The 115,343-nt window shown below is 37.1% G+C and carries 103 protein-coding genes and 1 tRNA gene (1 of these 104 running past the window's edge); 39 read left to right on the top strand and 65 right to left on the bottom strand.

What is annotated here, in order from left to right; genetic code table 11:
- The 3 genes from B5488_RS05980 to B5488_RS05970 form a co-directional block, all read left to right on the top strand.
- On the top strand, positions 1-985 hold the 3' portion of the coding sequence (locus B5488_RS05980; protein WP_079734430.1) for an amino acid ABC transporter substrate-binding protein. 1,025 nt of this gene lie to the left of the window's left edge; only the last 985 of its 2,010 coding nucleotides appear in the window; the start codon falls outside the window, past its left edge; it ends in the stop codon at positions 983-985.
- Positions 945-1,346 (top strand): OsmC family protein, encoded by a 402-nt coding sequence (locus B5488_RS05975; RefSeq protein ID WP_079734429.1) that lies wholly within the window; start codon positions 945-947, stop codon positions 1,344-1,346. Before B5488_RS05980 ends, B5488_RS05975 begins: the two co-directional genes overlap by 41 nt.
- An 85-nt stretch (positions 1,347-1,431) precedes the next feature.
- Positions 1,432-1,971 carry a DUF922 domain-containing protein gene (locus tag B5488_RS05970; RefSeq protein WP_079734428.1) on the top strand — a complete coding sequence of 180 codons (540 nt, stop codon included), beginning with the start codon at positions 1,432-1,434 and terminating at the stop codon, positions 1,969-1,971.
- Here the strand turns inward: B5488_RS05970 and B5488_RS05965 are convergent.
- From B5488_RS05965 to B5488_RS05955, 3 genes are all read right to left on the bottom strand, one after another.
- A complete protein-coding gene (locus tag B5488_RS05965; protein ID WP_079734427.1) occupies positions 1,968-2,912 on the bottom strand; it encodes an NAD(P)H-dependent flavin oxidoreductase in 945 nt (314 codons plus the stop codon). The two genes, B5488_RS05970 and B5488_RS05965, sit on opposite strands and share 4 nt — an antisense overlap.
- Positions 2,913-3,131: 219 nt before the next feature.
- Positions 3,132-4,322, bottom strand: coding sequence for a tRNA 2-thiouridine(34) synthase MnmA (mnmA, locus tag B5488_RS05960; RefSeq protein ID WP_079734426.1), 1,191 nt, complete (start codon positions 4,320-4,322; stop codon positions 3,132-3,134).
- A gap of 147 nt (positions 4,323-4,469) precedes the next feature.
- Entirely contained in the window at positions 4,470-4,871 is a 402-nt protein-coding gene (locus B5488_RS05955; protein ID WP_079734425.1) for a lipocalin-like domain-containing protein, read from the bottom strand.
- A 230-nt stretch (positions 4,872-5,101) separates the two neighbouring features.
- Between B5488_RS05955 and B5488_RS05950 the strand changes: the two genes are divergently transcribed.
- The gene (locus B5488_RS05950; RefSeq protein WP_079734424.1) at positions 5,102-6,070 is read left to right on the top strand and encodes a fasciclin domain-containing protein; all 969 of its coding nucleotides are present in this window, start codon (positions 5,102-5,104) and stop codon (positions 6,068-6,070) included.
- A 193-nt stretch (positions 6,071-6,263) separates the two neighbouring features.
- On the opposite strand, the gene B5488_RS05945 is transcribed toward B5488_RS05950, so the two are convergent.
- The 3 genes from B5488_RS05945 to B5488_RS05935 all read right to left on the bottom strand — a co-directional run bounded on the left by B5488_RS05945 (position 6,264) and on the right by B5488_RS05935 (position 8,770).
- Positions 6,264-7,268 (bottom strand): M28 family metallopeptidase, encoded by a 1,005-nt coding sequence (locus B5488_RS05945; protein WP_079734423.1) that lies wholly within the window; start codon positions 7,266-7,268, stop codon positions 6,264-6,266.
- A gap of 221 nt (positions 7,269-7,489) precedes the next feature.
- Positions 7,490-8,194 (bottom strand): SGNH/GDSL hydrolase family protein, encoded by a 705-nt coding sequence (locus B5488_RS05940; RefSeq protein WP_079734422.1) that lies wholly within the window; start codon positions 8,192-8,194, stop codon positions 7,490-7,492.
- Positions 8,195-8,218: 24 nt separating this feature from the next.
- Complete coding sequence (locus B5488_RS05935; RefSeq protein ID WP_079734421.1) at positions 8,219-8,770, bottom strand: hypothetical protein; 552 nt, start codon at positions 8,768-8,770, stop codon at positions 8,219-8,221.
- Between the two features lie 257 nt (positions 8,771-9,027).
- On the opposite strand from B5488_RS05935, the gene B5488_RS05930 reads away from it, so the two are divergent.
- From B5488_RS05930 to B5488_RS05905, 6 genes are all read left to right on the top strand, one after another.
- Positions 9,028-9,112 (top strand) — tRNA-Ser (locus B5488_RS05930).
- A gap of 69 nt (positions 9,113-9,181) precedes the next feature.
- Complete coding sequence (locus tag B5488_RS05925) at positions 9,182-10,420, top strand: IS256 family transposase (RefSeq protein WP_079733433.1); 1,239 nt, start codon at positions 9,182-9,184, stop codon at positions 10,418-10,420.
- Positions 10,421-10,816: 396 nt separating this feature from the next.
- Complete coding sequence (locus B5488_RS05920; RefSeq protein ID WP_231919808.1) at positions 10,817-11,422, top strand: phosphatase PAP2 family protein; 606 nt, start codon at positions 10,817-10,819, stop codon at positions 11,420-11,422.
- A gap of 380 nt (positions 11,423-11,802) precedes the next feature.
- Positions 11,803-12,504, top strand: a complete 702-nt coding sequence (locus B5488_RS05915; RefSeq protein WP_079734420.1) for a DsbA family oxidoreductase — start codon at positions 11,803-11,805, stop codon at positions 12,502-12,504.
- A gap of 33 nt (positions 12,505-12,537) precedes the next feature.
- Positions 12,538-13,110, top strand: a complete 573-nt coding sequence (locus tag B5488_RS05910) for a YceI family protein (RefSeq protein ID WP_079734419.1) — start codon at positions 12,538-12,540, stop codon at positions 13,108-13,110.
- A 347-nt stretch (positions 13,111-13,457) separates the two neighbouring features.
- Positions 13,458-15,140: a formate--tetrahydrofolate ligase gene (locus tag B5488_RS05905; protein ID WP_079734418.1), complete on the top strand. Its 1,683-nt coding sequence runs from the start codon at positions 13,458-13,460 to the stop codon at positions 15,138-15,140.
- A gap of 77 nt (positions 15,141-15,217) precedes the next feature.
- On the opposite strand, the gene B5488_RS05900 is transcribed toward B5488_RS05905, so the two are convergent.
- Positions 15,218-17,278 carry an amino acid carrier protein gene (locus B5488_RS05900; protein ID WP_079734417.1) on the bottom strand — a complete coding sequence of 687 codons (2,061 nt, stop codon included), beginning with the start codon at positions 17,276-17,278 and terminating at the stop codon, positions 15,218-15,220.
- Between the two features lie 425 nt (positions 17,279-17,703).
- On the opposite strand from B5488_RS05900, the gene B5488_RS05895 reads away from it, so the two are divergent.
- From B5488_RS05895 to B5488_RS17840, 3 genes are all read left to right on the top strand, one after another.
- Positions 17,704-18,144 carry a universal stress protein gene (locus tag B5488_RS05895; RefSeq protein ID WP_079734416.1) on the top strand — a complete coding sequence of 147 codons (441 nt, stop codon included), beginning with the start codon at positions 17,704-17,706 and terminating at the stop codon, positions 18,142-18,144.
- Between the two features lie 289 nt (positions 18,145-18,433).
- On the top strand, positions 18,434-18,637 hold the full coding sequence (locus tag B5488_RS05890) for a dodecin family protein (RefSeq protein ID WP_075327335.1): 204 nt from the start codon (positions 18,434-18,436) through the stop codon (positions 18,635-18,637).
- Between the two features lie 418 nt (positions 18,638-19,055).
- Positions 19,056-19,205 carry a hypothetical protein gene (locus B5488_RS17840; RefSeq protein WP_154045343.1) on the top strand — a complete coding sequence of 50 codons (150 nt, stop codon included), beginning with the start codon at positions 19,056-19,058 and terminating at the stop codon, positions 19,203-19,205.
- A 46-nt stretch (positions 19,206-19,251) separates the two neighbouring features.
- On the opposite strand, the gene B5488_RS05885 is transcribed toward B5488_RS17840, so the two are convergent.
- Positions 19,252-20,433 (bottom strand): GAF domain-containing sensor histidine kinase, encoded by a 1,182-nt coding sequence (locus B5488_RS05885; protein WP_197686304.1) that lies wholly within the window; start codon positions 20,431-20,433, stop codon positions 19,252-19,254.
- A 247-nt stretch (positions 20,434-20,680) separates the two neighbouring features.
- On the opposite strand from B5488_RS05885, the gene B5488_RS05880 reads away from it, so the two are divergent.
- From B5488_RS05880 to B5488_RS05870, 3 genes are all read left to right on the top strand, one after another.
- On the top strand, positions 20,681-21,241 hold the full coding sequence (locus tag B5488_RS05880; protein WP_146128773.1) for a hypothetical protein: 561 nt from the start codon (positions 20,681-20,683) through the stop codon (positions 21,239-21,241).
- Between the two features lie 285 nt (positions 21,242-21,526).
- Entirely contained in the window at positions 21,527-22,291 is a 765-nt protein-coding gene (locus B5488_RS05875) for a LytR/AlgR family response regulator transcription factor (RefSeq protein ID WP_079734414.1), read from the top strand.
- A gap of 12 nt (positions 22,292-22,303) precedes the next feature.
- Positions 22,304-23,410, top strand: coding sequence for a sensor histidine kinase (locus B5488_RS05870; protein WP_079734413.1), 1,107 nt, complete (start codon positions 22,304-22,306; stop codon positions 23,408-23,410).
- On the opposite strand, the gene B5488_RS05865 is transcribed toward B5488_RS05870, so the two are convergent.
- Entirely contained in the window at positions 23,411-24,493 is a 1,083-nt protein-coding gene (locus tag B5488_RS05865; RefSeq protein ID WP_079736538.1) for a Gfo/Idh/MocA family protein, read from the bottom strand. It abuts the gene before it with no gap.
- Between the two features lie 147 nt (positions 24,494-24,640).
- Here B5488_RS05865 and B5488_RS05860 point away from each other — a divergent pair, with 147 nt between their 5' ends.
- A complete protein-coding gene (locus tag B5488_RS05860) occupies positions 24,641-25,216 on the top strand; it encodes a DJ-1/PfpI family protein (RefSeq protein WP_079734412.1) in 576 nt (191 codons plus the stop codon).
- 27 nt (positions 25,217-25,243) lie between these two features.
- Here the strand turns inward: B5488_RS05860 and miaA are convergent, their stop codons facing one another.
- The 7 genes from miaA to B5488_RS05825 all read right to left on the bottom strand — a co-directional run bounded on the left by miaA (position 25,244) and on the right by B5488_RS05825 (position 32,629).
- Complete coding sequence (gene miaA, locus B5488_RS05855; protein WP_079734411.1) at positions 25,244-26,182, bottom strand: tRNA (adenosine(37)-N6)-dimethylallyltransferase MiaA; 939 nt, start codon at positions 26,180-26,182, stop codon at positions 25,244-25,246.
- Entirely contained in the window at positions 26,172-27,002 is an 831-nt protein-coding gene (locus B5488_RS05850; protein WP_079734410.1) for an ion transporter, read from the bottom strand. Before B5488_RS05850 ends, miaA begins: the two co-directional genes overlap by 11 nt.
- Positions 27,003-27,066: 64 nt before the next feature.
- The gene (locus B5488_RS05845) at positions 27,067-28,440 is read right to left on the bottom strand and encodes an exonuclease domain-containing protein (RefSeq protein WP_079734409.1); all 1,374 of its coding nucleotides are present in this window, start codon (positions 28,438-28,440) and stop codon (positions 27,067-27,069) included.
- Between the two features lie 19 nt (positions 28,441-28,459).
- A complete protein-coding gene (locus B5488_RS05840) occupies positions 28,460-29,116 on the bottom strand; it encodes a YggS family pyridoxal phosphate-dependent enzyme (protein ID WP_079734408.1) in 657 nt (218 codons plus the stop codon).
- Between the two features lie 10 nt (positions 29,117-29,126).
- A complete protein-coding gene (locus B5488_RS05835; protein WP_079734407.1) occupies positions 29,127-30,371 on the bottom strand; it encodes a DUF1015 domain-containing protein in 1,245 nt (414 codons plus the stop codon).
- A 348-nt stretch (positions 30,372-30,719) separates the two neighbouring features.
- On the bottom strand, positions 30,720-31,607 hold the full coding sequence (locus B5488_RS05830) for a 3-hydroxyacyl-CoA dehydrogenase family protein (protein ID WP_079734406.1): 888 nt from the start codon (positions 31,605-31,607) through the stop codon (positions 30,720-30,722).
- Positions 31,608-31,663: 56 nt separating this feature from the next.
- Positions 31,664-32,629: a Gfo/Idh/MocA family protein gene (locus B5488_RS05825; protein ID WP_079734405.1), complete on the bottom strand. Its 966-nt coding sequence runs from the start codon at positions 32,627-32,629 to the stop codon at positions 31,664-31,666.
- Positions 32,630-32,764: 135 nt separating this feature from the next.
- On the opposite strand from B5488_RS05825, the gene B5488_RS05820 reads away from it, so the two are divergent.
- Positions 32,765-33,406 carry a protein-L-isoaspartate(D-aspartate) O-methyltransferase gene (locus B5488_RS05820; protein ID WP_079736537.1) on the top strand — a complete coding sequence of 214 codons (642 nt, stop codon included), beginning with the start codon at positions 32,765-32,767 and terminating at the stop codon, positions 33,404-33,406.
- Positions 33,407-33,456: 50 nt separating this feature from the next.
- Here the strand turns inward: B5488_RS05820 and B5488_RS05815 are convergent, their stop codons facing one another.
- From B5488_RS05815 to B5488_RS05780, 8 genes are all read right to left on the bottom strand, one after another.
- Complete coding sequence (locus tag B5488_RS05815; RefSeq protein ID WP_079734404.1) at positions 33,457-33,756, bottom strand: type II toxin-antitoxin system RelE/ParE family toxin; 300 nt, start codon at positions 33,754-33,756, stop codon at positions 33,457-33,459.
- A complete protein-coding gene (locus B5488_RS05810) occupies positions 33,749-33,994 on the bottom strand; it encodes a type II toxin-antitoxin system ParD family antitoxin (RefSeq protein WP_079734403.1) in 246 nt (81 codons plus the stop codon). The genes B5488_RS05815 and B5488_RS05810 overlap by 8 nt, the downstream gene beginning before the upstream one ends.
- A 123-nt stretch (positions 33,995-34,117) precedes the next feature.
- A complete protein-coding gene (gene yidC / locus B5488_RS05805; protein ID WP_079734402.1) occupies positions 34,118-35,989 on the bottom strand; it encodes a membrane protein insertase YidC in 1,872 nt (623 codons plus the stop codon).
- A gap of 50 nt (positions 35,990-36,039) precedes the next feature.
- Complete coding sequence (locus tag B5488_RS05800) at positions 36,040-37,674, bottom strand: CTP synthase (RefSeq protein WP_079734401.1); 1,635 nt, start codon at positions 37,672-37,674, stop codon at positions 36,040-36,042.
- 122 nt (positions 37,675-37,796) lie between these two features.
- Positions 37,797-38,033 (bottom strand): DUF3820 family protein, encoded by a 237-nt coding sequence (locus B5488_RS05795; protein ID WP_079734400.1) that lies wholly within the window; start codon positions 38,031-38,033, stop codon positions 37,797-37,799.
- An 89-nt stretch (positions 38,034-38,122) separates the two neighbouring features.
- Positions 38,123-38,491 carry a response regulator gene (locus B5488_RS05790; RefSeq protein ID WP_079734399.1) on the bottom strand — a complete coding sequence of 123 codons (369 nt, stop codon included), beginning with the start codon at positions 38,489-38,491 and terminating at the stop codon, positions 38,123-38,125.
- Positions 38,488-39,354 carry a histidine kinase gene (locus B5488_RS05785; RefSeq protein ID WP_079734398.1) on the bottom strand — a complete coding sequence of 289 codons (867 nt, stop codon included), beginning with the start codon at positions 39,352-39,354 and terminating at the stop codon, positions 38,488-38,490. The genes B5488_RS05790 and B5488_RS05785 overlap by 4 nt, the downstream gene beginning before the upstream one ends.
- Before the next feature lie 12 nt (positions 39,355-39,366).
- Positions 39,367-39,939 (bottom strand): carboxymuconolactone decarboxylase family protein, encoded by a 573-nt coding sequence (locus tag B5488_RS05780; RefSeq protein ID WP_079734397.1) that lies wholly within the window; start codon positions 39,937-39,939, stop codon positions 39,367-39,369.
- A 175-nt stretch (positions 39,940-40,114) separates the two neighbouring features.
- Between B5488_RS05780 and B5488_RS05775 the strand changes: the two genes are divergently transcribed.
- Both B5488_RS05775 and B5488_RS05770 read left to right on the top strand, forming a co-directional pair.
- Positions 40,115-41,674, top strand: a complete 1,560-nt coding sequence (locus B5488_RS05775; protein ID WP_079734396.1) for an NAD(P)/FAD-dependent oxidoreductase — start codon at positions 40,115-40,117, stop codon at positions 41,672-41,674.
- Between the two features lie 108 nt (positions 41,675-41,782).
- Positions 41,783-43,309, top strand: coding sequence for a GH3 family domain-containing protein (locus B5488_RS05770; protein ID WP_079734395.1), 1,527 nt, complete (start codon positions 41,783-41,785; stop codon positions 43,307-43,309).
- Here B5488_RS05770 and B5488_RS05765 read toward each other — a convergent pair.
- The 4 genes from B5488_RS05765 to B5488_RS05750 form a co-directional block, all read right to left on the bottom strand.
- Positions 43,306-43,884, bottom strand: coding sequence for a M48 family metalloprotease (locus B5488_RS05765; protein WP_079736536.1), 579 nt, complete (start codon positions 43,882-43,884; stop codon positions 43,306-43,308). The genes B5488_RS05770 and B5488_RS05765 overlap by 4 nt on opposite strands.
- A 229-nt stretch (positions 43,885-44,113) precedes the next feature.
- Positions 44,114-44,596, bottom strand: a complete 483-nt coding sequence (locus B5488_RS05760; protein ID WP_079734394.1) for a DUF4168 domain-containing protein — start codon at positions 44,594-44,596, stop codon at positions 44,114-44,116.
- Positions 44,597-44,837: 241 nt separating this feature from the next.
- A complete protein-coding gene (locus tag B5488_RS05755; RefSeq protein ID WP_079734393.1) occupies positions 44,838-46,703 on the bottom strand; it encodes a TIGR00341 family protein in 1,866 nt (621 codons plus the stop codon).
- A gap of 100 nt (positions 46,704-46,803) precedes the next feature.
- The gene (locus B5488_RS05750) at positions 46,804-48,675 is read right to left on the bottom strand and encodes a S9 family peptidase (RefSeq protein ID WP_079734392.1); all 1,872 of its coding nucleotides are present in this window, start codon (positions 48,673-48,675) and stop codon (positions 46,804-46,806) included.
- Positions 48,676-48,821: 146 nt separating this feature from the next.
- Between B5488_RS05750 and B5488_RS05745 the strand changes: the two genes are divergently transcribed.
- Positions 48,822-49,265, top strand: a complete 444-nt coding sequence (locus tag B5488_RS05745; protein WP_079734391.1) for a VOC family protein — start codon at positions 48,822-48,824, stop codon at positions 49,263-49,265.
- Positions 49,266-49,413: 148 nt separating this feature from the next.
- Here B5488_RS05745 and B5488_RS05740 read toward each other — a convergent pair whose 3' ends face one another.
- Positions 49,414-50,652 carry an IS256 family transposase gene (locus tag B5488_RS05740; RefSeq protein ID WP_079733433.1) on the bottom strand — a complete coding sequence of 413 codons (1,239 nt, stop codon included), beginning with the start codon at positions 50,650-50,652 and terminating at the stop codon, positions 49,414-49,416.
- Between the two features lie 70 nt (positions 50,653-50,722).
- A complete protein-coding gene (locus B5488_RS05735; protein WP_079734390.1) occupies positions 50,723-51,535 on the bottom strand; it encodes an HAD family hydrolase in 813 nt (270 codons plus the stop codon).
- 233 nt (positions 51,536-51,768) lie between these two features.
- Between B5488_RS05735 and B5488_RS05730 the strand changes: the two genes are divergently transcribed.
- Both B5488_RS05730 and B5488_RS05725 read left to right on the top strand, forming a co-directional pair.
- Complete coding sequence (locus B5488_RS05730; protein ID WP_079734389.1) at positions 51,769-54,249, top strand: TonB-dependent receptor; 2,481 nt, start codon at positions 51,769-51,771, stop codon at positions 54,247-54,249.
- Positions 54,250-54,309: 60 nt separating this feature from the next.
- Entirely contained in the window at positions 54,310-55,428 is a 1,119-nt protein-coding gene (locus tag B5488_RS05725) for a PepSY-associated TM helix domain-containing protein (protein WP_079734388.1), read from the top strand.
- Here B5488_RS05725 and B5488_RS05720 read toward each other — a convergent pair.
- Positions 55,425-55,781, bottom strand: a complete 357-nt coding sequence (locus B5488_RS05720; protein WP_079734387.1) for a phage holin family protein — start codon at positions 55,779-55,781, stop codon at positions 55,425-55,427. The genes B5488_RS05725 and B5488_RS05720 overlap by 4 nt on opposite strands.
- A 118-nt stretch (positions 55,782-55,899) precedes the next feature.
- Positions 55,900-56,532 (bottom strand): SanA/YdcF family protein, encoded by a 633-nt coding sequence (locus tag B5488_RS05715; RefSeq protein WP_079734386.1) that lies wholly within the window; start codon positions 56,530-56,532, stop codon positions 55,900-55,902.
- A gap of 128 nt (positions 56,533-56,660) precedes the next feature.
- Here B5488_RS05715 and B5488_RS05710 point away from each other — a divergent pair, with 128 nt between their 5' ends.
- Positions 56,661-57,293, top strand: a complete 633-nt coding sequence (locus B5488_RS05710; protein ID WP_079734385.1) for an NAD(P)H-dependent oxidoreductase — start codon at positions 56,661-56,663, stop codon at positions 57,291-57,293.
- Here B5488_RS05710 and ribB read toward each other — a convergent pair.
- The 14 genes from ribB to B5488_RS05640 all read right to left on the bottom strand — a co-directional run bounded on the left by ribB (position 57,290) and on the right by B5488_RS05640 (position 69,698).
- On the bottom strand, positions 57,290-58,438 hold the full coding sequence (ribB, locus tag B5488_RS05705; RefSeq protein ID WP_079734384.1) for a 3,4-dihydroxy-2-butanone-4-phosphate synthase: 1,149 nt from the start codon (positions 58,436-58,438) through the stop codon (positions 57,290-57,292). The two genes, B5488_RS05710 and ribB, sit on opposite strands and share 4 nt — an antisense overlap.
- Positions 58,439-58,468: 30 nt before the next feature.
- Positions 58,469-59,917 (bottom strand): LptF/LptG family permease, encoded by a 1,449-nt coding sequence (locus B5488_RS05700; RefSeq protein ID WP_079734383.1) that lies wholly within the window; start codon positions 59,915-59,917, stop codon positions 58,469-58,471.
- 1 nt (position 59,918) lies between these two features.
- Positions 59,919-60,560, bottom strand: a complete 642-nt coding sequence (locus B5488_RS05695; RefSeq protein ID WP_079734382.1) for a LolA family protein — start codon at positions 60,558-60,560, stop codon at positions 59,919-59,921.
- A 17-nt stretch (positions 60,561-60,577) separates the two neighbouring features.
- Positions 60,578-62,947 carry a DNA translocase FtsK gene (locus tag B5488_RS05690; protein ID WP_079734381.1) on the bottom strand — a complete coding sequence of 790 codons (2,370 nt, stop codon included), beginning with the start codon at positions 62,945-62,947 and terminating at the stop codon, positions 60,578-60,580.
- Between the two features lie 318 nt (positions 62,948-63,265).
- Positions 63,266-63,628 (bottom strand): diacylglycerol kinase, encoded by a 363-nt coding sequence (locus B5488_RS05685; RefSeq protein ID WP_079734380.1) that lies wholly within the window; start codon positions 63,626-63,628, stop codon positions 63,266-63,268.
- Complete coding sequence (tpx, locus tag B5488_RS05680) at positions 63,628-64,128, bottom strand: thiol peroxidase (RefSeq protein ID WP_079713623.1); 501 nt, start codon at positions 64,126-64,128, stop codon at positions 63,628-63,630. The genes B5488_RS05685 and tpx overlap by 1 nt, the downstream gene beginning before the upstream one ends.
- A 131-nt stretch (positions 64,129-64,259) precedes the next feature.
- Positions 64,260-64,508, bottom strand: a complete 249-nt coding sequence (locus B5488_RS05675; RefSeq protein WP_075327298.1) for a DUF6952 family protein — start codon at positions 64,506-64,508, stop codon at positions 64,260-64,262.
- On the bottom strand, positions 64,489-64,803 hold the full coding sequence (locus tag B5488_RS05670; protein ID WP_079734379.1) for a thioredoxin family protein: 315 nt from the start codon (positions 64,801-64,803) through the stop codon (positions 64,489-64,491). The genes B5488_RS05675 and B5488_RS05670 overlap by 20 nt, the downstream gene beginning before the upstream one ends.
- Positions 64,804-64,825: 22 nt before the next feature.
- A complete protein-coding gene (locus B5488_RS05665; protein WP_079734378.1) occupies positions 64,826-65,464 on the bottom strand; it encodes a peroxiredoxin in 639 nt (212 codons plus the stop codon).
- A gap of 186 nt (positions 65,465-65,650) precedes the next feature.
- Complete coding sequence (nhaC, locus tag B5488_RS05660) at positions 65,651-67,138, bottom strand: Na+/H+ antiporter NhaC (protein ID WP_079734377.1); 1,488 nt, start codon at positions 67,136-67,138, stop codon at positions 65,651-65,653.
- A gap of 137 nt (positions 67,139-67,275) precedes the next feature.
- A complete protein-coding gene (locus tag B5488_RS05655) occupies positions 67,276-67,854 on the bottom strand; it encodes an outer membrane beta-barrel protein (RefSeq protein WP_170065268.1) in 579 nt (192 codons plus the stop codon).
- Positions 67,855-67,951: 97 nt separating this feature from the next.
- Positions 67,952-68,155 (bottom strand): type II toxin-antitoxin system RelE/ParE family toxin, encoded by a 204-nt coding sequence (locus B5488_RS05650; protein WP_079734375.1) that lies wholly within the window; start codon positions 68,153-68,155, stop codon positions 67,952-67,954.
- A complete protein-coding gene (locus B5488_RS05645; protein ID WP_079734374.1) occupies positions 68,146-68,391 on the bottom strand; it encodes a hypothetical protein in 246 nt (81 codons plus the stop codon). The genes B5488_RS05650 and B5488_RS05645 overlap by 10 nt, the downstream gene beginning before the upstream one ends.
- A gap of 92 nt (positions 68,392-68,483) precedes the next feature.
- A complete protein-coding gene (locus B5488_RS05640) occupies positions 68,484-69,698 on the bottom strand; it encodes an aminotransferase class I/II-fold pyridoxal phosphate-dependent enzyme (RefSeq protein ID WP_079734373.1) in 1,215 nt (404 codons plus the stop codon).
- A 158-nt stretch (positions 69,699-69,856) separates the two neighbouring features.
- Between B5488_RS05640 and B5488_RS05635 the strand changes: the two genes are divergently transcribed.
- The 9 genes from B5488_RS05635 (at position 69,857) to lpdA (ending at position 82,392) form a co-directional block, all read left to right on the top strand.
- Positions 69,857-70,318 (top strand): Lrp/AsnC family transcriptional regulator, encoded by a 462-nt coding sequence (locus B5488_RS05635; RefSeq protein WP_079734372.1) that lies wholly within the window; start codon positions 69,857-69,859, stop codon positions 70,316-70,318.
- A 371-nt stretch (positions 70,319-70,689) separates the two neighbouring features.
- Positions 70,690-71,997, top strand: a complete 1,308-nt coding sequence (locus B5488_RS05630) for an aspartate aminotransferase family protein (RefSeq protein ID WP_079734371.1) — start codon at positions 70,690-70,692, stop codon at positions 71,995-71,997.
- A 161-nt stretch (positions 71,998-72,158) separates the two neighbouring features.
- On the top strand, positions 72,159-73,091 hold the full coding sequence (locus B5488_RS05625; protein WP_079734370.1) for a carbon-nitrogen hydrolase family protein: 933 nt from the start codon (positions 72,159-72,161) through the stop codon (positions 73,089-73,091).
- A 16-nt stretch (positions 73,092-73,107) separates the two neighbouring features.
- Positions 73,108-73,521, top strand: a complete 414-nt coding sequence (locus B5488_RS05620; RefSeq protein WP_079734369.1) for a VOC family protein — start codon at positions 73,108-73,110, stop codon at positions 73,519-73,521.
- A gap of 2 nt (positions 73,522-73,523) precedes the next feature.
- Entirely contained in the window at positions 73,524-76,280 is a 2,757-nt protein-coding gene (locus B5488_RS05615) for an aminotransferase class I/II-fold pyridoxal phosphate-dependent enzyme (protein ID WP_079734368.1), read from the top strand.
- A 4-nt stretch (positions 76,281-76,284) separates the two neighbouring features.
- The gene (locus tag B5488_RS05610; RefSeq protein WP_079734367.1) at positions 76,285-78,069 is read left to right on the top strand and encodes a biotin carboxylase; all 1,785 of its coding nucleotides are present in this window, start codon (positions 76,285-76,287) and stop codon (positions 78,067-78,069) included.
- An 83-nt stretch (positions 78,070-78,152) separates the two neighbouring features.
- Positions 78,153-79,403 (top strand): C45 family autoproteolytic acyltransferase/hydolase, encoded by a 1,251-nt coding sequence (locus tag B5488_RS05605; protein ID WP_079734366.1) that lies wholly within the window; start codon positions 78,153-78,155, stop codon positions 79,401-79,403.
- A 135-nt stretch (positions 79,404-79,538) separates the two neighbouring features.
- Positions 79,539-80,897, top strand: coding sequence for an NAD-dependent succinate-semialdehyde dehydrogenase (locus B5488_RS05600; RefSeq protein ID WP_079734365.1), 1,359 nt, complete (start codon positions 79,539-79,541; stop codon positions 80,895-80,897).
- Positions 80,898-80,985: 88 nt separating this feature from the next.
- Positions 80,986-82,392 (top strand): dihydrolipoyl dehydrogenase, encoded by a 1,407-nt coding sequence (gene lpdA / locus B5488_RS05595; protein WP_079734364.1) that lies wholly within the window; start codon positions 80,986-80,988, stop codon positions 82,390-82,392.
- Between the two features lie 216 nt (positions 82,393-82,608).
- Here the strand turns inward: lpdA and B5488_RS05590 are convergent, their stop codons facing one another.
- Both B5488_RS05590 and B5488_RS05585 read right to left on the bottom strand, forming a co-directional pair.
- Positions 82,609-83,247, bottom strand: a complete 639-nt coding sequence (locus B5488_RS05590) for a hypothetical protein (RefSeq protein ID WP_079734363.1) — start codon at positions 83,245-83,247, stop codon at positions 82,609-82,611.
- 6 nt (positions 83,248-83,253) lie between these two features.
- Complete coding sequence (locus tag B5488_RS05585; protein WP_079734362.1) at positions 83,254-83,748, bottom strand: RNA polymerase sigma factor; 495 nt, start codon at positions 83,746-83,748, stop codon at positions 83,254-83,256.
- Positions 83,749-83,924: 176 nt separating this feature from the next.
- Between B5488_RS05585 and B5488_RS05580 the strand changes: the two genes are divergently transcribed.
- A complete protein-coding gene (locus B5488_RS05580) occupies positions 83,925-85,232 on the top strand; it encodes an NAD(P)/FAD-dependent oxidoreductase (protein WP_079734361.1) in 1,308 nt (435 codons plus the stop codon).
- 301 nt (positions 85,233-85,533) lie between these two features.
- Here the strand turns inward: B5488_RS05580 and B5488_RS05575 are convergent, their stop codons facing one another.
- On the bottom strand, positions 85,534-85,968 hold the full coding sequence (locus B5488_RS05575; protein WP_079734360.1) for a hemerythrin domain-containing protein: 435 nt from the start codon (positions 85,966-85,968) through the stop codon (positions 85,534-85,536).
- Positions 85,969-86,158: 190 nt separating this feature from the next.
- Here B5488_RS05575 and B5488_RS05570 point away from each other — a divergent pair, with 190 nt between their 5' ends.
- Genes B5488_RS05570 through B5488_RS05560 form a run of 3 tightly spaced genes read left to right on the top strand, consistent with a single transcriptional unit; the run spans position 86,159 to position 88,532 of the window.
- Positions 86,159-87,484: a histidine kinase gene (locus tag B5488_RS05570; protein WP_079734359.1), complete on the top strand. Its 1,326-nt coding sequence runs from the start codon at positions 86,159-86,161 to the stop codon at positions 87,482-87,484.
- Between the two features lie 2 nt (positions 87,485-87,486).
- Positions 87,487-87,780: a 2TM domain-containing protein gene (locus B5488_RS05565; protein WP_079734358.1), complete on the top strand. Its 294-nt coding sequence runs from the start codon at positions 87,487-87,489 to the stop codon at positions 87,778-87,780.
- A complete protein-coding gene (locus B5488_RS05560; RefSeq protein ID WP_079734357.1) occupies positions 87,780-88,532 on the top strand; it encodes a LytR/AlgR family response regulator transcription factor in 753 nt (250 codons plus the stop codon). The genes B5488_RS05565 and B5488_RS05560 overlap by 1 nt, the downstream gene beginning before the upstream one ends.
- Positions 88,533-88,827: 295 nt before the next feature.
- Here the strand turns inward: B5488_RS05560 and B5488_RS05555 are convergent, their stop codons facing one another.
- The 9 genes from B5488_RS05555 to B5488_RS05515 all read right to left on the bottom strand — a co-directional run bounded on the left by B5488_RS05555 (position 88,828) and on the right by B5488_RS05515 (position 97,583).
- Entirely contained in the window at positions 88,828-89,631 is an 804-nt protein-coding gene (locus B5488_RS05555) for an anti-sigma factor (RefSeq protein ID WP_079734356.1), read from the bottom strand.
- The gene (locus B5488_RS05550) at positions 89,631-90,161 is read right to left on the bottom strand and encodes an RNA polymerase sigma factor (RefSeq protein WP_079734355.1); all 531 of its coding nucleotides are present in this window, start codon (positions 90,159-90,161) and stop codon (positions 89,631-89,633) included. The genes B5488_RS05555 and B5488_RS05550 overlap by 1 nt, the downstream gene beginning before the upstream one ends.
- Before the next feature lie 101 nt (positions 90,162-90,262).
- Positions 90,263-90,859, bottom strand: coding sequence for a superoxide dismutase family protein (locus tag B5488_RS05545; RefSeq protein ID WP_079734354.1), 597 nt, complete (start codon positions 90,857-90,859; stop codon positions 90,263-90,265).
- Positions 90,860-90,960: 101 nt separating this feature from the next.
- A complete protein-coding gene (locus B5488_RS05540; RefSeq protein WP_079734353.1) occupies positions 90,961-92,172 on the bottom strand; it encodes a bifunctional alpha/beta hydrolase/OsmC family protein in 1,212 nt (403 codons plus the stop codon).
- A gap of 121 nt (positions 92,173-92,293) precedes the next feature.
- Complete coding sequence (locus B5488_RS05535) at positions 92,294-93,073, bottom strand: 3-keto-disaccharide hydrolase (RefSeq protein ID WP_079734352.1); 780 nt, start codon at positions 93,071-93,073, stop codon at positions 92,294-92,296.
- A gap of 9 nt (positions 93,074-93,082) precedes the next feature.
- Positions 93,083-94,138: a sugar phosphate isomerase/epimerase family protein gene (locus B5488_RS05530; RefSeq protein WP_079734351.1), complete on the bottom strand. Its 1,056-nt coding sequence runs from the start codon at positions 94,136-94,138 to the stop codon at positions 93,083-93,085.
- A gap of 12 nt (positions 94,139-94,150) precedes the next feature.
- Positions 94,151-95,290, bottom strand: a complete 1,140-nt coding sequence (locus B5488_RS05525) for a Gfo/Idh/MocA family protein (protein ID WP_079734350.1) — start codon at positions 95,288-95,290, stop codon at positions 94,151-94,153.
- A gap of 22 nt (positions 95,291-95,312) precedes the next feature.
- Positions 95,313-96,554 (bottom strand): nucleoside permease, encoded by a 1,242-nt coding sequence (locus B5488_RS05520; protein ID WP_079734349.1) that lies wholly within the window; start codon positions 96,552-96,554, stop codon positions 95,313-95,315.
- Between the two features lie 18 nt (positions 96,555-96,572).
- Complete coding sequence (locus B5488_RS05515; protein ID WP_079734348.1) at positions 96,573-97,583, bottom strand: sugar phosphate isomerase/epimerase family protein; 1,011 nt, start codon at positions 97,581-97,583, stop codon at positions 96,573-96,575.
- A gap of 149 nt (positions 97,584-97,732) precedes the next feature.
- On the opposite strand from B5488_RS05515, the gene B5488_RS05510 reads away from it, so the two are divergent.
- Together B5488_RS05510 and B5488_RS05505 are read left to right on the top strand one after the other, a co-directional pair.
- The gene (locus tag B5488_RS05510) at positions 97,733-99,436 is read left to right on the top strand and encodes a GMC oxidoreductase (RefSeq protein WP_079734347.1); all 1,704 of its coding nucleotides are present in this window, start codon (positions 97,733-97,735) and stop codon (positions 99,434-99,436) included.
- Positions 99,437-99,447: 11 nt separating this feature from the next.
- A complete protein-coding gene (locus B5488_RS05505; RefSeq protein WP_079734346.1) occupies positions 99,448-100,092 on the top strand; it encodes a gluconate 2-dehydrogenase subunit 3 family protein in 645 nt (214 codons plus the stop codon).
- Between the two features lie 338 nt (positions 100,093-100,430).
- Here the strand turns inward: B5488_RS05505 and B5488_RS05500 are convergent, their stop codons facing one another.
- From B5488_RS05500 to B5488_RS05470, 7 genes are all read right to left on the bottom strand, one after another.
- A complete protein-coding gene (locus tag B5488_RS05500) occupies positions 100,431-101,333 on the bottom strand; it encodes a hypothetical protein (protein ID WP_079734345.1) in 903 nt (300 codons plus the stop codon).
- Between the two features lie 4 nt (positions 101,334-101,337).
- Positions 101,338-102,672, bottom strand: coding sequence for a vanadium-dependent haloperoxidase (locus B5488_RS05495; RefSeq protein ID WP_079734344.1), 1,335 nt, complete (start codon positions 102,670-102,672; stop codon positions 101,338-101,340).
- Positions 102,673-105,939, bottom strand: coding sequence for a VCBS repeat-containing protein (locus B5488_RS05490; RefSeq protein ID WP_079734343.1), 3,267 nt, complete (start codon positions 105,937-105,939; stop codon positions 102,673-102,675).
- Entirely contained in the window at positions 105,923-109,297 is a 3,375-nt protein-coding gene (locus B5488_RS05485; protein WP_079734342.1) for a VCBS repeat-containing protein, read from the bottom strand. Before B5488_RS05485 ends, B5488_RS05490 begins: the two co-directional genes overlap by 17 nt.
- Positions 109,298-109,437: 140 nt before the next feature.
- Positions 109,438-111,027 (bottom strand): RagB/SusD family nutrient uptake outer membrane protein, encoded by a 1,590-nt coding sequence (locus B5488_RS05480; RefSeq protein ID WP_079734341.1) that lies wholly within the window; start codon positions 111,025-111,027, stop codon positions 109,438-109,440.
- Between the two features lie 9 nt (positions 111,028-111,036).
- A complete protein-coding gene (locus B5488_RS05475; RefSeq protein WP_079734340.1) occupies positions 111,037-114,123 on the bottom strand; it encodes a SusC/RagA family TonB-linked outer membrane protein in 3,087 nt (1,028 codons plus the stop codon).
- Between the two features lie 288 nt (positions 114,124-114,411).
- On the bottom strand, positions 114,412-115,287 hold the full coding sequence (locus B5488_RS05470; protein WP_079734339.1) for a diacylglycerol/lipid kinase family protein: 876 nt from the start codon (positions 115,285-115,287) through the stop codon (positions 114,412-114,414).
- Positions 115,288-115,343: the final 56 nt, after the last annotated feature.

The raw sequence follows: 115,343 nt of genomic DNA, 5'->3' as shown, positions 1-115,343 counted from the left end.
TTTTTACAGTGGTGTACTAATGGCGGTTGAAAAAGCAAAAGAATTGGGGATTTCTACCCGTTTAAGAACTTATGATACCCGCCGTAATGTTCAGGATGTTACAAATTTGATTAACTCCAATGATTTTACGAATGTAGATGCTGTAATTGGACCATTATTGCAGAATACCATTGAAGCCACCGCCTCAAAATTAACACAGTATAATGTTCCGGTAATAAGTCCGTTGTCAAATCGTGAAATGCGATCTTATCAAAATCTTTTTCAGTCGCGTCCTACTGATGAAATTCTGAAAAATGCAATGTTCAATTATCTGGAGAAAAACGCTGGTGGCAAAAATGTTATTATTATTGCTGACGGGGCTAAAAACCAGGTGAAGAATGAACTGACTCAAATTTTACCAAATTCAAGGGTAATTCTTCCTTCAGATAATTATTTAAGTGCAGAAAAGATTGAAGCGCAGCTTTCAGGAACTCAGGAAAACTGGGTGATTCTTGAGTCTTCTAATGTTGGCTTATTAAGTAGTGCAACTTCAGCATTGAACCGTTTAGCAAGAAATCACGAAATTAAATTATTTACTACCGAGAGAAATAGTGGTTATGAAGACGATAACGTAGATAACGAACATTTAGGGAGACTTAATTTTCATTATCCTTCAGTAGATAAGGAATATGACACCGCTTCTTCTGAAGAGTTTATAGAAGCTTACAAGGAAGAATTTGATATGATTCCTAATCAATATGTAATTAGGGGTTACGATCTTACTTTAGATGTGCTGTTAAGATTAGCTTCTGCTGAAAATCTTTATAATTCTTTTGAAAAGCATACCGGTTTTACTGAATATCACGAGAATAAATTTCATTATACGCCAAAACGCAATGGAGGTTTTTATAATGATGCGGTGTATATTATGAGTTTAGATGAAGAACTTAATTTAAAAGTAGTCAATGACCAGCAAAGTAATTTATACCGGGAGTTTAAGGACTGAAGCCGAACACCTTAAAAGTGGAGCTAAGATAATTACCGACGCGCCAACCGATAATCACGGAAAAGGCGAGGCTTTTTCCCCAACAGATACTGTAGCCACCGCTTTAGCAAGCTGTATGCTCACCGTTATGGGCATTAAAGCCGATGATTTGAAAGTGAATTTAAAAGGAACCACTGCTGAAATCACTAAAACCATGGCCGCTGAACCCAGGCGAATTTCTAAGGTTGAAATAGTGATTACTTTCCCCGAAACTTACACGCCAAAATCACAAAAAATTCTGGAACATACGGCAAAAAACTGCCCCGTGCTGGAGAGTCTGCATCCCAATATGGAGAAGATAATTAGCTTTAATTATTTATGAAATGAGCATATCGCGGATAAGATACAAGCACCAATGAAGGTATGCGAATTACATATGACAATTAAAAAACAATAAATTTCTACATATGAAAATTTCGTTTTTCCTGCTAATATTTGTTTTTAGCGTTCAGGGTTTGGCGCAGGAAGATGAAAAATTAAGCTGGGCTGAAGACAGAATTTTAAGCTGGGAGGATTTTAAAGCAAGTCCTAAAAAGCATCTTCCTTATAAAGCGAATACCAATTCGGGAATATCCTTCTCCTGGAATTCCAGGGAAAGCAGCAACGGCTTAGAGTTGAATTACGAAGTTGGGAGTAACTTTTATCCCAATAGGTCCTGGGTAAAGGAAATTCAGGAAGTCGATTATTTACTGGCGCACGAACAACTGCATTTTGATATCACCGAATTGCACGCCCGGAAACTTAGAAAAGCGCTGGAAAACTTCGAGCCTGGCACAAAGATGAAAAAAGAACTGGATGCTATTTATTCTGAAATTGAGAAACAGCGCCGCCAGATGCAAGCACAATTTGATAAGGAGACGAGTCACAGTATGGACAAAGAAGCCGAGTTTAAGTGGCGATTTTTAGTAAAAGAAGAGCTGGATAAGCTAAGCGAATATTCCAGCTAAAAAGCTGAAACTTCTTTCTTCGCAGTTTCAAATTCCTCCATCATTTCTTTTACAATCTCTGCAGCGGGTTTTATTTCATGAATTAATCCTGAAATTTGGCCAATTTCAAGTTCTCCTTCTTCCAGATCGCCTTCAAACATTCCTTTTTTAGCTCGTGCACGGCCCAAAAGTTCAATAAGCTGTTCTTTTGAAGGATTTTCAGCATACAATTTCTGAACGTCTTCAAAGAATTTATTTTTCAGAAGTCTAACAGGAGCGAGCTCTTTAAGGGTGAGTTTAGTATCACCTTCCTGGGCTTTTACCACCATCTCTTTAAAATTCTTATGCGAAGAAGCTTCAGGAGTAGCTACAAATCGGCTACCAACCTGTACGGCATCGGCGCCAAGAACCATTGCGGCTAGCATTCCGCGGCCTGTGGCAATTCCGCCTGCAGCAATTAAGGGAATATCGATTTTTTCCCTCACCATTGGGATTAAAGTGAAGGTGGTAGTTTCATCCCGGCCGTTATGGCCACCTGCTTCAAAGCCTTCAGCTACAACAGCGTCTACACCGGCTTCCTGAGATTTCAAAGCGAATTTCACTCCGCTAACTACGTGTACCACTTTAATACCGTGCTTTTGTAAATGTTTAGTCCAGGTTTTAGGATTTCCGGCAGAAGTAAAAACAATGTCCACTTTTTCCTGGATAATAATCTCCATAATCTTATCGATATCAGGGTAGAGGAGTGGCACGTTTACCGCAAAGGGCTTATCGGTAGCTTTTTTACATTTTTCAATATGTTCCTTAAGAATTTCTGGATACATAGATCCTGCACCAATAATCCCGAGTCCGCCGGCATTACTAACGGCACTGGCAAGTTTCCAGCCGCTTGCCCAAACCATTCCGGCCTGGATAATTGGATATTGAATATTAAAAAGCTGCGTGATTTTATTGTTGGGCATTTGCTTAAATTTTCTTTATACTCCTACATAGTTATACTCTAAAATTGGGACGTCACCCTGTCCCGACGCTTCGGAATGATTCAGAGCCTGCCCCGAAATTTATTCAGGGGTCTGTTGAGTGGATAGTACTATTAGTGTTAGATGCTGAAACCAGTTCAGCATGACGTTACTTTTATTATTTATGAGTGAAAACAGATATACATTAATTTTTCTCCGAATTTAAGAAATAACCCCTGAACCTAATAATTCTTCGCCCTCATACCAGGCTACAAACTGGCCTTCAGCTATGGAAGCCTGTGCTTCTTCAAAGACCACATACATTCCATTTTCGGTTTGGTGTAGAGTTGCATCCTGAAGTGTTTGACGGTAACGGATTCTGGCTTTTACTTTCAATGTTTCATCGGCACTTATCGCCAGGTCTTTTCTAACCCAGTGCACTTCGTCTTTTTCGATAAAAAGGGCTTTTCTGTAAATTCCGGGATGGTTTTTTCCCTGGCCGGTATAGATTACATTTTCATTCACATCGGTATCTATCACAAAAAGTGGTTCTGGGGTTCCACCAACGGCAAGGCCTTTACGCTGACCTATAGTAAAATAGTGCGCGCCCTGGTGTTTTCCCACTACTTTTCCATCTTCGGTGGCATATTCGAATTTTCTGGAAAGAAATTCAAGTTCTTCTTTTTTGTTGCTGAATTCGGGAGTTTCAGTATTATAAATATTTTTTTCGGCTTCAATTTCTATGATTTTCCCTTCTTTAGACTTTAATTTCTGCTGAAGGAAATCTGGTAAACGCACTTTTCCGATGAAGCATAAACCCTGCGAATCTTTTTTATCTGCAGTAACCAGTTTTTGTTCTGCAGCGATTTTTCTCACTTCAGATTTTTGTAATTCTCCAATAGGAAAAAGCGTTTTAGAAAGTTGTTCCTGCGTGAGTTGGCAAAGGAAATACGACTGATCTTTATTATTATCTTTCCCGGAAAGTAATTGATAAATAGTTTTACCATCTTTTTCAATTTCTCCTTTTCGGCAATAGTGACCGGTAGCCACATAATCAGCGCCCAGGGAAAGAGCGATTTTCATAAAAACATCAAATTTTATTTCACGGTTGCACAAAACATCAGGATTTGGCGTACGGCCGCGTTCGTATTCGTTGAACATATAATCAACGATACGTTCTTTGTATTGTTCGCTAAGATCTACGGTTTGAAAAGGAATACCCAGTTTATCGGCTACCATCATTGCATCGTTGCTATCGTCCAGCCACGGGCATTCGTCTGAAATAGTTACAGAATCGTCGTGCCAGTTTTTCATAAAGAGCCCGATTACCTCATAACCCTGCTGTTGCAAAATATATGCTGAAACGCTGGAATCTACTCCGCCTGATAAACCTACGACTACTTTCTTTTTCATAAAACTAAAATTGAAATCCTTTCCGTATAAAGTCGGAAAAGAGTTTGCGAAATTACGAAAATTTAAGAGAAAGCTGTAATGAGAAAGGAGTGGGGGGAAATAAAAATGGGCGGCACAAGCCACCCATTAAATAAAAATAATTATTAATTATTTTTCGAAGGTTAGGCTCACCCCAGGCAATGAGGGCACTGAAAATATAAAGCGACTATTTCCTGAAAATTCAACATCTCCCGTTTGTCTTCCAAGGAATGGTAAATCGAAGGTATACTGGCCGTTACTATTTCTTTCCCACTCAGCGGTGCTAGTTTCTGCCATACATTCTCCTTCAACCTCCTCATGAACTTTAGAATTAGCAGTATTGTCGGCATTGAAGGTAATATTGGAATTAAGATTACATTGATTTAATTCATCATCAGAAAAGTCATTTTCCAATTCAACTACATACCAGGTGCCAAGAATAGGATCATCACCATTCGCATTAGCATCATCATCTTCACTGCAAGATGCCAGGAAGGCAATACTAAACAGCATTAAAAAAAGTTTCTTCATAACGTAGGTTTTAATTTTTTGTAAATATATTCAATTTTATACAAGTCATAGGTTTAAGCGTAGATAGCCCCTAAATATTGTGTTAGAATAAGCGAAAGAAAAAATATTTTGTTTAAATTAAAGTATGATTAATTAAACATTTAACTATTGTTCTAAATTAATTAACAAACAATAAACAAAATATAATGAATGTCTCGTGTACTTTTACAGTATAACAAAAAATTAGAACTATGAAAACTATTAAATTTACAAAACTTGCTGTACTGGCATTTTTGGCTTTTGGTCTCTTCTCCTGCAGTGACGATGATGATGGAGGGGATGTGATTACGCCAACAAATACCATTGCAGATTTTGTGGCCGAAAATGATGATTATTCTTCCTTAGCCGCTGCATTAGAGGTAACTGGGTTGGATGTTACGTTAGACGGCTCTGCCAATTACACGGTTTTTGCACCAAACAATGCCGCATTTAATTCCTTTTTATCTACTAACGGATTCAGTAGTCTGGAGGAGGTTCCTGTAGATATTTTAACCGAAATCTTATTAAACCACGTTCAGGAAGGGGAAATTACTTCTGGCGCTCTGTCTACCGGCTATATTGAAAGTATGGCGACAGGAATGGCTTCAGATTCACCTTTAAGCCTTTACATTAATACTGCTGACGGGGTGAGGATTAACGGAGTTTCTTCTGTTACTACTGCTGATGTTCAAGTAGACAACGGAGTGATTCACGCTGTAGATGCAGTTATTGGATTACCTGATGTAACTACTTTTGCTACTGCCGATCCTAATTTTGATATTCTTGTACAGGCATTAACCAGGGAAGAATCTTTTAATTTTGTAGAAACATTAATGGCAACAGAAGATCCTGCACCATTTACCGTTTTTGCACCTACAAATGATGCTTTCGTTGCATTGTTAAATGAGCTTGGAGCTGGTTCACTTGCAGATATCCCAACTGCAACTTTAGAAGCTGTTTTAGGATACCACGTTGTTGCTGGAGCTAATGTAAGATCTGGAGATCTATCTGATGATATGATGGTAGAAACTTTACAGGGTGGTGAATTTACCGTAAACCTTGGAGATAATGTAGTAATTACCGATGAAAGAGGTAGAACTTCTATAGTTATCGCAGCCGATGTTCAAGCCACCAATGGTGTAATTCATGCGCTTGATACTGTTCTGCTTCCTGCTGAATAATTTTTGATTGATTAAATAAAAGTAAAAGCCCCGGAAAATAATTTTTCCGGGGCTTTTTTATTGTTTACTTAAAGTTTTAAATGTCATCCCGAATTTATTTCAGAGTCTGCTCCGAAATTTATTCGGAGATCTAAGATATTGTCAATAAAAACAAGTTAGAAGCTGAAACAAGTTCAGCTTGACGAAAGAAAATTTATTCTTCAGCTTTATCTACTACCAATCTTTCATCGCGATTAGCGATTTCCCAGGCAGTTAAGAATACCAATTGTGCTCTTTTCTTAAGAGCTTCATATTCAATTTTCTCTGCTGTATCAGTCGGTTTGTGATAATCTGGGTGAACTCCGTTAAAGTAAAAAATTACCGGGATATTGTTTTTCGCGAAGTTGTAATGGTCACTTCGGTAATAAAAACGGTTAGGATCATTTTCATCGTTGTAGGTATAATCCAGGTCCATATTCATATATTCTGAATTCACATTTTCACTAAGTTCGTGAAGATCGGTACTTAATTTGTCGCTACCAATAAGGTAAATATAGTTATCATTTCCTTCGTGTTCTTTATCTATACGGCCAATCATATCCATATTAAGGTTAGCAACGGTATTAGCTAAAGGAAATACGGGGTTTTCAACATAATATTTAGAACCTAAAAGTCCTTTTTCTTCACCGGTTAAATGGATAAAAAGAATTGATCTTTTAGGAGTATAGCCATCTTTTTGAGCTTCTTTAAAAGCTTCAGCAACTTCCAGGATGCCCATTGGGCCTGAACCACCGTCATCGGCTCCATTAAAAATGTTTCCTTCATCATCAACACCTACGTGATCGTAATGAGAGGTGATTACCAAAATTTCTTCAGGTTTTTCGCTTCCTTTTATATAACCCAATACATTTTCTGAAGCCTTAAGTTTCCCGTTGAAAAATTCAGTAGGGATTTCCTGGTAATAATTTGAATATCCTTCAGGAGCCTCAATACCCATTTCCTTATATTCATTTACAATAAATTCAGCTGCTTTTTTCTGTCCAGGTTCACCGGTGTTTCGTCCTTCGTATTCGTCACTGGCAAAAGTGGTAAGATTATTCCTTAATTCAGATGCAGTAATGGTTTCAGCATACTCCATCGGATTAGCGTTTTCAACATTTTTTTGAGTGCCACAACTTACAACTCCTGCAGTGATGGCTACTAAAAGCATTTTTTTCATAGTTTATTTAATTTTTTTATTTGATACTTCGCATTATATCTTCGAAGTTCTTATTAAAGTCGCAGCAAGATAGTAGTTTCGGTTTAAATTTCAGAGAAGTCTGTAAAACTTTCTTTATTTACCGCTAATTGAGATTTAAATGCTCCGTCCCGAAGCATCGGGATGTCTCGAATCAAAATGTTTTTCTTATAAAATGCCTAGTGGGCTTGCCCGGAGGCATTTTACTGCTTTAGGTTGCTTTCTATAGCTTTTTTGGTAAGTGGCACCATCACTTTATAGCCTGCGAGGTTTGGGTGCACCCCATCTTCAGAATATTGCTTTGGCAATCCTTCTTTTTCATCTTTTAAGGCGTTGAAAAGATCGAGATAGGTGTGCGAATGATTTTCGGTATATTTTTTTATCCAGGAATTTATCTCGGCTATTTTTTCAACAGGTTCTAAGCCGGGTCGCCAGGGATAATCATAAACAGGTAGGATGGAGGCCAGGATTACCTTTATATTGTTTGCATGGGCAAGTTGAGCCATAGCTTGAATGTTATCGGTAATCATTTCTACGGAAGAAAATCCGGTATTTCCGGCAATATCGTTGGTACCTGCAAGAATTACCACTGCTTTTGGTTTTAAGTCTATAACATCTGGCATAAACCGAATAAGCATTTGCGGTGTGGTTTGCCCGCTAATTCCCCGCCCAGCGTAGTTATTGTTTTTGAAGAATTGCGGTTGTGAATTTACCCAGCCTTCGGTAATTGAATTTCCCATAAAAACCACATCGGGATAATTTTGGGATTCAAGTATTTTTTCGTTTTCTGCTTTATAATTTTTGAGATTGGCCCAATCCTGTTCCATAAGTTCACGAGTTTCTGTTTTTTGTGCAAAGATTAGGATGCTAAAAAGCATTAACACAGAAATTGAAATTACTTTTTTCATAATTTTAAAATTTAGATAGCGATACTAGAAACCAACAGATATCTTAGTTCGTAATAAAGTATTTGGTTGAGGTTGATTACCGAAAATGGTACTTGCACCAACATCAATGTTAACATTATTAAAATTCCCCCTTAATCCGGCTCCAACTTCGCTTTGAGGAAAAATAAACTCCATATGAGGGTTATTGAGTCGCTCTTCATTATTTAATGATGGGGTTAAATATCTGCCAAACAGATAAAAGCTAAACCTGTTATTTAAATTGTACTCAAAATTGGCACTAAAGCTACCATGAAACCCGGGGGCCATATCATTAAAAATAGTATTTTGCTCTAAGATACCCGCACCTAGAGCTATGTGAAATTTATCGGTTTCGTAATTAAAGGTTTGATTAAATAGTTTGTAATAACCCACCCCATCAAATGCATTTTGAGTTTTATACCTGGAAGTGTAAAAGTTGGTTGTATTTTGTTCTGTTGTGTTTAATGATTCGGCTTTTTCCTGGGCCTCTATTGTCGAAAAAGAGAAAAATAAAATAATATAATAAAGAAGATGAATAGATGACAGCGGCTTTTTCATAGAGGTATTTAATATTAAATAAAGGAGAAAGCCTGGTAAAATTAAGACTTATTTCTTCAAAAATTGTTTTAACTGCTAACAGATAGGAAGGTAGAAATTAATTCAGGAAATTAGAACTAAAGAAATATTAAATATGCTAAATACTGATAATTAGAGGATTCAGTAAAACCATAAAAAAACTTATTGAAAAGCTTGTGTGTATTTGTAAAAGCTTGTTATATTTGCATCCGCTAAGCAGAAATGTGAGGCACTTTATTGGAGGAATGGCAGAGTGGTCGATTGCGGCAGTCTTGAAAACTGTTGACTGTTACAGGTCCGGGGGTTCGAATCCCTCTTCCTCCGCAAATTAGAGGGTGTAATCTCAAGTCTGTCTAGACTTTGAAAATTAAATTAAAATTTTTAGACTAGATTATGACACAAGAAGAGATTAAGGAATTAAAGGAAAAAGCATTAAAACAATTTTTATCAGGAGAATCCCTAACCGGCAAAAACGGCGCTTTTGCTCCAATGCTTAGGGAGTTTATGGAAGAGGCCCTGGAAGCAGAAATGTCTTCGCACCTTTCCGATGAAGAAAAAGGCTCAAAAGCAGGTAATAAGCGTAATGGCAAAGGCAAAAAGACCCTAAAGAGCAGCCAAGGGGACGTCACCATTAACACGCCCCAGGATCGTAACAGTACCTTTGAGCCGGAGATCGTAGCGAAACGCCAGCGTATCCTGGCCGATAATTTAGAAAAGCAGATTATAGGCATGTACGGGATGGGCAATAGCCTGCGGGATATCTCAGCTCATATAGAGGAAATGTATGATTCCAAGATATCCACACACGTTCTAAGTGATATTACGGACCGGGTGATTCCCAAGGTTAAGGAATGGCAGGATCGCCCCTTGGAGCCGGTATATTGCATCCTATGGCTCGACGCGATGCACTTCAAGGTACGCGAAGAAGGCAAAGTAAAGCACAAGGCCTTGTATAATATTTTAGGAATAAATAAAGCTGGAAGAAAGGAAGTGCTGGGTATGTATATCTCGGAAAGTGAAGGGGCCAATTTTTGGCTTCAGGTGCTGACCCAATTAAACAACCGTGGCTTAAAAGATATTCTGATTGCCTGTACGGATAATCTTACGGGCTTTAGTGAAGCCATTCATTCTGTTTATCCCAAGACTGATATTCAGCTATGTATTGTCCACCAGATCCGCAATAGTATGAAGTATGTGGCCAGTAAGGATCAAAAAGATTTTATGAAAGACCTTAAACTGGTGTACAAGGCTGACACCAAAGACCAGGCTGAATCGGCTTTACTGGATCTGGAAGAAAAATGGGGCAAAAGATATCCCATAGTGATCCGTTCCTGGAATGATAACTGGGACCGATTGAGTGCTTATTTTGAATATACCGCACCCATTAGAAAACTCATATACACCACAAATGCCGTAGAGGCTTTTCACCGGCAGGTAAGAAAAGTAACCAAGACCAAAGGCGCTTTTACCAATGATATGGCACTATTGAAGCTGGTTTACCTAGCTACCAGAAGAATTGAAAAGAAATGGAACGCCCCACTGCAGAACTGGGGTTTGGTAGTTCAACAATTAGCTATTAAATTTGAAGGTCGGCTAGAGTTGGACTTAGCCACCAATGAAACGAAAAACTAAAATTTTCTTCTCCCGGGGGTACCCCCGGGAGAAGAAGCAGACAGAGTTGAGCTAACACTCCCGCAAATTACATTACAAATCGAATCAAAAAGTCCTAACTTACTATTTTAGGACTTTTTTTGTCTATAACTTTCCTATATTATTTAAAAAATCTTTCAATTCGTTTACATCAACTCATCAAAATTTGGTGTAAGCATTTGAAAGTATATTTTACGGATATAATATCAGGTTTGTCTCCATTTTATTACTTTACCGGTAATAAGAGATTTCCTTAATAATAGTTTAACTTCTCTCCTCAAGGTTTATGAAAAATTTAAAAATACTTTTTTCCCATAGTTAAACGCTCCATTTATTTTTAAGGATTAACACTATAAAAATAAATTTTAAAATTAACTAATGATTTTTCAAACTTCTGCCTTACAAAACAATGAGCCTGAATATGTAATTAAGAAAATGTTTTTAATCATTTTCTGTAGTATTTTTTTATTATCCACAGATAATACTTACAGTCAGTTTTTTGAAAAGGAAGATTCATTTATAGAGAAATCAGGAGATGCTTCGGTTATTTTACTTCCGGTTTCAGCCTTTGCTACTTCGCTAATTTTAAAAGACAAAACCGGGTCCTGGCAGTTTACAAAAGGTTTTCTGCTTAATTTGGCAGTAACCGGTGCTGGTAAATATTTAATCAATAAAGAAAGACCGCTTCAAGGTGGCGGTTATGCTTTTCCTTCGGGACATACTTCGGTAGCATTTCAGGGTGCTTCATTTTTTCATCGTAGATACGGTTTTAAATATAGTATACCTGCCTATATTCTTGCTGGTTTTACTGGCTATAGTAGATTAAATGCTAAACGGCACGATGGCTGGGATGTGCTGGCAGGAGCAGCCATAGGAATAGGAAGTACTTTCTTTTTTACCACTCCTTATGAGAATAAACAAATGGAAGTAACATTTTCCAGTGGCGATAATGCTTACCTGGTAGGATTTCGATACACGTTTTAAACTGGGTTTATTGAATTATTATTAGTATCATTTTTGTTGCGATTTATTGAAGCTAGAAACCCTTGTAATTACCAGTTTTTTATTCTTGAAGGGACTTACTTTTCTTATAAACTTGTTGAACGCAGTTAATACAACGTATTCCTCCACACATTATCGCTTCCTACCTGGCAATTAAACCCCAGTCTTTAAGTAGAATTCGTAAGAATCTTTACTAAAATCCGGCTTAGTTAACTTAGGTGAATCATTTTAATAAGATTGTTGTGCATCTTTGTATAACAATTATTGAGTAAATTAAATTTAGAATTAGGCAGAAGCCAGTTTATAAAACGGGCTTCCTAAAATTTCAATAAAGTTTGTATTTAATATTATAAAATAGAACTATGAGAGTTAAAATATGGTCAGATGTAAGATGTCCGTTTTGTTATATAGGAAAGAAAAAATTTGAAGCTGCCCTGGCAAAATTTCCGCAGGAAGATCAAGTGGAAATAGAATGGAAAAGTTATCAACTAGATCCAAATTTAAAGACTGATCCTAATCTTAGTACCCTGGAGTATTTCGTGAAAGCAAAAGGTGTAAGCGAAGCTCAGGCAAGAGAAATGTTTAGCGGGGCAACCAATATGGCTGCCGAAGTTGGACTTAAGTTTAACCTGGAAACTTCAGTGACCGCAAACTCTTTTATGGCACACAGGCTTATTCAATTGGCTAAATCAAAAGGTCTGGGAAATGAAATTGAAGAAGCACTGTTTAAAGCACATTTTGAAGAAGCAAAGAATATAGATGATTCTGAGGTTTTACAGAAAATCGGTACCTTGATAGGGATAAAAACCGAAGAAGTGAAAAATACGCTGCAGTCTGATGCTTTTGCTTACGAAGTGAAACAGGATGAAATGGAAGCGCGAAATATTGGAGTTAGAGGTGTGCCATTTTTTGTGATAGATGATAAATATGCTATTTCAGGAGCGCAGCCTGCAGAAGCCTTTTTGCAAACCCTGGAAAAGGCGTGGAAAGAATTTAAACCGAAGAAAAGTCAGTTGGAGGTTTCTGACGGAGATTCCTGTGCTACTGATGGGAATTGTGATTAACGGATAAAACTTTATTAATCTAAACTAAATATTATGAAACAAGTATTTTCTTTTTTGTTTGTTGCTTTTCTAAGTACAAGCATTTTCGCACAAACCACCTGGAAAGCCGATCCTGCTCATACCCAGGTTTCTTTTGACATTGTACATCTTGGAATTGCTGAGATAGAAGGCCAATTTGGAGAATTTGAAGGCAGTATTATAGCATCTGAAGACGATTTTAGTGACGCCCAGTACGAAATGGAAATAGATGTAGCTTCTATTAATACCGGAGTAGACCGGAGGGATGGCCACCTTAAAAGTGCCGATTTCTTTGATGTTGAAAACCATCCAAAAATGAGTTTTAAAAGTACTTCTTCTGAAAAAAATGGAGATAATAAATATAAAATTTCTGGAGATCTTACTTTGCACGGAATTACAAAACCGGTCACTTTAGAAGTTTGGCATCGTGGAACGGTAGAAAACCCACAAAGTAAAGATTTGACTTCCGGATTTGCAATTACGGGAACCATAAAACGATCTGATTTTAACTTAGGTGCCAGTTTCCCTGAACCAATGCTTAGTGATGAGGTGAACATTGAAGTGGACGGAGAATTCATTAAACAGTAAAATAAAGGAAGAGGCTAATAGGAAATTTTCTGCTTAAAAATCTATAAGTCTCTTCATTTTAAAATTCAAAAATATCAGGACGTTCAGATTTAATAAATTCAAACCCACCGTGGCAGGATTTTTAACAATGACTTCAACGATAAGTTTTAATTAAATTAATAAAAAACAGACTGTTGTATGGAATTCTGAATAACAAGTTTTCAAATTATTATGGAAATAAAACTAAAACGAGATTCTGAATTTCTAGATTTCCGAAAACGTTTGAATAATATAATATAACCTGATACCCGTCATTTTTTAAAGCTGGTATAGCATATAATTTTGTGTCTATAAAAGCAGTAATGATGATGACCACTATACCACTTACCGACCTTGAAATTGCCCAAAAGATCGAGTTAAAACCTATTACTGAAATTGCCCAAAAATTAGGACTAGATTCTGAAGAAATTGAAATGTACGGAAAGTACAAAGCCAAGCTTCCGCTAAACAGAATTGATAAAGAAAAGGGAAAGAATGCCAACCTGATCCTGGTTTCGGCTATTTCCCCAACGCCGGCCGGAGAAGGGAAGACAACCGTTTCTATTGGCCTTTCAGAAGCCTTAAACCGACTCGGAAAGAAAACTACGGTAGTTTTGCGGGAACCCTCTTTAGGTCCTGTATTTGGACTAAAAGGAGGTGCTACGGGAGGAGGGTTTTCTCAAGTGCTTCCTATGGAAGATATCAATCTTCATTTTACAGGAGATTTTTCAGCAATTGAAAAAGCCCACAATTTGCTTGCTGCCCTGACAGATAACAATATTCAGTCAAAAATAAATAACCTGGGTCTTGACCCTCGCACTATTTCTCTTAAAAGAGTGATGGATGTAAACGACCGTTCCCTGCGAAATATCGTAATAGGTCTTGGGGGAACCGGTGCGGGAATTCCGCGGGAAAGTGGTTTTGATATTACCGCGGCTTCAGAAATTATGGCTATTATGTGCCTTGCCGAAAACCTGGACGACCTAAAAGGACGTTTAGGGAATATTTTTATTGGTTATACCTTCGGGAAAAAGCCAATTTTTGCCCGCGATCTTAATGCCGAAGGCGCTATGGCCACTTTACTTAAGGATGCGCTCAAGCCAAACCTTGTACAAACTATAGAAGGAAATCCTGCAATTATTCATTTAGGCCCATTTGCAAATATTGCCCAGGGAACAAATTCAGTAATCGCTACTCGAATGGGAATGAGCCTTTCAGATTATACCGTGACCGAAGCGGGTTTTGGTTTTGATCTTGGTGCAGAAAAATTCCTCGATATCAAATGCCAGAGTGCAGGGCTTAGCCCTAAGGTAGTGGTAATGACTACCACTATTAGAGCCCTAAAGTATCACGGGGGAGCAGACTTGAAAACGCTTACAATTCCTAATGTAGATGCTTTAATTAAAGGGCTTCCCAACCTTGAAAAACATCTTGAAAACGCAAAATTATATAATATTACCCCGGTTATTGCCATCAATAAATTTTACAGCGATAGCGATGAGGAGATACAGGTTATATTTGATCTTGCGAGAAAATTAAATGTAAAAATAGCCCTTTCTGATGGTTGGGCTAAAGGAGGAGAAGGAGCTCTTGATCTTGCTGCAAAAGTAATTGAAGCTATTGAAGAGAATAAGTCTGATTTTAAACCACTTTACCGGTGGGAGCAGGATGTGGTTACTAAAATTGAAACTATTGCAAAAAAGATATATGGTGCCGAAAGGGTAGAATTTTCTCCTAAAGCCAGGAAAAACCTTAAAACCATTATGGACCTGGGCCTGGAAGAGTTGCCGGTTTGTATTGCCAAGACTCAAAAATCCCTGTCAGATAACCCATTACTTTTAGGGAAACCTACAGGCTTCACGCTAAACGTTAGGGAAATTGAAATAGCTGCGGGTGCGGGATTTCTTATTCCCATAACCGGAGATATAATGCGAATGCCCGGATTACCGGCGCATCCTGCTTCAGAAAATATAACAGTAGATTTGGAAGGAAATATTTCGGGGCTGGTTTAATAGCAATATCTATTTTTTTCAAATACAAAAGAACCTTCCGGCTACTGCTCCAAGGTTCTTGTTTTTCGGAAATATGATTAAGAAGTTTTTGTAAATAGTTCTCCGGCTTTCAGCCTTCGGTTATAATCCTTTAGATCTTTTCTAACTTCTCCAGACATAATGTACAAACCTATAATATTAGGGAAAGACATCGTTAAAATCATCATATCTGAGAAATCAAGAACAGCTCCCAGCCCTACCGAAGCTCCAATAACCACAAAAATTAGGAACATAGATTTAAAAGCCAATTCGCTCCTATTAGTTTTTCCAAATATATACGTCCAGGCTCGCAACCCATAATATGACCAGGAAATCATGGTAGAAAACGCGAAGAGAAAAACAACAATACTCAGCACGTAAGGAAACCACGGCATTACGGTGGCAAAAGCGCCAGAAGTAAGTTGTACACCGCCTACACCTTCTACCTCGTGCATGCCGGTAAAAATAAGAACAAGCGCTGTTAAAGTACAGATGATAACAGTATCAATAAATGGTTCAATTAAAGCTACATAACCCTCTGAAGCAGGATGACGGGTTTTTCCGGCACTGTGTGCAATCGCCGCCGAACCTACTCCAGATTCACTGGAGAAAGCAGCTCTTTGAAAACCTACAATAAGTACGCCTATCACTCCGCCTTTTAAGGCCGTTGCATTAAAAGCACCATTATAAATTGCCGAAAATGCCGAACCAATATTTTCGAAATTAACGCCAATAACCACAAGAGCAGAAACTACATAAATAAGGGCCATTAAGGGTACAATTCTCCCCGTTACTTTACCTATGCTCTCAATGCCTCCAAGAATTACTAATCCAACCAATCCTGCCAGGGCCAGACCAAAATAAAAACCATTTCCCTCCATAAATTCAAACTGACTTGCAAGAATTTCGAAAGATTGATTGGCCTGGAACATATTGCCGCCACCCAGGGTTGCTCCAATACAAAGAACAGCAAATAAAACGGCCAGAACTTTTCCGAAGCCTTTCATATTTCTTCGCTCTAAACCGTGCTGTAAATAATTCATAGGGCCACCAAAGATCTTACCTTCTTTATTGATTACCCTGTATTTAATTCCCAACGTACATTCTACAAATTTTGAAGCCATACCCAGGAGTCCGGCAATAATCATCCAAAAAGTTGCTCCCGCCCCTCCTAAAGATATAGCGATGGCTACGCCGGCAATATTTCCCAGCCCTACTGTAGCAGAAACTGCGGTAGCCATGGTTTGAAAATGAGTAATCTTTCCGGGCGCGGTAGGATCATCATACTTCCCTCTAGCTAAATCAATAGAATGTTTTACACCTTTAAAATTGATAAAACCCATTTTTACCGTAAAAAATGCCGCGCCAAATATTAACCAAATAACAATAAGTGGAATATTATGTGTTTGAGGATCTCCATTGGGATGCGTAACGGGTAGGGGAGTGGGGTATTTAATTTCGGCAAGATTATGAGCGCCGGTCTTAATAAGATGATCGCTATTGTTGGAATCGTAAATTACTTCTCCAGCATTAGTGAGATGTTTTAGGCTTCCGCTAGTGTTAGCATAAATATTTATAGCTCCTTTGCTTTCTGAATTTACTATCGCAATAAGATCTCCTTCTTTTACATTTTCGCCTTCATTAACTTTCCATTCCTTTAGCATGTAACGGTCTTCCAAAGCAGGGCTCCAACCCGGGATAGGTACTTTAGCTGTTTCGGCATAAACCACAGGATCATATATTCCAATTGCGCTAAACGGGTCCCAGAACAAGAAATTCCCCAGGCTTTCTACCAGGGGTACAGCGGCACCATTAAAATGTTCGGTAATTGCTTTAGGCTTTATTTTAATTTCACGGGTAAGGCTGATGCCTCTGCTATCTGTAATTTTTACGCTATAAGGAATCCCTTCTGTAAGACCGTGAGCCGATTTTGATGCTAAACCCGTTTTTTGATCGGACCATTTATAGGTATATGGCGGTTCACCCCCAGAGACCTCTAAATCGATAAATCCGTCATTAATTAAATTAGATATATTTCCGGCTTTGGCATCTACCTTAAGTTCCTGGGCATTTAAAATTGCAATAGGAAGTAAAAGGATTAAAAGAAAATACTTTTTCATAGTTTAATTTCTAAATTTGAAATTCCACACGAAACAAAACAGCATTTCTTCCCTAAAAGATCATCGGGTTAGCTTTTACGTATTTCAATTTAAATCTCTGATTGAAAAATGAAGCAATAAAAAAAAGGAAAAATCATTCAATTGTGAAGAAACTCTTGGGTCACCTTATTTTCATCAGGAAGATAAAATAGAAAAATAAGAAAAGCATAAGTTCCCGTGACCGCCGAGAAGAAAAATAAAACGGTTTTTAACCCTGTTTTATTTTTAGATGAAATTTGAAAAATTAGCTGTAAATATAAGGTATAATCCTTAGTTAGAAAAATTAAAAAACAAACATTTAGACGTTAGCGGAGGAATGTTACTACCTAAATATTTTAGAAGCGTGTAATTTTTTCCTATTTTTAATTTCTTAAATCTGCCTTGATATGAAGAATATTTTAGTAGCCGTAGATCATAAAAATGATGCCGAAATACTTATTTCACACGCGGTAAATATTGCCAAGTTAACTAGTGCCAAAATCTGGCTTATTCACGTTACTCAAGCCGATCCCGATGATTTTCTCGCCAGGGAAGCCGGACCTCAATATGTTTATGAAAAAAGAGCAGAGGAGCGAAAAGAAGAAAAAGCTACCATTGAAAAATGGGCCGAAAATGTTGCGAAAGAGTATAATGTAGAGGTTGAAGGCCGTATTATTGAAGGTTCGGTAATAAAATCTATAAGAAAGTTAGTAGAGGAGTGTAATATTGATTTGGTAGTTGCCGGGCACAAGAAGAAAAATTTAGTATATGGCCTATTTACATCAAACAAGAAAAAAGATCTTATAGACGATCTTCAAATTCCGTTGCTGGCCGTGCCGCTGGGATAAATAATTCGCACCGGTTCGGCAAGTAATTGCCGTGGGTACTATTTTATTCTGTTAGCTCTTAATTTAAAGTTAAGGGCAAAAGCACTTTGTTTTAAATAAACAACGTGATTTTTGTGTACTCTTTTCCCGGTTCTAAACAAATTTTCAATTAACTGGGAAATTTTTTATAAAATCGATTTTTAATATTTTTTAGGATTAAGGTTTTAACTACGTGTTATAGTTTGTTAAACCTTTTCAATAGCCTAACTCGTTCATTAACTTTAGGATATAACCATAAAAATAAAAAATTATGAGTATTGTAAAAGTTATTGAAGTAATTGCAAGTTCAACAGAAAGTTTTGATGATGCAACAAGAAACGCTCTTGCAGAGGCTTCTAAAAGTGTAAAGAATATAGAATCGGTTTACGTAAAAGAAATGCATGCGAATGTTATTAATAATAAAATTGCTTCGTACGCCGTAAATGCAAAAATATCTTTTAAAAAAGAGAGCTAAAATTTAATTAGTTAGATTTCCTGGGGAAGTGGTTTATTAATTAAATTCTTCCCCATTTTTTATAACAACTTCTTCCCTTATAAGTCGAGCACTGCTTAAATTTCTATACTTCTTGAATCGCTTTCCACAGGAAAAAAATAAAGAATTTTTACTTTAATATTCTTCTATTTTAGTGCTGAAGTCAATTAATACGGGATTTCCCCCGTTTCAAAAATGTATTTATAGTCTTAAATTAAAGGTGAACTTTTTGGGACAATAACATAAGAATATGGTGGAAAATTACCTTTAAAAATTCTGGGTAAATTATTTTGAAGAAGAAAAGCTTTAAAACAATTATTTCAGTATAATAAGTTTATACCACTACTTTTTTATAGCGAATTTCTATAAAGGTTCTATGTCTAACCTTAATATTTGTGCTATGAACCCTTTTTATATTTTTCTTGAAAATTACAAAACAGCCACTTCCGGTTTTCATTTTTTGGCTAAGCTCTTTATTTTATTAATCCTGGCCTGGATTGTAATTGCGGCCATTTTTGCTGTATTGGGAACGCTTAACCTGATATTTTAGGCTCGTACTTTAAAAAAAACTATGTTGGCTTTTTAAGCTTGCCGGGTTAGTTTTGCGCTGGCATCACAAAACTGAACACAGTTTCTTTATCTGAAGAACTTACTTGTATATTACCTTTGTGAGCTGAAGCTATTTGTGATGCGATATAAAGACCCAGGCCTAAACCTTTTTTGGGTTCTTCTCCTTCAATGCGATAAAAAGGTTCAAATAATTTCTCTCTTACTTTTTTAGGAATTTTCACCCCATCGTTGGTGATTGCTAATTTAAACTCTCCATTTAAGCATATCGCTTCAAGTTCTATAGATTTTCCTGGAGTACCATGGGTGACTGCATTTCCTAAAAGATTGGAGCATAATTGTGCGATTCGGTTTGGATCGCAATCCACGGGATTTTTTATTTGAATATTTGAAGTTATCTTCTGGTCAGGAGAAATAATTTTCAATTCATTAATCACCTGTTTTAATACCTCCTCCAACTTTTTAGAATCTTTAGTTTTATTAAGTTTTATGCCTTCTCCTAATCGGCCGCGGGCAAAATCTAATAGATTATCAATTAAACCTTCCATTCTAATGCTGGTAGATTTAATAAGGGCTGCGTTACGCTTTACAAGCTCTTCCTTACTAAATTTCATTAAAATTTCAGCACTCATTCTGGTGGTAGCAATCGGGTTTTTTAAATCGTGACCTAAAATGGCGATAAACTGTTCCCGAAGTTCTGCTATATGTTGTTCTTCGTTAAGTTCCGCTACGGCGTTTTCTTTTTCTTCAATAGCTTCAAGATGAAAACTTATTAATTCAGCATAAAGCTGAAACATACCTCTAATTTCTTCAGTATCTATCTTGGCCTTTTTTTTATCTATGGCGCAAATAGTACCAAAGAAACTTCCATCTTTTTTATAAAGAGGAACCGAAATATAACTCGAAAATTTATACATCGCAGGAGTTGGATGTTGAGCATAAGTATCACTTGTAGCTACATTATCTATAAAAACAGCCTGCTCGTGCTGGCGTACTTCGTTACAAATGGTTGTTTCTACTTTAAGTTCATCTCCAGGTTTTAACCCGAATTCAATCTTATCGTTTACAGCGCAGGTAATCCATCTATCTTCTGTGACCCGGGCAATAGCAGTAAAACCCATCCCGGTTGTAAGACAAATAATATCCAATAACTGAGTAACGATGGGGATTTTATTAATATTTGCAACGTCTGCTTTATAATCTTTATGCAAGGTGGATGTCTTTATAAGAGTAAATTTTTAAGTGTAAAAAGTTTATAAAATTAGTAAATATTTTTGATTTCTGAAATTGTTGCAATTCAACTTACGCGCTTTATATCAATTTTCTACCTGCTCATTATCAAAATAATGTAGTCTGGATCATTCATTATTATTTTACCTGTCTTGCTACTTAACTTTAGGATATAATTAAATACAAGCTTGTACCTAAACCTTTTATAAATCCTAAAAATTAATTATTATGAAAACATTAGTCGTTATTTTGATGCTTGTGAGCTTTAGCTTTAGTAGCTACGCTCAGAGAATTACTGAACTGGAAGAAACTAGAATTGCTTTTTCTCCTTCTCCTATTATTCTCACTGAAACCGATAATCCCGATGAATACAGCTATAATGTTAGCGATAGTTTTGCTGCTGAATTCACTAAGAACCCGATGGCATTTATGGAGTCTTATTTTGATATTTCTAACTTTATTGAAGAAGTGAAATATAAAGATTATGATAGTTATCTAGTACGTTTTCATTCTAGTAAAGGTTTTCTTGAAGCCAATTATTCAAAAGAAGGAGTATTAAACCGAACCAGGCAGCTATTTAAAGATATTGCTTTGCCTCTCGCGGTAAGAAACGAATTATGGAGACAAACCGAAGGCTGGAGTATGGTAAATAATAGTTACAAAGCCAGGGGGCAGGGTAAGCTTCTGGATAAAGAACTTTATCGAATTAAAGTTGTAAAAAATAATAAATCGAAAATTATTAAAATTGATCCTAAAAATATAGAGCAAGAGCGGGTTGCCGGTATGTAATTTCTCTAGTCCTATTAATGCCTGTAAAGTTTAAGCTTCAGTCTAAAAGAAGCTCGCAAAAACTTTACAGGCATTTTTTATGTCTTTCCATAATCGAAATATTAATGCTTCGAGATAGTTTACTGCAAATATCAGGTTCTTTACATCAGAAAATTGATCTCTGGTAGCAAAATCAAGGGTATTCATAAAATTAATTTATTTGTTATCAGTTACTTAGGTGAAAAAATAATATTGAACAAGAAAAAATAGTTTTAAATTACATGGGTGAATCTTAAAGTAAAAATTATGAAAGCACTTGTTGTAGATGATGAAGAATTGGCAAGAAGAAGAGTGCTTAACCTACTTGCTGAAGTAAAGGAAATTGAAGTTTTGGGAGAATGCTCCAATGGGAAATCGGCCATTACCCAAATTAATAAGCTTAAGCCAGGACTTGTTTTCCTTGATATCAGTATGAAAGATATGAGTGGGTTTGAAGTGTTGCAAAAGCTTAATGTGAACCCAAAACCGGTAGTTGTTTTTGTAACGGCCTATGACAATTATGCCACTAAGGCTTTTGATGTAGAAGCCTTCGATTTCCTGCTGAAACCTTTTAGGGACGAGCGGTTTTTTAAAACTATAAAAAAGGTACTTAACATCTCAAATCTCGAAGTCCAGGAAAATTTTGAAAAGCGCCTGCAAACCTTATTTGAAGTTTATAGCAAAGACAGGAAAACTTCCAAAATTCCTTTAAAACTTCCGGTTAGGCAGGGAAACAAAACCGTTTTGCTAACACCTGGAGAAATCACTTATATCTGTGCCTCGGGTTATTATGCTGAAATTTACACTGAAAATAATAAATATTTACTTCGGGAATCTTTAAATAACCTGGAAGATTTTTTTAAAGATCACGCCTTTTTTAGAATTCATAGATCGGCCATTATTAACCTGAATCATATTAAAGAAATTGTGCATTCAGATTTCTCTGAAGTAGATGTAAAAATGAAGGACAATAAATTATTACGCATTAGTAAATCCAATAAAAAAGAATTATTTGATAAACTCGGAATTTAAAAGAATCTTAAAATGAGCTTTTCAGCCTTAAAAAATAAATATATAGACGTAAAGCTTATTTTGCTTTTGGCCGCTTTCTATACGTTATTTAACCTGGTATATTTGGGCAAACTGGCTTATATGCGAGCCTTTGTTTACAGGGAAATCGTAGAATCCTGGCACGATATTATTATCCACAATGTGCTTATAGACTGGATTATTGTAGTGATTTATATGAGCCTGATTGCGATAAGTACTAAGCGCCTTTTAGATAAAAATTATTCCTGGATTAGAATTTTTTTACTGCATACCTTATTTTCAATTTTAATAGGATTTGTAATTCGGTTTTTCTTTGATCTCCATGGGATTTTACTCGGCCTAATGACTTTTGCCGATTATAGTTTAAAAGCCAGCATAGACCGAATGATATTTGTGATAGATCTTAATTTTCTGATCTACTTTGCGATGATTTTCATCATCTACACTTATTATTATTTAAAACAGGTAAAAGAGACCGAAAAGCAAAAGATGCTGCTGGAATCACAACTCACCAATACGCGTATGAAGATGTTGTCTTCTCAACTGCAGCCACACTTTTTATTCAATACCTTAAATTCAATTTCGGTTTTAGTAGAAATGGATGCTAAAAAAGCCCAGGATACCATTGCAGATCTAAGCGACTTGCTTCGGGAAATCTTGTACAGTAGCGAGCATTATAAGGTTACTTTGAGAAAGGAATTACGAATGCTAGACTATTATCTAAATATTCTCACTTTAAGGTTTTCAGATCATTTAATAATCGAAAAGAATATAGACGAGAGCCTGTTAGATCACTTAGTGCCATCGCTACTACTACAACCCCTTATAGAGAATTCTGTAAAACACGGTTATTCTTACCATAATATACATCTAAAGATTGTAATCAATATTTATAAATCTAGAGGTTACCTGGTGCTTAGCGTCTATAATAATGGGAAACCACTTAGCGAGAAACAAGAAGCTTTGTTAGAAAAAGGAGTTGGGATTTCTAATACCAGGGATCGTTTACTCACACTTTATGGAAAAAGAGCGAGTTTTAAAATACGCAATAAAGAGGCTGGAGTAGAAACGCTAATAAAAATTCCCTTTTCCAAAACCTGATTATAAACTTAAACGTTCCCCGTTTTTACTGGCAGATTCATATATTTTTTCCAGGATTATAATATCTTTTAATCCATCTTCTCCGGGAACCATAACTTTTTTGTCGTTGATAATTGCCAGGGCATCATCATCCATTTGTACAGCTTGCTGATTTTTCCTGAATGGAGCTAAAACAGTCCCATCGCTGGCTTTTCCTTTAACTCCAGAATACGATTGAAAAGGCCTTAAATAATACCATCCATTATCACAATTGGTTTCAAGATTATTCATGCTTTCTCCAAAACTGGTTCTGCAATTGGCGGTAATTCCATTAGGAAATTCAAGATCAAATACCGTTGTTTCATCTACTTCATTAAAAATTTCGGGTCGATTAGTAATATGTTTTGCACTTACCGAAATTGGTTCCAACCCGGTGGTATACCTCGCGGCATTTAAAGGATAAACGCCCATATCATACATGGCGCCGCCACCCATTTCTTTTTCCAGTTTCCAGGGATTCATCGGGTCGCCGTAATAACCGGCTTCCGCTTTTAGGTTTTTCATTTTACCAAAAGGTTTGGTTTCAGCCCATTTCATTAAGGTTTGTGTATTTTTTTCGTGCTGCATTCTATAGCCAATAGAAAGTTTTACCCCATTTTTATTACAGGCCTCAATTATTTGCCGGCATTCTTTTGAAGTTTTCGCCATAGGTTTTTCACACCAAACGTGTTTCCCGGCATTCGCAGCTTTAATAGCATATTTAGCGTGCAATCCAGTAGGTACAACAATATAGATCACATCTATTTCATCGTTATTCGCTATATCTCCCATGTTCTCATAATTATACACATTTTGATCTTTTATCCCGTATTTCTTCTGCCATACCGGGATTTTCTCAGGGCTTCCTGTTACAATGCCACGTAGCTCACAATAATCGGTTTCCTGAAGTGCAGGAGCTAATTGCCCGGTGCTGTAATTTCCCAGGCCTAAGAGGGCAACACCTAGCTTTTCTTTATTCTTCGGAAGTAAAAAATTGGGTATTGGAAGGGTAGTAGCGGCAACAAATAATCCCGACTTTTTAATAAATGTTCTGCGATCTTGCATAATTATGTTTTTGGCTGAAGCCAAAAGTTACTCAAGCTTTTTTAAAATCAGTGGTCAAAAGTTATATTTAACTATTTTTTAAATGCTGATTATTAGTGTTTAGGCTGAATTTTCTTAACTTAAAAATGAAATTTAACTAAACTTATTATGAAAAAAATACTTTTTTTAACTGGAGATTTTGCTGAAGATTACGAAACCATGGTGCCTTTCCAGATGTTAGAAATGCTGGGTTACACCGTGCATACTGTTTGTCCTGGAAAGAAAAAAGGTGACAAGATAAAAACCGCAATTCACGATTTTGAAGGAGACCAAACCTATACCGAAAAACCCGGTCATTTATTTGAACTCAATTATTCTTTTGATGAGGTATTTCCAGACGATTATGACGGATTTGTAATGGCCGGTGGCCGCGCACCGGAATATTTGAGATTGAATAAAAAAGTAATAGAAATCACGAAACATTTCTTTGAGAAAGATAAACCGGTGGCTTCTATTTGTCATGCAATTCAAATTCTTACCGTGGCCAAGGTTCTCGAGGGCAGAACGCTTACAGCCTATCCAACTATAGGCCCAGAAATAGAACTGGTAGGAGGGAAGTATAAAGAGGTTAATCCTACCGAAGCCGTGGTAGATGGTAATTTAGTTACTTCACCAGCCTGGCCCGGTCACGCAGCGTTTATAAGAGAATTTGTAAAATTGCTTGGGGCAAAAATTGAGATTTAACCACCCCTTTCTTCAGCAAAGCTGAATTCATTCCCCTCCTTTGAAAGGAGGGGAGCTTTTCGCAATTTTAGTGTCAATAAATTCCTGTATTTCTTCTACAGGCGTTTTATAATCAAACCATTGAATATCGGGATCTTTTCTAAACCAGGTAAGTTGCCTTTTTGCGAATCTTCGGGTGTTTTTCTTGATTTCCGCTATAGCGGTTTCCAGGGAGATTTTTCCTTCTAAAAAACTGAAAAGCTCTTTGTAACCTACGGTATTTAAAGCATTAAGGTGTCGATTAAGAAAAAGTTTTTCAGCTTCTTCCAGTAATCCTTCCTTCATCATTAAATCTACACGCCGGTTAATCCGTTCATAGATTATTTCACGATCGGCGGTAAGCCCGATGCTTAGCGGGATAAAATTACGCTGTTTTTTAGGCTGATTTAAATAAGAAGAATAAGGTTTCCCCGAGGCAATAGATACCTCCAGGGCACGAATCACGCGCTGCGGATTTTCTATATCTGCTATTTTATAATATTGGGAGTCGCATTTTTGTAATTCCTCCTGTAGTGGAACCAGGCCTTTTTCCTCAAACTTTTGGTTGAGATCCTGTCTAATTTCCGAAGGTACTTCGGGAAAATAATCCAGTCCGTGCAGTACACTTTTGGTGTATAACCCACTGCCGCCAACCATAACCATAGCTTTTTTATTCTGAAACAATTCTTCTAATTTCTGAATGGCTTCAGTTTCAAAATCGCCAACATTATAAGCATCTTTAATAGAAATGTGTTGAATAAAATGATGTTTAGCCGCCTGTAATTCTTCAGCAGAAGGAACAGCGGTACCAATGCACATTTCTTTATAAAACTGCCGGGAATCTGCCGATATTATTTCGGTATCAAACTTATTTGCGAGTTTAATGGCTAAGGAAGTCTTCCCAATGGCGGTTGGCCCCGCGATATTAATAAGGTAATTAGTGTTCATGAAGTGATTTTCCGCAATTATGGCAAAATTCAGCATCATCTAAATGCTTTGTCTCGTTACAATGTGGGCAGGCTTGTGTATTTTTAGGAATTTTATCTTTCTCGGAACGAGTGATTTCAGAAGTCACGATTCCTGTTGGTACAGCAATAATTCCATATCCAACAATCATTATAAAAGAAGCGATAAACCTACCGAGCGGTGTCACGGGGTGAATATCTCCAAAACCAACGGTGGTAAGGGTCACAATTGCCCAATAAATACTAAGAGGAATATTATCAAAACCTCCTTTTTCTCCTTCCACCAAATGCATCACCGTGCCCATGATCACACAAATAATAAGCACAGCAAATAGAAAAACAATAATCTTAGGTCTGCTATTTCGTAATGCTAATAAAAGTCGGTTAGATTCTCCAATATATCGGGTAACTTTTAGAATCCTGAAGACTCTAAGTAATCTTAATGCTCTTACCGCAAAGAGTAAATTATGCCCCCCAAAGATAAATGCAAGATAGGTTGGTAGGGTTGAAAGTAAATCTACAATACCATAGAAACTGAAAATGTAATTTTTAGGTTTTTTAATGGCAATAACCCGCAAGATGTATTCAATGGTGAAAATTATGGTAATAATCCATTCAGCAATATAAAAATGCCAGTAAAATTTGAGGTTAAGGTCGCTAACGCTTTCCAGCATTACCAGGATGATACTTATAGCAATAACTATAAGTAGGGCAACATCAAAAAATTTACCTGCCGGAGTATCGGCCTCATAAATTATTTCGTGAATTTTAGATTTCCAGCCTGGTTTGGGTTGCGTTTTCAAAAAAAGATTTTTTTGGAATTATTCAAATTTAAAGAAATTCCGCTATGTTCTAAGTAATTAAAGTTTATTTAGTTTGCGGGGTTAAGGGTACAATTTTTAAGCGTGAATTTCGCCGTAAATAACTTTGAATAATATGCTGTGCATCGCGGTCGTTTTTCATAGGAGTAATTATAGACCTAATAATATCAATATTGCTAATCTGGTGGTTTAAATTAAAGTAACCAATGCCTTTAAATTGGCCATCCTCAACAAGAAGTGCACTTTTTTCGTCTATTTCACGCCCACGGTCTATAACCAGCATATGTTGGTTTTTATAGGAATGCTTATCAATTAATTCCCTCACTCTTTCGTTGTAAGACTCAACCGATTCTTCATTGATACAGGCCCCGTGGCATTTTTTTAGCGTATAATTAAAACAGTTTCCATTTCCTTTTTCAAGATTGCATAATTTATGGCAGAGTTCATATTTTTCTATCCACATCTCCATAACGTTTCGAGCTCGCTTTAGCGAAGAAAAAGTGGTAATACTGTGTTTTTTACCGGCACGGCCAATTTTTAAATTTATATAGCCGTTTTCATCGACAGAGTGGTAGAGGGCATGGCTAAATATATTCTTTTTTAAAACCTTGTTGTATTTAGGTTTGTTATGTTTTATTTCCTGGTTTTCTTTTAAAAGGGCCGCCAGTTCATTCCCTGTGGCTTCAAAACTAACCGAATTAACTTCTTTCTGCATTTCCCTGGCTTTACGCTGCTCGTTGGTGAAATGCTGGGTCACTCGTTTTTTTATATTCCTGCTTTTTCCAATGTAAATGATCTCGCCCTCTTCATTATGAAAATAATATACGCCTGTAATTCCTGGTAAATCTTCCAGGATATAAACAAGTCGGGTATCTATCTGGCGTTTGGGCTCTAATTTTACCGCATCTTTAAGAATGTTCTTCTCAATATCTTTTGCGAGTAACATTTTAAAAAGTTTCACGGTTGCCTGGGCGTCGCCACTGGCACGGTGCCTATCACTTAACGGAATTCCCAGTGCTCTAACCAATTTCCCCAAACTATAAGATGCCTGCCCCGGAATAAGTTTTTTGGATAGCTCTACGGTACAAAGTGATTTTCTTTCAAATTCGAAACCAAGCCTTTTAAATTCGGTGCGAAGAATTCTATAGTCAAATTTTGCATTGTGCGCTACCAAAACACAATCTGAAGTTATTTCTACAATGCGTTTAGCAACCTCGTAAAATTTGGGAGCATTACGAAGCATATCGTTATTAATTCCCGTGAGGTTTACCACAAAGGGTTGAATTGGTTTTTCGGGATTTACAAGGCTTATAAACTGGTCTATTACTTTTAAACCATCAAATTTATAAATTGCAATTTCGGTTATTCCTTCTTCGTTATATTTACCACCGGTGGTTTCTATGTCTACTACTGCGTACAAAAAATATTTTCTCTATTTTTTAATAATTCCGTTCACCAAAAATATCACTCCCTATGCGTACCATATTGCTACCGCAATCTAGAGCGATTTTATAGTCACCGCTCATTCCCATAGAAAGGATATTCATATTTGAATATGTCTCTTTAAAATCGTCAAAAACCGATTTAAGGTGTTCAAATTCTTTTTTAACCTGAGTTTCATCTTCGGTAAAAGTTGCCATTCCCATAAGGCCTTTTACTTTTACATTATTTAAGCTTTTAAACTTTTCTGAATCTAATATTTCTTTAGCTTCTTCAGAAGAAATTCCATATTTACTATCTTCTTCAGCAATTTTAATTTGAAGAAGGCAATCTATAGAACGTTCATTTTTGTCGGCTTCCTTATTAATTTCTTTCAATAATTTTAAACTATCTACCGCGTGAATCAGGGAAACATAAGGCGCCATATATTTCACCTTGTTTCGCTGCACGTGCCCCACCATATGCCATTCAATATCTTTGGGAAGTTTTTCCCATTTTTCGGTCATTTCCTGGATCTTATTCTCTCCAAATTGTCTTTGGCCTGCTTCATATGCTTCTACAAGATCTTCTATAGGTTTTGTTTTTGAAATAGCTACGAGAGTAATGTTTTCAGGGAGTTCAGCGCTATATTTTTTTATATTTTCAGAAATACTCATCAATCAATTTTTAGTTGGTTTCAAACTCGTAAATGGTTAGACCGTTTAAAAGTTTGGGTTCAATATAGGTGCTTTTTGGGGGCATCGTTAAGCCTTCGTCGGCGGTTTCCTTTATTTCCTCAATACTAAGAGGAAGCATTCCAAAACCGACTGCAAATTCCCCTTTATCTATACGAGTTTTAAGCTCAATTAAATCATTCTTACCGTGAATATAAGAAATACGCTTATCATTTCTTAGGTCTTCAATTCCCAAAATTGGCTGAAGCACCTTTTTATACAAAATATATGGATCTAATTTAGTCAAAGAATCCCCAAATTCATAGTTTGTTTTTCGCAAATAAAGCGAATAAAATTCCCCGTCTAAATACATATTAAAATGATGTTTTTGCAAAGGTTTATAAACTTCCATCCCGTGATTTTCAATTCTGAAATATTCATCTAGCTGTATAAGAAATTCTTCTTTTGTATGTCCGTTTAAATCGGTGATTAGCCTACTGTATTCGTGAATTCTAAGGTTACTCTCTGAAATAAGGTAACTCATAAAAAAGTTATAAGGTTCTTTTCCGGTATGGTTTGGATTAGCCTTCCTGGATTCCTGGGCCAGTAAATAAGATGAAGCGCTACGATGATGGCCATCTGCAATATACAAATGCGGCATTTTGTCAAATTCTTGCTGAATTTGGTTTAATAATTCTTCCTGATCTATTTTCCAGAGATAATGAATTTCCCGGTTTGCAGTGGCAAATTCGTATTCGGCCCGGGTTTCCATAACCTGGTCAATAACTTTATTTATTGTAGAATTATCGGGATAGGTGAGGAGTACAGGTTCGGTGTTAAAACCTACCACCTTAAGATAATCTTTGAATAAAGTCTCACGGCGGGCAATAGTATCTTCGTGCTTTTTTATAAGATTATTTTTATAATCCTCAGCACTGGCCGCGGCGATAATTCCGCAGCAACTACTTTCCCTGCTTACAATTTTATAAAGGTAGTAAGCCGGATTTTCATCTTTTATAAAAGAACTTTCTTCCCTAAATTCCAGGTAACGGTTTTTTACCATTTGAAAACGCTGGCCCCCGGTAATCTCGTGCTGAAATTTATAACCCGGATTCAGAATATGTAAAAATGAATACGGGTTATATTGTAAAATTGCTCTTATTTCAGCTTCAGTATAATCTTCAAAAGATTTTGTAGCTACAAGGCCGGCTTTGGCCCGTTGCGGTCTAACCGCTCTAAATGGAAGTATTTTTGTCAAATGTAATTATTGAAATTCTACTTACTTAGTGAGATTTAAAATGAGATCTAAAAAAATCTGAATTCGTCAAGTTATCCCGAAGCTTCGGGATTGTTTCAGGCTTTATCCCGGATTTATTTCGGTATTCTAACATGTTTTGAATAATAACAACTTAGATTCTGAAATAAATTCAGAATGACGTTTTAATAAATTTTCCAGATAGCTTTTTACTCGATAATCGAGATTTAAATGCTCTGAGGCTTGTCTCGAATCAAAATGTTTTTCTTATAAACTACCTCGTGGGCTTGCCCCGAGGTAGTTTACTTTGTCACTTTTTCATCGCAGTTTAAACCCAGGTTAATTTATTAATTAGCTGAATTGCGCAGAAACCTTTTCGGCTTTTTTGCTTTCAGAATAATCGTAAAAACCTTCCCCAGATTTTATTCCCAGTTTTCCGGCCATCACCATATTGGTTAATAACGGGCAAGGTGCGTATTTTGGATTTTTAAAACCTTCGTACATTACCTCCAGGATAGAATGACAAACATCTAAACCAATAAAATCGGCTAACTGAAGCGGACCCATTGGGTGCGCCATTCCTAATTTCATTACAGTGTCAATTTCCTTAACGCCGGCAACGTTGTTGTAAAAAGTTTCAATCGCCTCGTTTATCATGGGCATCAAAATGCGGTTGGCAACAAAGCCCGGGTAATCGTTAGCTTCAACAGGAACTTTTTTCAGGTTTTCTGAAAGTTCCATAATGCTTTTAGTAACCTTATCGCTGGTATTGTAACCGCGAATAATCTCTACCAGTTTCATAATTGGCACCGGATTCATAAAGTGCATTCCAATTACACGCTCCGGATTGGAAACTACAGAAGCGATTTTTGTAATAGAAATAGAAGAAGTATTACTCGCCAAAATGGTTGTTGCCGAACAATTTGAGTCCAGTTGCTTAAAGATCTTAAGTTTTAGGTCTTCATTTTCTGTAGCTGCTTCAACTACAAGGTCTATTTCTTTTACACCTTTAGGAATATCTGTGAAAGTGGTAATGTTGTTTAGTGTAGCTTCTTTATCTGCTTCGCTTATTTTTTCTTTGGAAACCATTCGATCTAAATTTCCCGAAATAGTTTTCATTCCCTTATCCAGACTTTCTTCTGAAATGTCTATAAGGTTTACTTTGTATCCAAATTGAGCAAAAGTGTGAGCGATTCCGTTGCCCATGGTTCCTGCTCCTATAACTGCTATATTTTTCATTGTGTGTGGTTTTTATTTAAAATTCAACTTTAAATTATGCTAAAATCGATTTCTAATTATTTACTAAAACTTTCAATAACTCCATTGGCAACGCGCAAAGCTTCAGCGCCCTGTTCCAGCGTCACTATTGGAGTGGTATCATTATTTATGGCATCGGCAAAAGTTTCCAACTCGTCTAAAATCGCGTTGTTTGGAGAAACATCCGGATTATCAAAATAGATCTGTTTTTTCACTCCTTCAGCATTTTGCAAGATCATCGCGTAATCATCGGGATTTTCGGGCGCATCTTTCATTTTCACCACCTCGCATTTTTTCTCCAGAAAATCTACCGAAATGTAAGCGTCTCGCTGAAAAAACCTGGATTTACGCATATTTTTCATTGAAATTCGGCTGGCGGTTAAGTTGGCTACGCATCCGTTTTCAAATTCAATTCTTGCATTGGCAATATCTGGGGTATCACTAATTACTGAAACTCCGCTGGCATTAATATTTTTAACCTTAGACTTTACTACGCTTAAAACCGCATCAATATCGTGGATCATTAAATCTAAAACCACGGGAACATCAGTACCACGCGGATTGAATTCTGCAAGGCGATGCGCCTCAATAAACATAGGATTTTCAATTCGGGAAGCTACAGCTCTAAAAGCAGGATTAAAGCGTTCTACGTGGCCAACCTGGCCTTTTACGCCGTGTTTTTTGGCTAAAGCGATAAGTTCTTCAGCTTCAGCAAAAGTGTTGGTGATGGGTTTTTCTATAAAAAGATGCTTCCCAGCGCTAATTGTCTTTTTAGCGACTTCAAAATGGGAAAGGGTCGGGGTTACTACATCTACCATATCTACTGCTACGATGAGGTCTTCTATAGTATCAAAATTTTTATAACCGAATTCCGCAGAAATCTTTTCAGCATTTTCTGAATTAGCATCGTAGAAACCTACGAGTTCGTACTTTTCAGACTGATTAAGTAATTTGAGATGGATCTTTCCTAAGTGTCCTGCACCAAGCACGCCGACTTTCAACATATTATTTAGCATTTTTCACAAAAATAGCATTTTGATTGTAAATAGTTTAGCAATGAGGCGGGGAATCTCCCACGATTTCACTTGGTAACTTTGATTTCTAATGAGTATTTTTGCATATTAAACGGGGGGAAAGTGATCGAAGATAACTATAGACATAAGGGTAAAAGACAGCAATTGGTAAAAACCGTAAAGAAAAAGGGGATTACCGATAAAGCAGTTTTAGATGCAATTGGGAAAATTCCCCGGCATTTATTTATGGATAGCAGTTTTGAAGATCACGCCTACCAGGATAAAGCTTTTCCCATTGCTGCAGATCAAACGATATCACAACCTTATACGGTGGCTTTCCAAACTGAAAAACTGGAAATTAAAAAAAGCGAGAAAGTTCTGGAAATAGGTACTGGTAGCGGTTATCAAACTGCGGTTTTATGTGAGCTAGGTGCTAAAGTTTATAGCATTGAGCGCCAACGCGAATTATATAAAAAAACAAAAGCTTTTCTAAATAAAATTGGCTATCGACCCAAACATCTTAGTTTTGGAGATGGCTACAAAGGAATGCCAGATTATGCGCCTTTTGATAAAATAATTGTAACTGCCGGCGCTCCTTTTGTGCCTAAAGACCTTTTAGGGCAGTTAAAAGTTGGGGGCAGGATGGTAATTCCTGTGGGTGACGATGTGCAAACTATGACGCTTTTTATAAGAAAATCTCCTACAGAATTTGATAAAACCGAATTTGGCCAGTTTAGGTTTGTGCCTTTGCTTGGGGATAAGAATTAGAAAGAGTTATAAGATATAAATTAATTAAACTATTTATATTAGGTAGAACCCTATTTCAGTCTTCCTGGAATATCCATACGTTCGTGTAAGATCCTTATGATCTCTATAATGTTGTTCTCAATTTTTCTGTAGAATATTAAATGAGATTTCACTTTTGTAACTCGATAATTTTTTCGTGTTTGCTCTACAGATTTTCCGGTCAGGAAATTATCAGCTATAAATTCTATTTCTGCAATAATCAGATTATAGTATCTATCAGCCTGTGGTTTAGACCATTTTTTAATTGTATAAATCCAAATACTTTCTAAATCCTCAATCGCTTGCTGACTTATGCGATATTTTTTACTCATCGATATTGGAATGTAATTTTTTTAAGTGCTCCTTTGGATCAAAATTTTCTACAAATCCACTTTCTTCTCCAATTTCCAAAGCTTTGACCAGTTCTAACTCCTTCCTTTCTTCTCTTTCCAATAATCTTAACGCTGATTGAATAACCTCGTTAGCTGAATTATATCTACCAGATTTCACCTCCTCATTGATGAAATCTTCAAAATAATCTCCAAGTGATATTAAAGTGTTTTTTCCCATTTTGAAAATTTATAATCTAAATATAACACATTTTGTTAGCGCGTCAAAACCTGAAAAATTCAAATAAGAAAGCCGGTTTAAAATATTTTAAACCGGCTTTCTTATGTTTAAGCTTTTGTTCGCTTACTTCTTTTTCTGTTGATTCTTTTGCTGTTCTGCCTGCTCCATCATTTCCTGCATTTTCCTGGTGAACTTATTTTGCTTTTTAGGCTTTTTCTTGTTCTCCTGGATCTTTGCATGAATTTTATCTTCGTCAATTATCACATATTTAATCACCAACATAATACCTATAGTAATCAGGTTAGAGGTGAAGTAGTACAATGAAAGTCCACTCGCGTAGTTGTTAAAGAAGAACAACATCATTAGCGGAGACAAATACATAATAAATTTCATATTAGGCATTCCCGGTTGCTGAGCCTGTTGCATACTTTGTCCCGTGGTCATCATCATATAAACAAAGATGGCGATAGATGCTAAAATTGGGAATAAACTCACGTGATCTCCATAAAATGGAATGTTGAATGGTAACTGAGCTATAGTATCATAACTTGATAAATCGTCTGCCCATAAGAATCCTTTCTGTCTTAACTGGAAAGCACTTGGGAAGAACTGGAATAAGGCATAGAAAACCGGAATTTGCATTAAAGCCGGTAAACAACCACTCATTGGGCTGGCTCCTGCTTTGCTATACAGCTTCATAGTTTCCTGCTGCTTTTTCATCGCATTATCCTTATACTTCTCGTTCAGCTCATTAATTTCAGGTCTTAAAACCTTCATTTTAGCCTGTGAGAGATAAGATTTGTAAGTAACCGGAGACAGTACAATTCTAACAACAATGGTCATTACAATAATGGCGATACCGTAGCTTGGTAGAACACCGCTTAAAAATGCGAAAAATGGGATGAATACGTATTTGTTAATCCACCCAAAAATTCCCCAACCTAATGGTACAACTTCATCAAGATTACGGTCATAATCATTTAAGATCTTATAATCGGTTGGTCCGTAATACCAGTTCATATTATAATTAAGCTCTCCACCATTTAATTCTAAAGGCAACTGTGCAGCAAAATCTTTGGTATAAACCGTATCTATTTCTTCGTCTTCCACAAGGTTTTGAGAAGTGAATTTTCCGCGACTAAATGGGGTGTCGGTCAATAATATAGAGGTGAAGAAATGCTGTTTAAAAGCTACATAAGTAATATTGTCATCTTCCTGTTCTTCAAAATCACCGCTGCCTAAATAATCGTCATCACCATCTTCATATTCATAAATGAGATCTGTATAACGATTTTCGTAAGAAATACTTTTTGCGTGACGGTAACCTTTTAACTGCCAGTTCATATTAATATCCCTGGAACTGTTAAATACGTCATTTAGCCCCTGAGATCTAATACTGAAATCTAACATATATTCACCCGGTTTCAGCACATAGCGATATTCCAGGAATTCGTTTTCTGAAACTTTCAGCTTCATAGAGATAATCTGATTATCTCCACTTTGAGTTACTTCGGGTTCAAAATAAAGGTTTTCGGTGTCAAGTGTTCTTCCGTCTGTAGTGGTGAAATTAATGTTGAAGGAAGCATTTCCGTCTTTAATTAAATAAACCGGAATAGAATCGAAGGTTTTGTAATTGGTTAACCTTGCTTCTGAAATATATCCACCTTTGTTATCAATTTTAAGTTCTAAAACATCGTTGGAAATGGTGGTGGTATTTTCTGTAGCCGATGGAAGACTTGCCGAATAACCGAAAGCACCTAAACGCTCACGAGCCTGGGCAAGGGCAGTAGAATCTGCACCCTGGCTTTGTACTTCCTGTTCTTGTTGTGGTGGCTGATTGGAATCTGTATTTCCGGGAACTTCAACCTGCTCGGTTTCCTGTTGTGGTTCTACTCCTTCTTCTGAGGCGCTGTTGGTGTACAGCATCCAAAGTAAAATTCCACCAATAAGTATAAATCCAATTAAGGACTGAACATCAAATTTCTTTTCTTCCATGCTTTTAAACTATAACTTGCTTCTGGTCAATAATTCCGCCAGTATTGCTTTTATGCCAGACTGGCATTTTTTTTATTTTTTGAGAAATCGTAGGCCGCTTTTATAAAGGCTATAAAAACCGGGTGCGGAGTCGCAACCGTACTTTTGTATTCCGGGTGGTATTGAACACCCACAAACCAGGGATGATCTTTTAATTCTATAACTTCTACCAGGCCGGTTTCGGGGTTAATTCCTGTACTAAGCATTCCCGCTTTTTCCAGCTCCTTCTTATATTTATTGTTGTATTCGTAGCGGTGGCGATGTCTTTCTTTGATCTCGGTTTTATTGTAAGCCTTTTGAATTTTAGAACCTTCGGTAAGTTTACAATCCCAGGCGCCAAGTCGCATTGTTCCGCCCTTATGAGTAACCTCTTTTTGCTCTTCCATAAGATCTATAACCGGGTGTTTAGTTTTAGGATCCATTTCGGTAGAATTGGCAGTTTTTAACTTTAATACGTTTCTTGCAAATTCAATTACTGCCATTTGCATTCCTAAGCAAATACCCAAAAATGGTAAATTATGCTGTCTTGCGTATTTTACCGCGTCAATTTTTCCTTCCACACCGCGTTCTCCAAATCCTGGTGCAACCAGAACTCCGTCTAAATTTGCGAATTTATGGTCTATAGTATTCTCATTTATAAATTCAGAATGAATACTTTCTACATTTACCTTCACTTCATTTTCGGCACCTGCGTGAATAAATGATTCAAGGATAGATTTATAAGAATCCTGTAACTCAACATATTTCCCGATTAAACCAATAGTGATTTCAGCTTTAGGATTTTTGTGTCTATCCAAAAACTGGTTCCACCGGTCTAAATTGGGAGTGGTTTCGTCGGGTAAATGTAATTTCTTTAAGGTTACGGTGTCCAGGCCTTCTTTCAGCATTAAATTTGGAACATCGTAAATAGTAGCTGCATCAATACTTTGAATTACCGCTTCCTGTCTCACGTTACAGAAAATAGCCAGTTTACGGCGAATATCATCTGAAAGTTCGTGCTCGGTTCTACAAACCAAAATATCTGCTTTAAGTCCGCTTTCCATCAAAGTTTTTACACTGTGCTGGGTTGGTTTGGTTTTAAGTTCGCCTGCAGCGGCAAGATAAGGAACAAGGGTGAGATGAATAATTAACGCATTTTCATCGCCTAATTCCCATTTTAATTGACGTACCGCTTCAATATATGGTAAGGATTCTATATCGCCTACTGTTCCGCCAATTTCGGTAATTACGATGTCGTAATCGCCATTTTGACCCAAGATCTGGATGCGATCTTTAATTTCGTTAGTAATATGCGGAACCACCTGTACGGTTTTTCCTAAAAATTCTCCACGGCGTTCTTTTTCAATTACACTTTGGTAAATACGGCCGGTAGTGACATTGTTTGCCTGGGAAGTATTTACATTTAAAAAACGTTCGTAATGGCCAAGGTCAAGATCGGTTTCGGCGCCATCTTCGGTAACATAGCATTCCCCATGTTCATAAGGATTTAAGGTGCCGGGATCTACGTTAATGTAGGGGTCGAGTTTTTGAATAGTGGTTCTAAATCCACGCGCTTGCAGTAATTTTGCCAGGGAAGCTGCTATAATTCCTTTTCCGAGGGAAGAAGAAACGCCGCCGGTGACAAAAATATACTTGGTTTCGGCCATTTTAAGAAGTGTTTGTTGCGTTGTTTGATTCAGGGCGCTAAATTACAAAGAAGAATAGAAAAGCCATTAATTTTAAACCTAATATTTTTTTGCTGAAAATTGCCTTAAAGTATGAATTATAATCAGCGTTTTGGAAACTTTCTTCTTATATCCCTAAGCAATTGTTCCATTCCGTTGAGTTTAAGTTCAAAGACTTCACTCATTTGCTGGCCAAGCTTTCCTTCCGGGAACCCTTTTTGTCGATACCAAACCAAATAATATTCAGGAATGTCGCTTAAATAATAGCCTTTGTATTTCCCGAAATGCATCTTAGCATGGGCAAGTTCTAAAAGGGCTTTATGGTTTGGTTTTAAACTCATTTACTCGATAATCGGCATTGTTGGGGAATAGCTTCTAAATTAAAAATATTATTTTCTATGAATGCTTCGGGAATTTGCTCCTAGGTAGTTTACGAATATTGCAAAATCGGTTGGAGCCGAGCAAATTTATTTTTGTTTAAAGGCTTTTCTATAAATTCTATAACCGAAGGATATTCTTTAGCTTTATTGCGATCTACAGCACTGGTGCTGGAGGTAAGAATAATTATTCTATGTTGATGTCCCTTAGTTTTTAATGAATCAAGAAATTCCCAACCATTCATTTCGGGCATATTTAAATCTAAAAATATAAGCGTGTTTTGCCGTTCTTCTAAATAGGCCAGGGCTTCTTCGGGATTGGTGAAATCTACAACATCTTTATCATAACCTTCTATTTCCAGTAGTTTTCGGGTAATAAAATTGGCTATGGGCTGGTCGTCTACCAGGATAATGGTACTCATAACTTTTTTGCTTTTAGCTGGGTTAATTCGGAAGAAGCCATTTCAATTACTTCTCTTAAAACCTGGTCCATTTCTTCTGAGGATTGTTTGAGTTTTGGCAAAAGTTCTTCCCGGCAGGTTTTATCGTCAAAAGCTTCAAAAAGCTGTACTATGCCTTGAATTCGAGATAATGGCTCCCTCACATTATGAGCATTTAAAGCTGAAATATGCAGTAATTTCTCATTTTTCTCTACCACTTCTTTAGTGCGGTTGGCAATGGTTTGCTTTTGGTTTTCTACTATTTGATTGATTTTTTTATTCTGGATTTTAATTACGTCTAAAGCCTGTAACAACGACTGGTTCTTATGATAAAGTTCTTCTTTTAAGTGAATCTCCTGAAATTTCGCCTGGAAACTATCGCTTATTAATTTTAGCATTTCAATATCTCCAACATCAAAAGCTTTATTTTTATCTGATATTAGGGAAACAGTAAAATCCACATCCATCTTTTTAAAGGTCCAGCACCATAAAGCTGGAGAATCTAAAGTATTAGAAATAATTTTTTCACTTAGTTGAGACGGGATTTCTTCAGTTTTAATGGGAATATTATTCTCTAAAATCTGCAGTTCGTGGGTAAGTAAATTTTCTTTTGAAATAAGTTCAAATTCACCCTTTGCATTACACTGGCAATACACCAAATAAGATCCTGCCTGGTTTACACTAATTCTAAAAAGATGGAAATTAAGTAGGTATTTTAAGAAGCGCACAGAAACCTGGGAAACTTCTTCCAAACTCTTACAACGATTTAAATTGTTGCTGAATTTTGAAAAAGTTTCGTAAGTAATTCTATAAACCCGGGAGGTTCTATCCTGTAAAGATTCCATTAAAATTTGAACTTATTCTGGGGTTTCCAGTAATTCGTTGTCTATCTTGATTCCAGAAACATCAGCTATGGTATTCAGCATATTCACTAAATCGGCCTGGGCCATTAATTCCTGGATTTCTGTTTGAGAAAATCCGGCTTTTTCTAATTCTTCAAAATCTTCGTCTGAAACTTCACTATGGTTAAGCGCCGCATGAGTCACAATTTTTACCGCAGTTCTAAAACTGGCTGGCATAGAAGGAGAATTTATATTTTCTGTAGCTTTAAAACCTTCATCTTCCGAAATCATAGCACTCATGCTATCGGCAAAAATTCCGTGTGCGTGAGAGCAATAATTGCAGCCACGTTCCTTAGATACATTGTAAATAATGAGTTGTTTAAGCACATTAGGTACTTCTCCTTCCATCAAGGTATTCTTTAATTTACTCCAGTTTCCTTTTAATAGGGTGGCGTTGGTGCCCTGGCATTTAAACCAGTTTAAAACAAATGGAAGTTGAAGGGTTTTTTTGGTATCATCATAAATTTCCTGAACTTCGGGAGAGGCTTCTTCATAAGAAACCATAGGATAACGTGCTGTAGCGTTCATTTTTGAGTAGTTGTTTGTAATAGATTTGAGGTTTTTTTAAGGTTGTCCAAAATAAGTTAATATTTTAAAACGTCCTAAATTAATTTAGTAGGAACATCCTTTTAACAACTGTCTACCTTAATAAGTTTTAATCTAACAAATTTGAAAAGTATATTTTTGCGATATATTTTATAAAATGAAGTACCAGTACCAAATAAGATTAAGTCCCGAAGAAGCTGTAAATCAGCAAAAACTTAAACGGGCAGTTGCCCGGCACGGGGGCATAGCTCTAAAAGATATCACGTATGTGAATATTTTAAAACGATCTATTGATGCCCGGCAAAAGGCCATAAAGATCAATTTAAAAGTTGATGTTTATGTGAAAGAAGCATTCACGGAAGATAAAATCTATCTCCCCGATTACCAGAATGTGAAAAATAAAGAGAAAATTATAATTGTTGGCGCTGGTCCTGCGGGCTTATTTGCTGCCCTTCGTTTTATTGAATTAGGCTTTAAACCAATTATTATTGAACGCGGAAAAGATGTAAGAACCCGGCGTAGGGATTTAAAAGCACTCAATATTGAACATATTGTAAATGAAGATTCTAATTACTGTTTTGGTGAAGGTGGTGCGGGAACTTACAGCGATGGTAAACTTTATACCCGATCTAAAAAACGCGGTGATGTAGACCGAATTTTAAAATTATTCGTTGGCTTTGGCGCTACTCCAGAGATTATGGTAGATGCGCACCCGCATATTGGAACCAATAAACTTCCGGCGATTATTGCTGATATTCGGGAGCTCATAATTAACTGCGGCGGGGAGGTCCTTTTTGAAACGAGGCTAACCGATATTCTTATTGTTAATAATGAAGTTACCGGAATTAAAACTTTAAAAGGCGACATGATTAATGCAAAAAAAATTATCCTGGCAACGGGACATTCGGCCAGGGATATTTTTGAGCTTTTGCATAGAAAAAATATAGAAATTGAAGCCAAATCTTTTGCGCTTGGGGTTAGGGTAGAGCATCCCCAGGAGCTTATAGATCAAATTCAGTATAAATGCGATTCCAGGGGAGAATTTCTTCCGCCTTCGCCTTATAGTATCGTGAAGCAGGTAAAGGGTAGGGGAATGTATTCTTTTTGTATGTGTCCCGGCGGGATTATAGCTCCCTGCGCCACCGCACCGGGTGAAGTAGTTACCAATGGCTGGTCTCCCAGTAAACGCGATCAACCAACCGCAAACTCAGGGATTGTGGTAGAATTAAGACTATCAGATTTTAAAAATACCGAAAAAAATCCGCTTGCGGCAATGGAATTTCAAAAGCAAATTGAACAAAAAGCCTGGTTGGAAGGCGGAAGTACACAAAAAGTACCGGCGCAACGCTTAGTAGATTTTACGCAAGGAAAAATTTCTGAAAACCTTCCGGTAACTTCCTATAAACCCGGAGTCACTTCTGCTGATTTAGGAAATGTATTTCCGGAATTTATTCATAAAACTTTACAGGAAGGCTTTAAAGAATTCAACAAAAGCATGCGGGGTTTTTTAACCAATGAGGCCGTGGTGCACGCCCCTGAATCCAGAACTTCTTCCCCGGTAAGAATTCCGCGGGACCCTTACAGTTTTGAACATGTGCAAATAAAAGGGCTATATCCCTGCGGGGAAGGTGCCGGTTACGCCGGTGGGATTATTTCGGCAGCAATAGATGGAGAAAGGTGTGCCGAAAAATGTGTGGAAAGTATGCAGAAATCTTAACCGTTTATAAAGGTTAAATTCTTGATAATTGTCAAGACATTAATAGTGTTGATTTTGGTTTTTTTTATCTTCATTTTTTGAAAACAACCACCGTTAAAAATCAGAATTATGCCCATAGTAGGTTCCTTAATAAAAAGCCTTATAGATCTTCGCGACAACATAGTTTCAGAACCGGAGGCAGAAGAAGCCCAAAAAGAGGTTCTTACCAGGTTACTTAAAAAAGCAAAAGACACTCAATTTGGTAAACATTACGATTTTGAATCGATTTTAAAGTCAGATGATGTTCAAAAAACCTTTGCCCAAAAAGTACCCTATTTTGATTACAATAAGCTTAATAAGGAATGGTGGTATAAATTACACGATGGCGAAAAAGACGTAACCTGGCCGGGTAGACCGCCTTATTTTGCAGTGAGTTCAGGTACTACCGGGACAAGCAGTAAGCGTATTCCGGTTACCGATGAAATGCTGGAATCTATTAGAAAAGCAGGAATAAAACAGGTGAGTGCTTTAAGTAATTTTGATCTTCCCCCAGATTTCTTTGAAAAGGAAATCATGATGCTGGGAAGCTCTACCGATCTTGAGAAAGAAGGAGATCACCAGGAAGGTGAAATTAGCGGAATTAGCGCAAGTAATATCCCATTTTGGTTTCGCGGATATTATAAACCAGGGGAAGAAATTTCAAAAATTGAAGAATGGGATGAGCGCGTTCAACGTATTGCCGAAAACGCTAAAAACTGGGATATTGGAGCCTTAAGCGGCATTCCCTCCTGGCTTGAGCTTATGATGAAAAAGGTTATTGAATATAATAACCTGGATAATATACACGATATCTGGCCTAACTTAAAGGTTTACGCTTCCGGCGGGGTTGCCTTTGAACCTTACGAAAAGAGTTTTAATGCTTTGCTGGGCCACCCAATTACGGTTATTGATACTTACCTGGCTTCAGAAGGATTTTTGGCAGTGCAGGCACGACCCGAAACTAACGCGATGAAGCTGATTCTGGACAACGGAATTTATTTCGAATTTGTTCCGTTTAAAGCCGAATATATCAACCAGGATGGTTCTATAGTTGAAGATGCACCGGTGATTTCTTTAGATGAAGTTGAAGAGGAAAAGGATTATGTTTTACTAATTAGTACTGTTTCCGGGGCTTGGAGATATCTTATTGGAGATACTATTAAATTTACCGATGTGGAACGCAAAGAAATTCGTATAACCGGAAGAACAAAATTCTTCTTAAACGTGGTGGGTTCTCAACTTTCAGTAAATAAAATGAATGATGCAGTGCAGGAGCTTGAAGATAAATTTGATATAAAAATTCCTGAGTTTACGCTGGCCGCGGTAAGAATTGATGGAGAATTTCATCACCACTGGTATTTAGGAACCGAAGGCGATACTCCAGAAGAAGAACTTAAAGAAGCTTTAGATGAATCTTTAAAAAATGCTAATAAGAATTATAAAGTAGCCCGTTCTAAAGCTTTAAAAGGGGTTAAAGTGACTAAAGTTCATCCAAATATTTTCCCGGAGTGGAGTGCTGCCAATAAGAAAAAAGGCGGACAGGTGAAAATGGAAAAAGTTATGGACGAGGAGAAATTTGCAAAATGGGAAAAATTCGTAAACGAACAAAAAGCCTAATCGTCGTCTTCATCAATTTCATCAATTAAAGCCATAATCTCTTCTTGCGAAAGGTAAAGTTTTTTAATTCTGGCTTTGTAGGTATCAGCGAGATGGGTGTGGTTTAAGATAAAATCTTTAGTAGCGATAATATATTTTCCGAGTCCGTGGTTTACTGCATAGGTATCTGCAGCTCTTTCAGCTTCTTGAATATACCGTTTTGAAGTTAGATATTTAACTCCAAACCATACCATATTTACTGCACTGCGTTCGCGATAATCCATAATGTGACCCAACTCGTGCCCAATCCATCCAATAAGTACATCAGAAGGAACATTTTTTACATCAAAAACTTCATCTTCAATTTTAATGTGTTCGCTTATCATCACAAAATAACTACGATTCTTTTTGTTTTTTAGCAAGCCTGAAACTTTTGGCTGCGCCTGCATAAAAGATTTCTGAATTTTCTTTTTAAACTTAAATTCAATAGGCGTGTCTTTTAACTCGGGGTAGTGGGATAGTGCCACATAGGTCTCTCTCCAAATTTCATCGGGCACAATTTTATTTTCAAACTTTAAAGTATCTTTCTGTTTCATTTGTTCCTGGGCATAAAGCGTACTCCAATTCCATTGGCAAAATAGAATTGCGGTAATTAATAAAAAATATGTTTTACGTATAGAATTCAATTTAGTTTCTTGTCTGTAGTGCTAAAAATATAGTAAACCTGCTGGTTTCACCAAGAAAGTAGTTATAAAATAAACATAAAAAAAGGCCATCCTTATTGGTGACCTTTTTTTATTGAATTTCTAAAACTTTATTTAGAAATTATCCTTGCATTAACTGCTGTAATCTCTGTTGCAATTCAGTATCGGTTTGAAGTGCCATTGCGATTTTCTCGTAACGTGCAACATCAAGACCTTCTTCTGAAATAGCACTTTCCATTTCTTCTTGAAATTCGCTTTGCATTCCTTCAATTTCAGCAACAACTTCTTTGTGCTTTGTTTTTTCTTCTTCAGAAGCATCAACCTCAGTATTTGGGTCTAAAGATGCCTGATGAATTTCATTAAAACGCTGAATGTCAAATCCGCTATCTTCTACTTTCTTCGCCATCTCCTGTTGCGCCTGCTGGTTTACCATTCTAATTTTTTGGTAAGCATCAGCAAATTTAGAAAGCTCCTCGTCACTAACATCTACTTCTACAGCTTGCTGTTGTTGCTGTGGCAGTTGTTGAGTTTGGGCAAATACACTTGCTGATCCTAGTAGGGCAAAAGCAAATAATAAACCTGCAATCTTTTTTGATTTAATCATAATCTTTGTTTAAAGTTTTTAATGAAGCGCAATCTAAAAATATCATATTGCGACACAAATATTATTGATATTAATATTTAGTTTTTTAGAGAAATTTAACTCAATTTGAGAACCTTGTTAAAATCCTTTCTCTAATTGCTCAGTTTTTAACTTCATATGTATAATACCGGTAACAAATGAATAGTTTTTGAAGGAAATATTTTTGTACTATACTTTTCGTAATCACCTGGAATACAAATTATTAAAATCCACGAGCAGAAATTACTTCCAGATTAATAGGTTCTCCAATATCATCTTCCAGCTTCTTTTTAATTTCACGAATTTCATCGCTACTCAGGTTTTCTGGCCCCACCAGGGTAAGCGAAACGCGTAAAGGATCTCCAAATCTAACTTTCACATCCCTAATTACCAATTCGTTTACGGTAGAGCCTTCTAATTCCCGGGTAATACTGGCCTCCTTTTTTATTCGATTAAAAGAAAGGGAAAGGGGCACCATCACCATCCCGATTAAAATTAAGGTATAAACCAAACCGAGTTTTGCACGTTTAAATGGCGCAAAACCGAGGACGAGAAAGGTAATTCCCGCAAACATTATAATTCCCGCAAGGTTGGTTAAATACAGTAAAAAGGCTCCTGAAAATACCTGCCAGTCCCACCAGCCAATTCCAATCCCTGCAACGGCCAATGGTGGTACCAGCGCAACCGCAATAGCTACACCCGCAAGGCTTTTTGCAATACCTTCTTTTGCATGTGCATAAGCCGCAGCCACTCCAGACGCTACCGCAATTCCCATATCCAAGAGTGTAGGGGAGAGGCGAGCATCAATTTCAGAAGTGATTAATTTTATTGGAATAATAAGGGTAACCCCAGAGGAGAATAAGAGCGAAACTCCGGTTCCAATTAAAATGGTAATAATTCCCCTTTTGAGCATATTGGTATCGTAACGTACCATTCCCATCGCAAAAGAGACGATAGGAGAAATAATAGGTGCCAAAATCATCGCTCCAATTATAACCGGTGATGAATCAGCGAAGAGTCCGAAAGTGGCGATGAGGGTGGAGAGGATCATCATTACCACATAAATTGAGGTAGTTTTAGAATTTTCCCGCAATACTTTAAATAATTCCTGAAATTCCTCGGTTGTGGCGCGGGGAAAAATAGGTAATGTACGTTTGGTTAATTCTTCGCGTTTTTCGCCGGTAGGCAGGGTATCGGTTTTATTACTCTTTTTTAAATTGGCTTCATCTTTTTCTGTGCAATATTTACTGGCCTGCGCCAGGCAAAGTGATTCGGGTTCTACCCTGAGAGATATTTCTTTGGCCTGCTCTTTTTCTCCATCTATGGTAAATTCTATTTCAGAAGAATTTTTGATGTGTAGGTTGGCAATTTTTAATCTACCAATAAAAGATGGCGTCTTATCTAATTGTTTGCCACCAGGAAGTAAACTGCGTAATAAAAACCATATTAATTGCAATAAATTAGTAGGAGAAATAATAAGTACTGTAAACATCCCATCGTTCAAAGAACTTTCAGAAACCAGTCTTCTAGCTACAACCGAGCTTAATGCATGTTCTACTACAATTATTCCCAGGGCCGAAGTATGAATTATTTTTTCATCTTCTGAGCTTATCACATACGAGTTGTGGGAAAGGGAAGATAAATGCCTGATGTTTTTAAAAAAGGTGTAAACTTCCCTTACAAAATTATTGTTCTGATGATCTTCAGTGAAAATAAAAACATTCCCAATATTAACCGACTGGAATATGGGAATATCGTTACAATAGAGCATATCTAAAGTATGCGCTTCTTCATTTTCGAGAATTTCTTCTATAACTTCTTTTGGGTCATTTGCAATCCCCAGGCCCTTGGTGGTATAGGTGTTCTCGGGATGGGGTAGAATCCCAACTTTCTGGTTTTTCTTGGCAGCTTTCGGCAAAAATTCCCTTAGAAACTCATCGCTTAAATAAGTGACTATTATGTCATCATTTCCTGCTTCAAATTCGGTTTCCGGGTAATCTATGGTTTGTTTTTCGGTATTTTCTAATAACGGAAAAATATCATTCTCCACAGTTTCCCTATCATCAGGATGATGTAAAATATACAGCATAGTTTCTTATTGCGATTGCAGCGCCAAGATAAGGCTTTTTGAAATCGGCACTAAAAGTTTAACCTGAGTTTTTGACTTAGACTATAAGAATAGCTTGAGCTTAGTCTTCTTCCTTTAAGTATTTATCTAAAAATTGTCTTATTTGCCTGTACCCTTCAATTTCATTCTCTTTTTTAATAAACCCATGACCTTCATCTTCAAAAACAACATATTCTACTGGAACATCATTTTCTTTTAATGCGGCAACAATTTCATCTGATTCTACCTGAAGCACCCGTGGGTCGTTAGCTCCCTGTAAAACCATTACGGGATTTTTAACCTGTTCGGCGTGAAAAAGCGGTGATTTATTATAAAGCGCGATGGAATCTTTTACAGGATCGCCCATTTCTTCGTAAAGCGCTTCACGAAAAGCTTCCCAGTAAGGCGGAATAGATTTTAAGGTGCGTAACCAATTAGTTACCCCAAATATATTTACACCTGCTTTAAACTCATCTGGAGTAAAAGTCATTGCCGCCATCGTCATATAACCGCCATAGCTACCTCCAAGAATCCCTATTTTTTCTGAATCTATATATTCCTGTTGCTGCAACCATTTTTTACCCCAAATGCAATCTTTTAAATCTTCATCTCCATGTTTTTTATCATCCATTTTGAAGAAACTTTTTCCATAACCGCTACTGCCACGGTTATTTACCGCCAGGATTGCATAACCCTGGTTCACCAAATACTGAATTAAAGCTGAGTAACCCACTCGCGATTGGCCCCCTGGCCCACCATGAACCCAAACCAGGGCGGGAACCTTGTTGTTTTTTGTAGCTTGATGCGGTTTGTAATAAATGGCAGGAATTTCCAGTCCGTCAAAAGATTCGTACCGAACCACTTCAGCTGAAACCAGGTCTTCAGAATTAATTTTGGGATTTAGCGTATTGGTTAATTTCTTTAATTCTCCCGATGAAAAATTATAAATATATAGATTATTAGGAGCTTTTGCTGTGCCAATGGTAAGCCGCATTAGTTCTTCACTATTCGAAATATTTACTGCTACAATATCTTCATTTTCCATATCGGGAAGATCAACTTCCTCACCGGTTTCGGTATTTTCGATAATTAGACTGTTTTTTCCGTCTTCATTAATACCTATCACCCTGTATTTATCATTTTCACTAAGATAACTATACATTACGTCCCAATTGGTCTCAAACAAATTGCTGCTTTGGTTAGTTTCAAGATTATATGCTATTAAACTTTTAAATTCCCTACCGGCGTTGGTAATGTAATAGAAATGTTCGTCATTTTTAGAAAAACCGGAAGCTGAATATTGAGCTGATTCTTCTGAAAGTTCTGTCATTTCTTCGGTTTCTAAATGGTATAAATAAAGCTTATTTTCACTGGTGGTAATAGCTTTGGTGAGGGCAATTAATTTCCCATTGTGAGAGATATCTTCAAAAGAGAGATTTTCTTCATTTTTATAAATTAACTCACTTTCCCTGCTCTGCATATCCATTTCGTATAAATCAAAAAACTGCGGATTCCTTTTATTTGAAAGATAATAGAAACCGGTTTTCTCATTGTTCCATCCGGCAAATTGTGATTTTTCATTTTCTCCAGAAGTTAAATCGGTAGAAGTTCCATTTTCTTCCAGCAGGTAAATATGGTTAATTTCATTTCCGCCTTTATCTGCCGAATAAAGGATATTCTCAGAATTTGGAACATAATCTATAGCAAAATAAGAATCTTCTTCAGAAGAAGTTACTTGTTGCATTTCTGCGGAAGAAATATCAATTTCAAACAAATTAAAAATTCCGCTTTTATCTGAGCTTACCAGTATTTTATCTTCTTCAGGAGAAAAATAACCTCCCCCTATACGAGTATTTTCGTAAAACTGTTCAATAGTATAATCTTCCGGTTCCTGGTTTTGTTGCGCAAATACGGGAAGGCTAAGAAAAGCCATTAAGTAAATAAAATATTTCATAATTAGAAGTTTTGGTTGGTGATGTGGTTTGATAATCAGTATTTTAAATAAACTAAATTTACGTAATTTTCGCTGAATTAGTTTAGGTAGCCTGTTTTTTGCAAAAAGTAGGGTTTATTACTATTTTGAAGAAAAATTAATTAATTATGAAAAATGAAAATCTCCCAGCAATTATTTTATTTGCAGCTACTACGGCTTCAAAAAATTTTAACTTCAGCAAAGATCACGATACCATTCGGGTGAAGGATTTAAAAACTTCTGTGAATTTCTATGAAAACATCCTGGGATTAAAGCAAATATATAATGGTGGTCTTGGAGATCACATAAAATGGTTTCAGCTAAATAATAAGGTACAGCTGCATTTGGTTGAAAGTGATACGGAAATAGTAAAGAATAAAGGCTTTCATTCTGCATTTAATACCGAGAATCTATCAGAATTTATGGATTTTCTGAAAGATAAAAACATTCCTTTTGAAAACGGGAAGGGTGAAAAAGATACGGTAACCAACCGTCCAGACGGGATCAGGCAAATTTACTTTCAGGATCCCGATGGGTACTGGATTGAGGTGAATGATAATAAACTAAATTGAAGCATACTCATAAAGCATTCTAAAGGAATAATAGTTTAGGTTGAAAGCAAGCCTGAATACTTAAAATTCAATTATTGAATAAAGTTGGGAGTGTTAGCTCAACTCTGTCTGCTTCTTCTCCCGGGGGTACCCCCGGGAGAAGAAAATTTTAGTTTTTCGTTTCATTGGTGGCTAAGTCCAACTCTAGCCGACCTTCAAATTTAATAGCTAATTGTTGAACTACCAAACCCCAGTTCTGCAGTGGGGCGTTCCATTTCTTTTCAATTCTTCTGGTAGCTAGGTAAACCAGCTTCAATAGTGCCATATCATTGGTAAAAGCGCCTTTGGTCTTGGTTACTTTTCTTACCTGCCGGTGAAAAGCCTCTACGGCATTTGTGGTGTATATGAGTTTTCTAATGGGTGCGGTATATTCAAAATAAGCACTCAATCGGTCCCAGTTATCATTCCAGGAACGGATCACTATGGGATATCTTTTGCCCCATTTTTCTTCCAGATCCAGTAAAGCCGATTCAGCCTGGTCTTTGGTGTCAGCCTTGTACACCAGTTTAAGGTCTTTCATAAAATCTTTTTGATCCTTACTGGCCACATACTTCATACTATTGCGGATCTGGTGGACAATACATAGCTGAATATCAGTCTTGGGATAAACAGAATGAATGGCTTCACTAAAGCCCGTAAGATTATCCGTACAGGCAATCAGAATATCTTTTAAGCCACGGTTGTTTAATTGGGTCAGCACCTGAAGCCAAAAATTGGCCCCTTCACTTTCCGAGATATACATACCCAGCACTTCCTTTCTTCCAGCTTTATTTATTCCTAAAATATTATACAAGGCCTTGTGCTTTACTTTGCCTTCTTCGCGTACCTTGAAGTGCATCGCGTCGAGCCATAGGATGCAATATACCGGCTCCAAGGGGCGATCCTGCCATTCCTTAACCTTGGGAATCACCCGGTCCGTAATATCACTTAGAACGTGTGTGGATATCTTGGAATCATACATTTCCTCTATATGAGCTGAGATATCCCGCAGGCTATTGCCCATCCCGTACATGCCTATAATCTGCTTTTCTAAATTATCGGCCAGGATACGCTGGCGTTTCGCTACGATCTCCGGCTCAAAGGTACTGTTACGATCCTGGGGCGTGTTAATGGTGACGTCCCCTTGGCTGCTCTTTAGGGTCTTTTTGCCTTTGCCATTACGCTTATTACCTGCTTTTGAGCCTTTTTCTTCATCGGAAAGGTGCGAAGACATTTCTGCTTCCAGGGCCTCTTCCATAAACTCCCTAAGCATTGGAGCAAAAGCGCCGTTTTTGCCGGTTAGGGATTCTCCTGATAAAAATTGTTTTAATGCTTTTTCCTTTAATTCCTTAATCTCTTCTTGTGTCATAATCTAGTCTAAAAATTTTAATTTAATTTTCAAAGTCTAGACAGACTTGAGATTACACCCTCATAAAGTTTTAACTTTTTATCGCATACTCATCTTTTAGCAAGCCGAGTTCTTCGATGGTTTTTAGCACTCCATTTTCGTTATTATCGAAATTTGTTAAATAGGTACTTACTTTAATAATCTCTGGATGCGCGTTTTTCATGGCGTAGCTGTATTTTGCGTTTTGCATCATTTCCAGGTCGTTGAGGTAATCGCCAAAAACCAGGGTTTCTTTGGGAGAAATATTTAGTTCTTCCTGGATGCCGCTAATAGCATTTCCTTTATTTGCAGTAATTGAAGTAACATCTATAAAAACATGGGCGGCAATGGCCACTTTATAATTAGTTGCAAATTCTTCTAAATGAGGGTAGGTATTTTCTTCAACCCCATTAAAATTGCAAAAAGTTACTTTTAAAAATGTGTCTTCTACTTTAGTAAGATCGTCTACTCTTTCTATCTTTTTGTAAAATTTATTGATCTCGTTAAAAAAGCTATCGTCTTTACTTTCTATATACGCCGAATTTTTCCCGCAAAGTACTAAGTGAGTACTAGAAAGTTCCCTGCCTTTTCTTACAAAGTTCATCGCAGCCTCCTTGTTTAAAGGATTTACATAAAGATCTTTTCCTTTATGCACTACGTGGGTACCGTTTTCGGCAAAAAACATCATTCGGTCTTTAATTCTTTCAAATTTGCTCTCCAGATTGTAAAACTGCCGGCCACTTGCCACAGCGAACATTATTCCTTTATTATTAAGTAATTCTTCTATCTCCCAAAAATCTGGATGTATCTCGTGCTCGTCGTTCAACAAAGTTCCATCCATATCGGTCACAATCAGTTTTATCATAGCGCAAAAATTAAGCTGCAAATATAAAAGATTAGAATTGGGTATAAGTTAAGAAAGCATCAAATGTGCTTTTATCTAGATAGAATTTTTTGATCTATTTATTTGATATACAAAAACCTGAGGTGTTCGTCTTTATTTTTATTTAAAATAATTATAAATAAGCTTTTGAAAAAGCGAATTGGTTTATACATTTGCCCCGTATTTAAATCCAATCTAAATAAAAACACTGACTAATGAAGCTTTCAAATAGCCTGGTTATGTTCTTTCTTTTAGCTATTCAAATTAGCTTTGCACAAAATACGGGTGCAATTAAAGGAAATGTAGTAAATAATGCAGCAAACCCGCTGTCTAATGTAAATGTTGAAGTTAAAGGACTTCAAATTGGTGATGAAACCAATAATAGGGGAGAATTTACGTTAAGAAATATTCCGAAAGGAAATTATACTTTGCAAATTTCTTATGTAGGTTATGAAACCCAAAATTTAAAAATAAGCGTGCAGCCTGGCGCAACTACTAATATTCCATCTATTGTTTTAATAGGTAAGCAGGAAGAATTAGGTACTGTAGTGTTGAGAGGAAATGGGAACGGTAATAAATTTACCCGAAATACCAGCGTAAGTGTAGCAAAAATGCCACTTAAGAAAATTGAAAATCCGCAGGTATATAATAATATCACTTCAGAGCTTTTAAAGGAACAGGTGATTACAAATTTTGATGATGCGATTAAAAACGCTTCAGGGCTTACTAAGCTTTGGGAATCTACCGGCCGTGGAAACGATGGTGCGGGGTATTTTTCGCTTAGAGGCTTTCCTGTACAACCAAACCTGGTTAATGGATTACCTGCACTAACTAACGGCAGCCCAGATCCTGCAAATATGGAAAATATTGAAGTTATTAAGGGGCCATCGGGAACTCTTTATGGAAGTAGCCTTGTTTCCTATGGTGGTTTAATTAATATTACAACTAAAAAACCTTATAATTATTTTGGTGGAAATATTTCTTACACCCTGGGAAGTTTTGGACTAAACCGTGTAACTGCCGATGTAAACACACCGCTTGATGAAACGGGTGATGTAGCTTTAAGAGTAAATACTGCTTACCATACCGAAAACAGTTTCCAGGATGCAGGCTTTAATAAGTCTCTATTTGTAGCGCCTTCGTTAAGCTATAAAGTAAATGATAAACTTTCATTTTTTATAAATACTGAATTTTACGATTCTGAAAGTACAAATCCTTTAATGTTGTTCGTAGATCGAGGTGCACCGCTTAGCGCTACCAATATTGAAGAATTAGGTTATGATAACAATAAGTCTTACACCAGTAACGATCTTACGGTAGAGAATCCTACGTTTAGCCTGCAGGCGCAAATGAATTATAAACTTTCAGAAAGCTGGACTTCACAAACGGCGGTTTCTACAGGTTCGGCAAAAGCACTAGGTAACTATTCTTATTTATATGAATCTACTCAATTTAATCAGGGTAGAGAAGAAGTACCAGGAGATGTAACAAACTTAGACGAAGGTCTTGTTTTTACACGCTATATAAGCAATCAAAATTCTACGACGATAAGTAATGATATTCAACAGAACTTTATCGGGGATTTTGAAATCGCCGGAATGCGCAATCGTACCGTGGTTGGCTTAGATTATTTCAATAGAAAAGTAATTGATAACAATAGCGGATATGTTGCAAATGGCGAGGTTTATATTGGTAATGCAAGCTTGCAAAACGTAAACGAAAGTGTTTATGACATCTATGAGCCAGCAAATTATATTACAGATAACGATAGCGGAATTCTAAGTAAAGAAGGCACGGCCGGTTTATTGGAAAACGTTAATAGAAATAATAGTATTGCTGAAGAAGATATTTACAGTGCCTACATTTCTAACGTACTTAATTTTACTCCGCAGCTTGCTTTAATGACGAGCTTAAGATTAGACCAGTTTGAAACTGAAACCAATAGCCAAACGGCACTTTCCCCAAAATTTGGATTGGTTTATCAGCCGGTTTTAGATAAAGTAGCGCTTTTCGCAAATTATATGGATGGTTTTAGCAACGTGGGCCCAAGACAGGTAGATAACCTGGAAACCGGAGAAACAAGAACCATAGTTTTTGATCCTGAAAGAGCAAAACAATTTGAAGTGGGAACAAAATTGAACCTACTCAAAAATCATCTTTCTGCCACTTTAAGTTACTACGATATCCAGGTTTCTAATATGGTAATGCAGGATGCTGAAAATCCTTTTAATCTTGTTCAGGATGGAGAACAATACAGTCGTGGTTTTGAAGCGAGTATTACCGCCAGCCCTTTTGAAGGTTTAAACTTAATCGCAGGATTTAGCCATAATGATAGCGAATTAACCGAATCTGATCAGTTAGATTTCCTTGGAAGAAGACCGGAATCGGCAGGGCCTGAAACTTTAGCTAATTTTTGGGCGAGTTACCGTTTTACACAGGGGAATCTTGAAGGTTTTGGTGTTGGTTTTGGAGGAAACTACGCGAGTGATAATATGATCTTTAATCGCCAGACTGCGGGAGTTTTTACCCTGCCTTCTTATACTATTTTAAACGCTTCGTTATTCTATAATGTAGATAAATTTGGAATTAACCTGAAGTTGAATAATCTTGCCAACGAAGAATATTATACCGGTTGGTCTACAATAAACCCACAAAGACCAAGAAACTTTGCGGCGAGTTTAACTTATAATTTCTAATAAATGAATTAATATGGTCACCATCAAAATTGTTTTGAGTTTTGGTGGTGGCCTATTTATATGCAGAAAAAAACAAAAAATAAAGGTTTAAAGAAGTGGATTGCTAAGCTTCATCTGTGGCTGGGACTTGGTTCCGGTCTTATTGTTTTTATAGTGGCTATTACCGGTTGCATTTTTGTTTTTCACGACGAGATTAAGGACATAACCCGCGATTATCGAAATCTTACTCCGCAAGCTTCAACATTTGTAGCGCCTTCAAAACTTCAGAATAAAACAAAAGACCTTTTTCCTGAAGTTCAACCCGGAATGGTTGTGTACCAGGGTAGGGATCGTTCGGCTTTTGTTTATACTATGGTAGATGAGGTGCCGCATCATATTTATTTCAACCCTTATTCTGCTGAATTTCTTCAGAAAGAAAACCTGGAAGACGACTTTTTTCTAATTGTAGAAGATTTACATATGCATCTCTGGCTTCCGGAGAAAATAGGAAAACAGGTAGTAGGAATTTCTACATTAATTTTCGTTTTCATGCTTATTTCTGGAATTGTGCTTTGGTGGCCAAAAAAGCGAAAAAACTTCAAGAAACGTCTTCAAATAAGATGGGATGCCAAATGGCGCCGTGTAAATTACGACTGGCATAGTATAACCGGATTATATATTTCGCTTCTGGCTTTGTTTATAGCCATTATGGGACTTAGTTTTTCTTATGAATGGATGAATCACGGCCTATACGACCTGGCAAATCTATGGCAGGAAAAACCGGAAGACCGGTTAAATATTCAAATTGAAGATACTGAATATTCTGAAAACGCCCTGGATATTGCAATAGTTGAAACCTTAAAACAACGGCCTGAAGATGAAATGTTTTTTGTGTGGGAACAGGGTGGAAGCGCGCCAATAACAACAGGTTCTTATCCCGAAGCGATGGATTATGATCATCAATCTAACTTTTATTTTCATCCGGAAACCGGTGAATTATTGAAAAATCACGAATACTCTAGCAAAAGTACCGGGATGAAATTGCAGGAAATGACTTTTGGTTTGCACACCGGCCAGTATTTTGGATTAACCGGTAAAATAATTGCCTTCTTTGCAAGTTTGTTTGTAGCTGCACTTCCCGTTAGCGGGTTTGTAATTTGGTTTGGTCGCAGAAATAAAAAGCCTAAATCAAAAACTTAAAAAAGTACCCAATCCACAATTCCACCTACAATGGCTATAAAAACGGCAAGCCATAGAGAAGGAAGGAAACCTTCGGTTTTAAAATCGTCACTAAACTGGTCGGCTATTTCAATTATAATGGCGTAGGCAATAACCCGGGTGATAAATCCTAATCCCAGAAAATAAAAAATTCCGAAGGTTGCTACATTTAGTAAGAGAGTGAGCACCCAGCTTAATAAAAAACTAAGTACCCCGATAATTAAAGCTACAATAATAGCCGTTTTAAAACCCTCGAGTTTCACTTTAGGCATGATATTGGCTGCGGCTAGTAAAACCAGGGCATCTATAACGATATGCACTATCCATTGAAGCATAGTTTTTAGATTTTTTGGTTAGGTTATCTAAAGATAGAAAAAAATAGCCAGAAGCTTAAAATCAATTTTAATCGATAATCGAGATTTTCTCGAGAAATATCGGGAGTTCCGCGGTAGTTTACTTAGGTTGTTTTTCTAGCGTGGTAGGTTGTTGATTGGTAACAATTTCCCAAATAGCTTTAAAATTCGCCAGTTGTTCCCGGCGTTTAATAGTTTCAGAAGAAGTATATGCAACGGGAGCGGCTTCTAATCCTTTATAGTCGGCATCCAGGTTTTTAGCAATATAAAGACTTCTGGGTAAGTGAAATTTCTGAGTAATTACTATGGCGTCTTCGATTTCAAAAACCGATTTTGCTCTAAACATACTATCGTAAGTGTCAAAGCCAGAATGATCTAAAATAATATCTTCAGTAGGAACGCCTTTTTTCTCCAAATGACTTTTTATTGCATTTACTTCGTCATAATCATCGGTTCTATGATCTCCACTTACCAGAAAATTTTCAATCTTATTGAGTTTGTAAAGCTGGTAGGCAGTTTCTACACGATCTTCAAGAATTGGGGATAATTTCCCATCAGCATGTACACTAGCGCCAAGAATTATTCCTGTTTTTGCTGAAGGAATTTCTGCAATTTCAGAATAAATAAGATTAGCAGTTTCTTTTTGCACATAGGCTTCTAATCCAAATATTATGAGGATGCTTATGATAACGAAAAGTGCAAAAGCGAGAATAAATTTTCTAAACAGCTTCATAGGGCAGCGCCAATTATAGAACGAAGATAAAGAAATATAGTTTACCTATGTGTTTAATTTATTAAGGAAGCTTTATGTATAAAAAGTGATTGATTACCTTTGAAATTCTTAAAAAGAATATTTGAAACATGAGTAATATAAAAGCTTTACAATGGCGTTATGCCACCAAAAAGTTCGATCCTGAAAAAATACTCTCTTTAGAGAAAATAAACATTCTTAAAGAAGCTTTTAATTTAACTGCTACATCTTATGGTTTGCAGCCTTTAAAAATGGTGGTGGTTCGCAATAAAGAATTACAGGAACAATTAAAAACCGCTTCCTGGGAACAGCAACAGTTAAATACTGCGTCTCACGTTTTAGTGATTTGTATTGAAAAGAAAGTTGATAAGAATTTTATTGAAAAGTACTTTAAAAGGGTAAAGCATATACGCGAAACCCCCGATGATATTTTAGATCCTTTTAAAAGATCTCTTGTGGAAAGTTTTGAATCTAAAGCAGCAGAAGAGGTACACGCCTGGGCACTAAACCAGGCTTATTTAACTTTGGGGACACTTTTAACCGTTTGTGCTACCGAAGAAATAGATGCCTGCCCTATGGAAGGTTTTCAACCCGATAAGTACGATGAACTCTTAAAATTAGAAGAACACAACTTAAAATCGGTTTTGGTTTTACCGGTAGGTTATCGTGCAGAAGACGATATGTTTTCTGAATTTAAAAAGGTGCGAAGACCTTTAGATGATGTTATAATTGAAGTAAATTAATAATTTACGTAGCGGGTAATTTCCAGTCCGTAGCCAATCATTCCCACACGCTTAGTTTGCTGGGAGTTAGAAAGTAATTTTATTTTATGAATTTCCAGATCGTGTAGAATCTGGGCACCAATTCCAAAATCTTTATTATCCATATTTAAAGGCGGAGCTTTTACTTCGCCTTTTTTCTGGCGTTCTTTTAGCTCGGCGAGACGCGGTAATAAATTTAAAGATTGTATGGCTGGATTTATAAACACAATTGCGCCGCGACCTTCTTCATTAATCGCCCTAAACATATTATCCAGTTTCTTGTCGGCATTATTAGTTAGTGTTCCAAGAATATCATTATTAACCAGCGTAGAATTTACCCGAACCAAAATTTCTTCATTATTTTTCCAGTTCCCTTTGGTAAGTGCTAAATGAACCTGCCCATTGGTGGTTTGGCGGTAAGCTCTTAATCTAAATTTTCCAAAACGGGTATCAAGATCAAAATCTTCTTTCTTTTCAATTAAAGAATCGTGCTGCATTCTATAAGCCACTAAATCTTCAATTGAAACAATTTTGAGGTCAAATTTTTTCGCCACTTCCATCAATTGCGTAAGTCTGGCCATAGAACCATCCTCGTTCATTATCTCTACGATAACACCTGCGGGAGCAAAACCTGCAAGCCTGGCAAAGTCTATAGCAGCTTCGGTATGCCCTGTTCTTCTTAACACGCCGCCTTCTTTTGCTTTAAGCGGAAAAATATGCCCGGGACGGTTAAGGTCTATAGGTTTGGTTTCAGGATCTATTAACGATTGAATTGTTTTGGCCCTATCTGAAGCTGAAATTCCCGTGGTTACACCTTTTCCTCGCAAATCTACCGAAATGGTAAAACCGGTTTCCATGGGATCGGTATTATTGCTCACCATCATTTCCAGTTTCAGGTTTTTGCAACGTTCTTCGGTAATTGGTGCGCAAATGAGTCCGCGGCCATGAGTGGCCATAAAATTTATCATTTCTGGGGTCACCTTTTCTGCGGCTGCAACAAAATCGCCTTCATTCTCTCTGTCTTCATCGTCTACCACAATAATAACCTTGCCTTCACGAATATCGTCTATCGCTTCCTGGATATTGTGAAGTTTAAGTGGAGTTTGGGTAGTAGTTTCCTGAGCCATGTTGTGTGTTATTTTGGGCTGCAAAGATATTTAATCTATTTTTCTTTTCGGCTTAATAATACCAGCTTTTTTAAGAGCTTTTCGAATAGGCTGGGTAATATTATCAAAAGCAAAAAGACCCTGGTCTGTAGTAGCCCGATAGGTGAGGTAAATTCCCAATGGCAGCATAATTAATGTTGAAAGCCATGTGGCTAAAAACGGACTCACACTTCCATCTTCGGCACTATTTTTAGCAAATATTCCGATAAAATGATAGGTTAGAAAAAGTAGAACAGCAACAACCATAGGTAATCCCATACCGCCTTTTCTTATTATCGCACCTAAGGGTGCGCCAACAAAAAATAAGATAATACAGGCTGCAGCCAGAACGTATTTTTCGTGGAGGGCTATTTCAAATTTATTGAGTTGTTTGGTAGAATTCTTTAATTCAGATCTTTTTATATTTAGATGCGAAAGTGCACCGTTTATAGACCCAAGTGATAGATTAACAATTTGGACAGCCTGGTAGGTGTCATATTCTTCAAGAATAGTATTTTCTATTTCCGTTATAGAATCTGAAGGATTAAGGTTTACCTCAATTTTATCAAAATCTGTACGCCGGTACATATTTTCACTTAGATTTCTTTTCTTTTCGTTATAAGCGGTAGAAAATGAATCTATACTTTGTTTGAGTTCAGAAATATTAAGCATTCCCTGGGTGTTGCTATAACTTTCATCTTCGAGGTCTACATTATTAAAGTCAGAAAGATCCAGGTTTATGGTATATTCCTCAAAATAACTCTTGGCAAAAGGTTTATTTCTTCTTTTAGAATAATCGGAAGGTTGAATTTCGTCGTAATAATTACCGTCTTTTAGAATGAGAGAAAGTACCTCGGAATCTGTACTGCCCATTAATTCCCCTTCTTTGGCCTTCATTACCGTAAAATTTCCGCTTCGGGCAGTTTTTTTATGGATAATCACATCGGTTAGATACTGGCCGTTATCTCCACTTTTGTCTTCCACTTTAATATTTATGGTTCCTAAATCGTTAAAAACGCCTTCGGTGATAGCCATTGCCGGTTTTAATTTGGCAATATTTTTCCTGAGGTTTATCGATTTATATTCAGCGGCAGGGATTACATTATTAGCAAAAAAGAAAGCGGTAACACTTACCAATAGAATAAAGAAAGTTAAGCTTCGCATAGCTCTTTGAAGGGAAATCCCGGAAGATTTCATTGCTGCAAACTCATAATTTTCGGCAAAATTACCAAAGGTCATTATGGAAGTAAGCAGGATAGTAAGGGGTAAAACCAGCGGTACCAGTTTAGGAGAAAAATAGAGAAGGAATTTAAGAATAATTTCAGTATCCAAATCTTTCCCCGCCAGTTCACCTATGTACAGCCAAATGGTTTGGAGTACAAAGATGAACATTAAGATGATAAAAACTGTAAAAAACGTTTTTAGGTAACTGGTGAGTATGTACCGGTCTAATATTTTCAATTTAGTCTAATCTATTGATGTAAAAATCTTCGTAACGATCTTCTTCAAAGGTAAAAAGGTTTTGTGCAAGCTCCTGGTTGGTTTTAAAGCTTTTTACGGTAATAGTTATTTTGGTATTGTTATCCTGGGTTTGGATAAGGTTATAAATATGTTTGGTTTGGCTGTCTATTCCCAGTAGAATATTTTTAACCTCGGCATTACTGTCTTTAGGGGTTAACTTTACATATTGAATTTTGCGTCCATTTAAATTTTGAGCGGCATCCATCTCATAATTATAGCCTTCTTCATAAAAAGTGAACATTTTTGACGGAGTAATATTATTTTCTTCCTCTTCAACATAGGTAGAAATATTGATCTCTTCATCTTCGGGAATTATGGTGTAGATTTTCTTCCCATCAAACATTTGGGTGGTTCCCATGAGGTTTAGCACATATTTTTCCCCTTTAATGCTTACATCCCCACGGGTTTCCTGGTTTACGTTGGCAGCATTATTCTGCAGGGTGTATTTAAAATCTATCACCATATTATCATAGCTTTTAACCTTAGAAGAAACTTCATTTAAAAGGCTTTCGGCTTTTTGATAATTCTGGGCATTTAAGCTAATGGTGAAAATAGCGAGTGTAATAAAAATTAAATTTTTCATCTTAGTAATTAGGTGTATTATTCTTCATTTAATAATTGATCTAAGGCTGCAAGATCTGTCACTAAAACCTGCCTGGCTTTACTTCCCTCAAAAGGTCCTACAATGCCGGCTGCTTCTAATTGATCTATAATCCTGCCGGCGCGATTGTAACCTAATTTTAGTTTACGTTGCAGCAAAGAAGCAGAGCCTTGTTGAGCGGTAACGATCACCTCGGCAGCTTCTCTAAAGAGTTTATCTCTTTCGCTAATATCTATATCAACACCTGTGCCACTATCATCGGCTTCGTAAGCCGGAAGTTGGTGCGCTTCCGGGTAAGCTTTTTGAGAACCTATAAATTCGGTGATTTTGTCTACTTCGGGAGTGTCTACAAAAGCACACTGTAAACGTCTTAATTCATTTCCCTGGGTAAATAACATATCTCCACGCCCAATAAGTTGATCTGCTCCCTGGCCATCTAAAATTGTCCTGGAATCTATTTTTGAAGTCACCCTAAAAGCTATTCTGGCCGGGAAATTAGCTTTTATAATACCTGTAATTACATTTACGGAAGGTCTTTGGGTAGCAATTATTAAATGAATTCCAATGGCACGCGCCAGCTGGGCCAGGCGGGCAATTGGTGTCTCTACTTCTTTCCCGGCGGTCATGATTAAATCGGCAAATTCATCTACTACCAGTACGATGTATGGTAAAAATTTATGCCCGTTTTCCGGATTTAATTTTCTTGCTTTAAATTTGACATTGTATTCCTTAATATTACGAACCATCGCATCTTTCAGCAGTTCGTAACGATTGTCCATTTCAATACATAAAGAATTCAGGGTGTTGATTACCTTGGTATTATCGGTAATAATTGCATCTCCTGAATCTGGTAGTTTTGCGAGGTAATGTCTTTCAATTTTATTGAAAAGCGTAAGTTCAACTTTTTTAGGGTCTACCAGCACAAATTTTACTTCTGCAGGATGTTTGCTGTAGAGTAGGGAAGTAAGAATGGCATTTAATCCAACCGATTTACCCTGACCTGTTGCACCGGCCATAAGCATATGCGGCATTTTTGCCAGGTCTACCACAAAAGTTTCGTTAGAAATGGTTTTCCCAAGTGCCATTGGTAATTCCATTTCTGCATTTTGGAATTTTGGCGAAGCAATTACCGAACGCATAGACACAATAGTTGCGTTTTTATTCGGAACTTCAATACCAATAGTTCCTTTTCCCGGAATTGGCGCAATAATACGAATTCCCAATGCTGAAAGGGAAAGCGCAATATCGTCTTCCAGGTTTTTAATTTTTGAAATCCTAATTCCGGCTTCCGGCACGATTTCGTATAGCGTTACCGTAGGGCCTACTGTAGCCTTTATTTGAGCGATTTCAATTTTGTAGTTTTTAAGCGTATCTACAATTCGGTTTTTGTGCCCTTCAAGTTCTTCCTGGTCTACCGTAATGCCGCCACCATATTCCTGAAGCAGATCCAGCGTAGGGAATTTATAATTACTGAGTTCTAAAGTGGGATCAAATTCACCAAAATCTTTAACGATTTTATTACTTATTTTATCTTCATCTAACTCTTCTTCCTGGGTTGTTTCTACTTCCATCTCTACTTCTTCGGGCTCTACCGATTTTGTTTTTGAAGCAGGAGAAGGTTTTTCGTCTTTTGGAGGCGTAGCATCCAGTTTTATTTCAGCCGAAGATTTTTCGGTAGGTTTTTCCTGTTTAGGAGTTACTTTTTCTTTCCAGTCGGTTTCTTCTTCTGTAGCCGAAATTTCTTCGCCATTAGATTTGAATTCTTTGTTTAGGCTTTCTTTTTTAGACTTCAGAAAACTTCCTATTAATTCGGGGGTAAGGTTTAGTCTTAAAGTTAAATATGCGATGAAGAGGAATAACATCAATAAAATTGTTCCGAAGAAACCTAAATAATCCTGTAGGAAATCGTTCATTTCAAAGCCAATTCTGCCACCTAAAAGGGGATTTTCTGCAGCGAAGAATCCGAAGAAAATGGCCAGCCACAGCATAATTAAAATACCCCAAAACCAGGATTCCCTTAGTTTTGTAGATTTTACGCCAAGAAAAAGATGAAAACCGGTGTAGCTTACTAAAATTGAAAAGATAAAAGCGGCAATTCCAAAACCTTTATACATAAAAAAGTCGCTCACCGTTGCGCCAAATTTACTTAGCCAGTTTTTGGTTTCTATTTCCCGGTTTGAAAACTCCCCAAGCGTGCTTTGGTCTACCTCCCAATTAAATAAGAATGAAATAAATGCAACGCTTAAAGCCAGGCCAAATAACATTAAGAAACTGCCTAAAACTACCTTTTGTTGCCGGTTAAGTTTAAAGGAAAATTTAGTCGACTTTTTCCCGGTGCTTGTTTTAGTCCTGATTTTCTTTTTGGCCATAGATGATTTGTAGGATTTTGAGCAAAAATACAAATTAGCCCCGTCTAAAATAAAGAAAATTGCTTTCAGTTTAGCGGGTGATGTTTTATATGCTTAAACGTTCAAATCTAAGCAATTATTTTTTGAGAAGTAAAGCTTAAAATACCCCAGAATTTAAAAGCTTTAGGTTGTGAAAACTAAAGCTCAAAAATTATTTAAATAATAAATTGAAAATAAAAACTATAGGGTCAAGCCCGGAAGAAAAGTTTTGTTTAATCTTTTGATTACACTAGCCGTGGAAAAAACCATTTGAAATGAAATCTTATTTAAAAAGATTTGTCAAAAAATATAAGGAAAGTAAATAAACACCCCAATAATTAGTGCGATTACGGCTGCAATAAAGACCGCACCCGCCGCAATATCTTTTATATGGCCAATTTTACTATGAAAATCTGGATGCACAAAATCTGCCATTGCTTCCAAGCCTGAATTTAGACCTTCAGCAGTCATTACAAGGCCTATGGCTACAAATTGAAACATCCATTCGGTTTTGGTGATACCAAAGAAATAACCGGCAACACACATAATTATAGCAAGCACAAATTGCACCTGTATGCTCTGCTCGTGTTTTAATAACAACCAGGCACCTTTAATGGCATAGCCGCCTCCTCTTATTCTTTTTCCGAGGAAACTATCCCGCATTATAACAGGGTTTTAAGAGCGGCGAGATAATCTGGTTCTTCACCAATTTCAGGAACTTGCTGGCTATGAATTACATTTCCGTTTTCATCTAATACAATTACTACACGAGAAAGTAAAGCTTCAAAAGGACCATCCATAATTTCCAGGCCGTAATCTTTTCCGAAGTTTCTATCTCTAAAATCTGATAGGTTGATTACATTTTCTAAACCTTCATCGTTTACAAAACGCTTTTGGGCAAATGGTAAATCACGGGAAATACAAAGTACAACCGTGTTTTCAAGCTCGGTAGCCCGCTCATTAAATTTTCTTACAGAAGTTGCACAAACACCTGTATCTATACTGGGAAAAATGTTTAAAATAACGCGTTTTCCTTTAAAATCGTTTAAAGTTGCGGTACTAAGATCTGATTTAATGAGAGCGAAATGTGGTGCTCTCTCTCCCTTTTCTGGAAGGTTGCCATAGGTGTTAATTTTTTCACCTTTTAATGTTATCTGCGACATGAATGTTTGCTATTAAATTGGATTGATAAATTTAGAACATCTGTTTTAGGGATTTACTAAAATTATCATAAAAACAAAGGGCTGCCTTAATATAAGACAGCCCTTTTTGCTTTATAATCAAAACGCGATTTCTAACGGTCTATAGAACCAACTACTTTTTGCATAAAGTTGTTACAGGCATCCTTTTCTGGAGTTCCCCCATCAATAGAATGCTTAACTTCTACAGCGCCACATAAATTCGAGATCAATTCACCTATTACATCCATTTCCTCGTCTTTTACCGAACGATGTTCAGAATAGCTTTCAAGGACTTCTATGGTATGTTCCAGTTTTTGAGCTTCGTTCTCGCGTGCTAAATGTTTAATTACTGGTAACTTCATTTACTAGGTCTTTTAGAGGTTCAAATTTATTAGTTTGTACCTGATTAACGAAACTTCCGTTTTTAAAAGTGGCAAAAGTTGGTAGGTTATCTACATTAGCCATTTTTCTGGATTCCGGATACTTTTCAGCATCTACCAATAAGAACGTTGCGTTCTCATTTTCTGAAGCCAATTTTTTAAATTTAGGCTTCATTAGTCGGCAGTTACCGCACCATCCGGCCATATATTGTACCACAACGGTTTCATTATCTGAAACTATTTCGTTTAAATTATCTTGTTCTAGTTCTTTTATCATAACAATCTCTTTCCCTTTACTCTTAGTTTAAGCTTAGGTAAGAAGCAACTCCGTCTCTATCGGCGTTCATTCCTTCTTTACCTTCTTCCCAGTTTGCAGGACAAACCTCACCTTTTTCCTGTACGTGAGTATAAGCATCTACAAGTCTTAAGAATTCTGCTACGTTTCTACCAAGTGGCATATCGTTTACACCTTCGTGGAAGATTTTTCCATCTTCGTCAATAAGATAAGTAGCACGGTAAGTTACGTTGTCACCTTCTAAAGTAACATCTCCGGTTTCTTCGTCATAAGACTCTCCGGTAATGTCAAGAATTCCAAGACGAGAACTTAGGTTTCTGTTAGAATCTGCAAGGATTGGGTATTTAACGCCTTCAATTCCTCCGTTATCTTTTGGAGTATTTAACCAGGCGAAATGTACTTCTGGAGTATCACAAGAAGCTCCAACTACCATTACATTTCTTTTTTCAAATTCTTCAGCTGCTTTTTGGAAAGCGTGCAATTCTGTTGGGCAAACAAAGGTGAAATCTTTAGGGTACCAGAATAACAATACTTTTTTCTTGTTTTTCTGAGCTTCTTCCAAAATATTTAGTTGAAAGGTATCACCCATTTCATCCATTGCGTTTACGCTTAAATTTGGAAATTTTTTTCCTACTAATGACATATTAATTCTGTTTTTTATTGGTTTAACTTCTATTGTAATTCTGGTGCAAATTTAAAGAAAGTTTCCCCTTAAAAAAGTTATTAAAATTTTAAAATACTATACAATAATAAGTTTTGTTTATTGCTTTTGTAAAATCAAATAGAGAAGTCTTATTTAAGAAGTGTTTCACCCGTAAATACAGGCCGTTTAAGCAGTTTGAGTTTTAGAAGATTCGCTTAATTCCTTGATTTTTATACTGAAAGCAGCAAAAAGTAGCGTCATAAACGGACTTAAATAATTAAAGAAAGCATAGCCGGCATAACTTAGAGTTGGAACACCTAAAACACCGCTATGGTATGCACCACATGTATTCCAGGGAATTAATACTGAAGTCACAGTCCCGGAATCTTCCAGGGTTCTACTTAAATTTTCGGGAGCAAGGCCTTTATCACGATACGCTTTGGCAAACATTTTTCCAGGAACTACAATAGCTAAATATTGGTCTGATGCAGTTGCGTTTAAAGCCAAACAGCTAAAAACCGTACTGGCAAACAAACCAAAGGTGGTGTGAAATAAATTCAATAAAGCTTTACTTATTCTGGCAAGGGCGCCAATCGCTTCCATAATTCCGCCAAAAACCATTGCACAAATTATTAGCCAGATCGTGCCCAACATTCCCGCCATTCCACCGGCAGAAAATAAATCGTTTAAATTTTCATTATCGGTTTCTACAGCGGTTTCTACAGTAATTGCCTGCATTACGCCCCGGTAACCACTAACAAAATCCAGGTTTGTAGTTCCTGCAATTTGTGCTACAATATCAGGTTGAAAGAATAAGGCTGCAGCAGCACCGAGTAGCGTTCCCAATAATAAAGCGATTAAGGGGGAAGTCTTTTTTACGATTAATGCAATTACAATTACTGGTACTAAAAATAACCAGGGAGATATTTTAAATGAATTTTCTATGGAAGCAAGAATAGCTGAAGTATCGGTAGTGCCGGAAGTATCTAAATTAAGTCCGATTATTACAAAAATAATCAGGGTTATTGTAACCGTGGGAACGGTGGTAAGTGTCATATATCGAATATGCGTAAACAAATCGGTTCCCGCCATTGCCGGTGCGAGGTTGGTGGTATCGCTTAAAGGCGATAATTTATCCCCAAAATAAGCTCCAGATAGAATTGCCCCTGCAGTCATACCTACCGAAATCCCTAAAGCTTCCGCAATTCCTATTAGTGCAATACCCACAGTGGCTGAAGTTGTCCAGCTACTTCCGGTTGCTACTGAAATTACCGCACAAATAACCACACAGGCAGCCAGGAAAATTGTAGGATTTAAAATTTGTAACCCATAATAGATCATTGTGGGAATAATTCCTGAAATAAGCCAGGTTCCGGCCAACGCGCCCACCATTAATAAAATTAGAATTGCCCCGGCAGTACTTTGTATATTTCCCGCAACTTCGTCTATCATTTTGTCGTACTCCACATTATGGAAATAGCCAACAACAGCTGCAACAGCACCACCAAGCAATAAAACAAATTGATTGGAACCACTTAATGAATCGTCTCCAAAAACAAAAACATTAAAAGCAAGCATTGCGATAAGTGCAAAAACAGGAATTAATGCGGGCCAAATGCCGAGTTCTTTATTCGTAGGAATTTGTTCAGCTTGGGACGGGTTTTGGTTTTCCATTAAGGCTTGAAGTATATGTTTAAAACCTTATTAAAAAGGTTTTCGGTTGAATTTATTTTAATCAGATTTTTCTATTCGCCTGTAATTTTACGATTTTACAGGAAAATGAGCAAGTTTTCTATAAAACTATAAATTGATTAAAATTTATATCCAACTCCAAACTGTACTCCAAAGGTGGTAAGTTTTTGGTGGTAATTCTTCTCTTCAAAAGGAATTACCGAATATCTTCTAAAATTAGGATTTACGTAAATGTTGAAGTTATTAAACGCATATTGGGCGCCTAATCCAAAACCAACACCAATTCCCGCTTGTGGATCTACAGATTCACTTTCTGATCCTTGAAAATCCATTACCGGGCCACCATTTACAAAGAAATAATCTAAGAAATTATAATTAGCAAAAATAGGAATAGAAGTGGTTTGTAATTCTTCAGAACGTGTAGTTTGTTCGGGCATCGGTGCTGAAGTAATGAGCACATCACCACGCCAGTAGTTTAGTCCGGTTTCCAGGGATAGGTTATCGGTTACAGAAAGTAAATATCTGAAGCCGAATTCATATGAGTTTTCAATGTCAGCACTGCCGCCACCATCAATTCTTTCACTCCGTAGTAAATCGCTATTAGTAAACCCGTAATAAAGCCGAACTTCATTTTGAGTTTGTGCAAAAGCACTAAGGCTAAAAAATAGGAGGAATAGGGGGAGTTGTAGTTTTTTCAAAATGAATTATTTATGTATTCTTATTTTGCCACCGGTTGTCGATAACGTTTATAATCTGTAAGTTAGTATTTGCTATTTTATAAAAAATAGTATTCTTTCAATATAGTATTATTCCGCGTAAGTCTTCCTTACTGTCCTGCATTTTTCCTAATTCTGGAAACTTCGCAAGTAAGTCAAGAATATTTTGAAACCTGTTTCGAAAATTTTTAGCAGAAGTTTCTCCGAAATTTTGCTGAATTCTTTTCAGAATAATTACATAATTGGAAAGTGCTTTTGCGGACCATTTAATTTTTAATTCCATCCGAGATTTTTCCGAATTTCATCCATTGCCAAATCGTGGTCAATTAAATTACTTGAATCTTCTGAATCTTTTAAACTCTGGTAGGTTTTTTCCTTTTCTTCTACGCTAAGCTGCTCTAAAAGTTCACCTTCTGATAAAGTGTTTCTATCCAGAATACTATACACTTGTTCAAGAAAAAAAGTATTTTCAGATCTTTCAACAATATTTATAATTTTTCTCTTCAAGACTGAATTCATAGCCTAATTTTTTATAAATATAATAATTATAAAAGAAAACCCTTACAGAATACAATTTGCTGCAAGGGTTTTTAAATTATGTTTAAGATAGCTTAAACCATCTCGTTACTCAAAATACCAACTTCTTCCATACAGGATTTCATCATCTTATAAGTGCGTTCAATATTATTATCTAAACCAATAGAAAAACGAATAAGTCCGTTGCTTAGGCCCATTTCCTCCTGCTCTTCGATTGGGATTTCAGAAGATGTAGAACTTCCGGGAGCGCTAAATAGTGTTTTGTAAAAGCCTAAACTTACCGCGAGGTAACCCAGGTTTTTTTCCTGCATTAATTCCATTAAAGCATTGGCTTTATCCAGGCTGCCAACATCTATGGTCAATAAGCCTCCAAACCCATAATCTTCATTCATCATTTTTTTAAAAGTCTGGTGCCCGGGATGATTCTTTAAGCCTGGGTAAACAGTTCTTAAGCCGTCTTCCTGGAATTTTTCAGCTAAAAACATGGCATTATGGCTGTGTTGCTTTATCCTAATATGCAAGGTTCTTAAATTCTTTAAAACCGAAGCCGCCCGCATACTGTCCATTGTTGGTCCAAGTAGCATGTTTGCGCCGTCATTCACACTGCGAAGTGCGTTAATAAAATCCTGGCTTCCGCAGGTAACACCGCCAACCGTATCGCTGCTACCGTTAATAAATTTGGTTAGACTATGAATTACGACATCGGCCCCCAATTCTTTCGGACTTATAGAAAGCGGGGAAAAGGTATTATCTACCACGAAAGTGAGCTTATGCTTTTTGACGATTTTTGCTAAAGCTTCAAGATCTGCAACTTCTAAAAGCGGATTACTAACCGATTCGCAGTAAAGCACTTTGGTATCTTTGGTGATCGCTGCTTCAACACTTTCAAGGTTTGTAATATCTACAAAAGAAGTCTGAATATTGAACTTCGGAATAAAATTCTTCATAAAGGCATAAGTCCCGCCATACACCGTTCGGCTGGAAACAATATGATCTCCCGCCTGGCATAGTTGGAGCAGGGTAGAAGTGATAGCGCCCATTCCGCTGGCTGCTACATTAGCAGTTTCGGTGGCTTCCATCGCTGCAAGCGCTTCACCCAAATATAAATTTGAAGGTGAAGAATGCCTGGAATAAAGGTAGCAACCCTCAGAATTTCCTTCAAAAGTATCGAACATGGTTTTTGCGGAAAGGAAAGTATAGGTTGAAGAATCGGAAATTGAAGGATTTACCCCTCCAAATTCGCCAAAATATTGAAGGTCCTGGATGTTATCTGCAGGTTTATATTTCATCTTGATCAAGTTTATTGTTATCTCAAAACTAAGCTTTAACTGAATTAAAATCAATAGTATTAGTTTTATTCAGTATATAAAACTATAAATAAGGTGTATTGTAGAATTATAATTACTTATTGTTTAATTTTGTAGTTCAACTTAGAAAATTTTTCAGTATGAAATTAGACCAGAAAGACCTGCAAATTTTAAAACATCTCCAGCAGGATAGTAAAATGACAAATAAGGAGATTTCTAATAAGTTGAAACTTTCGGTTACCGCGATTTTTGAAAGAATTAAACGTTTGGAACGGGAAGGGGTAATTTCAAAGTATGTCGCATTGGTTTCGCCGGATAAAGTGGAAAAGAATTTTATGGTTTTCTGCCAAATAAAACTCATTCAGCATTCACGCTCTTATTTAACCAAATTTGAAAGTGAAGTCACCAGGCTTTCGGAAGTTTTGGAATGCTATCACGTGAGCGGCGAATATGATTATATCTTAAAAGTTATCGTGAAAGATATGGAAGCTTACCGTGAATTTATGGTAACTAAACTCACTAATTTAGATCATATAGGCAGTACACAAAGTACCTTTATTATAAGTCCGGTAAAAAGCACCACGGCAGTACCCCTTCAGTAATTCGGTTAAATTAATATTAAAAATATTAAGAAAATCACAAATAAATTATAATGAAATATTTATAATAAGTTTTGATTAAATAATTTTTATTTTAGATTTTAAGGTGTCTTGCAGGAATCTATAATTTATTGAATACTAATGAAATAAAAGCTTTTTCATCTTCTCTTTAAAAGTAAAAACTCTTCAAATTTTCTTTCCTTATATCAGTGTCAGAAGCTCTTTCTGGTTGGTTTTCAGCAATGAAGCCATATGAAATAACAAAATAATATTGTATATTAACAAGCATCGAAAGAAAGTGGGGTTTATCATTTATCTCTTCCACGCTTTTATATGTTTTAGATTAACCATTCAACTGAATAACCAGATATTTTATGACTGAAGAGCAAACTAAATCTCTGCAGCTCCTTGATAGGAGAAAGAACATTGTAGCCAACGGAGTTGGTGTTTTCAATACAGCCACCGTTAAAAAGGCAAAAGGCGCCATCATAACAGATGTAGACGGAAAAGAACATATAGATTTTGCCGGCGGGATTGGTGTGGTAAACGCAGGCCATTGTCCCGAACCTGTTGTAAAAGCTATACAGGAACAGGCTGAAAAGTATCTTCATACCAGTTTTAATGTAGTTACTTATGAACCTTATATTCAACTTTGTGAAGAACTGGCTGAAATCCTTCCGCACGGGGAGAAAACAAAAGCAATGCTTATTAGCACCGGGGCAGAAGCCGTAGAGAATGCGATTAAAATTGCCAGGCAGGCTACAAAAAGGCCAGCGGTAATTTGTTTTACAGAAGCATATCACGGTCGTACTCTAATGGGTATGAGCCTAACCAGTAAAGTAAACTACAAATTTTCTTCAGGGCCTTTTGCTCCCGAAGTTTACCGAATCCCTTTCCCCAATTTTTACAAATATCACGGTACACAAAGTATGGAAGAGTTTGTAGAAACCGAGCTAAAAAGACTTAGGGAAAGCGCCCATAGCATGGTTGATATAAACAGTGTTGCTGCTATCATCGTGGAGCCAATTCAGGGAGAAGGTGGTTTTAACCCAATTCCGCAAAAATACCTGGAAGGACTTCGCTCTTTTTGTGACGAACACGGTGTTTTGCTGATTTTTGATGAAATTCAAAGCGGTTTCTGCCGCACGGGTCATTGGGCTAGCTGGCAACATTATGGGGTACAACCTGATATTAGTACTTACGCTAAATCTATGGGCTCCGGACTTCCTATTGCCGCTGTACTTGGCAGGGCCGAAATTATGGATGCTGCAGAATCGGGTACTATTGGTGGCACTTACATTGGTAGTCCTGTTTGTTGCGCCGCGGCTTTGGCTACTATTCAGTTAATGAAAGATGAAAACCTTAATGAAAGAGCAATTTATATTGGTAAGATCATTAAAGAAAGAATGGAAAATTTCAGGAAAGAATGTCCTGAAATTGGGGATGTGCGAGGATTAGGTGCAATGATAGGAATAGAATTTATAAAAGATAATGATCCCGGCAACCCACATACAGAACTATGCGCCAATATTGTAAAAGGTTGTGCCCAGGATGGGTTAATTCTAATAAGCGCCGGTACCTTTAAAAATGTACTAAGAATATTATGCCCCCTTGTAATTACCGATGAACAACTAAATAAAGCGCTGGATATTCTTGAAAACCAAATAAGAAAAAACACCTAAATATTAAGAGTTGTAATTCTCCAAAAGGAAGATTCAAAGAACTTGGTGCGCTTATTTTTAACTTAAATTAATTGTCAGGTATTCAGTCTTTTATAACAGTATAGATTGAATACTTAAACCCTGGAAAATATTTTCTACGGATAATAAGAAATAAAAAATATATGAATCCATTTGCAATAGCAGGAATACAGATGAAGGTTTCCGCAGTCGCCTCTAACGTAGAGATGATGAAGCTGAAACTTGATATTACCATGAGCCTTTACCCCTGGGTAGATATGGTAGTTTTTAGTGAGTTATGTGGCTACGGCCCTTTAACACATAATGCCCAGGAAATACCGGGTAATTTTGAAAAAGAAATGCAGGCTATGGCCAAAAAACACGGGATTTGGTTACTCCCGGGATCTATTTTTGAAAAAAGCGAAGGGAAAATTTATAATACCGCTACGGTTATTAATCCAGAAGGTGAAATAGTTACCCGGTATAGAAAAATGTTTCCTTTTTATCCTTACGAAGTAGGAGTAACCCCGGGTTCCGGGTATTGCGTTTTTGATGTGCCGGGAGTGGCAAAATTTGGAGTGTCCATTTGTTATGATATGTGGTTTCCCGAAACAGTGCGTACCCTCGCAGTTATGGGAGCAGAAGTTATTTTGCACCCTACCATGACCGGTACTATAGACAGGGATATAGAATTATCAATAGTAAGAGCTATGGCCGCGGTAAATCAGTGTTATTTCTTTGATGTAAACGGACTTGAATCTGGAGGTAATGGAAGATCGCTGGTTTGTGGGCCCGATGGCCGGGTTATTTATCAGGCCGAAGGCAATGAAGAAATTTTTCCGTTGGAACTTAATATTAACAGGGTGAGAAGAAGCAGGGAACTCGGCGTTTTACGTTTAGGGCAACCATTAAAAAGCTTTAGAGATCATATTGGTGATTTTAATATTTATCAAAAAGGTACGCAATTGCCGTATCTCAATTCCCTGGGGCCGCTTATTAAGCCTACCAGGTTAGATAATCTTGCCAAGTTAAAAATGAAAGAACATGAATATGAACCACCTGAAAATCCTACAGGATATAAAGGATTTGGAGCATAATTAAAAAACAGAAACTATGGGAGGAACATCACAAAAGAAGAAAAAAGAAAGACAGGAAGAAACTGTAAAAGATTTTATTAGCTGGTTTGAAATTCCTGCAATTAATTTTCAGCAAGCGGTAGATTTTTATAACCGTATTTTCAAAATAGATATGGAAACTCAGTTTGACGGAAATTACGCCATGGCGTTTTTTCCCGCAGAACAGGGTATTGGCGGGGCGATTGTAACCGGGCCAAATTCTATTCCGGGTATAATAGGGCCATTGCTTTATCTCAATGCTGGAAAGGACTTAAATCGAATTTTAAATAGAGTTGAAGCAGCCGGAGGAAGAATTGTGATGACCAAAACCCTGATTAACCCTGAATCGGGATATTTCGCAATTTTTATTGATTCTGAAGGAAATAAACTCGCTTTACACTCAAAAGAATAATTATGCCAGAGAAAAAATTAGATAGTGCACATTATTATAATATCGCTCAACTTAGAGTAGAATCCTGGAATACCTTAAAAAGTGAGTCTACAAAACTTCATTCTTTTCCCCGTGGATCGGAAGATGAAAAAACACATAAAAAAATTCTTGGGCAGCTTTTAAAGGATCTTGAGGGCGTAGAATGCTTTTTTGCATTTCCGGGTTTATCCTGTATTGATTCTTTAAGGGAAATGTTAGAAAGACAGGAACACACAGCCCTGTCCCATAAAATTGCAGAAATCACAAAAAACTTAGTAAGTGACCGGTATAGAAGCAATCCAGATTTTTTGGAAGATGAAGATCCCGGCACAGATCTTTCCGATAAAGGAGAATATACCGAAGTAGCGAAGAAAAATTATTTTGAGGTCATGTTTGTGGAAGATATTTCTCAGGCAGAAGAAAATAAACTCAGGAATGACCTAAAAGAAATGCGACTTTCTAACGAGCAGTTTGCCTATGGGATTGTAGTACAGCGTTCTTTTGAAGATGCTTTAATCGCGCTTCAGTTTAATTTCAATATCCAGGCGGTTGTAATTCGTTATGCGCCTCCTTATCATTCTAAAAAGATCACTCCCGTAATTAAACCTTTTATTCAGAATATTTTAAAATTGAAATATAGTTCCAAAGCACCTACTGAGTTAGGTCCAATTTTAGGAACGATGATAAAAAAATTCAGGCCTGAACTGGACACTTATTATGTAACTGATACAGCCTTAAGTAATTTAAAGGACAGCACTCTAAAAACTTTCAGAAGAATTTTTTATAGAACTGAAGATTTACAGGAGTTGCACCTTACCGTTATTAGAGGAATAAGCGAACGCTATGAAACTCCATTTTTTTCAGCCTTAAAGGATTATAGTAAAAAACCTACCGGGATATTTCATGCCATGCCAATTTCGCGAGGTAATTCTGTTTTTAAATCCAGGTGGATCAATGATTTTGGAAATTTTTACGGTCGTAACATGTTCCTGGCAGAAACATCTTCTACCACCGGTGGTTTAGATTCCTTATTGCAGCCAACCGGTTCGCTCAAAAAAGCACAGCAAAAGGCCAGTGACGCTTACGGTTCAAGAAACACCTATTTTGTCACCAATGGTACTTCTACCGCCAATAAAATTGTAGTGCAGGCTTTGGTAAAACCGGGCGATGTAATTTTAATAGACAGGGATTGCCATAAATCGCACCACTACGGACTTGTATTGGCAGGAGCTTATCCCGTTTACCTGGATTCTTACCCCATAGAAGAATATTCTATGTATGGAGCGGTACCGCTCGAGCAGATAAAAGAAAAATTGCTCCAGTTAAAAAAGGCCGGAAGGTTAAGCCTGGTTAAAATGCTACTGCTTACCAATTGCACTTTTGACGGACTGGTTTATAATGTTGAAAAAGTAATGCAGGAAATACTGGCCATTAAGCCAGATATGGTTTTTCTCTGGGATGAAGCCTGGTTTGCATTTGCCGGTTTCACCTATAATTATAAGCAACGAACCGGAATGTTCGCAGCGCAAAAGCTATTTAATAAATACCAAACCGATAGTTACCGGGAAGAATACAACGCGCATATTAAAGAATTGAAAAAGAATGAAATACCAAGGTTGCCAAACCCCGATGAGGTGAGAATTAGGGTTTATTCTACACAGAGTACCCATAAAACCCTTAGTAGTTTTCGCCAGGGTTCTATGATACATATTTGGGATGAAGATTTTCGTAAAAAAAGCGAAAATACTTTTATGGAAGCCTATATGACGCATACTTCAACTTCTCCTAATTACCAGATGCTCGCTTCGCTGGATGTAGGAAGGAGACAGGTACAATTTGAAGGTTATGAGCTGGTAGAAAAGAGTATAGAATTGGCTATGGTCTTAAGAGCTAAAGTGAACGATCATCCTAAATTGAAGAAATATTTTGATGTGTTAACCATAGGAAATTTTATCCCAAAGAAACATCGTAAATCTGGCATAAAAGAATATTATAATTCCAAAGAAGGTTGGAACAGGATGGAAACCGCCTGGGAACAGGATGAATTTGTTTTAGATCCTACTAAAATCACTTTGCATATAGGAAGAACAGGAGTTGATGGCGATACTTTTAAGAACAGGTATCTAATGGATAAATTTAATATTCAGATTAATAAAACCTCAAGAAATACGGTTTTGTTTATGACGAATATTGGAACTACCAGGGGAAGCGTCACCTATTTAACCAATGCACTATTGAAGATAGCCGATGAGCTGGATCAGGAATTCAAAACCTTGAGCCAGAAAGAAGGGAATAACCGCAGGGACCGCATTAAATCTTTAACCGAAGATTTCCCGCCTTTACCCGATTTTAGTTATTTCCACCATTCTTTTCAGGCCGTTCCAGGAGTTCCGGGAGGAAATATTAGAGAAGCATTTTTTCTAGCATACAACGAAGAAAATTACGAATACATGCCACTAACCGATTGCTTGCCGGCAATGGAAGAAAACAGGGTTCTGGTAGCTTCATCTTTTATAATTCCTTATCCCCCAGGATTTCCGGTACTTGTTCCCGGCCAGGTGGTAAGTAAGGAAATTATAAGATTTCTTACCGCCCTCGATGTCTCTGAAATTCACGGCTACCGGGCAGATCTTGGTCTAAGAATTTTTAAAGATAATGTGCTAAACCGCCAAAAAACAGTGAGTTCTATGGGCTCCATGGGGAATAATGCGAAAAAGAAAATCACTAACTTAAAAAATTAAAATTATGGATTCTAAAAAACCAAAAGCCTCCAATAAAAAGGGAGCAACCAATACAAAGAAAACCACGCCTAAAAAAGAACCGGCTTCTCCGGAACGTAGTGCTAAAAAAGACAGAAAATTAAAAGTTACCGAAGAAAAAACTTTAAAAGGGAAGAAATCTGTGCCTTTGGATTCTACGGCACAGCAAGGAAAAGCTCCTGCTTCCGCTAGCAAAAAGAAAAAAGCTACTACAGCTTCTGGTGCTAAAAAGAAAACTACTAAAAGTAAAAAGGCGGTGGCCCCGAAGCAGGTGAAAGATGATAAATCTCCAGCCAAAGCTCCCCGACAATATAAGAGTAAGAATGCCCTTGAGGGGGTTTCGGATATTAGACGGTCTTTTCATAAAAATGAAGAACCCTTATACTTTATAAGTGCAACAAACTTCAATCTTTTAGGTGCCGATGAGTGGATTAAAGGATTCAAATTTATTTGCCATATCGAGTGTTTTGATGGTCTTCATCCTAATGTTTTTTCACCTAAAACCGAGATTCCTCATGATGATTTTGAAGGAATCGAAGACATAAATAATTATTTATTGCAGCATCCCGAAGTTCAGGATTATTTAAAAACGAGATCTATAGACGGAAGGGCTGGTAAGGCAATGTTCCTTATGTTCAATGAAAAAACCGAAGAACTTGCAGAAAAGCTAGGTTTGGAAATTATGTTTCCAAAAGCCGAAATGCGAACTTTCCTGGATAACAAAGTAAACACCAACCGTATTGCAGAAAAAGCCTGTGTTGCCTGTGTTCCTTATGTACTTAACAAAGTAAATAATTATGAACATTTAAGGGAAATTTCTAAACACCTTGGAAACGAACTGGTTATTCAAACACCTTTTGGAGATTCCGGGCATACTACTTTCTTTATTTCGAATGAAGAAGACTATCAAAAACACGCTGAAGAGATTGAAAAAGAAGAGGAAGTTAAGGTAATGAAACGTATTCGTTGCCGAGGTTCTGCTATAGAAGCTTGTGTTACCAGGCACGGCACCATCGTAGCTCCTTTAATGACAGAATTGGTAGGATTTAAAGAACTTACTCCCTATGAAGGTGGTTGGTGTGGCAACGAGATTTATCCCAATGCTTTTACTCCCGAGTTAAGAGATAAAGCGATAGAATACACCCAGTTATTTGGTAACCAATTGCGGGAAGAAGGTTATAAAGGATATTTTGAACTCGATTTTTTAATAGATCAGGACAATGGTGAGATTTATCTTGGGGAGTTAAATCCGCGGGTTACTGGAGCCAGTTCCATAACCAATCACGCTGTTTTTGCTCTTGCAGATGCACCCTTATTTGTTTTTCATATTTTAGAATGGATGGATATCGATTATGACCTTGATATAGAGGCTATTAATAATCGTTGGGCCCGCCAGGAGAATATAGATGGTTGGAGCCAGCTTATTGTAAAACATACCGAAGATACTGTAGAATATGTAACAAATGCCCCAAACTCTGGTATTTACAGAATGTATGATACCGGCCATATTCAATTTGACAGGATGGATACTCACCGGAGGGCGGTTGAAAATGAAAATGAAGCTTTTTTCTTACGTATAACCAGAAAAGGAGACTACCTGTATGAAGGAGCAGATATGGGAATTTTAGTGAGCCGGGGACGTATGATGACCGATGATTTTCAGCTTAACAACAGGGCTAAACACTGGATTAAGGCGATTAGGGCACAATACACTTCTGAAATGGTAGAAGATAAAAAAAAGCCAAAATTGTCAGGAACTTTAACTAAATAATATCGTGGGATTTTGAGGGAGTAAAAGGAAATAAAACTATTTTGCCATATCAATAAACCATTATTATTTAAAAACCATTCAACATGCAATTACATTTTAATGCTATTTCTGAACCCGAAAAACCGGGTTCCAAATGGCAGAAATTATATAAAACTCATTGGCCTGCTTATAAAAGCTGGCTTAATTCAAAAGGAACAGCTAATTATCCAGATCTTAAAACCTCACAGGCAGCGCTTAAAAAATATATGCCAGAGATGTGGCCTACTTATCAGCGTTTGTGCAAACTGGCAAAAGGAGATAAGGTGGCAGCCCGGTTTTTAACAGGCTTTCAGCCTCCTGCTTATATAAGTGGTTGCTCACAAGCGGTTACTACGGGAGAAGAAATTCAACTGGTTAGAAATTACGATTTTCATCCAGATCTTATGGAAGGAACGCAATTACTAACCTCCTGGAATAATAAAAAAGTAATCGCCACCAGCGATTGCCTTATTGGGGTTGTAGACGGAATGAATGAAGACGGGCTGGCTATTTCGCTTACTTTCGGAGGTCGAAAAGAGGTAGGAGTAGGTTTCGGTATTCCGTTTATTTTACGTTACGTTTTAGAATTTTGTAGTAATGTTGATGAAGCTGTTGCAGCTTTAATCAGGATTCCTTCGCATATGTCTTACAACGTAACCGTGGTAGATAAAACCGGAAAATTCAAAACCGTGCAATTGGCACCAGACAAGGCACCTTTGGTTACCGATGCTTCTTTTACTACTAATCACCAGGGAACAATAGACTGGCCAGAAAACGCAGCCTTTAATAAAACTCAGGAACGTTCGTCTTTTCTGAATAAAATGTTGTCTGCCAAAAGAGTGGATTCCACTCAGGTAGCCGATGCTTTTTTAAAGGCACCGCTTTACAATACTAAGTTCAAGGAAGGTTTCGGGACTTTATTTACCTCGGTATACCGACCGTTAGAAGGAAAAGTAGTACTTCGCTGGCCGCAAACTTCGGTAGAACAAAGTTTCGAAAACTTTCAGGAAGTTTATAAACTCATAAATTACGAACCAGCTCAGGTTGCATCTGAATGGTGGATCCAGGAGGCTGTAGAAATGGCCCAAACGGTAGAAGATCCATTCGAAGAGCAGTATGCTGAAAATGTAGATTGGCAGGAAACTGTTACCGAAATTTTGGTAAATGCCATGGCCCAGGCTCACCCAACAACAAATGAGCGAGACCTTGAAAAATTAAGAGGAACAATAATTAATAACGGGGAAGTCTCCTGGCAGGCAGTAGCCGGTTTCTGGAGTAAAATAGGAACAGGATATGCCGATTCCTGGAAGAGTTAGACCTTTCTGTTAAATAATTTTCTATAGAACCTGGTGTAATAAATAATGGATGTTTCCCTGTTTATTTCATCAGGTTTTTTAGTTAATATTCTTCCTTGAAAATCTAATTCAATAGTCCATAAAAAATAAAACACAATGGAATTTTATAGCACAAATCCCTATAACGGAGAACAGGTAGGGAAATATACAGCTCAAACACCTAACGAAACTACGCAGGTTTTAGAATTATCTGCTAAAGCTTTTAAAGACTGGAGTAAACAGCCGCTTTCTTTTAGAACCGAGCTTTTACAAAAAGCAGCTCAGGTATTAAGAGATAATGTAGAGGAATATGCCAAAATGATCACTCAAGAAATGGGAAAACCAATTTCTGAATCCAGGGCTGAAGTAAATAAATGTGCCTGGGTTTGCGATTATTATGCTGAAAATGCTGAAGAATTTCTCGCTTCAGAAGAAATAAAAACCGATGCTACCCATAGCTATGTTAGGCACGATCCCATTGGAGGTGTTTTTGCTATTATGCCGTGGAATTTTCCATTCTGGCAGGTTTTTAGGTTTGCTGCTCCTACACTTACTGCCGGAAACACCGGTATTTTAAAGCACGCGCCCAATGTTTTTGGATGTGCTTTAATGATTGAAGAGGTTTTTGAAAAAGCAGGCTATCCAAAAGGTGTTTTTCAGAATTTAATTGTGCATCACGATCAAACAGAAATGATTATTGCCCACGATGCCGTGCAGGCGGTTACTTTAACAGGAAGTGAAGCTGCCGGATCTGCTGTATCCCAACTTTCGGGGAAATATATAAAAAAGAGTTTGCTAGAGTTAGGCGGTAATAATTCCTTTATTGTTTGGGAAGATGCCGATATTGATCGCGCTGTTAAAACAGCGGTTTCAGCCAGGATGTTAAACTGCGGACAAAGCTGTATTGCAGCGAAGCGTTTTATTTTGTTGGAAGGAATTTATGATGAATTTGTTTCTAAATTCAAGGCTGCGGTAAGTGATTTAAAAGCGGGAGATGTTATGGAAGACACTACCCAGGTTGGTACGCTTGCCAGAAAAGACCTGGCAGATCAACTTCAAAGTCAGGTAAAAAGATCTTTAGAACATGGAGCTGAGTTATTACTTGGTGGGGAACAGAACGAGTGTTTCCACCAACCAACTATTTTAGGAAATGTAAAACCGGGAATGCCCGCTTTCGATGAAGAAACTTTTGGCCCTCTCGCAGCAATTATTAAGGCAAAAAGCATAGAGGAAGCATTTGAATTTTCAGAAAAATCTAAATTTGGGTTGGGAACTACGGTTTTTACAAAAGATATTCAAAAAGCGATGGAAATGGCGGGAAGCGTTAGCGATGGCGCCTACTTTGTAAACGAGCTTGTGAAATCTGATCCCCGACTTCCCTTTGGTGGAACTAAGCGATCGGGCTACGGGAGGGAGTTAGCCAAAGAAGGAATGATGGAGTTTGTTAATAAGAAAACAGTTTATGTTAAAGCCTAAATCATAATTTTATCAGCATTGGTCATTGCCCCGAATAGTTGTACTTTTGTGTTCTGTTTGTTTAAAAATCAACATAAAAATTAGAATTATGAGTAAATATGATGTTGCAGTTATAGGTTCGGGCCCCGGAGGATATGTGGCCGCTATACGCTGCGCGCAATTGGGAATGAAAACTGCTATCATAGAAAAATATTCAACCTTGGGTGGAACCTGCCTTAATGTAGGTTGTATTCCAAGTAAAGCTTTGCTAGATTCTTCGCATCATTACCACGATGCAGTTAAACATTTTGAAGAACACGGGATAGAAATTCCTGGTGAGGTAAAAGTAAACCTTGAGAAAATGATGGAGCGTAAATCTTCAGTAGTAAGTCAAACTTGCGATGGAGTAAAGTTCCTGATGGATAAAAATAAAATTGATGTTTTTGAAGGTGTAGGATCTTTTAAAGATAAAACCCACATTAATATTGAAAAAAACGATGGTGAAACCGAAACCATTGAAGCTGCTAAAACGATTATTGCTACAGGTTCAAAACCAGCAAACCTTCCGTTTATCGAGCTGGATAAAGAACGAATTATAACTTCTACCGAAGCTTTAAAACTGAAAGAAATTCCTAAACATATGGTCGTAATTGGCGGTGGTGTAATTGGCCTGGAGTTAGGCCAGGTTTACCGTCGTTTAGGAGCTGAGGTTACTGTTGTAGAATTTTTAGATAGAATTATTCCTACAATGGATGCTGCACTTTCAAAAGAACTTCAAAAAGTACTTAAGAAGCAAGGCGTGAAATTCCATACTTCTACAAAAGTAAAATCGGTAGAGCGTAAAGGCGACGAGATCATTATAAAAGCTGATGATAAAAAGGATAAAGAGATTGAAATAAAAGCAGATTATTGTCTTGTTTCTGTAGGGCGTAAACCTTTTACCGATGGTTTAAATGCTGATGCTGCAGGAGTAAAAGTTGATGATAAAGGTAGAATTGAAGTGAACGAACATCTACAAACTAATGTAGATAATATTTACGCTATTGGTGATGTTGTAAAAGGCGCAATGCTGGCTCATAAGGCCGAAGAAGAAGGATCTTTTGTTGCTGAAATAATGGCGGGTCAAAAACCACATATTGATTATAATTTAATTCCCGGGGTTGTTTATACCTGGCCGGAAGTTGCTTCTGTAGGAAAAACCGAAGAACAACTTAAGGAAGATAGCGTTAAATATAAAGAAGGAAAATTCCCGATGCGTGCTCTTGGACGTGCCAGGGCAAGTGGAGATACAGACGGATTTGTAAAAATCCTTGCCGATGAAAAGACCGATGAGGTTTTAGGCGTGCATATGATTGGCGCCCGTACTGCCGATCTTATTGCTGAAGCTGTAACCGCTATGGAATATAGAGCATCTGCCGAGGATATTGCAAGAATGAGCCACGCACATCCAACTTATGCTGAAGCTGTTAAGGAAGCTGCTCTTGCTGCTACAGATAATCGTGCGCTTCACGTATAGTTAATTATCAGCATTATAATTTATATAAAAATGGCTGTTTGATAGTAATTTCAAACAGCCATTTTTTTGATTTATAGCTTAAAATTTAATCTGGCTATTATTTTATAAATTAACTTGTTTCAGCCTTTATACCTTTATCCCGAATTTAGGGAATCTAACTTTCAATTCATCTTAGACCCTGAAACCAGTTCAGGGTGACGAGTGATAATTGTTATTTTAAAGCTCCAATTTCTTGAGTTCCTTATAGTTTTTATTTAATCGGCGTAGAAGTATTCCGTATATAATTCTGTAGAATAACCAAATAAATCCTATAAAAACAGCTAAACCACCTATAACTATTCCTGCGAACATAAGCCATTGTAGCGGAGTAAAACTGTATTTTTCAATATCATCAACCACTGTGTTAGTGGCATGATAATTCATAAAAAAATAGGTGTATATAAGTGTAACTACCGCTGTTGAGATTAAAATATATCCTATGTAATATTTTACAGTTTTTCTTGTGCGTAGAATATTTTTAATCAATTTTGCCACATTATCTGTAGAAGATATTCTTCGGTAATTCTTATAAAAACAATAGATAAAGAAAAAAGTGATTCCATAATTAATCGCATAAGTTATTACGGTAAATTCTTTTAAATGAATACGCTCCATCTCTGCCCAATATTCGTGATCTGCCATGAAAATGGTAATAAGAGCCCAGAATAGAAATTCAAGAATACTAATTACAAATATCCATTTAACAATTGAAGATGAGCGCTTCCACAGCATCTTATAAATTTCGTTATAGGAAAGTTGGGGAATATTGCCTTCCCGCTTCTTCCAGTCTTTTTTCAATAAATCCAGTCCATCCATTATTCTCTACGGATTTAAAATATTTTTTAACTTAGTTTTCACCCTGTTCATCTTCACTCGTGCATTTACTTCAGTAATACCAAGGGTTTCAGAAATGTCCCTGTAATTTTCATCTTCCAGATATAAAAAAACGAGCGCTTTTTCAATATCGTTTAATTCCTGAATTGCAGAATACATTACTTTTAATTGCTGCTCGGTCTCATCGTCATATTCTTCGGCTTTAATTTTAAAATCTACGGTATCAAAATCCTGCGTTTTTATACTTCTTTTTTTCTTTCGGTATAAAGTGATGGCAGTATTTAAAGCAACTCTGTACATCCAGGTGCTAAATTTAGCTTCACCCCTAAATTTCGGGTAAGCTTTCCAGAGCTGAATGGTAATTTCCTGAAAAAGATCGTTGTGAGAATCCTGATCATTCGTATAAAGGCGGCAAATTTTATGCGCAATATTCTGGTGTTTTTCCAGATTTGTTACAAACTGATGTTCTAATTCCTTATCCACAATAATTGGTTAGCTCTTATATGTAGTATAAGAGGCTGCAATGTTACAAAAAAGTATAAAGTATAGTTAATGCAGCCTTATTTTTTCAGTCAAAGCACGAGAAAACTTAAATTTGAGTACACTACCTCTGTAATTGGGTTAATTTAAATCTCGATTAGCGAGTAAAACCAAGCTTTATGAATATTCCAAGAACAAATTTACCTAGAGTCGTTATTATTGGTGGCGGTTTTGCGGGAATGGCGATGGTGAGAAAATTGATTGGCGAAGACGTTCAAACCGTGATTTTAGACCGTCATAACTATCATACTTTTCAGCCCTTACTTTACCAGGTTTCTACCTCTGGTTTAGAGCCAGACTCTATTGCATATCCTATGCGTAAAATTACGCGAAATAGTAAGAAATGCATTTTTAGGATGGCCGAGGTAAAATCTATAAATACCGAAAAAAGTTATATTGAAACTACTATTGGAGATTTAATCTACGATTACCTGGTGATCGCTACAGGTTCTAAAACTAATTTCTTTGGAAATAAGAGTATTGAGAAGAATGGGATGTGGATGAAAACCGTTCCGCAGGCATTAAATATTCGTAGTTTGATCCTGGAAAATTTAGAACAGGCGGTTATTACCGATGATCCTGAACTAAGAAAAGCACTACTTAATTTTGTTTTAGTAGGAGCAGGGCCAACAGGAGTAGAGCTTAGTGGCGCAATTGCCGAATTAAAGAACCATATTGTACCTAAAGATTATCCAGATATAAATCCTAACGAGATGAACATTCATCTTCTGGAAGGCCTGGACAGGGTTTTGCCACCGATGAGCGAAAAGGCCTCTAAAAATGCTCACGCATTTTTGGAAGAACTTGGGGTGAAAGTTCATTTAAATACCATGGTAGAAGAATATGATGGCCATCTGGTAACAACCAACACAGATCTTGCCCTAAAAACCGAAACTTTTATTTGGGCTGCCGGAGTAACCGGTGCGCCGGTAAAAGGTTTAAAAGCCGAAGCCATGGTAGAAAAGGCAAATAGGTACGAGGTTAATGCCTTCAACCAGGTTAACGGCTACGAAAATATTTTTGCAATAGGGGATATAGCTTTAATGCAAACTGAAGCCTATCCAAAAGGGCATCCTATGGTTGCCCAGCCAGCAATTCAGCAGGGGAAACATTTGGCTAAAAATATTATGAATATCCTGGAAGGTAAAAAACTCGAAGCTTTTAAATATAAAGATAAAGGTACCATGGCCACCGTGGGCAGAAATCGGGCGGTTGTAGATATAGAACAAGGTTCTTTTGGCGGATTTTTCGCCTGGTTTATCTGGATGTTTGTGCACCTCTGGTTTCTTATTGGATTTAGAAACCGACTGGTAACTTTCTTTAACTGGCTTTATAACTACTGGAATTACGACAAAGCCGCACGATTAATAATCAGGCCATTTAAAGGTTATGAAAATCAAATGAAAGTAGATAAAGAAGAGATATAAATAGTAAACAACTTCGGAGCAAGCTCACGAAGCATTATTATTAGTAAATATAATTTGATTCCCGAGGCAAGCTTCGCAGCATTTAATCTCGATTATCGAGTAAAAAAAGAGACTGTCTGAAAAGTTTATTCTCGTCAAGCTGAACTCGTTTCAGATTCTAATATGTTCTTTAATTATCAACATGTTAGATCCTGAAATAAATTCAGGATGACGGTTTTAAAACTTTTTCTGACAGTCTCTTTTTCTTTAGCCTGACTCCCTTTTTAATTTATCCCGGAAGCTTATTTATTAGTCTTTAGAATTACCTCATCTTTTTAATTTCCTTATTATAGTCTGAAGCGAGAGAAGTCTTTTGGTTATCGGTTAGTGCTTTTCCGGCCATTTGAAAAACTTCCTGTTCCTCTTCATCTAAATGATGAATTACTATATGTTCAAGCTCCTTCGCTATTTTTAACCAGTTAGAAGCGTCCATTTCTGTATCTTCCAGTTGCTCTATAAGTTCATCCATCTCGTGGTGTTCTGCTACACTATGCCTGGCTTTTTCCTGGGTAAGGTCTTTCTTCATAAGTGGAATATAAAAATGCCTTTCTTCGGCATCAGCATGAATCTTCAATTCATGTTTTAATTGCTCAAAGATCTTTTTACGCTCCTGAGTATCGCCGTGGGTTTCTACCAGTTTGGCAACAAGGTTACGCTGTATTTCGTGTTCCTGGCGTAAAGCTTCAAAAATATTCATAATTTAGGTATTGGTTAAGCTTCTAAATTATTGATTTATATGTTAAGGAAAATTTAAACGAGAGTTTTCCTAAACAGTTTAAATCGGTTCTAAAGAAGTTAACGGTTCAGTTTCGTTTTTCTACAATTCAGAAATAATATTTAGTAATGAAGACTACTTTCACGCATCTTAGCCCTGTAAATAAAAATCGATGAAATTTTTCCAGAAAATATTTAAAATCAGTCTCATAATCACGTTTTTGGTGGTTTTTCTCGAAATTATCTTCAACGGATTTAAGCTGGAAGCATTACTGGAATTAGAAACCTGGATAATTTACTTTTCCTATGCTTTTATTCTAACCCTGATAAATGGAAGTTATTTTTGGTGGTTTGGCGCTAAAATAGGCTGGGAAAAGGCTACTTTAAGAAAGGTCCTGGTGGGGGCTTTTGGCGCTGTTATTTTAACTTTAATAGGATTTTTCTTTTGCCGTTTTCTGCACTACGTAGTTTATGAAGGAGTAGTACTTCAGGAATTTTTGAGCAACGAAAAGATGGCTTTTTATCTTTTTCCTTTTCTTTTCACCACCATTATTTCACTATTTTTTCATCTTATTTATTTTTATAAAGCTTTACAGGAAAAGAAAGTAAAAGAGCAAAAAATAATTGCCGGTACGGCATCCGCTAAATTTGATGCGCTAAAAAATCAGTTAGATCCGCATTTTTTATTTAATAGTTTAAATGTGTTAAGTGCGTTAATTGATGAAAATCCCGACCAGGCGCAAAAATTTACCAGCGCGCTTTCCAAAGTTTATCGCTATGTGTTAGAGCAGAAGAATAAAGAACTGGTAGACCTGGAAGAAGAATTAAAATTTGCGAAAACCTATATGGATTTGCTGAAAATGCGGTTTGAAGATGCGATTATTTTTAATTTTCCCGCTACATTAAAAAACCCCGAAGCCAAGGTGGTTCCACTTTCACTTCAGTTATTGTTAGAAAACACCATAAAACACAATACGGTAAATTCTGAAAATCCTTTAGAAATAGCAATTGTAGAAGAAGACAGAAACTTAGTGGTGAGAAATAATATTCAGCCAAAAGAAATATTGAAACGGGGAAGTGGGGTTGGACTTTCAAATATTCAGCAACGTTATCATTTACTTACCGATAGAAAAGTTGAAATATCTAACACCAACAACACATTTAGTGTAAAATTACCACTATTAACCAAAATTGTAAAAATGGAAAAACAGGCACCGGTTTACGCCAAACAAGACGCTTATTTACGGGCGCAAAAGCAGGTAAAGGCAGAGCGCGATTTCTACGGAAATTTAACTTCCTACTTAATTGTAATTCCTGTACTGGGGCTTTTTAATTACCTAACCTACGGCGGATTCGTTTGGGTTATCTTTCCCGCAATTGGCTGGGGAATAGGCGTGTTTTTTCACGGGCTATCTGTATTCAATTACAATCTTCTACTGGGTAAAAACTGGGAGGAGCGTAAAATAAAGGAACTAATGCAAAAAGATAAAACCAACTAATTATGGAAACTTCAGAAGACAAATATCTACAAGCAAGGGAGCGGGTTAAAGAATTACGTGAGTTTTATAATCACTTATTCTCGTATATTATAGTGAATATATTTCTGGCTGGGATCAATTACTATACAAATCAATGGGCGTATCCCTGGTTTTTATGGGTTGTAGGCGGTTGGGGAATTGGTTTAGCCTTTGATGCTCTAAAAGCCTTTAGATTGAACCCTATGTTCGATAAGCGATGGGAAGAACGCAAGATCCAGGAGTATATGGAGAAAGAAGAAAAACAGCGCTGGGAATAATGGAAGTAGTAATTGTAGAAGACGAAAAGCCCGCTGCCCGGCGTTTGCAAAGAATGCTTAAAAAACTGGATTTAGAAGTAAATACCATGCTGCATTCGGTTAAGGAAGGAATTGCCTGGTTTAAAGAAAATCCTGAACCAGATCTGGTTTTTCTTGATATTCAATTGAGTGACGGGATCTCTTTTGAAATTTTTGAAAAGGTAAAAATCAATAGTGCCGTTATTTTTACTACGGCTTATGATGAATATGCTCTAAAAGCATTTAAGCTGAATAGTGTTGATTACTTGTTGAAGCCTATAGATGAAGAAGAATTGGCAAATGCAGTGATAAAATTCAAAGAAAATTACCTTAAAAATTCACCACAAATAGATTTTAACGCCTTTAGAAAAATCTTAGAAACCGGAAATAAGCCAGATTATAAAACCCGTTATACCATCCAGGTAGGCCAGCATTTAAAGATTATACCCGCAAACGAAATTTGCTGTTTTTATTCAGAAAATAAAGCTTCCTATCTTACTACCACTTCGGGGAGAAATTACCCTGTAGATGTTTCCCTTGAAAATTTAGAAAAGGAATTGGATCCAGAGAAATTCTTCAGAATTAATCGAAAATCTATTGTGAATATTGACTGTATAGAAGATATTATTAGCTATACCAATAGTCGTTTAGAGGTTAAAGTGAAAGTTTTTAGTGAATTTCAGCTTATTGTTAGTCGGGAGCGAGTGCGAGACTTCAAAAACTGGATTTCTTAAACTGAAAAGTTAAAATTGAGGCAAAGAAAAACCGGGGCCTAAATTTCTACGTAAATATTTATGAAAAGTTGGGTAACTAAAAACAGTTTCGTTTTTATTAGCCCACTGGTTTTCCGAATTTTATTTTTTTGGTTGGTTATGTGAAGGTTTGCTGTAGTATTTATGGCAGACCTTCATTTTTTATTTGATAATCGAGATTAAAATATTCCGGAGCCTGCTCGAATACAGACAATCTTTTTTCGAAATCAAAATTAAATTTCCTGGAGCAAAAAACTTATCTGTGCTTACACTATTGTTACGGTGCAGCTACAGTTCCTAAAACGTATAATTGTTCCATTGTTGGAGTTTCGCTACCGCCTTCAGGTTCTAAGGTAATTCCAAATGCTTCAGACTGGTTTTGATTTTCAAGACTGAAAACTTTATTATCATCACTTTCAAAATCAGCCAGCAAACCTATGCTGGTAGGAGTAAGGGGTTGCATAGTAAGTGACCAAACCTGGTAAACTTTTCCTCTTGGAGGTTCAGGCAGATCTTTTGCGTCTATATAAGCGGTATTTTCCTGGGTATTCCAGTAAACGGAAGCAAAGGCTTCAGGAGCAACTTGCTGGCCTTTTAGCGGGATGCGTTCTACATTTCTGTCTCTTATAACCGCAAGCAATTCTTCCGCTTTTTCAGCATCCTCACGGGCATTAGCGATCTGTTCTTCCATTTGAACATTTCTGGCATTGGCAGCTTGTAAATCTTCTCTTAGTTCGTTGGTTCGGTTAAAGAAAACGAAAAGGCCAATAAGTAATAATAAACTCGCTGCCCAACCGGAATAGGTGATCCAGTTTATGGTTCTAACCGGAGTCGCTACCGGAGCGGTTCCCGTTGGTGATTTACTTAATTTCTCTTTTATTGAAGCAATTAAATGCTCGGCATTATTTGGAGCTGTAGCAGCTGAAAGTGTAAGTAATGCTTTTTCTATTTCTTCTACCTCGGTTTTAACTTCAGGATATTCTTTTAGCACACTGCTTACCTCCCGACTTTCTTTTTCAGAAAGCGCACCGTAAACATAAAGTTCAAGGATTCCAGACGATATGTACTTTTGAATATCCATTATTTAATTACCATTGCTCTTAATTTATCTATACAAACACGGTTTCGGGTTTTAACCGTTCCCAGTGGCATATCTAATTCTTCTGAAGTTTCTTTTTGAGTGTAGCCTTTAAAAAATAAATAATCTATTAATTTTTTACAAACCGGCTTTAAGGCATCAATATATTTTTTAAGGCCAATTGCATCTACAGCTTCAGAGAAATTAGTTTTAGACTCTAATATATCTACGAAGTTATCTGTCTTAAGGTTTTGTTGATCGTTTTTAAAATCTTTTGATCTTATTTTGTCTATGGAAGCATTCCGGGCGATGTTAAGGATCCAGGTGAAAAACCGACCTTTATCAGAATTATAGCTTGGCGCTTTGTCCCATATTTTTAAAAATACGTCCTGAAGCACTTCTTCTGCAACTTTTTCGTCTCTAATTATAGTGTAAATAATCCCGTAGGTACTTTCGGAATATAGATGGTAAATACGCTCAAAGGCGCGTTCGTTTCCATTTTGAAGTTCTAAAATTAAAGCGTCTTGTTGCATAAAGAGGTAATGACTTACAGGGTAAAAATAGGATAAACTCCCGTGTAAAAAAATAAAAAGCGGCTATTTGCCGCTTTTTATTAATAATTATGTGAAAAAATTTACATTTTTATCACTCCACATCCAACTCTAGTGCCTGCAGCTCCAGATGGTTGAGAAGTAAAATCATCAACACCGTCGTGTACAATTATTGCTTTTCCAACAATATTTTTATTGTCGTCGTCACAATCTATACACCATTCATCGGTAGTCATGCTAACAGTTCCTTCTCCATTGGCATCAACTTCAAAGTTTCCAATATCACCTTTATGGTAACCTTCAGCATCGCCCCATTTCCCATGCTTTTCGTTGGTTGGATTCCAGTGGCCACCGGCAGAAGTTCCATCTTCAGCAGAGCAATCTGCCTTCTGGTGAATATGGATTGCGTGTTTACCTTCAGCTAAACCTGTAATGGTAGCTTCCATAGTAACTTCTCCATCTTCCTGGGTAAACGTTACTTCGCCACCTAATTCGCTTCCGCTTTTAGGCTCGAGAGGAACAGTAATTTCTTTAACTTCTTCCTCATCTTGCTGTGCTTCCATTTCAGAATTCATTTCTGTTTCGGCAGCGTTTTCAGCGTCATTTGCTTTTTTGTCGTTTTTACAGCCTATTATAAATAAAGAGGCGCAAAATACTAATGATAAACTTATTCTTTTCATAATCTATAGATTGGTTTTTAGATTAAACACTACTAAATTAAGCCTATCCCAAGGCTTAGCCAAAGATTTAAGGATAGGTTAACAACTCTATTTTTAATTTTCTAAATAAGCTGGGTAGTTATATTAGTTGCTGAAGTTAAACTTTTATGCACCGGGCAACGATCGGCAATTTCCAAAAGTCTTTGTTTTTGTTTCTCGTCTAAATCGCCAATAAGTTTAATTTCCCTTCTAAAAGTATCTATTTTAGAATTTTTCTCTTCGCAGTTTTCACAATCTGTGCTATGTTCCCGGGAATAAAAAACATGGGTTTCTACATCTTCTAAAGGCCATTTTTTTCGTTTAGCATACATTTGAAGCGTCATAGAAGTACAGGAGGCTAATCCTGAAGATAAAAACTGATAGGGTGTAGGGCCATAATCTTTTCCGCCGGCTTTTATAGGTTCATCGGCTAGGAAAGTGTGGTTTCCGGCTTTCATACTTGTAGTAAAATCATCTTCTTTTTCTAATCCTGCTACCACATCTGCATTAGATTCAGGAATTTCTTTCTTCGGAATTTCCAAATATCTCGAAGCCCAGGTAGCAATTACGTTGCCGGCATAAGCTGCATCACCTTCGGAAGCCAATAGGTGCTCTGCCCCATCTAGCGAAACAAAGCTTTTAGGATGTCGGGCAGCGATATAAAGTTCTTCGGCATTTTTAATACTTACAATTTTGTCCTGTGGGGAATGCATAATTAACAGTGACTTTCTAAGTTCACCCAGGTAAGGTTTTAATTCGTGTTTATCAATATCTTCAAGAAATTGCTTCTTTATTTTAAAAGGTCTACCGCCAATATTTACCTGTGCCTCACCGTTTTTCTCAATTTCCTCTACATTATTTTGTATTAAATGCTGAACATGAGCTGTGGTGGAAGGGGCGGCAATAGTAGTAACCGCTTTAACCGATTTCAATTCTTTAGCGGCGAATAAAACTGCTGCACCACCCAGCGAATGCCCAATTATTAAGCTGGGAGCTTTAAATTCTTCTTCTAAATAAGTTGCCGCAGCCAGAAGATCCTGAATATTTCCTGAAAAATTACTATCGGCAAAATCGCCTTCACTTTCTCCTAATCCTGTAAAATCAAAACGTAACACCCCATAGCCGTTTTGCGCCAAAGTTCTACTGATATTTTTAGCAGCAAAGAAATTTTTATTACAAGTGAAGCAATGTGCAAAAAGCACAAAATTATGAGGGTCCTGGTTAAAAGGAAGCTCTAAATAACCAGATAGATCATCACCATTTTTATTCTTAAAGTTTACTTTTTCAGTTTTCATCTATAAGTTTTTATTCAAGGTACAAATTGTTTGGCAACGGCTAAAGCAAAAAAGCCGATTGAAAATCAAAAAATAGTTCTTTGAGTTTACAATCAGCTTTTAAATAAAGGGAGATTATGGGTTATTCCAGTTCCCTTATTTTAATATTTCTAAACCATACTTTATCGCCATGATCCTGCAATGCAATGTGGCCTTCTCTATCTTTTCCAAAATTTTCCCAGTCTTTAAATTTAGAATTTTCAACCAGTTTACTCCATTCTTCTCCGTGAACCGGGAATTCATTAATCAAAGTTCCGTTTAAACGAACCGAACCTTTATTGGTTTCGTGATTAATTCTAAGCACGGTTTTATTCCATTCTCCCGCGTTTTTGGTTTTGTCTTCGCTTGGCGGCATCATATCGTAAAGTGCACCGGCCTGTCTAACTTCACCATTTTTTGCATCTGGGTGCAATTTATTATCCAAAACCTGGATTTCGGGACCTGTGAAATAAGGCTCAGAAAATTCTTCGCTTTCCTGCACGCCCCACATAACTCCGCTATTTCCTCCTTCTGAAATTTTCCATTCCAGGGAAAGTTCAAAATTAGTGTAGGTTTTTTCTGAAATAAGATTTTCAGAACCTTCGCGTTCTCCTTCAGCGGGGGTAAATGCAAGAGCACCATCTTCTACCTTCCACTGGTCTGAAATAGAATCGGCGTTAAAGGCTTTCCAACCTTCAAGATCCTGACCGTTGAATAAGGCGGTATAATTTTCTTCATTGTTCGCCATTGCTGTAGTGTCATTCGCTGCATCAGCTTCATAGGCCTCTTTTGCCTCTTGTGCTTCACTATCAGATTTCTTATCAGATTTACAGGCGGTGGCCATAATTGCAGCCGTTACTATAATTAAACTTGTTTTCTTCATTCTATGTGATTAGTTAATTCCTAAGATTCGTTTTAATTTTTGTTCGTCAATTTCACTTCCTGCAAAATCGTCAAATTTCTTTTGGGTAGCTTCAATAATATGGCTTTTAATAAACGGCGCACCTTCGCGCGCACCCTGGTCTGGCGATTTAATACAGCATTCCCATTCAAGAACTGCCCAAACATCGCAACCATATTCGGTTAATTTAGAAAAAATGGTTTTAAAATCTACCTGGCCATCTCCGGGATGTCTATATCTTCCCGCACGATCTATCCAGTCGCCATAACCTCCAAAAGAGCCTTTTTTTCCGGTAGGATTAAATTCGGCATCTTTTACGTGGAACATTTTTATGAATTCGTGATAATGATCTATGTACGAAATATAATCCAATTGTTGCAGCACGAAGTGGCTGGGATCATATAATAAATTAACCCTTTTATGATTATTGGTAGCTTCAAGGAATCGTTCAAAAGTAACTCCGTCGTGAAGATCTTCCCCTGGATGTACTTCGTAGCACACATCTACGTTTTGTTCATCAAATTCATTTAAAATAGGCATCCAGCGCTTTGCAAGTTCCTTAAATCCCATTTCTACAAGACCTTCCGGTCTCTGCGGCCAGGGATGGGCAGTATGCCAAAGCAAGGATCCACTAAAAGTTCCATGCACATCCAAACCAAAATGCCTGCTGGCACGAGCTGCGCTTTTCATTTGCTCTACGGCCCATTCGGTTCGGGCTTTTGGATTGTTTCTAACTTCTTTTGGAGCAAAATTATCGAACATAGTATCGTAAGCCGAATGCACTGCCACGAGTTGCCCCTGTAAATGCGTACAAAGCTCTGTAATTTCCAGGCCGTAAGATTCTACTTTTCCTTTAATTTCGTCGCAATAATCTTTGCTTTCCCCGGCTTTTGTTAGATCTATTAAAGCCGATTCCCAGGTTGGGATTTGTATTCCTTTATATCCTAAATCTGCCGCCCATTCGCACAAACCATCCAAGCTATTGAATGGCTTTTCTGTATCCATAAATTGAGCTAAATAAACCGCAGGTCCTTTTACTGTTTTCATCTCATTAATTTTTTATGCGTCTATTTTTATCCAAACATTTCCTTTTGAGTGAGACTCCACTACTTTTTCTATAAAGTTCATGCCGCGTATACCGTCTTTTATTGTAGGAAATTCAGCAGGGTGATATTTTTCACCATTTATAGCTTTTGCCACGCCTTTGTAAATATTTCCCATAGAATCAAAAATCCCTTCTGGATGTCCAGGAGGTAGTTTAGTACCGTCTAAAGACAAAGCTGAATTATAATCGTGGCCCGGTTTTAAAACTTTCATAGGTTGCCCGTCTTCTAATTTATAAAGATAATTCGGGTTTTCTTGTTCCCACTTTAAGCCTGCTTTTTTTCCGTAGATCTTTACGGCAAAATTATTTTCTTCTCCCGTAGCGATCTGGCTGGATCTAAGCACTCCTTTTACAAATTCTGAAAAACGCAGTAGTACGGTGCCGTCTACATCCATTTTATTATCTGAATATACATAATTCAAATCGGCTAAAAGTTCTTTTACCTCCAGGCCGGTAACATACTCAATCATATCAAAAGCGTGTGTGCCAATATCACCAATACAGCAGCTTATTCCTCCTTTTTCAGGATCAAGTCGCCAAATGCTGTTTCTTTCATCTTTATCGTGTATAATTGAATTTATCCATCCCTGATAATATTGTACGTCTATTTTTTGAACTTCCCCGATCTCTCCAGCTGCGATCATTTCTTTCATCTGGCGAATCATTGGGTAACCGGTATAGGTGTAAGTTACCGCAAAGATAGTTTTAGATTTAGTGAGCGTATCTTCAAGGATTTTTGCTTCTTCGTAAGAAGTGGTCATTGGTTTTTCACAGATTACGTGAAAACCATTTTCCAAAAGCTGTTTTGCCATTGGAAAATGCAAAAAGTTTGGTGTAAGAATAGATACCGCTTTTATGCGTTCATCTTCCGGCAACTTTGCTTCTTCAGCGATTAGATGGTCCAGGTCTTTATAAACCCTGTCGGTTCCAATTCCTAATTCCTGAGCGAATTTCTTACTCTCTTCAATGTCGGGATTAAAAACTCCACCTACAAATTCAAATTTATCAAACATAGAAGAGGCCACCCGGTGTAAGATCCCGATAAGGGAATCGCCACCGCCGCCTAATACTCCTAATTTTATTTTTTTACCCATAAATTATTTATTTTTTGTTTGGTTATATTTCAATATCTTTTTTCTCTATTTTTTCGTCTTTAAAGAAGATAGCAAATAAAATCATTACTAAAAAGGCGAATGCTGCTGGTATTATCCATATTTGTTGCCAGTCGTGACTTCCATCGGCTAGAAGGTACATATCACTAACCATTCCTGCTACCCAGAATCCTATTAACATACCAAAACCATAAGTGGCCAGGGTAATTAAACCTTGCGCTGCACTTTTAATTTTTGGTCCCGCTTTAGAATCGGTATAAATTTGACCCGATACAAAGAAGAAATCGTAACAAATTCCGTGAAGTGCTATTCCAAGAATGAGCATAAATACGAGCTCTCCGGTGTCGCCAAACGCAAAGAGTAAATATCGTATCGTCCAGGCCAACATACCAGCAAGAATCGTGATCTTAAAGCCGAATTTTTTGAAAAAATATGGAATTAACAAAAGAAATAGTGCTTCAGAAACCTGGCCAATAGACATCATTGCAGTAGGATCTTCCATACCTATTTCCGAAAGAAAAGGGTTGGCGTTTTGATAGTAAAAAGCCAGCGGAATAGATATTAAAATAGATGAAATAAAGAAAATCAAGAAGTTTCTTCCTTTAAGTAAACCAATAGCTTCCAGACCTAAGATATCTGAAATAGTTACTTTTTCTCCTTTACTGCTTGGTGGTGTTTTAGGCAAGGTGAAACTGAATAATCCCAAAACCGCTGAAGCAACTGCTGCCATTAAAAAAGTGTAGCGTAGCATCCCTTCGGCGCGACCCTCAGAAGAGTCCCAGGCAAAAACTAGGCTTATTACCAGCCCTGAAATTATCCACCCAATAGTACCAAAAACTCGAATGCTGGCAAATTGTTTTGATGGGTCTGTCATTTGGTAAAACGAAATAGAATTTACTAGGGCAAGTGTTGGCATATAAAGAATCATATACCCCAAAACAAAGGGATAAAAATTGGTGAAATCTTCTGATTGAAACATCATATAAAGCAAAATCGCACCTGCAATATGAAGAAATCCTAGAATGCGCTCCGCATTAAAAAAACGGTCGGCGATTAAACCAATAATAAAGGGAGCCACTATTGCTCCCCAGGATTGTGTTGAAAATGCCATGCTTATCTGCCCGTCAGTAGCATCGAGATTATTTTCATTACCTAAAAATGTTCCTAAAGTTACAAACCACCCTCCCCAAATAAAAAATTGGAGGAACATCATGGTTGATAGTTGAAATCTGGTTAAACTTTTCATTATCTTATGTAGCTTCTCTTAATTATTGTTGCTGTTTAATTTGCTGCCTACTTCTATTAAAAGTTCTTTGGTGGCCTTTATACCTTCTTCAGGAGATAAATTTTCGCCTTCATACTCTACACCCACAAAACCGGTGTAACCCGCATCCTGAACAATTTTTAAAATTCTTTCATAATCAAGGGATGTTTCTTCACCTTCATCATTAAAATCATAAGATTTGGCGCTAACCGCTTTGGCGTGCGGCATCATTTCTTCTATGCCCTGGTATTTTGGATATTCTTCTACACATTTTGCTTCCCAACGTTCGCCACCTTCTCTTTTAAGACAGAAATTTCCAAAATCGGGTAGTGTACCACAGTTTTCCATATTTACGCCTTCAATTACTTCTACAAGAAGCGCTGCATCAGAAGAAAGATATCCATGATTTTCAACCAAAACATTTACATTTTGTTCAGCGGCATATTCACTAAGAGCTTTTAGACCTTTGGTAGCTGAAGTTTTCCATTCTTCTGGTTCTTCACTTCCAAAAAGGTTTACACGTATAGCGTGAGCTCCAAGAAAACTGGCAGCATCAACCCATTTTTTATGATTTTCTACGGCTTTATCGCGTTCAGCCTTGTTAGGGCTGGCCAACTCGCCTTCGCCATCTACCATTATTAGAACATTTTCAACATTAAATTCTTCACTTTTCGCCTTTAAAGTATCCAGCATTTTTTGCATTGCTTCTTCTGGATTACTGGCTTCACTAATTCGTTGGCCATAAAAACTACTTACATATTCAATACCTTCAAATCCCATTTCGTTTGCTTTTTCTGCAAAATCCATCGGGTCTAATTCTCCGGCAAAAATTGGTTTATTAAGAGACCATTGTGCAAGAGAAAGTTTAAAAAATGGCTCAGCATTTTCTTCGGCTACTTCAGCGGTTGCTGTGTTTTCTTTTTCAGCTTTTTGATCTTTACAGGAGAAAATTCCGAAGGAGATAAAAAGGAATAATAAATAATAAGAAACTTTGGTTAGTCTTAGGTTCATAAAATGTATTTAAGTGTTACTGGAATGTGATTTTACTGATAGTTTAAGATCTTAAAAGTATACTTTTTTTTAAAGAAGCAAAATTATAACCATAAATTTATATATTTGGAAACATTCGATTAACTAAATTATTAATTAACTACAAGACAGTGAGCAATTATTATGAAAAAGACACTTATGATGCAATAGTCGTAGGTACAGGAATTAGCGGTGGGTGGGCCGCAAAAGAGCTTAGTGAAAAAGGATTTAAAACCCTTGTGCTGGAACGTGGACGTATGGTAAAACATATTGAAGATTATCCCACAATGAACGATGATCCCTGGGATTATAAATTTAAAGGCCAATTAACCCAGGAAGAAGAAAAGCGTCAACAAAAACAAGCACGTACCGGTTATACTACTAATAAAGCCAGTGCACACTGGTTTGTAGACGATATTAAACATCCTTATAATGAAACTAAAAGATTTGACTGGATGCGCGGTTACCACGTTGGAGGCAGATCTATTATGTGGGGGCGTCACAGCTACCGCCTAAGTAATTTAGATTTTACTGCAAATAAAGAAGACGGTCACGGTGTAGACTGGCCAATTCGTTACAAAGATATATCACCCTGGTATGATTATGTTGAATCGTATATTGGGGTTAGTGGTGAAAACCTGGGCTTAAGCCAATTACCAGATGGGAAATTTCTTCCACACATGCCACTTAACTGCGTTGAAGACCACCTTAAAAAAAGTATGTCCGAGAATTTTAATGACGGCCGGGTTTTAACCGCAGGAAGAGTAGCACACTTAACGGGAGATGAAGAATTTGAAGGTCGTTCTAATTGCCAGTATAGAAACCGGTGTATTAGAGGTTGTCCTTACGGAGCTTATTTTAGTAGTAACTCTTCTACTTTACCGGCGGCAGAACGCACCGGAAATATGACGTTGAGACCCAATTCTGTGGTAAATGAGGTTCTCTACGATCCCGAAACCAAACTCGCCACAGGGGTAAAAATAATTGATACCGAAACTAAAGAAGAAATAGAGTTTAAAGCCAATGTTATTTTCCTTTGCGCGTCAGCAATTGCTTCTACAAGCATCCTTATGCAATCAAAATCTGATAGATTTGAGAATGGTTTGGGGAACGATAGTGGAGAACTTGGGCATAACGTGATGGATCATCATTTTAAAGCCGGAGCATCTGGAAAATATGATGGCTTTGAAGATCAATATTATAAAGGAAGAAAACCTAACGGAATCTATTTACCCCGTTTTAGAAATATAAACGGAAGCGATAACCTGGGCTTCACCCGTGGTTATGGTTATCAGGGTGGTGCCAGTCGTGGAGATTGGAGCGAAGGTATTGCTGAAGCTTCTTACGGAAAGGAGTTAAAAGAAGCTATCGAAAAGCCAGGAGGTTGGACTATGGGCCTAATGGGCTTTGGAGAAACTTTGCCTTATCATGAGAATAAAATGAGCCTGGATTATAATAAAACCGATGAATGGGGCTTACCAACAGTAACTTTTGATGCAGAGTTCAAAGAAAATGAACTTCAAATGAGAAAAGACATGGTAAACCAGGCGGTAGAAATGTTGGAAAAAGGCGGATTTAAAGATGTACAGGGTTATGATGATATTGGCGCACCTGGACTTGGAATTCACGAAATGGGAACTGCCAGAATGGGAAGAGATCCTAAAACTTCGGTTTTAAACGGTAACAACCAGGTTCACGCTGTTCCAAATGTATATGTTACCGATGGTTCTTTTATGACCTCTGCAGGTTGTCAGAATCCGTCCTTAACTTATATGGCTATGACTGCCAGAGCAGCAGATCATGCTTCTAAAAACTTTAAAAAATCTAACGCTTAATAATCAGGATTATGAATAGAAGACAGGCATTAAGAAATATAGGACTTGGAGCAGGGGCTATTATTGTAGGTCCCACAACCTTAAACCTTTTGCAAAGCTGTAAAAATGATCCTTCTTATAACTGGGAACCTACTTTTTTAAGTGCTTCTAATGGTTTTGCGCTAAAGCAAGTTTTAGAAGTTATTATTCCAAAAACGGATACTCCGGGTGCTGAGGATTTGAATATTGCTGAATTTATAGATTCTTATATGGAAGAGGTTGCTCCTAAAGATAGGCAGGAGAAATTCAAACAATCTGCTGATGCTTTTGCGAGGGCTTTCAAAAATGAATTTGATAAAGATGAAGGGGACGGCAGTGCAGAAGAATATGAGCAAATTGTAGCGAAATATCTTAAAGCAACCCCTGCAGAAAGAGATGAAATAGCTAAACGAAATACAGAAACCCAGGATCCGCAGGATAAAGATCAAAAAGTGACTTTAGATGCTGATGCAGGTACTTTGGCTTATTTAGAAGAAGTACGAAGTATGGGGATATGGGCTTACAAAACCAGTGAAAAAATTGGTGAAGAAGTAATGTGGTATGATCCAATTCCCGGGGAATATATTCCTTGTGGCCCAGTAGATGAACTGGGTGGTGGCAAGGCTATGTCGCTTTAATTTTTAAGAGTACATTGATTAAATATCAAACCTCCCAGGTTTTTAAAACCTGTGAGGTTTTTTTAATATTAAATGCACCGAGTTTTGCCTCGAAAACAAGATGTATTTTCCCAATACTGCCTCCCGGGGCAGTTTACTTCAGATTTTACTGTATAAAGAGAAAGTCTGAAAAGTTTTTAAATTCTTCATCCTGAATTTATTTCAGGATCTAAGATGATTGATATAATCAAAACAAGTTAGAAGCTGAAACCAGTTCAGCTTGACGAAAATAGAAGTTTTCAGACTTTCTTTTTAATAAAATTAGATGCTAAGACACGTGTGGTGAAATTGGCAGAATTCTATTCTGCTATAGGCATGTAAATTTCAGCTTCCCATAGCGATTCATCTCCACCCATTTGCGGGTTATCTTTAAAAACCTCCAGGATATTTTCCGTTTTAACTTCAATATTATTTTTTTCAGCATAATCGAGTAAATGAAACCAGGCATTATGTGAAAACATATAATTGCCGTAGAAACTCGCTTTCAAAGCTTTTTCTGAACTAATTTTTTGAATATTAATCAATAAATTCTCTGGATAGTCTTTAATTTCTGCAATAGGAAAACAAAAGCTGAAGTTGATATTTTTAGATTTTTTATCCCAGGAGTTAATGAGTATTCTAGGTCTGCCAAGCGTTTTGAGATCGTTATCGAGGATATAATTTGAAAGTATATCTATAGTTTTCATCATTTCAAAAGCTTTTTGATCTACTTTACTATCGGTTGTAATACAGGCACAGGTATTTTCAGGAGAAACAGTCTCACCTTCAATTGTTACCGTGTATAATTCACGATTAGTAGTCAGGGCTTTATTAAAGTAAGCTATTTCAGCTTTCATTTCCTTTTGAGAATCGTTTTGGCCTATGAGTAAGAGAAAACGATCTTCAAAAGAATTATTTTTATTGGTGATCTCTACTTTTATTTTAGTGACAGAGTCATTCTTCGGTTTAATTATCCAATTAAGGTTATAGCTTTCTGAACCCAATTTTGCTTCCTGTACTACTCGCGAAAAATCAAATTTAATCTCAGAATTATTAATTTCCATTCTATCGAAAACAGGAGCATCTATCCTGTAGGCTATTTCGCCGGGAAGTGCTTTGGCTTCAAACTTTATCGTATAATCATCATTTTTAATTGCAAAATACCAAAGCAGAAAAAGCACAGGTAAGCCAGTAAGAAGCAGTAGCCAGTATTTTTTTGACATTAAATTAGTAGGTGAGAGGTTGTATGTTGAGGTTTTTTACTACGTGGTTACCAAGATTTCGACCCTGAACAATACCATTTTCTACTGCAGAGCGATAATGTATTCCGCCATATAATCTACTTATAGCGGCTTCGTTGGCTGCGTGAGAAAAGGAATTAAACGATCTTATTGGTAATCCGTATTTTACCTCGGTGTCATCTTCAAAATTAAAATCATCTCCAAAGATCCTGGTAAGAACGATAGAAGCTGCACCCGAAACCACAGAATGCCCGCTGGAATACTCAGGAAATGGTGGAGTTTGGAGCACGGGCTTCCAATTATCGTCTATAAACTTATTAATTAATGTTTCAGGTCGAACAAGGTTGCTACTATATTTTTCGTCCCAACAGCTTATAAACCCGTCTGCCAGGGCAATGGCAGTTGCGGTATAAGCATAAGAACTTTGCGCAAAATCCAGGTCGGCTTTTTTAGAAGCAATTTTACAAATTCCCATCCAGTGCCCGCCGGGAGTAATTTTTTTGGTAGCAAACATAAGATGGCCTCTTTGGGTTGAAACATAAGGATTACAATCCCAAAACTTGGCTATTTTCACTTCTTCAGCATCATCACCTGTTTTCTCCATTTCTTTTTTAATCTCATAAACTTCAACAAGTTCATCGTAAAAAGCTGTTCCTTTCTTAAGTGAAAACTCGGGATGAGGTGCCGGTTTAAATTGGGAAGAAGAATCAAGTGTAAAAGGTCTTATTTTTGGCCAATGCGGTTCAATACCATCCATATAGGAGGGTGGGGTGGGTTGCCAGCGGCCGGGATCGTCACTATACACAGAGTATTTAGGCATAGTGCGGGTTTCTTTGTAATTATCTTTTTCAATCCATTCAGATAGGTGTTGCGCAACCGCTAAACCATAATCTTTTGAATTATTGAATTCTTCTTCATTTGTTCTCTTCCACTCTGTATAAAGGCTGTCACGATAGGTGGTAAGTAGTTCTTCAGAAAATATTAATTTTTTTCCAATTTCCATGTTCGCAATTAGGGCTGCCAGCTTAAAATTGATGTTGGCAGTAGTGTCGGCTTTAGGGATTGGCTTCAGCTCTTCAAATTTTGAAGTAAAATCTATTAAATCTTTATTTTCCTGTCGCATAATTTGATAAGCGGCCAGGTTAGAATAGGCATAAATGCGGCTGGCAACGGGGGGCGAAAAGATATCGTGAACCATAATTTCGGTGATCTTATCTACCGTTTGGTGATAGTTTTCAGCCGTAACCACAATAGGTTTTTCGTCCTTAACACAGGAAGTTAGTACTATGGTAAAAATGAATAAATAAAATATTTTTTTCATTTACTTCTTCAATTTATAAAATTCAGGTTTGCCATTATTCAGGCTCACCATAAGATAATCAATCCCCTTAAAATTAATTAAATCAAGGCTCCTCACGCTCTTTTGGGTAAGATTTATTCCCAGCTCAACACTTTCCAGAATTTCTCCATTTTGCGTGATCATATTTCCAGCCATTCCATCAAACCTCCCGTGATATGGGGTTATTCCAAAATAATTCCCGGCAACCAATACTTCATCCTGATTATCTTTATTAAAATCGGCTTTTAAAAAGGCTAAAATAGGGGCTACCTGCAGTGCATTTTGAAAGCGGTTAAAAATAAACTTTCCATCCTGATTTAGCAAATATCCTGAAGCCATTGTGTGCACTTTCAGTAATTTAGCTTTTTGTAGCACTTCTTTCTCAAAAATATCTTCTATAGTTTTCCCGGCAAAATCCTTGTACTCCGGGAACTTCTTACGCAAATATGAAAGTTGTCCTACCAGCTCATCGAGTCCATTTGCAGGATAATATTTTTGATTTTTAGCATAGGCTATAATTGTTTCTGTACTTCCGTTTTTGTCGAAATCTGAATAATACATTTTTAACGGAAATTCTTTTGAAGCAGGAAATTTGGTGTTTAAGCCCCAGTTTCCGAGTAAATAATCCATTTTCCCGTCGTTATTTATATCAAAAGGAATAATTGTTTGCCACAGCCCGTTTAGTTCTTTATCCAGCATTTTTGCTGTAGTATTCTCTAAAGTCCCGTTATTATTTCTGAAAAATTTTGGCGACATCCATTCTCCAATCACGATTAAATCGTCAAGGCCATCTTCGTCAAAATCAGTCCAAATTGCATCGGTTACCATTCCAGCTTTTTCGAGTTCAGGATTTTTCTGAATCCTGAATTTACCGTTTTCATTAAAGAGTAAATAGGAGGAAGGTAGTTTGCCAAAGTCGTTAGAAACCGCGGCGCCGCCTACAAAAATATCTAGATCGCCATCGCCGTCTAGATCACTAACTTTAACCACCGAAGTATTTTCAAAATATTGGGGCAATTCCTTAGCCGTTAGTTCCCCATTTTCAACAGAATAAATTTTATCCAATAAAGCATCAGCCTCACCGTAGAATTCCCCACCACCTGAAGTGACAAAAAGTTCATTCTTATTATCCTGATTAAGATCGGTGATAAATGCTGAAGTATTTTCGGTTTTTTCATCTTCTTTCAAAAGTTGAAAATCCTGTTTTTTAAAGGTGTTCTTCTGCTGAAAATAAATTTCTGCGGGTTCAAATTTTGAATTTCCGAAGTAAATATCATCCAAACCATCAGCGTTCAAATCTCCAACCGCAACTGCCGGTCCTCGATCTGAAATTTGGTAAGGGATCAATTTTTGACGGTCAAAATCGGTATATCTATTTTCTTTGTGATTAAAGTTAATTCCGCCTAAAGAATCAATTTTCTCAAACCAGGGTGATGGGGCAGGAAAAAGCTTTTTATAATCAATCTCTTCAAGATTTTGATTTTGGCTTATTTCTAAATGCTGATTTATTTCAAGCTGAAATTCTTTCTGAAAGGTATTATCTGGCCAGATAATTAATAAAGAATCTAACTTTTCTTGCTTTGGAAATCCAAAATGAATAATAGGTTCTGATGAAGACTGGAAGCCTTTTGAATTATAAAGCTGGCGGGTTTGCATTTTTCCATCCTGCCAGGCAATTGCCTTGGTGCCAATCCCGAAGGTATTTTTATCTTTCAGGTTAAAAGATAATTTTAAATATGCCGAAGTCGAGTCTGACTGGTTTTCATAAATATTCGCATTTGCATTAATATTGTTACTTACAATATCTAAATCTCCATCATTGTCCAGGTCGCCATAAGCAATTCCTGTGGAGATCACAGAATCTCGAGCCATCCATTTCCCCGATTGATCGGTGAAATTTAGGCTGGCAGAACCTTTAAAAACATAATTGTGCACTTTACCCGAAGGCATCATCTCTAAGGCTTCATTATCTACCAAACGGGTATTATTTATTTTTTTCTGAATCTGGTTACTGGAAACATATTTTATATAATCTAGATCGTTGGGGCGTTTAGGTATCCCGGTGGCGATATACAGGTCCTGGAAGCCATCCTGGTCAAAATCTGCGAATAGGGGAGCCCAACTCCAATCGGTAGCAGCAATCCCGCTTAAAAGCCCTGTTTCCTGAAAATATTCTCCCTGCTGATTTATTTGCAGCATATTCCTGGCATACTGGTAGTGATAGCCTAATTCTTCGGTTTTAAGTTTATCCAGATCTCGGGGATCGTCACTTACAGAGGCTTTTAAAACCTTTTCATCTTGAGGGAGCATATCCAGGCTAAGCATATCAATAAAACCGTCGTTATTTACATCGGCGGCGTCATTTCCCATAGAAAACCGACTTACATGACCAAATTTTGATTTTAGGGTTTCGGTAAAAGTACCATTGCCATTATTCAAATAATAATAATCGTCTTCGTGAAAATCGTTACTCACATAAATATCTGTAAAGCCATCATTATTAAAGTCGGCAGTAGCAAGACCGAGCCCATAACCATTTGCGCCTCCGTAAATTCCGGCTTCTTCACTTATATCAATAAATTTACCGTTATCATTTCTTAAAAGTTTATCGCCACTTTCTGCAATGCGCTTATTGCGAATATCGGCCGGGCCGTAAGTGTTTACTGTGTGTACGGCGTGATTTAGGAGGTACATATCCAAATCGCCATCATTGTCAAAATCGAAAAAAGCAGCCGTTGAAGAATAATTTTTAAAATCTAATCCGAATTCTTCCGCTTTTTCAGTAAAAGTGCCATCGCCATTATTGATGAATAATTCGTTTATTCCGTTTAAACCGTTAATTCCCGAAACGGCACACACATAAATATCCAGGAAACCATCGGCATTCACATCGGCCATAACCACACCTGTATTCCAGTCTGATTCTCCTGAAACCCCTGCCTTTTCGGTAATATCTTCAAACTGCATCTTTCCTTTATTGAGAAAAAGCTTGTTATTTACCTGGTTTCCGGTAAGATAAATATCGGGCAAGCCATCGTTATTGATATCGCCAACAGCAACGCCACCGCCATTGTAGAAATACAGGTAATCTAAAATATTTAAGGCATTGGTTTCGGTAAGATTGTTGCTAAAATTTAAACCTGTAGTTTCTTCCGGAAGTTTTTCAAAAAGAAAATCTTCAGGTGCTTTTTCTTGTTCACAGGAAACGAAAAAGATCAGTAAAAATATCAGGCTACAAGGCTTTTTCATCAAATTTAAATATTTTGGGTTCCTGATTATTTACCGCTACAAGAATTAAGATTTCTCCATTTTTATTGGCAATTTTCCTGATGTACTTCACTTCCCCTTCAACTAAAAAGCCTGATTTTTCTGAAGAAATAATCTCCATGTTTCCGTTTTTTTTCACTTTTAAAAGAAGTCCTTTACCGGCATCTAGACGACCGAATTGAGGTTTTAAATTAAAATTATTTCCGGCGAGTAAAAAGTATTTATTGCCATTTTTAGTAATTAAATGTTCAATCGCGTGAATACTCGATAACTGCGCCTCGGTAGGAAGTTCTTTAAACTCATAATTGCCTTCAGCATTATTTAAAGCAAGAAAACTTTTAAAAGTTGTAATTTCTTTTACGATAGAATTATCGATAACTTTTTCGGGAAAAAGTTCTTGTATAGACTTTGTAGCATATTCTGAAAATTTTAGATTCTGCTTTTTTATTGCTGAAATTTGACCAGCCAGTTCTCTTCTTAAATGAATTGGAACATCTTTTCCATCAATATTTCGGGTAAAGATTTGTTCTATGGTGCCGTTATTATCAAAATCGTTAATATAAACCTTAACTGGATTTTCAGCTGAAGTTTGATAAAATGAATTGGTGCCCCGGTTCCCTAAAATAAAATCTGGGATTTCATCTTCATTTATATCAAGAACCGAGAGGGATGTCCAGCTGCCGGAAAATTCTTCAAGGTTGGTTTCTATTAATTTAAATGATCCTTTATTGTTTTGCAGGATTTTCGGCGCCATCCAATCCCCGGTTAACACGAGGTCTTTTTTACCATCCCCGTTAGTGTCTTCCCAGGTGGCATCGGTAATCATCCCGAGGTCATTGAGAATATAAGCTTTGGCATCGGTTACATCTTTAAAACTGCCGTTTCCATCGTTTTCCAGTAATTGATGTTTCGGATTTATACCGAAAATTCCGGGTACGTTCCTGCTTCCTATAAATAAATCTAAATCACCATCGGTATCAAAATCGTAAGTTGCGATAACCGCAGTATTATGGCCGGTATTTGGTAAGTTAAAATTTGAGAGCTTAAAATTGTTATTTCCCTGATTCAGGTAAATTCTATTGCGGAAAATTTCTTTACTAACATTTGCCTCATTCCCGCCTGAACCTACTATAAGATCTGGTTTGTTATCTCCATTTACATCGGCAAATACAGCATAGGTGTCTTCGAAACTTGCATCGGTATTAAAAATGTCAAGCTTTTTTTTAGTGAAATCTCCTGAATTGCTTTGCAGATATAGTACTCCGGCCTGGCCTTTTGCGCCTCCTAAATAAAAATCCTCATTTCCGTCTTCGTTTATATCGGCTACAGCTAATGCCGGGCCTTCACGCGATAACATTTTTGGTATTAGACCTTCATAATCGTAATCTATATAATTATTTTCTTTATGCGTTTGAAGCTTTGTATTTATTTCAGTAAGAATAGGTAGATTTTGCTGTTGTTTCAGGCTATAAGTGGAATTAGCTTTAGTTTGATTTAGTTCTAAAGTGGTATTAATCTTTGGATTTTCAAGAAGCTGTGTAGTTCTATCTGGCCAGATAATTCTAAGCGAATCTATTTTTTTAGCTTTTCCAAGGCCAAATGTAAGGCTGTAATCTATGGAAGATTGAAAACCTCGAGTAGGAATTAATTCTTGAGAAAGCACCTGATTATTGAGGTAGAGTAGGGCCTTACTACCAATGGCAAAAGTATTCTTGTCCTTACCTTTTAGATTTAATTTCAGGTAATTATTTTCTAATTTCTCTGATGATCGATTTTTATAAATGAATATTTCCTGATTCACGTTGTTAACCACAAGGTCAAGATCCCCATCGTTGTCTAGATCGGCGTATGCAGAACCGTTAGAAAAGCTGGGTTCATTTAAACCCCAATCCCGGGTTTTATCTTCAAAAGTAAGATCGGCATTATTCTGAAAAGCATAATTGGGAATAGGATTGCTGGGCATCTCATTTAAAATAGAATCAAATTCTTTTTTCTTACCTGTTATCACCATTTCCTGAAGGATGTCGTTGGCAAAGAAATCCATAAAATCCTGGTTGGTAAGATCGTGGTAAATACCATTGCTTACATAAATATCTTTAAAGCCATCATTATCCATATCAAAAATTAAGGCGCCCCAACTCCAATCGGTTTGGGCCACATCACTATGAAATGCTATTTCCTTAAAATTATTGTTCCCCGTATTAAGCTGCAGCGTGTTTTGCATGAATTGATGATAGAAATCCCTGCTCTCTTTGAGTTTATAAATATCAAAGCGTTCAAAATCTGAGGTTTCTTTAAGGCGTTTATCACTTTCAGGAAGCATATCGGTGACAAAGATCTCGGGGCGGGCATCGTTATTTATATCGGCCATATCTGCACCCATCGACGAAAGACTTAAATGAGAAACACGGTTTTTAATATCTTCAGTAAAAGTACCATCCCCATTATTGATATAAAGGTAATCACGTTCATAGAAATCGTTAGAAATATAGAGATCGGGGAGTTGATCGTTATTAACATCACCAACGGTAACTCCAAGTCCGAAACCAATTAAACTTCCATAGATCCCTGCTTCTTTACTTACATCGGTAAATTTTCCGTTATCGTTACGAAGTAATTTATCGCCTCCACCTTTAAAGATTTCGGGCAAATCCCAATCTTCACTTCTAAGATCCCGTTTATTATTAAAACTTAGGCTGGAAACCGGAATAAAACTATTGTTAAGTATATATACATCGAGGTCTCCGTCGCCATCATAATCAAAAAAAGCAGCGTGGGTTGTAAACCCGTTTTCATCTAAATTATAGGAAGCCGCGTTTTCAGTAAAGGTAAGATCGCCATTATTTATAAAAAGTTCATTCTTACGATCGGCTCCTTCAATATTTCCGGCATTGCTAACATAAATATCCAGAAATCCGTCGTGATTAATATCTACCATACTCACACCGGTACTCCAGTTTTTTATTCCCGCAGTGCGAGAGCTTTCGGTAATATCTTCAAATTTAAAATCGCCTTTATTTAGGTAGAGTTTATTTTCACCAAGATTGGAGGTTAAATAAATATCAGGCAAACCATCGTTATTAATATCCCCAATGCCTACCCCAGCGCCATTGTAAAAATTTCTATATCGAAAAATGTTGAAATCTTTTGTATTGGTTATTTTATTTTCAAAATTGATGCCTGTTTCTTGAGGGGACAATTTAGAGAATAATGCATCTTGATTTTCTTTTTCTTCCGGTAATTTATGTTGCGCCTTATCTTCTGTACATGCGTTGAAAAACAGAATAATAAAGATTAAACTTAAAGTTGAAAGAAAAGATAAATGAGAATTGATTTTCATTGAGAAAAACAGGTTTGAAGGGAGGCTATTTTGATTGGCAATTTAAACAAATTTTAAGAAGGTTTTAGGAGTCTAAAAGAAAAGAGACTAAAAATGCAATGCATTAATAGCCTCTTTTTTATAAAAACTAATTCAAGTAATTAGTAACCTTCGTTTTGTTCTAAATTAGGATTAGAAGTCAAGGCTGTTGAAGGTATTGGAAACAATACTCTAAAAGCTTCTGTGTTATCTTTAAAGCTCCACGTATCGGTATAAGTACCAAATCTAATTTGATCCTGTCTCCTGGTGAATTCCATATAAAGTTCACGACCTCTTTCGTCAAGTAAATCCTGATCTGTTAGACTTTCTAACGGAGTAGCTTCTCTTAGTTCCCGTAACTCGTTTACTAAGCTTAAAGCAGATTCGCCAGATGTTCCTCCACGGTGAATAGCTTCAGCCTTCATAAGGTGGGCATCAGCATAACGGAAAACAATTAAATTACCCGGATAAGCCCCATCTGATGGGTGGTATTTAAGTAATCTAATACCGGTTCTCTCATTGTTACCTACAAGACCTGGCAATTCTTTAGTGTAAACCAATGGGTTTCCAGTCCTGTCGCTTAATTCTGATCCATCCAAAGCATATTGCTGGTTTATTAGAAATCCATATCCTATATAAGATCCATCTTCCATTCCGTCGTCGTCATCATCTAAATCACCTTCTCCCGCAGTATTCCCTGAAGTAGGTACAAAACCTCTACGTTCTTCCTGGCCTGAACCCGGTACGTTAACTTCGGGATCTCCTTCAAAAAGGTCATAAAATTCAGCTAAAGTTGAAAAACCATTCCATCCTCCTGCTTGTTGTCCGGGCGTTCCCTGGTTATAGTGTAAGGTACTCCACATACGTGCATCGGCACCGTAATTAGTTCTAAAAATTATCTCAGTATCAGAAACATCTACATCAGGTTCAAAAATCTCGAAGAATCCACTTTGAAGTGCAAATCCATTTTCAGCAATAGCATCCACGTGAGTAACCACTTCAGTCATATCTTCAGCAGCCGGCGCTCCTGTACCTAAATAAATATGTTTATTTAAGTACAATTTAGCCAGTAGAAAGTTCGCAAGAGCCTTAGAAGCTCTATCGGTATCCGCTCCCGGTCCATTGGCTGGCAATTCCGGCAAAGCTTCTTCAAGATCGTTCATCGCAAAGTCAAAAGCTTCAGCCCGTGACATTACCATTGGGCTTACATCGGGACCTTCATCTACACCTCTAAAGGGAACCTGGCCGAATAAATCTATTATCCAGTACATACTGAAAGCCCTTAAGACTTTGGCTTCTGCAACCTGGGCTGCACTTGCTTCCGGGGTTTCAATAATTTCGCTTAGGGAAAATACACTGGAATTAAAGTTGTTCCATGTATTTAAAAGATAAGGGTGAGTAGCATCCCAGGTGTGCTGGTGCAAAGTTCTCCAAACTCCATTGTCTCCCCAGTCAGTTCCCCTGGTGGGAATTAATAATTCATCTGATGTGGCTTCCTGTAAGGCATATAAATTTTCCTGGGTTTGTAAATGTCCCTGGATGGTATTATACGCGTTATTTATTGAGCCTTCTACGTTACTTACTCCGTCAAATCCACCATCTGATGATTCACGGGTTACCGAGTCGGTATCTTCAAGCTCCAGATCGGTACAGGACGCGATACTTAGAACTCCTAAAGTAGCTAGTGTTATTTTTAAAATACTCCTTTTCATAATACTTTTTTAAAATGATGCATTTAAACCAAAAGTCACTGTTGTTGGTCTCGGGTATGCGGTATAATCTATACCGGCCGAAGGAACATTATTTAGTGCTTTATTGGTATCTACCTCTGGATCAAGACCTGTGTAATCTGTAATTACAAAAAGGTTTTGCCCGGTTAACGATAATCTCAAGGTGTTGAATAAGCTTTCTTCAGCGATATCAAAATTGTACCCTAAAGTAAGGTTTTGCATTCTTAGGAAATCTCCTTTTTCAAGAAACCTTGTAGACACATCTGGTGCGTTAAGGTTAGATTCTCCATTACCAATAACATTTTGAGTCACATTTCTACCATTACCAATTGCTCCCGCAGTAAAGAAAGCATTTTCGGTATTGTTATAAATATAATGTCCAAATTGTCCTGTTAGAAAAGCAGATAAATCCCAATTTAAATATTCTACACTGGTAGAGATACCTAAATTTGTGGTTGGTAATGCGCTTTTGCCAACAAATTGCTGTACATCTCCATTAGGATAAATGGACTGGCCCGTTTCATCAAAGCCTTCGAACTCTCTTAAAAAATAGGAGAAAAGCGGCTGGCCACCAACTAAACGTTGGGCAAAGGCTCCCGTTAATCCCTGTCCACTTATTTCACCGGTATCAATTACTCCGTCAAAATCTTCAACCATATTATCGTTGTAAGCAATGTTGAAGCCGAAGTTCCAGAATAAGTCTTCCTGCTGAATGATATCATAATCTATCGCAAATTCAACCCCTTTATTAATCACATTAGCATCCAGGTTCTGGAATACGAATGGTTGGGGAGAAGGTTGAGCAGAAAATACCTGGATTAAAAGATCTGTAGTATTTTTGTAATAGAAATCTAAAGATCCGCTTAATCTATCGTTCATAAAACCATAATCAAGTCCAATGTTGGATTGGCTTGTTTCTTCCCATTGTAAGTTAGGATTAGCAAAAGATACAAGCGTAGTACCCGGAGCATCTATGCCACCACCATTGTTAATTCCGAAACCGGCCCATCTCTCACGCTGTTCGTATTGGTTATATGGAATTTCCTGGTTACCGGTTACTCCGTAACCCAATCTAAGTTTTAAGGTCGAAATAGCTTCCGGAATAAAATCTTCATCACCTATTTGCCATGCGAAAGCACCAGAAGGGAAATATCCGTATTGGTTATTTCCACCAAAACGAGTAGAACCATCAGCTCTTAAAGTTGCGGTGAATAAATATTTACCTGCCAATTCATAATTTAACCTGGTGAAGAAAGACTGCAATTCATCGGTAACATCAAATCTATCTCCTGCAATGGCACTTGCAGCTATATTACCAGGATTGGCCACATTATCTGTAGCTATTTCAGGGAAAAGACGGTTTACAAATATATCTTCTCCGGTATATCCATATTGTTGATATGCGCCGTCTATAGAGCCTTCAATAGCATCTCTACCGGCTTGAAGTTCATCTATCATTGCATCCATATCTCCGGTTGAAAAACCAAAACCTGAAACAGTAATTCCTGAACGACTAAAGTCCTGGAATGAATAACCGGCTAATGCAGTGAACTTAGAATTCTCAAATTGCTTTTCGTAATTAACAGTAAGTTCCATTAATCGGTTTGTAGAATTAATCTCATTGATATAACCTCTACCATTGCCCGGAACACCAGATCCTACACCCGCAATGTCTCCAGAAAGAGCAGCACCACGATAAGAGTTAGATTCGTCATAACCCAGGGCAACTTTTGCACTTAACTCTGGTAAAATTTTATAATCGGCCGATAGATTAAGTAAAACCCTATCGGTTTCAGTTTCATCCTGGTTATACTTTAATAATGCAAGTGGGTTTATAAAATCACCACCCGGAGTAAATTCAGGATCTGCCGGATATGTTGGATTTGCAAAATATGCTGTTCCTAATAAATCTCCCTGCGCTCCTGCGTTATCTGATATTGGAGCACGTTCATCATTAACCCTGGCAATGGTAGATTGAAGGTTTAACTTCAATTTATCATCTAAAAGCCTATGAGTTAAATTTAGCCTACCGGTTAACCGCTCCATAGAAGAATTCTCTATAATTCCATTTTGATTGGTATAATTACCGGAAACTCTATAATTACCACCGGTATAAGAGTTGGAATAAGAAAGGTTATGAACCTGGGAAAAAGCAGAGCGGGTAATTTCGTCCTGCCAGTCAGTGTTGCCACCAAAATCCAGGTCTTCTCTGTTGCCACCATAACTTTCAGCAGCGTCTAAAAATTCTTCCCGGTTTAAAAGATCAAATTCGTTAGCCGGAGTTGCAATACCCAGGTTTGTACTATAATTTAATCTTCCTTTATCTCCTCTACCATCTTTTGTAGTGATAATAACAACCCCATTAGCTCCCCTGGAACCATAAATGGCGGTTGCAGATGCATCCTTAAGTACACTCATACTTTCAATATCAGATGGGTTAAGGAAATTAAGTGGGTTTTTAGAACTGGAAGATCCAAAACCTACATCATCCCCACCTGCCGAAACTTCATCTCCAGCCAATGGAACCCCATCTACTACAAATAGAGGATTGTTACCACCTCTAACCGATGTTGTACCACGAATACGAATGTTAACTCCGGCTCCCGGCTCCCCACTAGAAGTGGTTACCTGTAATCCGGCTGTTTTACCTTGTATAAGTTCTTCTGGCGAAGAAATTACACCCTGGTTAAATTCTTCAGATGAAACTGTAGAAACCGCACCAGTCGCGTCTCTTCTTTCTACATTACCATAACCAATAACAACTACTTCGCTAAGTGCACTGGCATCTTCTGCCATTGTTGCGTTAATTGTTGTTCTTCCGTCTACCGAAATTTCTTGTTGGGCATAGCCTACAAAGCTAAATACCAGCACACCATCACCTGGAACATCGTTTAACGAATAATTTCCGTCAAAGTCGGTTACGGTACCATTGGAGGTACCTTTTACCACAACATTCACTCCCGGTAAGGGCATTTCCCCATCGGTTACTGTTCCCGTTATTGTTTCCTGCGCCTGGACAAAGCCAAAGCTGAAAATAGCAAACAGAAACAAACCGATTTTGAGTAATCTTTGTTTCATAAATTTAATTTTACAGTTGATTAATTAAACCATTAAGTTGATGATCTAAATTAGTAAAAAATTATGCTAATTATTATGCAGGCTATAAACGCAAACGTTTGCGTGTTTTCGGAAATGAGTATAAAGAAGGGTGAATTGAGAATAAAACGTAGCTTAAAATTCTATTAAAAAATTCGTAATGAATGTTAAATAGCTGAATAACAGCAATTTGAAAAATAAATGTAATTTTGACACGTGAAAGTATCAGGATTTTACAATTATTGTTGATAAAATTTCAATATAAACCCATTAATATGTCATTATCGGTAGTTTTTTGGGCGAAATTTTGACAGAAATTTCTTCCTTTTCTCCAATATATTCTCCATCAATCTGAAAAGCGACCGGTTTTCTACAGAAGACCCTGGCGCTTTTAACCGGAATTATCTCTACAAACTCTGAGTTTACATCTGTTTCATTCCGTAATGTTTTTAGAATCTCCAGGACGTCGAAATTTTTAAATAACAGGATTTCAAAAACCCCGTCATCTATTTTGCCTTTAGGATTTACATTGGCGCCGGTGCCATATTTTTTGGCATTGGCAAATGCAAGAAGAATTCCTTTTCTGGTAAATCTTTTATTATTCAGTTCAATCTCAAATTCAAAAGGATATTTACTTTCCCAAAGGGTAGGTATAGATTGTAGCAAATAGCCCATTTTTCCTCTAATCCTGGAATGTTCGTAATTTTTAATTAATTCTGCATTTAATCCAAGATCGCTAATATGCAGGCAAAGTTCACCATTAATTTCCAGCATATCCATTTCTGTATGCTTATTGCCCAAAGCTATTTTTAACTGTTCTTCCAGGTTGATTGGAATACCTAAATTAACAGCAAGACCGTTGGCAGAACCTGCCGGAAAGATTGCAATAGGAATTAAAAAGTCTATTAAAGCTTCTGCGACTTGTTTTATAGTCCCATCACCACCGGCAATAAAAACCCTGTCAAACGTATTCTCAGCAACGAGTTTTTTAATTTTATCCTGGTCATTTTCACCCGTTGTTTTGAAGGTTATTAGCCGGGCATTAATTTTTAGAAGCTCATTTTCAACTGTTTCAATTATATTTTTCTTGTTCAGATCTCCTGAAATTGGATTTACAATAAGTAATACCTTCTGTATTTCTTTCATATAGCTTCTAGAATATGCTTAAATTTAATTATTTTGGAACAAGAAAAATTCAATAA

This window comes from Salegentibacter salegens (genome assembly GCF_900142975.1).
Taxonomy (GTDB): Bacteria; Bacteroidota; Bacteroidia; order Flavobacteriales; family Flavobacteriaceae; genus Salegentibacter; species Salegentibacter salegens.
Note: the sequence above shows the minus strand (reverse complement) of the source record. Positions and strands in the feature narration are given on the sequence as shown.

What these genes read in the sequence shown, in the direction of transcription:
- B5488_RS05840 (WP_079734408.1), bottom strand. Translation starts at nt 29,116, where the DNA reads ATGAGTATTTCTGAAAATATAAAAAAATATAGCGCTGAACTCCCTGAA.
- B5488_RS05910 (WP_079734419.1), top strand. Translation starts at nt 12,538, where the DNA reads ATGAAACAAGTATTTTCTTTTTTGTTTGTTGCTTTTCTAAGTACAAGC.
- B5488_RS05625 (WP_079734370.1), top strand. Translation starts at nt 72,159, where the DNA reads ATGAATCCATTTGCAATAGCAGGAATACAGATGAAGGTTTCCGCAGTC.
- B5488_RS05505 (WP_079734346.1), top strand. Translation starts at nt 99,448, where the DNA reads ATGAATAGAAGACAGGCATTAAGAAATATAGGACTTGGAGCAGGGGCT.
- B5488_RS05545 (WP_079734354.1), bottom strand. Translation starts at nt 90,859, where the DNA reads ATGAAAAGAATAAGTTTATCATTAGTATTTTGCGCCTCTTTATTTATA.
- ribB (WP_079734384.1), bottom strand. Translation starts at nt 58,438, where the DNA reads ATGGCTCAGGAAACTACTACCCAAACTCCACTTAAACTTCACAATATC.
- B5488_RS05865 (WP_079736538.1), bottom strand. Translation starts at nt 24,493, where the DNA reads ATGCAAGATCGCAGAACATTTATTAAAAAGTCGGGATTATTTGTTGCC.
- B5488_RS05955 (WP_079734425.1), bottom strand. Translation starts at nt 4,871, where the DNA reads ATGAAGAAACTTTTTTTAATGCTGTTTAGTATTGCCTTCCTGGCATCT.
- B5488_RS05590 (WP_079734363.1), bottom strand. Translation starts at nt 83,247, where the DNA reads ATGGATGGACTGGATTTATTGAAAAAAGACTGGAAGAAGCGGGAAGGC.
- tpx (WP_079713623.1), bottom strand. Translation starts at nt 64,128, where the DNA reads ATGTCGCAGATAACATTAAAAGGTGAAAAAATTAACACCTATGGCAAC.
- B5488_RS17840 (WP_154045343.1), top strand. Translation starts at nt 19,056, where the DNA reads ATGAACCCTTTTTATATTTTTCTTGAAAATTACAAAACAGCCACTTCC.
- B5488_RS05755 (WP_079734393.1), bottom strand. Translation starts at nt 46,703, where the DNA reads ATGCTGTATATTTTACATCATCCTGATGATAGGGAAACTGTGGAGAAT.
- B5488_RS05620 (WP_079734369.1), top strand. Translation starts at nt 73,108, where the DNA reads ATGGGAGGAACATCACAAAAGAAGAAAAAAGAAAGACAGGAAGAAACT.
- B5488_RS05715 (WP_079734386.1), bottom strand. Translation starts at nt 56,532, where the DNA reads ATGAAGCTGTTTAGAAAATTTATTCTCGCTTTTGCACTTTTCGTTATC.
- B5488_RS05860 (WP_079734412.1), top strand. Translation starts at nt 24,641, where the DNA reads ATGAAAAAAATACTTTTTTTAACTGGAGATTTTGCTGAAGATTACGAA.
- B5488_RS05515 (WP_079734348.1), bottom strand. Translation starts at nt 97,583, where the DNA reads ATGAACCTAAGACTAACCAAAGTTTCTTATTATTTATTATTCCTTTTT.
- B5488_RS05895 (WP_079734416.1), top strand. Translation starts at nt 17,704, where the DNA reads ATGAAGAATATTTTAGTAGCCGTAGATCATAAAAATGATGCCGAAATA.
- B5488_RS05540 (WP_079734353.1), bottom strand. Translation starts at nt 92,172, where the DNA reads ATGAAAACTGAAAAAGTAAACTTTAAGAATAAAAATGGTGATGATCTA.
- miaA (WP_079734411.1), bottom strand. Translation starts at nt 26,182, where the DNA reads ATGAACACTAATTACCTTATTAATATCGCGGGGCCAACCGCCATTGGG.
- B5488_RS05530 (WP_079734351.1), bottom strand. Translation starts at nt 94,138, where the DNA reads ATGAAAACAGTAAAAGGACCTGCGGTTTATTTAGCTCAATTTATGGAT.
- B5488_RS05785 (WP_079734398.1), bottom strand. Translation starts at nt 39,354, where the DNA reads ATGGAATCTTTACAGGATAGAACCTCCCGGGTTTATAGAATTACTTAC.
- B5488_RS05495 (WP_079734344.1), bottom strand. Translation starts at nt 102,672, where the DNA reads ATGAAAAAAATATTTTATTTATTCATTTTTACCATAGTACTAACTTCC.
- nhaC (WP_079734377.1), bottom strand. Translation starts at nt 67,138, where the DNA reads ATGGAAAACCAAAACCCGTCCCAAGCTGAACAAATTCCTACGAATAAA.
- B5488_RS05565 (WP_079734358.1), top strand. Translation starts at nt 87,487, where the DNA reads ATGGAAACTTCAGAAGACAAATATCTACAAGCAAGGGAGCGGGTTAAA.
- B5488_RS05920 (WP_231919808.1), top strand. Translation starts at nt 10,817, where the DNA reads ATGATTTTTCAAACTTCTGCCTTACAAAACAATGAGCCTGAATATGTA.
- B5488_RS05630 (WP_079734371.1), top strand. Translation starts at nt 70,690, where the DNA reads ATGACTGAAGAGCAAACTAAATCTCTGCAGCTCCTTGATAGGAGAAAG.
- B5488_RS05645 (WP_079734374.1), bottom strand. Translation starts at nt 68,391, where the DNA reads ATGAATTCAGTCTTGAAGAGAAAAATTATAAATATTGTTGAAAGATCT.
- B5488_RS05690 (WP_079734381.1), bottom strand. Translation starts at nt 62,947, where the DNA reads ATGGCCAAAAAGAAAATCAGGACTAAAACAAGCACCGGGAAAAAGTCG.
- B5488_RS05890 (WP_075327335.1), top strand. Translation starts at nt 18,434, where the DNA reads ATGAGTATTGTAAAAGTTATTGAAGTAATTGCAAGTTCAACAGAAAGT.
- B5488_RS05720 (WP_079734387.1), bottom strand. Translation starts at nt 55,781, where the DNA reads ATGCTTCAATGGATAGTGCATATCGTTATAGATGCCCTGGTTTTACTA.
- B5488_RS05670 (WP_079734379.1), bottom strand. Translation starts at nt 64,803, where the DNA reads ATGATAAAAGAACTAGAACAAGATAATTTAAACGAAATAGTTTCAGAT.
- B5488_RS05730 (WP_079734389.1), top strand. Translation starts at nt 51,769, where the DNA reads ATGAAGCTTTCAAATAGCCTGGTTATGTTCTTTCTTTTAGCTATTCAA.
- B5488_RS05775 (WP_079734396.1), top strand. Translation starts at nt 40,115, where the DNA reads ATGAAGTACCAGTACCAAATAAGATTAAGTCCCGAAGAAGCTGTAAAT.
- B5488_RS05940 (WP_079734422.1), bottom strand. Translation starts at nt 8,194, where the DNA reads ATGAAAAAAGTAATTTCAATTTCTGTGTTAATGCTTTTTAGCATCCTA.
- B5488_RS05935 (WP_079734421.1), bottom strand. Translation starts at nt 8,770, where the DNA reads ATGAAAAAGCCGCTGTCATCTATTCATCTTCTTTATTATATTATTTTA.
- B5488_RS05695 (WP_079734382.1), bottom strand. Translation starts at nt 60,560, where the DNA reads ATGAAAAATTTAATTTTTATTACACTCGCTATTTTCACCATTAGCTTA.
- B5488_RS05725 (WP_079734388.1), top strand. Translation starts at nt 54,310, where the DNA reads ATGCAGAAAAAAACAAAAAATAAAGGTTTAAAGAAGTGGATTGCTAAG.
- B5488_RS05480 (WP_079734341.1), bottom strand. Translation starts at nt 111,027, where the DNA reads ATGAAAAGGAGTATTTTAAAAATAACACTAGCTACTTTAGGAGTTCTA.
- B5488_RS05535 (WP_079734352.1), bottom strand. Translation starts at nt 93,073, where the DNA reads ATGAAGAAAACAAGTTTAATTATAGTAACGGCTGCAATTATGGCCACC.
- lpdA (WP_079734364.1), top strand. Translation starts at nt 80,986, where the DNA reads ATGAGTAAATATGATGTTGCAGTTATAGGTTCGGGCCCCGGAGGATAT.
- B5488_RS05950 (WP_079734424.1), top strand. Translation starts at nt 5,102, where the DNA reads ATGAAAACTATTAAATTTACAAAACTTGCTGTACTGGCATTTTTGGCT.
- B5488_RS05600 (WP_079734365.1), top strand. Translation starts at nt 79,539, where the DNA reads ATGGAATTTTATAGCACAAATCCCTATAACGGAGAACAGGTAGGGAAA.
- B5488_RS05760 (WP_079734394.1), bottom strand. Translation starts at nt 44,596, where the DNA reads ATGATTAAATCAAAAAAGATTGCAGGTTTATTATTTGCTTTTGCCCTA.
- B5488_RS05550 (WP_079734355.1), bottom strand. Translation starts at nt 90,161, where the DNA reads ATGCAACAAGACGCTTTAATTTTAGAACTTCAAAATGGAAACGAACGC.
- B5488_RS05610 (WP_079734367.1), top strand. Translation starts at nt 76,285, where the DNA reads ATGGATTCTAAAAAACCAAAAGCCTCCAATAAAAAGGGAGCAACCAAT.
- B5488_RS05650 (WP_079734375.1), bottom strand. Translation starts at nt 68,155, where the DNA reads ATGGAATTAAAAATTAAATGGTCCGCAAAAGCACTTTCCAATTATGTA.
- B5488_RS05675 (WP_075327298.1), bottom strand. Translation starts at nt 64,508, where the DNA reads ATGAAGTTACCAGTAATTAAACATTTAGCACGCGAGAACGAAGCTCAA.
- B5488_RS05485 (WP_079734342.1), bottom strand. Translation starts at nt 109,297, where the DNA reads ATGAAAATCAATTCTCATTTATCTTTTCTTTCAACTTTAAGTTTAATC.
- B5488_RS05745 (WP_079734391.1), top strand. Translation starts at nt 48,822, where the DNA reads ATGAAAAATGAAAATCTCCCAGCAATTATTTTATTTGCAGCTACTACG.
- B5488_RS05880 (WP_146128773.1), top strand. Translation starts at nt 20,681, where the DNA reads ATGAAAACATTAGTCGTTATTTTGATGCTTGTGAGCTTTAGCTTTAGT.
- B5488_RS05615 (WP_079734368.1), top strand. Translation starts at nt 73,524, where the DNA reads ATGCCAGAGAAAAAATTAGATAGTGCACATTATTATAATATCGCTCAA.
- B5488_RS05945 (WP_079734423.1), bottom strand. Translation starts at nt 7,268, where the DNA reads ATGAAAAAAATGCTTTTAGTAGCCATCACTGCAGGAGTTGTAAGTTGT.
- B5488_RS05810 (WP_079734403.1), bottom strand. Translation starts at nt 33,994, where the DNA reads ATGGGAAAAAACACTTTAATATCACTTGGAGATTATTTTGAAGATTTC.
- B5488_RS05970 (WP_079734428.1), top strand. Translation starts at nt 1,432, where the DNA reads ATGAAAATTTCGTTTTTCCTGCTAATATTTGTTTTTAGCGTTCAGGGT.
- B5488_RS05800 (WP_079734401.1), bottom strand. Translation starts at nt 37,674, where the DNA reads ATGGCCGAAACCAAGTATATTTTTGTCACCGGCGGCGTTTCTTCTTCC.
- B5488_RS05915 (WP_079734420.1), top strand. Translation starts at nt 11,803, where the DNA reads ATGAGAGTTAAAATATGGTCAGATGTAAGATGTCCGTTTTGTTATATA.
- mnmA (WP_079734426.1), bottom strand. Translation starts at nt 4,322, where the DNA reads ATGAAAAAGAAAGTAGTCGTAGGTTTATCAGGCGGAGTAGATTCCAGC.
- B5488_RS05900 (WP_079734417.1), bottom strand. Translation starts at nt 17,278, where the DNA reads ATGAAAAAGTATTTTCTTTTAATCCTTTTACTTCCTATTGCAATTTTA.
- B5488_RS05825 (WP_079734405.1), bottom strand. Translation starts at nt 32,629, where the DNA reads ATGTTGAAAGTCGGCGTGCTTGGTGCAGGACACTTAGGAAAGATCCAT.
- B5488_RS05965 (WP_079734427.1), bottom strand. Translation starts at nt 2,912, where the DNA reads ATGCCCAACAATAAAATCACGCAGCTTTTTAATATTCAATATCCAATT.
- B5488_RS05665 (WP_079734378.1), bottom strand. Translation starts at nt 65,464, where the DNA reads ATGTCATTAGTAGGAAAAAAATTTCCAAATTTAAGCGTAAACGCAATG.
- B5488_RS05815 (WP_079734404.1), bottom strand. Translation starts at nt 33,756, where the DNA reads ATGAGTAAAAAATATCGCATAAGTCAGCAAGCGATTGAGGATTTAGAA.
- B5488_RS05685 (WP_079734380.1), bottom strand. Translation starts at nt 63,628, where the DNA reads ATGCGGGATAGTTTCCTCGGAAAAAGAATAAGAGGAGGCGGCTATGCC.
- B5488_RS05925 (WP_079733433.1), top strand. Translation starts at nt 9,182, where the DNA reads ATGACACAAGAAGAGATTAAGGAATTAAAGGAAAAAGCATTAAAACAA.
- B5488_RS05975 (WP_079734429.1), top strand. Translation starts at nt 945, where the DNA reads ATGACCAGCAAAGTAATTTATACCGGGAGTTTAAGGACTGAAGCCGAA.
- B5488_RS05605 (WP_079734366.1), top strand. Translation starts at nt 78,153, where the DNA reads ATGCAATTACATTTTAATGCTATTTCTGAACCCGAAAAACCGGGTTCC.
- B5488_RS05470 (WP_079734339.1), bottom strand. Translation starts at nt 115,287, where the DNA reads ATGAAAGAAATACAGAAGGTATTACTTATTGTAAATCCAATTTCAGGA.
- B5488_RS05575 (WP_079734360.1), bottom strand. Translation starts at nt 85,968, where the DNA reads ATGAATATTTTTGAAGCTTTACGCCAGGAACACGAAATACAGCGTAAC.
- B5488_RS05525 (WP_079734350.1), bottom strand. Translation starts at nt 95,290, where the DNA reads ATGGGTAAAAAAATAAAATTAGGAGTATTAGGCGGCGGTGGCGATTCC.
- B5488_RS05870 (WP_079734413.1), top strand. Translation starts at nt 22,304, where the DNA reads ATGAGCTTTTCAGCCTTAAAAAATAAATATATAGACGTAAAGCTTATT.
- B5488_RS05765 (WP_079736536.1), bottom strand. Translation starts at nt 43,884, where the DNA reads ATGAAACAGAAAGATACTTTAAAGTTTGAAAATAAAATTGTGCCCGAT.
- B5488_RS05570 (WP_079734359.1), top strand. Translation starts at nt 86,159, where the DNA reads ATGAAATTTTTCCAGAAAATATTTAAAATCAGTCTCATAATCACGTTT.
- B5488_RS05875 (WP_079734414.1), top strand. Translation starts at nt 21,527, where the DNA reads ATGAAAGCACTTGTTGTAGATGATGAAGAATTGGCAAGAAGAAGAGTG.
- B5488_RS05905 (WP_079734418.1), top strand. Translation starts at nt 13,458, where the DNA reads ATGACCACTATACCACTTACCGACCTTGAAATTGCCCAAAAGATCGAG.
- B5488_RS05490 (WP_079734343.1), bottom strand. Translation starts at nt 105,939, where the DNA reads ATGAAAAAGCCTTGTAGCCTGATATTTTTACTGATCTTTTTCGTTTCC.
- B5488_RS05740 (WP_079733433.1), bottom strand. Translation starts at nt 50,652, where the DNA reads ATGACACAAGAAGAGATTAAGGAATTAAAGGAAAAAGCATTAAAACAA.
- B5488_RS05830 (WP_079734406.1), bottom strand. Translation starts at nt 31,607, where the DNA reads ATGAAAAATATAGCAGTTATAGGAGCAGGAACCATGGGCAACGGAATC.
- B5488_RS05780 (WP_079734397.1), bottom strand. Translation starts at nt 39,939, where the DNA reads ATGAACGCTACAGCACGTTATCCTATGGTTTCTTATGAAGAAGCCTCT.
- B5488_RS05735 (WP_079734390.1), bottom strand. Translation starts at nt 51,535, where the DNA reads ATGATAAAACTGATTGTGACCGATATGGATGGAACTTTGTTGAACGAC.
- B5488_RS05475 (WP_079734340.1), bottom strand. Translation starts at nt 114,123, where the DNA reads ATGAAACAAAGATTACTCAAAATCGGTTTGTTTCTGTTTGCTATTTTC.
- B5488_RS05770 (WP_079734395.1), top strand. Translation starts at nt 41,783, where the DNA reads ATGCCCATAGTAGGTTCCTTAATAAAAAGCCTTATAGATCTTCGCGAC.
- B5488_RS05560 (WP_079734357.1), top strand. Translation starts at nt 87,780, where the DNA reads ATGGAAGTAGTAATTGTAGAAGACGAAAAGCCCGCTGCCCGGCGTTTG.
- B5488_RS05520 (WP_079734349.1), bottom strand. Translation starts at nt 96,554, where the DNA reads ATGAAAAGTTTAACCAGATTTCAACTATCAACCATGATGTTCCTCCAA.
- B5488_RS05500 (WP_079734345.1), bottom strand. Translation starts at nt 101,333, where the DNA reads ATGTCAAAAAAATACTGGCTACTGCTTCTTACTGGCTTACCTGTGCTT.
- B5488_RS05790 (WP_079734399.1), bottom strand. Translation starts at nt 38,491, where the DNA reads ATGAGTACCATTATCCTGGTAGACGACCAGCCCATAGCCAATTTTATT.
- B5488_RS05580 (WP_079734361.1), top strand. Translation starts at nt 83,925, where the DNA reads ATGAATATTCCAAGAACAAATTTACCTAGAGTCGTTATTATTGGTGGC.
- B5488_RS05555 (WP_079734356.1), bottom strand. Translation starts at nt 89,631, where the DNA reads ATGGATATTCAAAAGTACATATCGTCTGGAATCCTTGAACTTTATGTT.
- B5488_RS05795 (WP_079734400.1), bottom strand. Translation starts at nt 38,033, where the DNA reads ATGAGTTTAAAACCAAACCATAAAGCCCTTTTAGAACTTGCCCATGCT.
- B5488_RS05750 (WP_079734392.1), bottom strand. Translation starts at nt 48,675, where the DNA reads ATGAAATATTTTATTTACTTAATGGCTTTTCTTAGCCTTCCCGTATTT.
- yidC (WP_079734402.1), bottom strand. Translation starts at nt 35,989, where the DNA reads ATGGAAGAAAAGAAATTTGATGTTCAGTCCTTAATTGGATTTATACTT.
- B5488_RS05635 (WP_079734372.1), top strand. Translation starts at nt 69,857, where the DNA reads ATGAAATTAGACCAGAAAGACCTGCAAATTTTAAAACATCTCCAGCAG.
- B5488_RS05640 (WP_079734373.1), bottom strand. Translation starts at nt 69,698, where the DNA reads ATGAAATATAAACCTGCAGATAACATCCAGGACCTTCAATATTTTGGC.
- B5488_RS05710 (WP_079734385.1), top strand. Translation starts at nt 56,661, where the DNA reads ATGAGTAATATAAAAGCTTTACAATGGCGTTATGCCACCAAAAAGTTC.